A 115,343-nucleotide genomic window follows, 5' to 3' on the forward strand; every position below is an offset into this window, starting at 1 on the left:
CTGACTGTCCGGATGCCCGCACCCGGGCGCCCGGTCGAGCCCGGGTCCTTGGTGGTCCGGGATACCCTGGAGGGCGACCTGTCCGCCCGTACCCGACCTGAGGATTCGCGACCGCCGTGTTCGACACTCTCTCCGATCGCCTCGCAGCGACATTCAAGAATCTCCGTGGCAAGGGGCGGCTGTCCGAGGCGGACATCGACGCCACGGCGCGCGAGATCCGTATCGCCCTCCTCGAGGCCGACGTCGCGCTGCCCGTCGTCCGCGCCTTCATCAAGCAGATCAAGGAGCGGGCCCTCGGCGCCGAGGTCTCGCAGGCCCTCAACCCGGCCCAGCAGGTCATCAAGATCGTCAACGAGGAGCTCATCGGCATCCTCGGCGGCGAGACCCGGCGCCTCCGCTTCGCCAAGACCGCGCCGACCGTGATCATGCTCGCGGGTCTGCAGGGTGCCGGTAAGACCACCCTCGCGGGCAAGCTGGGCCGCTGGCTCAAGAGCCAGGGCCACGCCCCGCTGCTCGTCGCCTGTGACCTCCAGCGGCCGAACGCCGTGAACCAGCTGTCCGTCGTCGCCGAGCGCGCCGACGTCGGTATCTACGCCCCCGAGCCGGGCAACGGCGTCGGCGACCCGGTGCAGGTCGCCAAGGACTCCATCGAGTACGCCCGCTCCAAGCAGCACGACATCGTCATCGTCGACACCGCGGGCCGCCTCGGTATCGACCAGGAGATGATGCAGCAGGCCGCGGACATCCGCGACGCGGTCTCCCCGGACGAGGTCCTCTTCATCGTCGACGCGATGATCGGTCAGGACGCGGTCAACACCGCCGAGGCCTTCCGCGACGGCGTCGGCTTCGACGGCGTGGTGCTCTCGAAGCTCGACGGTGACGCCCGCGGTGGTGCGGCGCTCTCCATCGCGCACGTCACCGGCAAGCAGATCATGTTCGCCTCCAACGGCGAGAAGCTGGACGACTTCGACGCGTTCCACCCGGACCGGATGGCGTCCCGCATCCTCGGCATGGGCGACATGCTCTCGCTGATCGAGAAGGCCGAGCAGACCTTCTCGCAGCAAGAGGCCGAGAAGATGGCGGCCAAGCTCCAGAAGGGTCCCAAGGAGTTCACGCTCGACGACTTCCTGGCCCAGATGGAGCAGGTCAGGAAGATGGGCTCCATCTCCAAGCTGCTCGGCATGCTGCCCGGCATGGCGCAGATGAAGGACCAGATCAACAACCTCGACGAGCGGGACGTGGACCGCACCGCGGCCATCATCAAGTCGATGACGCCCGCCGAGCGCTCCGAGCCGACCATCATCAACGGCTCGCGCCGGGCCCGTATCGCGCGCGGCTCCGGTGTCGACGTGAGCGCCGTGAAGAACCTCGTGGAGCGGTTCTTCGAGGCCCGCAAGATGATGTCGAAGATGGCGCAGGGCGGCGGCATGCCGGGGATGCCCGGGGTACCGGGCATGGGCGGCGGCCCGGGCCGGCAGAAGAAGCAGAAGAAGCAGGCCAAGGGCAAGCAGCGCTCGGGCAACCCGATGAAGCGCAAGCAGCAGGAGCAGGAGGCCGCGGCGCGGCGCCAGCAGGCGGCGCAGCAGCCGGGCGGGGCGTTCGGCCTTCCGGCCGGGGGCGACCAGGGGAAGGACTTCGAACTTCCCGACGAGTTCAAGAAGTTCATGGGCTGAGCCCGGCTTCCGGGTATCCGCTGGGGCGCCATTTCGGGCGTCCCTTCGGGAGCCTCTCCGGGCGTACCGGGACGGGGACAGGGCCCGGGTCACCTCGTGGTGGCCCGGGCTCCGCCGTGCCGGGCGTCTTTGGTGGCTGGTGCGCTGCCGCGTCGGGTTTCCTGTGCCGTCCCGCCTCATTTCCTCTTCCTCGCCTTTCATGTCGCTCCCCGCATCACGCCGGGCACCGCGCCGGGCATCGCTTCCGGCGCCCAGCCGAGGAGCCCGGCCCCGTTCGCCAAGCCCCCGACGTCCAGCCCAAGGGCAGCCGCCGCCGTCGCGCCGACGTCCGCCAACGACGCCGCGTCCGGCAGGAGTTCGAGGCCCGGGGCCTCGGGGCGATGGATGAGGACCGGGACGTACTCGCGGGTGTGGTACGCGTGTCCGATCGTCGGGTCGTTCCCGTGGTCCCCGGTGACGATCAGCCGGTCCCCGGGCCGATCGAGGACCGAGAGCAGCTCCGCCAGGCCTTCGTCCGCCCGCTCCAGGACCTCGCCGAAGCGGCGTACGTCCTGCTGATGGCCCGCGAGGTCGGTCTCCTGGACGTTGGCGACGACCAGGCATGGCTGCCTGCTGGGGCCCGGTTCGCCGACTGCGGCCAGAGTGTGCGCCATGACCTCCGCCGTGGGTACCGCGGGACGGCGTACCGCCTCGGGGCACTCCAGGATGTCCGCGGCCTTGCCGACCAGGGTCACCGGCACCCCGGCCCGCGCGGCGAGCGACGGCAGCTGCCGGGTGTGGTCCAACTCGGCGCCCAGATGCTGGACTTGTAGTCCGTCCCCCAGGTAGAAGCCGCTCGCCGGGGTGTCCAGGCCCACCGTGCCGACGTCCCCTTCACGGACGTACGTGGGAAGGGAACGCTCCGCGTGGCCGCCCACCGCGATGACCCGGGCGACCGGGGCCACTCCCCGCACCGTGCGGGCTATCGACACGATCCGGTCGAAGGGGACGTCCTCCAGGCGGCCGGAGGCGTTCCAGTTGATGCCCGGGTCGGCCTCCAGGTTGTCGTGCACCAGGACGGCTCCGTCGACCACCAACAGCGGCCTGTCGTCCAGGGGTTCGGCGCGGTGGCCCGCCGCGCGCAGCGCCGCCGTCACCTCGTCCAGGTGCTCGCCGAGCCGGGCCACCGTCACCTTGCTGAAGTCGGCGCCCATCAGGGTCTGGTGGCCCGCGAAAGTGTCCGCGCCCGGGTAGCCGAGCGCCGCCCGACCGGCCGCCACCGGGAGCGCGGTGCGGCGGGGCAGGTCCTGGTGCGGGTGCACCAGGCCCAGGCCGAGCGCGCCGAGCGCGGGCAGCCGCAGCGGACGGCCGAACAGTGCACGGCACCGGTCGAGCAGATGCCCGCAGGTGTCGGCGGCCAGGTCGCCGGGGCGCAGGGCACCGGCGTCCGGCATGGCGCCGACCCCGAAGCCGTCGAGCACGACGATGACGGTCCTGCCCGTCCCGCCCATGGCCTGGTCCTCTCCGTAGTGGCCCATGTGTCGGTCTTCCCAGAGCCTGTTGTGGCGGTCTTCTCGGGGTTGGGTCGTGTGCCGGTACTGCCCCGGTTGGCTCGTGCGCCGGTCGTGCCCGGGGTGGCTCGTGCGCCGGTCGTGTCCGAGGTAGCTCGTGCAGTTCGTGTCCCGGTTCTCTGTCTGTCCGCTCATGACCGGGCCTCTCCGTGCGGGCGGCCGAGCGCGTCGTACAGGCCGAGCAGGCGTGGCATCCCGTGGGCGAGCCCGGCGACGACCGCCACGTTGCTGCGGGTCACGAAGATCTGGGTGCGGAAGGCGAGGAGCGCCGTATCACCGGCCCGTGCCGCTGCCGCGCCGCTCCCGTTGCCTGCTGGTCGTCTCAGGAGGCGGTAGTAGTCGATGTTCTCCGCCGGTGCGTCCTGCACCCGCAGGCGTGCCCCGGTGCGGGGCAGCAGCGCCTCCGTCACACCCCCTCGCGGGTAGAAGCCGCCTCCGAAGAGCGCCGGGCGGCCGTCAGCGAGGGTGTGGGCGACCTCGGTGACGTACACGTAGGCCGGTTTCTCCGGCTGCTGCGGGTCGTGCGCGTGCAGCGGTGTGGTGCCGGTCAGGGCGTGGCCCGGTTCGCCGTGCGTCGCGCCGTGCGCGGCGAGCAGCGGCAGCGTGGCCGCGCAGGTGGCGCTCGGCGCGCTCAACTTCAGGTCGGTGTGGCCGCGATCCGCGAGCAACTCCCGGGCCCTGAGCGCGAGTTCGAAGTTCGGCGTGGGCTCGGGGAGGTCGGTCACCGGGTCGCACAGGATGCACGGGAAGGCCGTCACACCCGCGATCCGCACCCCGTCCAGCCGCTCCACGGCCTCGGCGAACGCGTCGAGCCCGGCAAGCGGCACGCCACCCTCCTGCCCCGGGTAGGCCGAACCCTCGGCGCCCTCCACGCGAACCAACACATCCTGAGCGATGCCGAGTTCACAGGCCGCTTCAGCGACCGCGCGGGCATTGTCCAGGTCGAAGACGGTGACCGCCTCGGGGCGCCAGGCCAGCATCTCGGGCAGTGCCCGGCGCGGGATCTGCACCAGGTGGCCGAGGTTTCCGGCCCGCGCGCCCGCGGCGTGCAGGGCGTGGGCCTCGGGCGGGTCGATCGCCGCGAACTGCGGGATGTGCCGGGCGATGGCACGGATCAGCTCCGGGTTGCGGCCGAACTGCTTGACCACGAACCACAGGGTGAGCCCGAGCCGTTCGGCTCTCGCGGCCAGCAGCGCGGCATTGGCCTCGATGGCGTCCAGGTCCAGGACGTATGTGTCCGGCGGGATCGCGCCGGAGTGGTGCAACGCGGCCGCCGCGTCGGCCAGTTCGGGGTTGCGGGTGAGTACGGTGTTCAGGAACACGGTCTGTCCTAGGTGGTGCTGGGGGGAGCCGCGGGGCGCCCCTCGAGGGAGTTGTGCAGATCGCGCAGCGCGCGGCGCAGGATGTCGAGGACGAGGTCGGCACCGGCCCGCATCGGGTTGATCCGTACGGTCCAGTCGGCGAGTTCGGGGGCGTCCTCCAGGGCCGAGCCGGACATCCGGTAGAAGAGCGGGGCCACTTCGTAGCGGGAGTTGGAGCCGACGGGGTAGGGCGCGGCGCCGTGCCGGGCCGCGGCTTCGGGCAGCGCGCGGGCGACGGGTCTGTCCAGGCGTACGAGAAGACAGCGGTCCTGTGCGTTGACGAGCCGTACCTCGGCGACCCCCGCGACCTCTCCGGCCGTGAGCCGCTCGGCGACCTCGGCGCCGACCTGCGACTGCACCGCCCACATCACCGGCACGTGGGTGAGCGTGCGCAGCGCGTCGAGCGCCTGGTGGCCCTGGACCTGGCCGCCGCCGGAGTAGTTGTCGCTCCGTACCCGTCCGACCAGGTCACGGGCGCCGATGACGGCACCCACGCCCTCCGGCCCGTGCAGCTTGAACAGCGAGAAGCAGGAGGCGTCGGCCCCGAGCTGCACGCCGCAGGCGGGCACGCGCAGTACGGCGTAGTTGTCGTCGACGATCGTGCGCACCCCGAAGGCGCGGCAGGCCGCGAGCACCGCTCCCGGGTCGTAGGCGTCGGCCAGACGCTGCCGGGTGTGCTGGACGTACGCCCATGCGAACCGGCCGGATTCCAGGGCCCGTTGGAGGACGGCAGCGTTGTTGAAGTCGACCTCGACCGTCTCGACGCCCAGGCCGCGCAGGGTGACCTCGGTGGTGCGGTAGACCGGCGCTCGGTGGATCAGGAGCGACCCGGTGACCTCGGCCGCGGCGAGGGCGGCCCGGATCGCGCCGGTGCCCGCGCCCTGTACCAGCGCCGCGTCTTCGGCTCCGAAGAAGTCCGCCAGGACGGCCTCCACGCGCGCGGTGGTGCGCGGTCGGCCGATCCCGGGCACGACCCCGGCGTCCGCTTCGAAGAGCTGGGTGCCCTCGAAGTGGGTGGCGGTGCACTCCAGGAGCCGGAACTGCCGCGCGACGGCGTCCCGCAGCGGGACCGTGGGCAGCGGGAAGGTTTCCGGGAGCCGGGGCCCGGCCCCGTTGCCCTGCAGGGGATTCATGTCGGACCTCGGGAGGGTCATGGCAGTCGTCTGGACGGTCATGTCAGGGCTCCTCTGTGGCGCCGGTCAGAAACCGCACCGGATTGCGTCGGGTCATCAGGTCGATCAGGTCCTCGTCGACGCCCGCGGCACGGGCCTGCCCGAGGAACGTGCGGAACAGATGGCCGTACCCCTGGCCACCGGCCGACTCCAGATAGCCGTGGCGCGAGATGTCGCAGCTCAGCAGCACCCGGTCGGCGTGCCCGGCGTCCAGCAGGGCGAGCAGGAGCTTCAGCCGGGTCGCGTCGCTCTGGTAGCTCTCCTTGCCGACGGTGTCGAAGGCGACGTACGCCCCCGAGGCCGCCAACTCCCGGTGCACGGAGGGCTCGTCGAGCAGATCCTGGTGCCCGATGGAGATGCGGTGCGGGGCGAGCCCGGCACCGGTGAGCAGCTCCAATTGAGCGAGGCCGCCCTGGCCGAGCTGCGCGTGCGTGGCGACGGACAGGCCCGTGGATACGGCGGCGCGGGCGGCGGCGAGCAGCGTACGGGTCTCCGGCTCGCTCGGCCGGTCGCCGTGGCTGCCGACCTCGCCGATGACGCCGGGCCGGATGCCGGTCGCGCCGATACCGCCGGTGATCTCCTCGATCAGCACCCCGGCGAGCCGCTCGGCGCTCGCGTCGGCGATCTCCCCGGGGTGGAACGGCTCGTAGTACCAGCCCGTGGCCGCGACCACCGCGACCCCGGAGTCCCGGGCGATCCGGGCGAGGGCGACCGGGTCACGGCCCATACCGCGGCAGGTCAGCTCGACCACGAGGGAGAGCGCGAACTCCTCGCGCAGCACGGCGAGTTCCCGGACGATGAGCGGTCCGTGCGCGGCCGGGTCGAGCACCGCGGCACGGTGGCCGGTGCGGTCGAGGTCGAGGGCGAGATGCTCGTGAGCGAGGGCCGGACCCTGGATGTCGTTGGGGGAGAGCGGACCGAGGACGGTCTGCAGGTGGTTCATGACAGTGCCTTACGTCGCGAACGCTTGCGTGCCGCCGGGGGCCACCCCTGACCGGGGTGACGCGGACGGGATCACCTCATGACCGGGGTGATGCGGTGGGTCACCCTTGGTCAGGGTGACGCCGTAGGTTTCACCCCTTGACGGGGGTGAACAGGTCAAGCCAGTACAGGATGTTGAGAATCACGCCGCCGACGATCACCGCCGTCGGCGCGGCCGCCATCTTCACCACGGGACGCCCCATCGCCTCGTTGAGGAGATAGAGCCCGCCGCAGATGAGGATCCCGAGCCCGCCGCCCATCTGGTGGGCGGCCATGAGCGAACCGAAGAGGATCGCGAGCCCGAGTGCCTCACCGATGGCGCTGCGCAGGTACTCCGAGGAGTCCCGGACGCTGGGCAGCTTGCCGAGGGCCTTGCCGACGGAGGACAGGGCGAGCACCTCCACGGCGAAGACCGCCGCGCCCGCGACCGCCGCAAGCACCGGGTTCGGCATCAGATACCCGATCGGGTAGGCGAGCGTGAAACCCGCGATGCCGTACGCGCCCGAGGCGAGCGCCGTCGTCGCGATCAGCGGTACGAAGCCGAACATCCGGTAGAAGTCGACCTGCGCGGCCTCCGCGTACTCCCCCTTGGCGATGAGGAAACTGGTGGCCTCACCGCCGCCGAATATCTTCATCTGCGCCAGGACACAGACGCCCGCGCCGAGCACCATGAACAGCGGCAGATATCTGCGCAGTCGGGCCGCGCTCGCGCTGAACAGCGAGGTCATCGGGTCCTCGACGCCCTCGGGCAGCCCCCGCGGGACCTCCGCGGCCTCGTCCGCCTTGCGCTGCTTGACGTCCTTGGTGACCGCGAACCCGATCAGCATCAGCACGCCCACCGCCATGGCCAGCGCCCCGGCGAACATCGTCGGCCACAGCTTCATCGTCAGGACGACCAGGGCGAGTTCGACCGCACCGACGATGCCGCCCCGCAGCCGCCCGAACTGCTTGGTGACCGCGAGCACCGGGAACAGCGTGAACAGGAACAGGATCGGCGTCGACATCTGCTGCATGGCGGTCAGGAAGTCGACCGGCAGATCGTGCGCCACCGCATTGGCGCCGTTCAGGCCGAAGACCACCACCGCGCCCCAGCCCGCGCCGAGCAGCGGCGCCAGCCACTTCCTCGGCGCCAGGATGCCGAGGACGTCGGTCGGCAGGAAAAGCAGCCACGGGTTGAGCACCCCGGAGGCCAGCGCCATCGGCGCGCCCAGGCCGAAGATGAACCCCGCAGAGAGACCGAAGGACACCGCTGTGGTCGCGTTGCGCGTCGTACGCCCCTGGATGAAGTCGAGCATGAAGGGCCGTACGCCGTCGTTGAAGACGGCGAGCGCCAGGTGCGATATGAACGCGGTCAGCGCGCACAGGGCGATGACCATCAGTTGCTGCGGCAGCGAGAAGGCGAGGCCGGCGTCCGCGGCGATGTGGGTGTCGAGGCTCACGGGATCACTCCTTTGTGCCCGGAGGGGAATTCAGGCCGGAGGGGAGTTCAGGACAGGGCGGCTGTTCCCCGGGGGGAGGGGGAGGAGTCCAGGGGCGCGCCTTACGCGGGCGGCGTCAGGCGCGTGAGGCGATGCCGCGAGCGAGGAGCGGGGCGAGGCTCTCTATCTGGTCCATGGCGAACCCGAAGACCTTCTTGCCCTGCTCCAGGAGCGCCGCGACCTCGTCCTGGCTCGGCACGGACCGCCCGAAAGTGTGACAGGCAGGCTGTCCCATCAGTCCGACGAGTACACCGAGGGAGGCACCGGCGCCGGTGTGGCAGGTGCCGAGGAAGTAGTCGGCCTGCCCGGCGCGCAGCTGTATCGCGGCGTCCATGTCGCTGGAGACGGCCACCTCCACGCCATCCAGGGCGAGGTTCCTGACGGCCTCGGCGACCTCGGTCTTGGCGACGCCACCGGTGAGGATCTTCGGCATGGCTGTGGTCCCTTCAGAAGCGGTTCGGGTCGGCCCGACTGGGTTCGGACGGGCCGGACTGCGGTCAAGCTCACGGCGGGCTGGGGGAGTTCAGCGTCCGGTGTGCTGGGTGAGCGCGGCGAGGTGTATCCCCAGGAAGGTGACCTCGGAGTCGGGGAGCGCGGCACCGAGCTCCCGCTGCGCACGCAGGGCGACGACGCGGGCCCGGTCGACGGCCTCGGGATGCGCGGCGAGCTCCGCGGTGACCTGCTCGTCCGTGGGGAACTGCTCGATGGGCTCGCCGTTCACCAAGCGGGTGAGCGCCATCATGAGATGGCTGGTCAGCATCCCGGCGGACTTCTCGGTGACGGCCTTGCCCTCGGCAGCCAGGGCCGCGAGCTCGTCGGTCACGAACTCGGCTACTCGGGGCGGCACTTGGCCGCCGTCGCGGAACAGTTGGATGCGGAGCGCGAGCTGGTCGTCCATGGCTTTCCTTCCGTTGAGGCAGACAGTAACCGGGATTCTGGATTCTCCGAGAGGGGCGGGAAGTCCCGTTCTTTCCTGGGTCTTGCGGGGTGGTCTTGCAAGGCATGTGCCGAACGGGCAGGGGCTTAGGTGGGGTGGTCGTCCCCGGGTTACGCCGCCCTGTCGCGTCGTGTGTCGATCACGGTAGACCGATCCGCCGGATCACATCCGGAATGCTGTATTCCTGTGGATAACCACACGACTGACGGGATGTCAGTTAAAGGAGGTGCGGGAGAGAGCGGTGTGAAAGCAGTAAGAGGGCGGAGAGAGCGGCAAGGTCGGCGTCAGTACGACGGGATCCGCTCCCCGCGCACCACCTCGTCCTGCAGCGTGGTGACGAGTGGCAGGTCGAGGCCTTCGCGCACCGCGGCGAGCGTCCCGCCCCCGACTCCGCTCCCCAGACCCTCCGGATCCTTCCGGCCCACCAGGGCCGCGGCCGAGTTGCGCAGCGACAGCTCCCGGGTGACCTCGTCGGCGAGCGGCAGCACCTCCACCACGTCCTCGCCGAGTCGGCCCTGGATCTCGTCCACGTTCCAGACAGTGGCGTCGACTTCACCGCGCAGGAACAGGTCGCGCAGCTGCATGTACGAGGCGTCGATCCACGCGATGTCGGTGCGCCCGGCGAAAATCCGCTCGGCGAGCAGCGTCTGGTCCTCGGAGGTGCGGTCGACGGCGACCCGCAGGCCCGGCGCCTTCAGGTCGGTGCCACGGCGCAGCAGCAGCCCGTGTGCCCCGACATAGGTGGCCGGGCCGAAGTCGGTGACCAGTTCGATCGGATGCCGGTCGAGCAGCCGGTCGGCGGCGAGCCGGGAGAGCACCACCAGGTCGACCTTGCCCTCGAGCAGTGCACCTACCCGCGTACCGGCGCCGCGCATGAACGTGATCGCGAAGGGCGCCCCGGCCGCCTCGAAGGCGCCCCGCAGGCCCGTGGCCAGACCTTCGTAACGCCGCGAGTACGGCAGTGGCATCGCGGCGAGCAGGGTGCCCAGGCCGGACAGGCGCCACAGTATGGCCCGGTCGGCGCGGACCAGGAAGGTGCCGAGGTGGCCGCGGGCCTGCGTCGCGATCGCCCCGGAAGCCTCCAGAAGCTGGAGCGCCGCCTGCACGGTGCCGTTGCCGACGCGGAGTTCCTGGGCGAGGTCGCGGACCCGGGGGAGCCGGGTGTCCGGCTCGTGGCTGAGCAGCAGGACCGCCAGCTTGCGGGCGGTGAGGCCGTTACGGGTCAGAAGGCGCTCGTCGAATCCGCTGGCGAAACCGTTCACCAACCGACAGTAACCAGGATCCTGGATATAGCCAAGGGGTGTCGTTCGCTCGCCGTGCACCTGAGGTCGAGGCTCGATATGCCTGAATAGCCCGTTACGCCAATAATGGCGGGCGTGACCAGCCCTGTGCCGCCCCGCGACCGCACCGATCAGCCCTGGCGCTCCGAGGGTGCGCCGCCACCGCCGCCACCGAAGAAGAAGATGAACTGGTGGAGCCTGCTGTGGACCGCGCTGATCGTCTATCTCGTCACCAATCTGCTGCTCACCCTCTTCGGCGGCGACAAGCCCGAGTCGATCTCCTACACCGAGTTCAACAAGCAGATCACCTCGGGCAACGTGGAGAAGGTCTACTCCAAGGGTGACCAGATCCAGGGCGACCTGAAGAAGGCCGCGGACGTCCCCGACGGCGGCAAGGGCACGTACGACGTCTTCACCACACAGCGCCCGAGCTTCGCCGATGACAAGCTCTGGGACGAGCTGACCAAGCAGAACGTCACCGTCACCGCCGAACCGGTCCACAAGGAGCCCAGCCTCCTCAGCAACCTGCTCCTCTCGCTGCTGCCGATCCTGCTCCTGGTCGCCCTGTGGGTGTTCATGGCCCGGCGGATGGCCGCGGGTATGGGCGGCGCGGGCGGCATGCTCGGCAGAAAACAGCCGCCCAAGCCGGTCGCCCTGGACGTCGGCAAGCGCACCACGTTCGCCGACGTCGCGGGCATCGACGAGGTCGAGGGCGAGCTCAACGACGTCGTCGACTTCCTCAAGAACCCCGACGCGTACCGCAGGATGGGCGCCAAGATGCCCCGCGGCGTGCTGCTCGCGGGCCCGCCCGGCACCGGTAAGACGCTGCTCGCGCGGGCCGTCGCGGGCGAGGCGGAGGTGCCGTTCTTCTCGGCGTCCGCCTCCGAGTTCATCGAGATGATCGTCGGCGTGGGCGCCTCGCGCGTACGCGAACTCTTCGCCGAAGCCCGCAAGGTGGCCCCGTCGATCATCTTCATCGACGAGATCGACACCATCGGCCGGGCCCGCGGCGGCGGCTCCGGCATGGGCGGCCACGACGAGCGCGAGCAGACCCTGAACCAGATCCTCACCGAGATGGACGGCTTCACCGGCTCGGAGGGCGTCGTCGTGATCGCCGCCACGAACCGCGCCGACGTCCTCGACCCAGCCCTCACCCGGCCCGGCCGCTTCGACCGCACCGTCATGGTCAGCCCGCCCGACCGCAAGGGCCGCGAGGCGATCCTGGAGATCCACACCCGCGACATTCCGCTCGCCGTCGACGTCGACCTTGCCCAAGTCGCCCGTACGACACCGGGGATGACCGGTGCCGAGCTGGCCAACCTCGCCAACGAGGCGGCCCTCCTCGCCGTCAAGCGCAAGCAGCCCAAGGTCAACCAGTCCGACATCTCCGACGCCCTGGAGAAGGTCCAACTCGGCGCCGAGCGGCCCCTGGTGATGCCCGCCGAGGAGCGCCGCCGCACCGCGTACCACGAGAGCGGGCACGCCCTGCTCGGCATGCTGCAGCCGGGCGCCGACCCGGTCCGCAAGATCACCATCGTGCCGCGCGGCCGCGCCCTCGGCGTCACGCTGTCCACGCCGGAATCCGACAAGTACGCGTACACCGAGGAGTATCTGCGCGGCCGCATCATCGGCGCGCTCGGCGGCATGGCGGCCGAGCAGGTCGTCTTCGGCGTCGTCACGACCGGCGCCGAGAACGACCTGGAACAGGTCACCAAGATCGCTCGCGGGATGGTCGGCCGCTGGGGCATGAGCGAGCGCGTCGGCCGCCTCTCCGCGCTGCCCGACGACGCGCAGCAGGCATACGGGCTGGCCGCCGCGCCCTCGACCCTCGACACCGTCGACAGCGAGATGCGCCGCATCGTCGACGAGTGCTACGACAGCGCCTGCCGCCAACTCCGCGACCACCGCGACAAACTGGACGCCCTGGCGGCAGCGCTCCTCGCCAACGAGACCCTGGAGGAGGAGGACGCCTACCGCGCGGCCGGCATCGCACGCCTGCACAAGGGGGAGTGACCCGCTCAGTGGCCGCTACGGGGACGTCGCCTCTATAGGGACGGAAAAACGGAAAACCGTCTCCCCTAACGGGTATGGGCGATGACGTACCGGAACACATTGGGCATCCACACCGTCCCGTCCCCACGGACATATGGATGCAGCGCCTCCGTCAACTCCTTCTCCACCTGCTCCGGTTCGGTTGCACGCATCGCCGCGTCGAAGAGCCCGGTGGACAGCAGTCCGCGCACCGCGCTCGCCGTGTCGGCGTACCCGAACGGGCAGGCGACCCGCCCCGCGCCGTCCGGTCGCAGCCCGGCCCTCGCGGCGACCGCCGCCAGATCGTCCCGGAGCTCCGGGCGCCGGCTCTCCTCGTCGCGCAGCGGATCCGCGAGCCGGCTCGCCACCTTCAGGACGGACGAGGCGGCGCAGTGCTCCGGTGGGCCCCAGCCGGTCAGCACCACCGGGGTGCCGGGGCCGCCGAGCGGAGCCGCCCGCTCCAGGGACGCCGCGACCCCCTCCGCGTCCCCGGCCGCACACCCGATTGGCTGAAAGGCGGTGATGAGGTTGTACGCGGGCAGATCCGGTTCGGCCGCCGCCTCGGGCTCCCCGTGGAACAGCCGGGCGCACTCACCCCGCCCCGCCCCATGGCCGTCGGACGCGCCCGCCCCGCCGAGTTCCTGGCGGAGCAGCCGCTCCCGGGCCAGGGCGAGTAGCTCGGGCGCCGCCGCTTCGATCCCGGTCACCACGGCGCCGCGCGCCGCGGCCAACAGCAGGGCGAGCCCGGAGCCGCAGCCGATGCCGAGCAGCCGGGTGCCGGTGCCCACCTCGAACCGCTCGTACACCGCCTCGTAGAGCGGCACCAGCATGCGTTCCTGGATCTCGGCCCAGTCACGCGCGCGTGCACCCGCGGCCGCGGGGCGGGCCGCCGTTCTGTCCGAGTGCGGGAGGTGCGGCTGCGCGAGCGTAGGTGTCATCGAAAGCGCCCCCATCACGGAGTGAAGCCGGGATGATGCCTGGGATGCGGTGCGGTGTGGTGCACGGAGATGCCACGGTGCCGTGCGCCGACGCCGCGGTTCGCGGTGCCGCACGCCGACGACCGGCGTTTCAACGGTGCTGTGTTGATGCGGGTGGTCCGCCCCCGTGCCTGCGCGATCGAACTCCCTGTAAGCCAGGAAACTCGTCATCTCCGGTCGCGTCCAGGGGTGTTCGCGCATTGCTTGCGTGCCCCCGGCGTGCGCCCCTCGCGAGAGCTTCGGACGGGCCGCGCGGGTGCCCTCGGCTGCGTCGCTCCGCGCAGGCCGCGCCGTACCATGCGCGCCATGGCAAAGGCTCCCGTACTCACGCCGCGGGCGGACGACTTTCCCCGCTGGTACCAGGACCTGATCACCAAGGCCGAGCTGGCCGACAACGGCCCGGTGCGCGGCACCATGGTCATCCGTCCGTACGGCTACGGCCTGTGGGAGCGGATGCAGCAGGAGATGGACGCCCGCATCAAAGATGCGGGTGCCGAGAACGCCTACTTCCCGCTCTTCATCCCGCAGTCGTATCTGACCAAGGAGGCCGACCACGTCGAGGGCTTCGCGCCCGAGCTCGCGGTCGTCACGCACGGCGGCGGTAAGGACCTCGAAGAGCCGGTCGTCGTCCGCCCCACCTCCGAGACGGTCATCAACGAATACTTCGCCAAGTGGGTGCAGAGCTACCGGGACCTGCCCCTGCTCATCAACCAGTGGGCGAACGTGGTGCGTTGGGAGATGCGCCCGCGGGTCTTTCTACGTACCACCGAATTTCTCTGGCAGGAGGGCCACACCGCCCACGCCACATACGAGGACGCCCGGGACTACGCCGCGTACATCCACAAGGAGGTGTACGCCGACTTCATGACCAACGTCCTCGGCATCGACGTCGTCCTCGGCCGTAAGACCCCCAGCGAGCGGTTCGCCGGCGCCATCAACACCCTCACCCTGGAGGGCATGATGGGCGACGGAAAGGCCCTACAGCTGGGCACCAGCCACGAGCTCGGCACCAACTTCTCCAAGGCCTTCGGCACCAGCTACCTGTCCAAGGACGGCGCCCAGGAGCTCGTCTGGCAGACCTCCTGGGGCACCTCCACACGTATGGTCGGCGGCCTGATCATGGCCCACGGCGACGACAACGGCCTCCGTGTGCCGCCCCGGGCCGCCCACATCCAGGTCGTCGTCATGGCCATCAAGGGCGACGAGGCCGTCACCAAGGTCCGTGAGCTCGGCGACCGACTCAGGGCCGCGGGCCTGCGCGTCCACGTCGACGACCGGGTCGACACCCCCTTCGGGCGGCGCGCGGTCGACTGGGAGCTCAAGGGCGTCCCCGTACGCGTCGAGATCGGCCCGCGCGACCTGGAGGCAGGCACCGCGATGCTGGCCCGCCGCATCCCCGGCGGCAAGGCGCCCGTCGGCCTCGACCGCCTGCCCGGACTGCTGCCCCAGGTCCTGGAGGACGACCAGGCGCAGCTCCTGCGCGAGTCCCGGGAACACCGCGAGGCCCGTACTCAGGACGTGACCACCGCCGAGGAGGCCGTCGAGGCCGCCGCCAGCGGCTGGGCCCGCATCCCGTGGGCCGACCTCGGCCCCGCAGGCGAGACCGCGCTCGCCGAACACGCGGTGACCGTACGGTGTCTGGTCACCGAGGACGGGGCGGTGCCGGAGTCGGATGACGCACCCGGTACGGTCGCCGTGGTGGGACGCGCGTACTGAACGCCCCCTCATCGACGGAACGGCAAACCCGGCGTGCGCAGTTGCTCTACGCGCCGGGTTGCGCGCGCCCGTGATGACTGCGTGGACGCGCGCTACGTACCACCTTGGTGTGAGCTGTGAGCCTTCTCCGCAGATCAGCGCACCCGCCCTCGTCCGGACGTATCAGCGGCAACTGACTGGTACGTGCAAATTATTTGAGATGCCCCGGAATAGGAACACCGAGGCCCCTCGGATCGTTGTCACGACGTGAGCACGACACCACCTGTTCTCGCCGCAGAGCTGGCGCAGGCGTGGGCCGACATTCAACGGCACCACCCCGAGCTGCCAGATCTTGCCGCGCCCGAATCCCTGATCGGAGAATCCTCGTCCGCCTGTGGCGCCGAGCTCTCCTTCGAGCGACTGCTGCATGAGGCAGTCCACGGCATCGCCGCCGCCCGCGGCATCCGTGACACCTCACGCGCAGGCCGTTACCACAACCGCCGCTTCCTGGTGATCGCCGAGGAGCTGGGCCTCGACCATCCCGAGGAGCCGCACCCGTCCAGTGGCTTCTCTCTGGTCACGCTCAACCCCGAGGCGAGAAAGAAGTACCGGCCGACCATCGAGCGGCTACAGCGCGCTCTGCGGGCCCACACCGCCGCCACCGCCAAGGACAGCGCCCGCTCCTTCCGCGGCCCGGCCGCCCGGCACGGCTCGTCCGGCGGCGGCGTCCGGGTCAAGGCCGTCTGCGACTGCGGGCGGAACGTCCGAGTGGTGCCCTCCGTGCTCGCCCAGGCCCCGATCATGTGCGGCGGCTGCGGCAAGCCGTTCCGCATCCCGGAGTCGGTCGCGGCCGCCGCGGGCTGACCCCGGGGGCCTGCGCGGGGCGGCCACCGGCCGGAGTCGGCCGCCCCGATGACGTATGGCACAATGGCTAGCTGTACTCGACAGCCGCACAGGACCCCTCTCTCCTCCGGCTGACGCGTCCATCGGGCCATCGGGTACCGCAACCCCACGCGGCCATCCGCTGTGCCCAACCACGTCAAAATCAGGAGAACCCACTCCCGTGGCAGTCAAGATCAAGCTGAAGCGTCTGGGCAAGATCCGTTCGCCTCACTACCGCATCATCGTCGCCGACTCCCGTACCCGCCGTGACGGCCGGGCCATCGAGGAGATCGGTCTGTACCACCCGGTGCAGAACCCGTCCCGCATCGAGGTCGACGCCGAGCGCGTGGCGTACTGGCTCTCCGTCGGCGCCCAGCCGACCGAGCCCGTGCTCGCCATCCTGAAGAAGACCGGCGACTGGCAGAAGTACAAGGGCGAGCCCGCCCCGGCGCCGCTGCTCCAGCCGGAGCCGAAGGCCGCCAAGCCCGCCTTCGACGCCGTCGCCGACGCCGGTGACGAGCCCAAGGGCGAGGCCATCACGCAGAAGGCCAAGAAGGCCGACAAGAAGGCGGACGAGGCCAAGGCCGACGCCGCCGAGTCGACCGAGGCGTGAGCATGCTCGAGGAGGCTCTCGAGCACCTCGTGAAGGGCATCGTCGACAACCCCGATGACGTGCAGGTCGCATCCCGCAACCTGCGTCGCGGACGCGTCCTCGAGGTCCGGGTCCACCCCGACGACCTCGGCAAGGTGATCGGCCGTAACGGCCGCACCGCCAGGGCGCTGCGCACCGTGGTCGGGGCCATCGGTGGCCGCGGCGTCCGCGTCGACCTCGTCGACGTCGACCAGGTTCGCTGAAGATACGCAGCACCGGCACGGGCCGGGGAGGGCTTTTGGGCCCACCCCGGCCCGTAGTCGTACGAAGGAGAAACAACGTGCAGTTGGTAGTGGGACGCATCGGCCGCGCCCACGGCATCAAGGGCGAGGTCACCATCGAGGTGCGCACCGACGAGCCGGAGCTGCGCCTCGCCCCCGGCGCGGTCCTGGCCACCGACCCCGCGAACGTCGGACCCCTGACCATCGCCGCCGGCCGGGTGCACAGCGGCCGCCTCCTCCTGCGCTTCGACGGCGTACGCGACCGCAACGCCGCCGAGGCGCTGCGGAATACCCTCCTCATCGCCGAGGTCGACCCCGACGAGCTGCCCGACGAGCCCGACACGTACTACGACCACCAGCTCATGGACCTGGACGTCGTCACTACAGAAGGACAGGAGGTCGGCCGGGTCACCGAGATCTCGCACCTCGCCGCCCAGGACCTGTTCATCGTGGAACGGCCCGACGGCAGCGAGGTCATGATCCCCTTCGTCGAGGAGATCGTCACCGAGATCGACCTGGACCAGCAGCGTGCCGTGATCGACCCGCCGCCCGGGCTCATCGACGACCGCGCCGAGATCGCCTCCGCCCGGGAAGCCGCCGAGAACGCCGAGGCCCCGGACGCCGGGAATGCCGGTACGCCCAAGGACGCGTCCTGATGCGTCTCGACGTCGTCACGATCTTCCCCGAGTACCTGGAGCCCCTGAACGTCTCCCTCGTCGGCAAGGCACGCGCGCGTGGCCAACTCGACGTGCACGTACACGACCTGCGGCAGTGGACGTACGACCGGCACAGCACCGTCGACGACACCCCCTACGGGGGCGGCCCGGGCATGGTCATGAAGACCGACCCCTGGGGAGACGCCCTCGACATGGTGCTAGCCGACGGATACGAGACCGGCATGAGCGGCCCTTCTCTTGTAGTGCCGACTCCGAGCGGCCGCCCCTTTACCCAGGAACTCGCCGTCGAGCTCGCCGAGCGGCCCTGGCTGGTCTTCACACCCGCCCGCTACGAGGGCATCGACCGCCGCGTCATGGACGAATACGCCACCAGGATGCCCGTGTACGAGGTGTCCATCGGCGACTACGTCCTCGCCGGCGGGGAAGCCGCGGTCCTTGTGATCACCGAGGCCGTGGCCCGGTTGCTGCCCGGCGTCCTCGGCAACGTCGAGTCCCACCGCGACGACTCCTTCGCGCCCGGCGCCATGGCCAACCTCCTCGAAGGCCCCGTCTACACCAAGCCGCCCTCCTGGCGCGGCCGTGAGATCCCCGACGTGCTGCTCAGCGGCCACCACGGCAAGATCGCCCGCTGGCGGCGGGACGAGGCGCTGCGCCGTACCACCGCCAACCGCCCCGATCTCATTGAGCGTTGCGACCCCGCGGCCTTCGACAAGAAGGACCGCGAGATGCTCTCCATCCTCGGCTGGGAACCCGAGCCCGATCCGGCCATCAGCGGCCGATTTTGGCGCAGGGTGAAGACCGTGGAAGAATGAACCGCTGTTGTCCGTCCAGCGTGCGCCCCTGCCACAGGGGGAGACGACGTCCGCCCGACGGCCCCGGAGCCCTCACCGAGGGCCCCTCCGAACTCATCACGATATTCCGCTGATGACCTGTGGCATCAGCGAGGAAGCAGACGATCATGTCTCACCTGCTCGACTCCGTCGACGCCGCGTCGCTGCGCAGCGACATCCCGGCCTTCCGCCCGGGTGACACCGTCAACGTTCACGTCCGCGTCATCGAGGGCAACCGCTCCCGTGTGCAGCAGTTCAAGGGCGTAGTCATCCGCCGCCAGGGCGCCGGTGTCCGCGAGACCTTCACGGTCCGCAAGGTCTCCTTCTCCGTCGGCGTCGAGCGCACCTTCCCGGTGCACACCCCGATCGTCGAGAAGATCGAGCTCGTCACCAAGGGTGACGTCCGCCGCGCCAAGCTGTACTACCTGCGCGACCTGCGCGGCAAGGCCGCGAAGATCAAGGAGAAGCGCGAGAACTGATCTCGCCCTCTCCCCTCGGGGTCCGCAGGCCCGCCGGATAGGCTCTGGCCTCGATGGACACCGAAGCAGAGCACTCGGAGCGCGACCGCTCGTCCGAACCCGCCGACAGCGCGGGGGAGGAGCGGTCGCGCTCCGCGCGTATGCCCGCGGATGGCGAGCCGGGGGACGGTGCGGACGGCCAGACTGCCGAGGATCCGGACCGCGCCCCGGGCGAAGCTGTCGAGGATTCGGGCGGTACGCGGCCGAGGCAGGCCGGGTGGCGCAGGGCCGGGCTCGTCGGCCTGGTGTGCGTGGTCGCCCTGCTGCTCGTCAGCACCTTCGCCGTGCAGCCCTTCCTGATCCCCAGCGGCTCCATGGAGCCCACGCTCCGGGACGGGGACAGGGTGCTCGTGAACAAGTTGGCGTACCGTTTCGGTTCCGAGCCGCAGCGCGGCGATGTCGTTGTCTTCGACGGCAGGGGCTACTTCGGCGACTCGGACTACATCAAGCGTGTGGTGGGGGTCGGCGGTGACCGGGTGGTCTGCTGCGACAAGCAGGGCAGAGTCGAGGTGAACGGGGAGCCTGTGGACGAGGCGTATCTGTATCCGGGGGACAGCCCTTCTACAGTGCCGTTCGATGTCGTCGTCCCTAAGGGGACGTACTTCGTACTGGGTGATCACCGCGCCGACTCCCGTGACTCCCGCGACCACCTGGGTTCGCCCGGCGGCGGCATGGTGCCGCTCGACACGGTGGTGGGCCGCGCCGACTGGATCGGCTGGCCGATCGGCCGCTGGGACTCCATCGACCGTCCGGACACCTTCGCCTCGGTGCCGAAGCCGGGCGGCGCGCATGGGTAGGCGCGGACGGCCCCGCTCCGACCGGAAGGCAGCCCAGAAGGCCGACCACGGGCTGCCCACGGGAACGCGGCCCACCAGCGCGCCACGACCGGCCGGCCGGGCCGAGCGGCGCAAGCTCGCCCGCAAGGTGAAACGCCGCCGACGGCGCTCCGCGCTCAAGGAGATCCCCGTCCTCATAGGCGTGGCGGTACTCATCGCCCTCGTACTGAAGACGTTCCTGGTACAGGCCTTCGTGATCCCGTCGGGCTCCATGGAGCAGACGATCCGTATCGGCGACCGGGTCCTCGTCGACAAGCTCACCCCCTGGTTCGGCGCCAAGCCGCAGCGCGGTGACGTCGTCGTCTTCAGGGACCCCGGCGGCTGGCTCCGCGGTGAACCGCAGGCCCGCAAGAAGGACGCCCCCGTCGGCATCAAGCAGCTCAAGGAAGGACTCACCTTCATCGGGCTGCTGCCCTCCGACGACGAGCAGGACCTCATCAAGCGGGTCATCGCGGTCGGCGGCGACCGTGTGGCCTGCTGCGACAAGGACGGCCGGGTCACCGTCAACGGCACACCCCTGGACGAGCCTTACCTCAACCCGGGCGACAAGCCCTCCCTGCGCACCTTCGACGTCAAGGTGCCCCAAGGCCGCCTCTTCGTGATGGGCGACCACCGCTCCAACTCCGCGGACTCCCGCTACCACCTCGACGATCCCTTCGACGGAACCGTGTCCGAGGAACAAGTCGTCGGCACCGCCAAGGTCATCGCCTGGCCGTTCGACCACTGGCGCAAACTCGAGGAACGTTCGACCTACGCCTCCGTGCCCGACCCGTCGGACGCGCGTGGCGGGGAGGACGTCGCCCTCGGCACGTCGCATAGGCTGGGCACCGACGACTTGAACGCGAAAGTCCCCCTCCCGATCCCTGCGGAACTCCCGCTCGTTATGGGAGTGGTGGGCCTGCACCGCGCGCGATGCAGGCGGCGGCACAGAACGAGGAGTGGATGTGGGGGATTTGGCGGTCGGCGCACGATCCGGACACGACGGACCCGAGGATGAGCAAGACGTGATCAGCGGCGGTTCCGAACCCACGGACGGAGCCAGTCGGTTCGACGCGTCCGAAGGGCCGGAGGAGCCCGGCAGCAAGGACCGCGGCACCGGCACCGGAAAGCACGGCGGCAAGCACCGCTCCTTCTGGAAGGAACTCCCCCTGCTCGTCGGCATCGCGCTGCTGCTCGCGCTGCTGATCAAGACCTTCCTGGTGCAGGCGTTCTCCATCCCCTCGGACTCGATGCAGAACACCCTCCAGCGCGGCGACCGCGTCCTGGTCGACAAGCTCACCCCGTGGTTCGGCTCCGAGCCCGAGCGCGGCGAGGTCGTCGTCTTCCACGACCCGGGCAACTGGCTCCGCGGCGAGCCCACGCCCACCCCGAACCCGGTGCAGAAGGCGCTGAGCTTCATCGGCCTGATGCCGTCCGCCGAGGAGAAGGACCTCATCAAGCGGGTCGTCGGCGTCGCCGGTGACACCGTGGAGTGCAAGGGCACCGGCCCGCTCAAGGTCAACGGCAAGCCCCTCGACGAGCCCTATGTCTACCCGGGCAACACCACGTGCAGCGATGACGACCAGGGCGGCCAGTTCAAGGTGACCGTGCCCACCGGCAAGATCTGGGTCATGGGCGACCACCGACAGAACTCCCTGGACTCCCGCTACCACCAGCAGGACCCGGGCGGCGGCTTCGTACCCGTCGACAACGTCGTGGGCCGCGCCTTCGTGAAGGCCTGGCCGATCGACCGCTGGGGCATGCTGCCGGTCCCCGACACCTTCGACCAGCCCGGCATCAACACGAAGGCAGCCGCCGGTAGCGCCGGGGCGGCCGGGTCCGTTATGGGTGAGACGGAGCGGGCCGGTCTCGGTGACGCCGCTGTGGCGCCCGGTGCACTCGGCCTCGCCGGTGCCGTGCCGGTCGTGCTGTGGCGCAGGCGAAGGGTTTCTGGCGGGCGTACCGCCGGGTAGGGTGCCGTCCCAGATCACCGATCTTCCGCCCGGATCACGCAGCGCGGATCCGGGCGGGATCGATTCTCCACGGTGGGGGACTGGGATGAGCAGCACACGACGCACGAGCGAGGGCCACGGCAGGCTCGGCAACACGTTGTCGGGCCTCGCCGTGGCCCTCGGCTGTGTGCTCTTCCTCGGCGGCTTCGCCTGGGGCGCGGTCGTCTACCAGCCGTACACCGTGCCGACACAGTCGATGACACCGACCATCGGCGCGGGCGACCGCGTACTCGCGGAGCGCATCGACGGCGACGAGGTGCGCCGCGGCGATGTCGTCGTCTTCCGCGAGGCGACCTGGGGCGACATGCCCATGGTGAAACGCGTCGTCGCCGTCGGCGGCGACAAGATCGCCTGCTGCGACGCCGACGGCCGCCTCACCGTCAACGGCAAAGCCATCGAAGAACCGTATCTCCCGAAGGACGCCACGCCCGCCACGACCGGTATCCCCGCGATGACCGTGCCCAAGGGCAGGCTCTTCCTGCTCGGCGACGAGCGCCAGGGCTCCCTCGACTCCAGCGCCCGCCTCGAAGAGGCCGGCAAGGGCACCGTGCCGCGCAGCGCCGTCGCCGGACGGGTGGACGCCGTGGCGTGGCCGATGGACGGCATGCTGCCCCGGCCCACCGGCTTCGCGGCCCTCGAGGGCGGCATCTCCGAGCCGGGGCCACTACGCCTGGTCGTCGCCATGGTCGTGGCCGGCGCCGTGCTCATCCTGGGCGGCGCGGCGTACGGGCCGCTGGCCAGGCGGCGCGCTCCCGGCCGCGGCCGGGCACGTACGGGTCGGCGGACGGAGGCGGCCGGTGTCCGCTGAGCCCGCCGGGGGTCTCCGTCCGGGGACGCGGCTGCGCAGGGTCGCCCGGGTCGTGCTGCTCGACCCGCAGGACCGGATCCTGCTGATGTACGGGCACGAGCCGGAGAACCCCGTGGACACCTGGTGGTTCACGCCGGGCGGCGGCCTGGAGGGCGACGAGACCCGCGAGCAGGCCGCGCTGCGCGAGCTGACTGAGGAGACCGGGATCACGGATGTCGAGCTCGGGCCGGTCCTTTGGCGGCGGATCTGCTCGTTCCCGTTCGCCGGGCAGCGCTGGGACCAGGACGAGTGGTACTACCTGGCCCGTTCGGCGACTGTGGCGCCCACCACACGGCCGGCCACCGCAATGCCGGGCCTCACCGAGCTCGAGCAGCGCAGTGTGTCGGGAATGCGGTGGTGGACGTGGCGGGAACTCTCGACCACACATGAGACGGTGTATCCGACCAGGCTCGCCGGGCTGCTCCGCAAGCTGCTCGACGAGGGTCCTCCGGACAGCCCTCTGGTCCTTGACACGGAAATCGTCTAGGGACACGCAGAGCTGGCGCACAATAGGGGGACGCACGGCTGAAGGGGAACATGCCATGAGCGCCGAGGACCTCGAGAAGTACGAGACCGAGATGGAGCTGAAGCTCTACCGGGAGTACCGCGACGTCGTCGGTCTGTTCAAATACGTGATTGAGACTGAGCGGCGCTTCTACCTCACCAACGACTACGAGATGCAGGTCCACTCGGTACAGGGGGAGGTCTTCTTCGAGGTGTCCATGGCCGACGCCTGGGTGTGGGACATGTACCGGCCGGCCCGCTTCGTGAAGCAGGTGCGCGTGCTGACGTTCAAGGACGTGAATATCGAGGAGCTCAACAAGAGCGACCTCGAGCTGCCCAGCGGCTGACGGCCCTGGTCCCCGACCACGGGCCGCCGCCCGGTCACCACCCGTGAGGCAAAATCCCTCGTACGGGTGAGCAAGTTATCCACATCCGAGTGGTCATCCACCAAGATCCACATTTGCGGCGAGTCCGCACCACCCTCGAAGGCGGAGGTGGTGCGAGATGAACGCACGTGGAGCACTTGGAAAGTACGGCGAAAATCTGGCGGTCCGGCGCCTGACCGAGTCCGGCATGAACGTCCTGGCCCGCAACTGGCGAGCAGGCCGGGCCGGGGAGATCGACATCGTCGCCCTGGACCGCGACGCCCTCGTCATCTGCGAGGTCAAGACCCGACGCGTACGCCGCACACCGGCGCCCGGACGCGAAGGGCCGGTAGCAGGGCCGGTAGGGCCGTACGGCAGCGGGGGGACGCCCGCGGATCGCTGGGAGGCGGGGCGCGGCGTCGGTACGGCTGCTGGTGCCACTGCCCCGGCAGGTGACGGGGCCCTGGCCGGTGATGCCGGTGATGCCGGAGTGGCGGCTCCAGGCATCGGCGCCCCGGCCGTGGAACCAGTCAACGCACGACACCACAGCAGCGGCGCCGCCTACGTCTTCCAGCACCCCACGGCTGGGCTCACGGCCGACCAGCTGGACCGCCTGCGTGGCCTCGCCGAATGCTGGCTGCACCGGCACGGCGGACCACCCGCGGGCGGCGTCCGTATCGACCTCATCGGCGTCACCCTGCCCTCGCGCGGCGCTCCCGTCATCGAGCACGTACGGGGGGTGGCCTGATGGTCTTCGCCCGCACCTGTTCGGTCGCCCTGGTCGGCGTGGAAGGCGTCGTGGTCGAGGTTCAGGCCGACCTTGAACCCGGCGTGGCGGCCTTCACTCTCGTCGGCCTCCCCGACAAGAGCCTCACCGAGAGCCGCGATCGGGTCCGCGCAGCCGTCGTCAACTCGGGCGCTGAGTGGCCACAGAAGAAGCTCACCGTCGGGCTCAGCCCTGCCTCGGTCCCGAAGGCGGGCAGCGGCTACGACCTGGCTGTGGCCTGCGCCGTCCTCGGCGCCGCGGAACGCATCGACCCCAAGGTCCTCGCCGACATCGTGATGATCGGCGAGCTGGGCCTCGACGGCCGCGTTCTACCCGTCCGCGGAGTCCTGCCCGCCGTCCTCGCCGCCGCCGATGCCGGATACGAACAGGTCGTCGTCCCCGAACGCGCGGCCCCCGAGGCATCCCTCGTGCCGGGCATCTCCGTCCTCGGCGTACGCAGTCTGCGTCAGCTCATCGCCGTCCTCACCGACGACGCCGTACCCGAAGAAGAACCGGACGACGACTCACGCCCCGACCCAGGCCCCGCCGGACTGCTGCTCCCCGGAGCCGGCTTCGGCGGCGCCCTCACCAGCCGCACCGGCACACAGGGAGACTCCGGGCGGCATGACCTCGCCGACGTCGTCGGACAACACTCCGCGCGCACCGCCCTCCAAGTGGCGGCCGCCGGTGGCCACCACCTGCTTCTCCAGGGCCCGCCCGGAGCGGGAAAGACCATGCTCGCCGAACGCCTGCCGTCGATCATGCCGCCACTCACCCGGCAGCAGTCCCTTGAAGTGACCGCGGTGCACTCCGTCGCCGGCACCCTGCCACCCGGAAGACCCCTGGTGGAGGCCCCGCCCTACTGCGCCCCGCACCACTCCGCGACCATGCAGTCCCTCGTCGGCGGCGGCCCCGGGCTGCCCCGCCCGGGCGCGGTGTCCCTCGCGCATCGTGGCGTTCTGTTTCTCGACGAGGCACCAGAGTTCAGTGCCAAGGCCCTCGACGCACTGCGGCAGCCTCTCGAATCCGGTCATGTCGTTGTCGCCCGCGCGGCCGGCGTCGTCCAGCTGCCCGCCCGCTTCCAGCTGGTCCTCGCGGCCAACCCCTGCCCCTGCGGCCGATGCAGCACCCTCGGTGAGACCAGCGGCTGCCTGCCCAGCACCATTCGCCACTACCAGGCACGCCTCTCCGGCCCGCTACTCGACCGCGTCGACCTCAGAGTCGAAGTGGAACCCGTCACCCGACGCGACCTCACAGACACAACCGGGGGCGGCGAGACCACCCGAGAAGTCGCCGACCGCGTATGCGAAGCCAGGGACCGCGCCGCCCACCGCTTCGCAGACACCCCCTGGATCACCAACAGCGAAGTGCCCGGACACGAACTGCGCACCCGCTGGCCCACTGCCCCGGGCGCGCTCGCCGAGGCCGAACACGACCTCGAACGCGGCCTGCTCACCGCCCGCGGCCTCGACCGGGTACTTCGGGTCGCCTGGACCGTGGCCGACCTGGCCGGACACCCCTGCCCGAACGCCGACGACGTGGAACTGGCACTCCAACTGCGCACCGGCATCCCCCGAGGCGCCCCGATGGTGATCGGCGCATGACTCAACCGCACACGCACAGCTCTGAGCACGGGGGAGCGCCCCGTGGAACACCGGAAAGAGCCGCGGAGGGAGTGTCCCGCGACGCCTGGGAAGGAGAACGCCTGGCCCGCGTGGCACTCACACGGGTCCTCGAACCCGGAGACGAGACCGGTGGACGGTGGCTGCGCAGCTACGGCGCCACAGAGCTTCTGCACCGGCTCACCGCGGACGACCGACCCTTGCCCGGCGTGACCCCCCGACGTCTCGCCGGGCTCCGCGCCCGCGCCGCCCACGCCCGGCCCGCCGACGACCTGGAGACCGCACGGGCCGCCGGGGCCCGATTCATCTGCCCGGGCGACGTCGAGTGGCCGGCCCAGCTCGACGACCTCGGTGACTCCCGGCCCGTGGGGCTCTGGCTGCGCGGCAGCCCCGACCTGCGGATGTGGGCCCTGCGATCGGTCGCCGTAGTCGGCTCCCGGGCCTGCACCGACTACGGCGCCCACATGGCGACCGACCTCGCTGCCGGGCTCGCCGAACGCGGCTGGGCCGTAGTGTCGGGCGGCGCGTACGGCATCGACGGCGCCGCCCACCGCGGAGCCCTGGGCGCCCACGGAGCCACCGTCGCCGTACTCGCCAGCGGAGTCGACATCCCCTACCCGCGCGGACATGCCCGCCTCCTCGACAGAATCGCCGGTCAAGGACTGCTCCTCGGTGAACTGCCGCCCGGCGACCACCCCACCGCGTACCGCTTCATCCAGCGCAACCGCGTCATCGCGGCCCTCACCCGCGGCACCGCGGTCGTCGAGGCAGCACACCGCAGCGGAGCCCTGGTCACCGCCCGGTACGCACGGCGACTCGGCCGGTTCACCATGGGGGTTCCGGGCCCCGCCACCAGCGCCCGCTCCGCGGGTGTCCACCAACTCCTGCGCGGCGAGGCCATTCTGGTCACCGACGCCGCGGAAGTCGTCGAACTGGTCGGCGACATGGGAGAACTCGCACCCGAGCGGCGCGGCCCCGTCCTCCCCAGAGATCTCCTCAGCCCACCTGCCGCGCGCGTGCTCGCCGCTCTGCCCGCCCGCGGACCGGCCCCGGTCGCCGCGATCGCTAGGGGCGCGGCGACCACACCGGACGACACCGTCGGCAAGCTGTACGAACTCCAGTCACTCGGATTCGTCGAACGACATGGCGACGGCTGGCAGTTGACACGCCAGGCGATCGCGCCGGACTTGCCCGGCCCGCAGGAGCACCATGAGACAACGTTGCGCTATCCGGAGGATCCCCGGTGACCTTGGCAGATTCTCTGATCAGGCATCGCTTCCGAGGTCTCGAGACGCCGGAAAAGAGAGCAATGACCGAGCAACTGAACGTATCTGCCCACACGCGATCTCACGCCCTTCGCGCACTGCGACTCTCCAGTCACGCTACGCTCACAAGACTTCCGGCTCCGACAACGCGACATCAATCCCAGTTCACTGCAGAACGGCTCAAGGCGACGCATGCCCCAGCACACCTCCGGGTCCGACCATGCGGCAGTCCCCCACGCTGCCCGTGACGGAACACGGCCGACCGCGCCCTCGTCGCTCGACGAGCTGTGGCGGGCGTACAAGGAAACCGGGGACGGGCGACTGCGCGAGCAGTTGATCCTGCACTACTCGCCGCTTGTCAAGTACGTCGCGGGACGCGTCAGCGTGGGGCTGCCGCCCAACGTGGAACAGGCCGACTTCGTCTCCTCCGGAGTCTTCGGACTCATCGACGCCATCGAGAAGTTCGACATCGATCGCGAAATCAAGTTCGAGACCTATGCGATCACCCGCATTCGCGGCGCCATGATCGACGAACTCCGGGCGCTCGACTGGATTCCACGCTCCGTACGTCAGAAGGCCCGTAACGTCGAGCGCGCTTACGCCTCCCTGGAGGCCCAGCTGCGACGTACCCCCTCGGAAAGCGAAGTCGCCGCCGAGATGGGCATCGGCCTGGAGGAACTGCATGCTGTCTTCGGCCAATTGTCGCTCGCCAATGTCGTCGCACTGGAAGAACTCCTGCACGTCGGTGGCGAAGGCGGCGACCGGCTCAGCCTCATGGACACCCTCGAGGACACCGCCGCGGAGAACCCGGTGGAGATCGCCGAGGACCGTGAGCTGCGCCGACTGCTGGCCCGGTCGATCAACACCCTGCCGGAGCGCGAGAAGACAGTAGTGACCCTCTACTACTACGAGGGGCTCACGCTCGCCGAGATCGGCAACGTCCTCGGCGTAACGGAGAGCCGAGTCAGCCAGATCCACACCAAGTCGGTCCTCCAACTGCGCGCAAAACTCGCGAGCTTCGGCCGCTGAGCGGTGCTGGCAGAACCCGCACCGCGGGGAACCGGTACTCCGTCACCATGCCCCCTGACGGCTCCGGGGCCCGACGAGTCTCAGCGCTGACCACTTCCGGCCCTGGTGGCTCCCGGCCCAACCGCTTCCTGCCTCCGACTTCGGCTCGCCGGGCGCACTGCCCGGGCGGTACCAGGCCGTCGATCCGACTCCCGCGGCGCGTCCCGGCTCCGTACAGTGGAGGCGTGCCAAGGATTCGAGCGGCCTCCGTGGCCGAGCACCGGTCGATGCAGCGCGACGCCCTGCTGGACGCCGCGCGTTCCCTGCTGTCCGAGGGCGGTACGGAGGCGCTGACCTTCCCCGCACTCGCCGAGCGCACAGGCCTTGCCAGGTCTTCCGTCTACGAGTACTTCCGCTCCCGCGCCGCCGTCGTCGAAGAGCTCTGCGCGGTCGACTTCCCGGTCTGGGCGGCCGAGGTCGAGTCGGCCATGCGCCAGGCGGACACCCCGGAGAGCAAGATCGAGGCGTACGTGCGGTCGCAACTCGCCCTGGTCGGGGACCGGCGGCACCGCGCGGTGGTCGCCATCTCCTCGAGCGAGCTCGACGCAGGTGCCCGCGAGAAGATCCGCGCCGCGCACGGCGGCCTCGTCGCGATGACAGTCGAAGCCCTCGAGGCCCTGGGGCATGAACAGCCGAAGATGGCGGCGATGCTGCTGCAGGGCGTCGTGGACGCGGCGGTACGCCGGATCGAGCTCGGCGCCGCGGAGGACCCGGCGGCGATCACGGACGCTGCGGTGGGGATGGCGCTGCGGGGCGTCACGGGCTGACGTTTTCCACCTCCCGGGGCCCCTCCCCCCTCCCTCCCCGCCCCGTACCCCTACCCCTCCGCCACCTCTGTCCCTCCGCCACCCTCTATCTCTCCGCCACCTCCACCCCGAACACCGGCAGCAGCCGCGACGGCCCCCTCCGTAGCCGTTCCGGGGGCAGCAGCGTGAGCGGGTTCAGGTAGCGGTCGCCGCGCCGCAGCCCCCAGTGCAGGCACGAGTCCTCGCAGTGCCACTGGCCTGATTCCAGGCGGGCGACCGGGGCGCCCGCCCGAACCTCGTCCCCGTCGGCCACCAAGGGGCGCACCGGTTCGAGTGTGGTGCGCAGAGGTGGCTCTCCGGTTCCCGTGAGGTCGATGGCGAGTACGCCTCTGCCCGCGACGCGTCCCGCGAACGAGATGCGTCCGGCAGCGGGTGCCCGCACCACGGCCCCCGGGGGCGCGGCGAGGTCGACGCCCCGGTGGCCGGGGCCGTACGGCGAGTCCGGCGGGTCCCAGCCACGGACCACGGGAGGTCTGTCGCCGACCGGCCAGGTGCGGCCGGAATCCGGCGCCGATGCCCCCGAGCCACCGGGGCCATCCCCATCCAAGCGGCCCGAAGGCCCCGAACGGGCCGAAACCGCAGACAAGCCTGAAGCCGAAGCCGAGACCAAACCCGAAGCCGAAGCCGAGCTCGAGCCCGAACCCGAAGACGAAACCGACCCCGAAGGCTCCCCCGAAGCAGCCCCCGAAACCACCCCCACTCCCACCCCCACTCCCACTCCCACTCCCACCCCCGCACCCCCCACCACCAACATCACCACCGCACGACGTGCCGCCGCCCGAACCAACAACCCCCGCCCCACATCACCCCCAGCAAGCAAGCCCCGACCCCCAGCAAGCAAGCCCCGACCCCCAGCAGGTAACCCCCGACCCCCAGCAGGTAACGCCCGACCCCTCGCAAGTAAGCCCCGACCCCTCATGACCCCAGAAACCCGCCGCCTCATCACCCCAGAAACCCGCCGCCTCATCACCCCAGAAACCCGCCGCCTCATCACCCCAGAAACCCGCCCCTTCATGACCGCAGAAAGAACTAGATCGCGCATGGCAGAAGCATGCCGAGCGCGACCCGGCCAGGATGATCATGGTCCGAATCTGTGGAGTACTGGCTGGTTGTGGATAGCGGCGTCACCCGGTGCCTCGTGGGTCCCGTACACTTCTGGTGGCGATCCGGGTCACCGGGTCGACTTCGCACGCCCCGACATGGGCACCCCGAGACCGGGTCTTCCGGGCCTTCAAGTCTTCGGGTTTCCGTGTCAGCGCCCCTCGGTCCCGTACGCAGACTGCACGCAGATTGCGCACGTGGCAGGCGCGCGCCGGGCGTCAGGACATAACCGAGAAAACACCAAGGAGTACGGCCATGGCCGTCGTCACGATGCGGGAGCTGCTGGAAAGCGGCGTCCACTTCGGTCACCAGACCCGCCGTTGGAACCCGAAGATGAAGCGGTTCATCTTCACCGAGCGCAACGGCATCTACATCATCGACCTGCTCCAGTCGCTGTCGTACATCGACCGCGCCTACGAGTTCGTCAAGGAGACCGTCGCCCACGGCGGCACGGTCATGTTCGTCGGCACGAAGAAGCAGGCGCAGGAGGCCATCGCCGAGCAGGCCACCCGCGTCGGCATGCCTTACGTCAACCAGCGCTGGCTGGGCGGCATGCTCACCAACTTCTCGACCGTCTACAAGCGTCTGCAGCGCCTCAAGGAGCTCGAGCAGATCGACTTCGAGGACGTCGCCGCGTCGGGTCTCACCAAGAAGGAGCTTCTCGTGCTCTCGCGCGAGAAGGCCAAGCTGGAGAAGACCCTCGGTGGTATCCGCGAGATGCAGAAGGTGCCCAGCGCCGTCTGGATCGTGGACACCAAGAAGGAGCACATTGCTGTCGGTGAGGCCCGGAAGCTCAACATTCCGGTCGTCGCCATCCTCGACACCAACTGTGACCCCGACGAGGTCGACTACAAGATCCCGGGCAACGACGACGCGATCCGCTCCGTCACCCTGCTCACCCGCGTGATCGCCGACGCCGTCGCCGAGGGCCTGATCGCCCGCTCCGGTGGTGCCGGTGAGGGCAAGGGCGAGAAGGCCGCCGGTGAGCCGCTGGCCGAGTGGGAGCGCGACCTGCTCGAGGGCGAGAAGAAGGCCGAGGCCGAGAAGGCCGACGCCGAGAAGCCCGCCGAGGCGGAGAAGGCTGCCGAGGCTCCGGCCGCGGACGCTCCGGCCGCGGACGCCGCCGAGCAGGCCTGACCTCACCGAGCGGGCCCGGCCCGACACGTGCCGGGTTGCACTACGTTCGGTCGTTGACGGCGGGGGCCCTGCGCCCCCGCCGTTCACCCGTAGATCTCCGGTCGCCTCGGCGGCCGTCACAGACTTCGAGAAAGATTCTTTGAATCATGGCGAACTACACCGCCGCCGACGTCAAGAAGCTCCGCGAGCTCACCGGCGCCGGCATGATGGACTGCAAGAAGGCGCTTGACGAGGCCGAGGGCAACGTCGAGAAGGCCGTCGAGGCGCTCCGCATCAAGGGCCAGAAGGGCGTCGCCAAGCGCGAGGGCCGCTCTGCCGAGAACGGTGCCGTGGTCTCCCTGATCGCCGACGACAACTCCACCGGCGTGGTCGTCGAGCTGAAGTGCGAGACGGACTTCGTCGCCAAGGGTGAGAAGTTCCAGGCTGTCGCCAACGCGCTGGCCGAGCACATCGCCAAGACCAACCCGGCCGACGTGGAGGCGCTGCTCGCCTCCGAGATCGAGCCCGGCAAGACCGTCCAGGCGTACGTCGACGAGGCCAACGCCAACCTCGGCGAGAAGATCGTCCTGGACCGCTTCGCGCAGTTCACGGGCGGCTACGTCACCGCGTACATGCACCGCACCATGCCCGACCTGCCGCCGCAGATCGGTGTGCTCGTCGAGCTCGACAAGGCCGACGCCGAGGTCGCCAAGGGCATCGCGCAGCACATCGCCGCCTTCGCGCCGAAGTACCTCTCCCGCGAGGACGTCCCGGCCGAGGTCGTCGAGGCCGAGCGTCGCGTCGCCGAGGAGACCACCCGCGCCGAGGGCAAGCCCGAGGCCGCGCTGCCGAAGATCGTCGAGGGTCGCGTCAACGGGTTCTTCAAGGAGGCCACCCTCCTGGGGCAGCCGTACGCCCTTGACCAGAAGAAGTCCGTCGAGAAGGTCCTGGCCGAGGCCGGTGTGGCCCTGAAGCGCTTCGCGCGCATCAAGGTCGGCATCTGAGTCCGTTCCCGAACGACTCAAGACCCCGCTAGGGTCGACAGCAGCCGTCCGGGTCAGGAATACGCCTGTAAACCTCGCAGGCGCCGGACGACCGCAGATCTGACGAGGAGGCCATTGCCGCTGAGGGACATCCGTACCCGCCGGCAATGGCCTTCTTGTATGTGTGGCACGTAAGAGAAGCGAGATCACCATGACCAAGGCCGACAACAGCGGCGACGGGAAAACCAGCGGCCGATTTCTGCTGAAGCTGTCCGGCGAGGCGTTCGCCGGAGGCGGCGGACTGGGTGTCGACCCGGACGTGGTGCACGCCATCGCCCGGGAGATCGCGGCGGTCGTCCGCGACGGCGCGCAGATCGCCGTCGTCATCGGCGGCGGCAACTTCTTCCGCGGCGCCGAACTGCAGCAGCGCGGCATGGACCGGGCCCGCTCCGACTACATGGGCATGCTCGGCACGGTCATGAACTGCCTTGCGCTGCAGGACTTCCTGGAGAAGGAAGGCATCGACTCGCGCGTCCAGACCGCCATCACCATGGGGCAGGTCGCCGAGCCGTACATTCCGCTGCGCGCCGTGCGCCACCTGGAGAAGGGCCGCGTGGTCATCTTCGGCGCCGGTATGGGCATGCCGTACTTCTCCACCGACACCACCGCCGCACAGCGCGCACTCGAGATCGACGCCTCCGTCATGCTGATGGGCAAGAACGGCGTCGACGGGGTCTACGACTCCGACCCGAAGAAGAACCCCGACGCGGTGAAGTTCGACGCGCTCGAGTACGGCGAGGTCATCACCCGGGACCTCAAGGTCGCCGACATGACGGCGATCACGCTGTGCCGCGACAACAAACTGCCGATCCTGGTCTTCGAATTGCTCGCGGAAGGCAATATCGCCCGCGCGGTCAAGGGTGAGAAGATCGGGACGCTCGTGAGCGACCAGGGCACCCGGGCCTAGGCTCTGCCGGAACCAGAACCCAGGACCAAGCCCGAACTCCCCAGGAGTTCCGGGGGCGTTACTGGCCCGGAACCCGGGGCCCTGGGAGCCTTCCCGGGGGATGGACAAAGCCCTGCCGGTCGGACACCGTCAGGAAGAAGACGCACCGTGCAGGCACAAGACGCGACGCAGCCGGCCGCCCCGTGCACGCCGGGCCCACTCAAGACACGCAGGAGCAAGTGGTGATCGAAGAGACCCTCCTCGAGGCCGAGGAGAAGATGGAGAAGGCCGTCGTGGTCGCCAAGGAGGACTTCGCCGCGATCCGCACCGGGCGTGCGCACCCGGCGATGTTCAACAAGATCGTGGCTGACTACTACGGCGCGGCGACCCCGATCAACCAGCTGGCGTCCTTCTCGGTGCCCGAGCCGCGGATGGCCGTCGTCACGCCGTTCGACAAGAGCGCGCTGCGCAACATCGAGCAGGCGATCCGTGATTCGGACCTCGGCGTCAACCCGAGCAACGACGGCAACATCATCCGAGTGGTGTTCCCGGAGCTGACCGAAGAGCGGCGCCGCGAGTTCATCAAGGTCGCCAAGAGCAAGGCCGAGGACGCCAAGGTGTCGATCCGCTCCGTGCGCCGCAAGGCCAAGGACACCATCGACAAGGCGATCAAGGACGGCGAGATCGGCGAGGACGAGGGCAGGCGCGGAGAGAAGGAGCTCGACGACACCACCGCGAAGTACGTCGCGCAGGTGGACGAGCTGCTCAAGCACAAGGAATCCGAGCTGCTCGAGGTCTGATGAACGACTCTTCCTGGGGCGCTCCGCCGCAGACCGGCTCCTGGGGACCGCTGGAGACGGACTCTGCCCAGGGGCGAGTCTCGGCGGGTTCTGCCTACGATGAGGCCGACGCGCAGCAGACTCGGCCCGTGCCCATCGTGCCCGAGGTGCCTGACGCAGGTGGAGACTCAGACCGCGAGGAACGCGAGGCGGGGGCCGCTCGGCTGAGCGGCCCCTTGTTCCGCGACGAACTGCCGCAGGAGCACATGCCCAGGACGCCCTCGGGGACGCCGCAGCCCGCGCAGCCCCCGAAGAAGAAGCGCGCGGGACGGGACCTGCGCGCCGCCATAGGGGTCGGTGTCGCGCTCGGCGCGGTGATCATCGCGTCCCTGTTCATCGTCAAGGCGGTCTTCGTCGGCGTCATAGCGGTCGCCGTCGTCGTCGGTCTGTGGGAGCTCACCTCCCGGCTTCAGGAGTGCAAGGGCATCCGGGCGCCGCTGGTGCCGCTCGCCGTCGGTGGCGCCGCCATGGTCGTCGCCGGGTATGTGCGCGGCGCCGAGGGTGCCTGGGTGACGATGGCGCTGACCGCGCTGGCCGTCCTGGTGTGGCGGATGACCGAGCCGCCCGCGGACTACCTCAAGGACGTCACGGCCGGGGTGTTCGCGGCGTTCTATGTGCCGTTCCTGGCGACGTTCGTGGCGATGATGCTGACCGCCGACGACGGCGCGTGGCGGGTCCTTACCTTCCTGCTGCTCACCGTCGTCAGTGATACGGGCGCGTATGCGGTCGGCTGGCGCTTCGGGAAGCGGAAGCTGGCGCCGCGCATCAGCCCCGGGAAGACCCGTGAGGGCCTGGCCGGTGCGGTGTCCTTCGCGATGGCCGCCGGGGCGCTGTGCATGGAGTTCCTCATCGACGGCGGCACCTGGTGGCAGGGGCTGCTGCTCGGCCTCGCGGTCGCGGCCAGCGCGACCCTCGGCGACCTCGGCGAGTCCATGATCAAACGGGACCTCGGCATCAAGGACATGGGGACCCTGCTCCCCGGCCACGGCGGCATCATGGACCGGCTCGACTCGCTGCTGCCGACGGCCCCAGTGGTCTGGCTCTTGCTGGTCCTTTTCGTAGGGGGCGGCTGAGATAACCGTCACCATCAATTGAGTAACCACAACGGCGAGCAACCAGGTCCGCGAGAGCGGCGGCGGTTCAGCCGCAAAAAGGGGCGTGCGGGCTCGTTGTCCACAGGGCGGCGGGCCCGCATACGTATCTCTGCGACACTGGTACGACCATGTCTAAGCCCAAGCCCGGAGAACTCACCTTCGTCGCGCCCCGCGGAGCCAAGAAGCCGCCGCGGCACCTTGCCGACCTCACGCCCGCCGAGCGCAAGGAGGCGGTGGCCGCGGTCGGCGAGAAGCCGTTCCGCGCCAAGCAGCTCTCGCAGCACTACTTCGCGCGGTACGCGCACGACCCCGCCGAGTGGACCGACATCCCCGCCGGTTCGCGCGGCAAGCTCCAGGAAGCGCTGCTTCCCGAGCTGATGTCGGTCGTGCGGCACATTTCCTGCGACGACGACACCACCCGTAAGACCCTGTGGAAGCTGCACGACGGCACGCTCGTCGAGTCCGTCCTCATGCGGTACCCGGACCGCGTCACCATGTGCATCTCCTCGCAGGCCGGCTGCGGCATGAACTGCCCGTTCTGCGCCACCGGACAGGCCGGGCTCGACCGGAACCTGTCGACCGCGGAGATCGTGCACCAGATCGTCGACGGCATGCGGGCGCTGCGCGACGGCGAGGTACCGGGCGGGCCCGCGCGGCTCTCCAACATCGTGTTCATGGGCATGGGCGAACCGCTCGCCAACTACAACCGCGTGGTGGGGGCGATACGGCGGCTCACCGACCCCGAGCCGGACGGGCTCGGGCTCTCGCAGCGCGGCATCACCGTCTCCACGGTCGGGCTCGTGCCCGCGATGCTGCGCCTCGCCGACGAGGGCTTCAAGTGCCGTCTCGCGGTCTCGCTGCACGCCCCCGACGACGAGCTGCGCGACACCCTCGTACCCGTCAATACGCGGTGGAAGGTGCGGGAAGTTCTCGACGCGGCCTGGGAGTACGCGGAGAAGTCCGGGCGGCGCATCTCCATCGAGTACGCCCTCATCCGGGACATCAACGACCAGGCGTGGCGCGGCGATCTGCTCGGGCGGCTCCTCAGGAACAAGCGGGTGCACGTCAACCTGATCCCGCTCAACCCGACGCCTGGCTCGAAGTGGACCGCATCGAGGCCCGAGGACGAGAAGGCGTTCGTCGAGGCCATCGCCGCCCACGGCGTGCCCGTCACCATCCGCGACACCCGCGGCCAGGAGATCGACGGGGCCTGCGGGCAGCTCGCCGCCTCCGAGCGGTAGCCTTCCCGGCCGGGCCCCCGCGGTGAAGGGGGCCCGTCGCCGGTGCAGTACTGTGCATTCGTACAAATGAATTCCGACAGGGGAGCGCCGTCAGCGGCGCTGAGAGTGCGGCAGCGGCCGCAGACCCTCGGACCTGATCCGGGTCATACCGGCGTAGGGAGTCAGCAGCAGTCATGAACACCAGCCTTCGGCGTGCCTGCGCGGCCGCGATCTGCGGCGCGCTCGGCGTCACCGTCCTCGCCGCCTGCGGCGGATCCGATGGTTCCGGCTCCTCCGCCGCGGGGGACGACAAGACCGTCACGCTCGTCACGCACGAGTCGTTCAGCGTCTCGCCCGAGGTCCTCAAGGACTTCGAGAAGAAGTCCGGATACAAGGTCAAGATCCTCGAGAGCGGCGACGCCGGTGAGGCCGTCAACAAGGCCGTGCTGACCAAGGGCAACCCGCAGGGCGACGTCTTCTTCGGCGTCGACAACACGCTCCTGTCGCGCGCGCTCGACAACGACCTGTTCACGCCGTACGAGGCCAAGGGGCTCGACCGCATCCCCGAGGACGTCCAGCTCGACCAGGACAAGCACCGGGTCACGCCCGTCGACACCGGCGAGATCTGCGTCAACTACGACAAGAAGTTCTTCGAGGACAAGAAGCTGGCGCCGCCGAAGAACTTCGACGACCTGATCAAGCCCGCATACAAGAACCTCCTCGTCACCGAGAACGCCGCCACCTCCTCGCCCGGCCTCGGCTTCCTGCTCGGCACCGCCGCCGAATACGGCGACAACGGCTGGCAGGGCTACTGGAAGAAGCTCAAGGCCAACGGCGTCAAGGTCGTCGACGGCTGGGAGCAGGCGTACAACGAGGAGTTCTCCGGCTCCGCCAGCGGCAAGAAGACCGGCGGCGACCGGCCGCTCGTCGTCTCCTACGCCTCCAGCCCGCCCGTCGAGGTCCTCTACGCCAAGCCGCAGCCCAAGGAGGCGCCCACCGGCGTCGCCACCGGCACCTGCTTCCGCCAGACCGAGTTCGCCGGGCTGCTCAACGGCGCCAAGAACGAAAAGGGCGGCAAGGCGCTCCTCGACTTCCTGATCTCCAAGAAGTTCCAGGACGACATGCCCCTGAACATGTTCGTCAACCCCGTCGCCGACGATGCCGAACTGCCCGAGATCTTCACCAAGTTCGGCGCCAAGGCCGACGACCCGCACAGCGTCGACCCGAAGAAGATCGCGGAGCACCGTGAGGACTGGGTCAAGTCGTGGCAGTCGCTCGTACTGAAGTAGAGACCGAAGCACCGCCCGAACGGCAAGAACGGGTCGCCGTACGCGATACGCGCGACGGGCGCGGGGCGCTCGTGCGGCTCGGGCTCATGCTGGGGCCCGTCGCGTTCTTCGGCGTCTTCTTCGCCTACCCGGTCTCCGCGATCGTCGGCCGTGGCCTGCGGGTCGACGGCGGCTGGGGGATCGGGCGGGTCGCGGACGTGCTCAGCGACCCGGACCAGTTGCAGGTCCTGTGGTTCACCACCTGGCAGGCGTTCGCCTCCACCGGCCTTACGCTGCTGCTCGCGCTGCCCGCCGCCTACGCGTTCGCGCGCCTGGAGTTCCCCGGCAAGCAGCTGCTCCGGGCCGTTGTGACCGTGCCGTTCGTGCTGCCCACCGTCGTCGTCGGCAGCGCCTTCCTCGCGCTGCTCGGGCGCGGTGGGCTGCTCGACGACCTGTGGGGCATACGGCTCGACACCACCGTGTGGGCGATCCTGCTCGCGCACGTCTTCTTCAACTACGCCGTCGTCGTCCGCACCGTCGGCGGCCTCTGGGCCCAGCTCGACCCGCGCCAGGAAGACGCCGCCCGCATGCTCGGCGCCTCCCGGCTCGCCGCCTGGCGCCGCGTCACCCTGCCCGCGCTCGGACCCGCCGTCGCGGCCGCCGCCCTCATGGTGTTCCTGTTCACCTTCACCTCCTTCGGCGTCGTGCAGATCCTCGGCGGACCCACGTACGCCACCCTCGAAGTGGAGATCTACCGGCAGACCGCGCAGCTGCTCGCCCTCGACACCGCAGCCGTCCTCACCATGGTCCAGTTCGGGTCCGTCGGCGCGATCCTCGCCCTGCACGCCTGGACCGTACGGCGCCGCGAGGCCACCCTCAGGCTCGTCGACGCCGCACACACCGCGCGCAGGCCGCGCGGCGCCGGGCAGTGGACGCTGCTCGGCGGGGTCCTCGCCACCGTCGTACTGCTCGTCCTCGCGCCGCTCGCCGTGCTCGTCGAACGGTCCCTGCACACCTCCGGCGGCTACGGCCTCGACTACTTCACCGCGCTGAGCTCCGCCGACGGCGGCGCCTTCCTCGTCCCGCCCATCGAGGCCATCGGCAACTCCCTTACGTACGCCGTCGCCGCCACCGCCATCGCCCTGGCCGTCGGCGGGCTCGCCGCCGCCGCGCTCACCCGGCGCGCCGGACGGCTCGTGCGCGGGTTCGACGCGCTGCTGATGCTGCCGCTCGGGGTGTCCGCCGTGACCGTCGGTTTCGGCTTCCTCATCACCCTCGACGAACCGCCGCTCGACCTGCGGACCTCCTGGATCCTGGTGCCGCTCGCGCAGGCCCTCGTCGGCGTGCCCTTCGTCGTACGCACCATGCTGCCGGTGCTGCGCGCCGTCGACGACCGGCTCCGCGAGGCCGCCGCCGTGCTCGGCGCCCCGCCCTGGCGGGTGTGGCGGGAGATCGACCTGCCGCTGGTGCGGCGGGCGCTGCTCATCGCCGCCGGGTTCGCGTTCGCCGTCTCGCTCGGCGAGTTCGGCGCCACCGTGTTCCTCGCCCGGCCCGACCACCCCACGCTGCCCGTCGCCGTCGCCACCCTCCTGGGCCGCGCCGGGGAGCTCAACTACGGGCAGGCCATGGCCCTTTCCGTGGTACTCATGCTGGTGTGCGCGGCCGCGCTGCTCGTCCTCGAGCGGCTGCGCACCGATCGGACCGGGGAGTTCTGATGCCGGACGACCGGAAGGTTCCGGTGCCGCTGCTCGCCCTCGACGGCGTCACCGTCCGCTTCGGCGGGCGCACCGCGCTCGACTCCGTCAGCCTCGATGTCGCCGAGCACGAGGTGGTGTGCGTGCTCGGGCCCAGCGGCAGCGGCAAGTCCACGCTGCTTCGAGCCGTCGCCGGACTTCAGGCCACCGACGCCGGGCGGGTCCTGCTCGACGGCGGCGACCAGGCCGGGGTGCCCGCACACCGGCGCGGCGTCGGACTGATGTTCCAGGACCACCAGCTGTTCCCGCAGCGCGACGTCGGCGGCAATGTCGCCTTCGGGCCCCGCATGCACGGCGCGAACCGGGCCGAACAGGACGTACGCGTAGCGGAGTTGCTCCACCTCGTCGGCCTTCCTGGTGCCGAACGGCGAGCCATTGGCGCGCTGTCCGGCGGTGAACAGCAGCGCGTGGCGCTCGCCCGGGCGCTCGCGCCCCGGCCCCGCCTCCTCATGCTCGACGAGCCGCTCGGCCAGCTCGACCGGTCCCTGCGCGAACGCCTCGTCGTCGAACTCAAGGAACTCTTCGGCGAGTTGGGCACCACCGTGCTCGCCGTCACCCACGACCAGGGCGAGGCGTTCGCGCTCGCCGACCGTGTCGTGGTCATGCGGGACGGCCGCATCGCCCAGGCCGGTTCCCCGCTGGAGGTGTGGCAGGCGCCCGCGGACGAGTTCGTCGCCCGCTTCCTCGGCTTCGACAACGTCGTGCCCGCCACCGTGACCGGCGAGGTCGCCGACACCCCCTGGGGCAAGCTGCCGGTGCCCGCCGGTTCCCCGCAGGGGGAGCGGGACGTGCTCGTACGGCCCGCCGGGGTGCGGCTCGCCGCTGACCAGCGGGACGGGCTCGGCTGCACCGTGACGGCCCGGACCTTCCGCGGCACCCACGTCGCCGTCCACCTCCAGCCCGGGTCCGCCGGGGAGACCGAGCTGCCCCGCCTGGAGGCGGCCTGCACGTTGCGGGAGGCGCCGGACGTGGGGGCGCGGGTCGGGGTGGTCTTCGACGCGTCCGACGTGGTGGTGCTCGGGAACCGTTGAAGAGGGCCCGCCCGTTGAAGAGGACCCGTTGAAGAGGACCCGTTGAAGAGGACCCGTTGAAGAGGACCCGTCGACGAGGGCCCGCTGAAGAGGACAGAAAATGCCGCGTCCCGGCGCGTAACGCGGCCTAGTCTGCGGACATGACTGTTCTCGATCACGATTATTTCTGCGGCCAAATCGTCGAGCAGACCCGCCTGTTGAGGCAGCACCTCGCCGGAGCCGACCTCACCGCCACCGTGCCGACCTGCCCCGACTGGACGCTGCGCGAGCTCGCCGTGCACGTGGGCGGCGCCCACCGCTGGGCCGACACCATCGTGCGCACCAAGGCCACCGAGTACGTCCCCGCGGACCAGGTGCCCGGCAGCGGCGGGCCCGACCGCGATGACCCCGCCGCCCTCGACACCTGGCTCGCCGAGGGCGCCGAACAGGTCGCCGCCACGCTCCGCGAGACCGGGCCCGACCTGGAGATATGGACCTGGGGTTGGGACCGCAGCACCGGATTCTGGTCCCGCCGCATGACCCACGAGACCCTGATCCACCGCGCCGACGCCGCCCTCACCACCGACGGCGGCGACTTCACGGCCGAGCCGCACGTCGCCGCCGACTCCCTCGACGAGTGGCTGCAGATCGTGCAGCACGTTCAGCGCATGCGGGCCACCAAGGGCGGCGAGTTCGGCAAGGGCACCGACGCGCTGCGCGCCGACGGCAAGAGCCTCCACCTCCACGCCACCGACACCGACGCCGTGCCCGGTCTCGACGCCGAGTGGACCGTCGTGCTCAGCAACGACGGCGTCACCTGGCGCCGAGGCCACGAGAAGGAATACGCCGGTGACGCTGTGCTGCGCGGCCCGCTCACCGACGTACTCCTGACCTTCTACCGGAGGCGGCCGGTGGATGAGCGCGTCGAGGTACTCGGCGACCGGCAACTCCTCGACTTCTGGCTGGAGAACGCGTCCTTCGGATGAGCCCTTGACGGTCGGATCCTGGCTGCCGGGTCCGGTTGACCGCGTTGATAGCTTGGAGGGTCTTCACCGTCTTCCTTCTTCCAGCACCACGGGGGATCCATGAGCCAGCCCTGGCAGCCAGAACCGCAGCAGCCGCAGCCGGGGGGTGGCAACCCCTACGCCCAGCCGCCCGGTTCGGCCCCCGCGCCGCCGCCCATGCCCCCGGGCCCGCCGCAGCAGGGATTCGGCGGGCAGCCCGCCGGGGCGCCGCCGTTCCCGGGGCAGCCCGGTCCCGGCCAGCCCGGCATGGGCGGCCCCGGCCAGCCGGGCATGGCTCCCGGCCAGCCGGGCATGGCTCCTGGTCAGCCCGGGATGGCGCCGGGGCAGCCGTACCCGTACCCGGGCCAGCCGGGACAGCGGTCCGCGCCGAGCGCGGGTGCCGCGGTCGGCGCGTTCTTCCTCGCGCTGCTCGCCTCCGTGGTCGTCTCGGTGATCTACAGCCTCGTGATGTTCTTCATGCGGGAGGACACGACGCTGGGCACCGCGACGACGCTCTACCTGGTGCACGCCGCCGTCAACGCCGCGATAGCCGGAGCCCTCGCCGGTCTCGTCGGCCGGCGCAGCAACGGCGCGCACATCGGCGCGGGCATCGTCGGCGTGCTCGGCGCCTTCTTCGGCTTCACCAACGGCGTGTTCTTCGTCCTGATGGACGCCCCCGGCTCCGACCCGTTCTTCCTCCTGAAGGAGGAGCCGTTCCTGCCGGCCCAGATCTGGTGGGACAGCTTCGACCAGAACCCCCTCGTCCCGCTCCTCGGCCTGCTCATCGCCGCCGCGGCCGGGTGGGGCATCGCCCGGCTCACGGGGTCGCGCCGCTGACCGAGCTCGTACGAGGGGCCCGTACCGTTCTTCGCGGTACGGGCCCCTTCGCGTTGTCGAAGATCTCCTGCACCGTGCCCGCGGCGTAGAACCAGGTGGGGATGCCCACCGAGTCGCCGCCGCCCGGCCAGCGCTCGCGCACCCCGAACGCGGCCCGCGCCCAGTCCCTGACCGACGGCGTGAACGGCGGTGCCGCGGCGAGGAGTTCGAGGGCCCCGTCCAGCATCGCGTCGTCGGACGGCGCGGCGTACGTGCCCAGGTTCGCCGCCTCCATCGCGCCCGGGCCGCCGCCCGTGGCGACCGTGAGCCCCGCGCGGGTGAGCGCACGGCCGAGCCGAGCCGAGCCGGGCCGCGCCCGCGTCCGCGTCCGCTGCGGGCACGGGGTCGTGCTACGCGAGAGCGCACTCCTATGTGCCGGAGCGCCCACTCATCCGGAACGGCACCGTCCGCCAGGGGCTCTCCGGGTCCGCGAGCAGCGCCCGGTGGGCCTCAAGGACGTCCGTGTACCAGGTGCCGAAGGTGTCCTCGTCGAAGTGCAGACAGCGGCCGAGGACGTAGCCCGCCGAGAACTCCTCCCACGAGTCGTACGCGGCCCGCGCCCCCGCGCCCGCGCGCTCCACGGCGTCGTACAGCTCGCGCTCGGTCGCGTACCGCGCGCCCCGCCCCCAGCGGGCCATCTTCGAGGCGCGCCCCAGGTCCCAGGCCGCCACCGAACGCACCGTGCCGTCCGGCGGAAGGAGTCCGTCCGCGCGGAACCGGGCCTCGTAGCGCAGGACTTGGCCGGTCAGTCCGCGGTTCTCCTTGATGAACGCCTCCAGCTCCGGGTCCTGGCCCGGGGCCGGGCCGCCGCGCCGCCGGACCCGCTCCCGGAGCCCCGCCTCCACGTAGTCCGCCCAGCTTTCCTCGTCGACCGGTGCGCCGCCCCGCGCGCGAGTCAGGGCGTCCCGGGCCTCCAGGGCGAACTCCCAGGTCCAGGGGGTGACTTGGCGGCGAAGGAGGCGCTCCTTGATGTCCAGCCAGTCGTCCCGGCCGTGCACGCCCCACCACTCGCCGAGCCGCTTGCGCTCGTCGAGCAGGCCGGTGCCGTGCCAGTGCAGCGTGTTCCACGGGACGCCGTTGCCGTAGCAGAGGTGGGCGCCGCAGGCCAGGCCGTGCAGGAGCGGGCCCGGCTCCGGGACGCCGGGTCCGGTGCGCACGGTCAGGACGCGGTCGGACAGTTCGTCCGGGTCGAACAGGTCGTTGTGCAGGTCCACCCAGACGCCCCGCTCCTCGTCGTCGACGGCGAGGAACTCCTGGCACGGCGTCTGCGGATTGACGAGCAGTACGTCGGCGTCGTCGGGCACGATCGAGGCGAGCCGCCCGAGCGTGGCGTACTCGTAGACCAGGCCCGGGTGCGGCCGTGGCAGAACGCCCTCCGTGTAGACGGGCGCCCACACCCGGCCCTCCTTGTCGTGCGTGAACATCGGGAGGTGGCCGCGGTCGGTGTCCGCGTCCGTCACCTGGTCGAGGCGGGCCGGGTAGTACACCCCCTCGACGGCCAGGGTGCGCAGGTAGTTGTAACTGTCCTCGGCCCGGCTCAGCTTGAGCAGATGCTGCTCGAGGTCGGTGGGCGCCTGCCAGCGCTCGTCGTCCTCGGGAGCGGGGAAGAGCGGAAAGATCTCGTCGTGATCCTCATTCTGCACGTCCGCGTACTGCCGCAGCGCGCCGTTCTCCTCTTCCCCGTCCCGCAGTTCCCCGTCCCGCGCTTCTTCGCCCTGAGCGTGCTCCTGCGCTGCTCCGTCCGCGGCGTGCATGGTGTGCGCGTCCCCCTCCCGTGACGATCTACGGCAGGCACGCTATCGGAGGACGCGGTGGTGGTCCGCCTCAGCCCTCGACCACGGCCGGGTCCATCCACATGACCTCCCAGTGGTGGCCGTCCGGGTCCAGGAAGGAACGGCCGTACATGGAGCCGTAGTCCTGCGGGTCCTTCGCCGGAGAGCCGCCCGCGGCGAGCGCGGCGTCCGCCAGTTCGTCGACCTTGGCGCGGCTCTCGGCGCTCAGACAGAGCAGCACCTCGCTGCTCTTCGCCGGGTCCGCGGCCGACTTGACGGCGAACTCGGCGAACCGCTGCTCGGTCATGATCATCGCGAAGATGGTGTCGCTGATCACGACGCAGGCGGTGTTCTCGTCGGAGAACTGGGAGTTGATGGAGTAGCCGAGCTCGCTGAAGAACTTCTTGCTGACGTCCAGGTCCTTGACGACCAGATTGACGAAGATCATCTGCTGGTAGGGGGCGGTGGCCATGGTGGTCTCCTCTGTCGGTGGGTCGCTGCGTCGGTCGCGCGCGTTCCGTTCGCGTGCGTTCCGCTCGTCTGCGTTCCGTTCGTGTGTGACAAGGGGTAGACCGTGCCGCCCGGCAGAACTCATCGCCGGGCGGGGAAATATCTTCGTACGGTTCGGGCGGAGCCCTTTTCGATACGGCTCAGGGGGTCAGCGGCAGCGCGGCGAGCCATCCGACCACCCAGGTCAGCGGCGCGCACGCGGCGAGCAGGGCCAGGACCCGCAGCCCGACCGCGCCGCGCAGCACCGTCGTTGGGGCGCCGAGCTGGAGCAGCGTCTCCGTGATGTGCGCCCGTGCCTGACGGGCCTCGATCGCGGCGGCGAGCAGGGCGAGCCCCGTGCAGGCCACCACCAGGACGGCGCCGAACACCGTGAGCGGCCCCAACTCCGGGCGTGCGCCCGCGTACAGGGCCGTGCCCGTGAGCCCGATCGCGGCCACCGCGCACACCACGCCGAGCGGCCGCCCGATCCGCCGCGCCTCCTCCTGGAGCACCCGCCCGGCGAGCAGCCGGGCCGCGCCGGGGCGCCCCGACTGAAGCAGCCGCCCGCACTGGTACGTGAGCGCGGGTCCCGCCAGGGCCAGACCGAGCGCGGTCACGGCGAGGCCGAACAGCGCGGTCCCCGGCGCGCTCACGGTCCGCCCCGGCATCGGCAGCCCCGCGCCGGTCAGCAGGGCCGTGCCTTCCGGACCTTGTACGGCGTACGTCTCCAGGGCGAGGCCCACCGCGATCAGGGCCACGGCCCAGGGGAGTCCGCCGGGCGCCGGGGTGGGGGCGGGCGGTTCGGAGGACACGAGCGACTCGGCGAGGGCGGAGGCGTCGGTCGGCTCGGGGGGCTTGGGGGACTGGGGTGACTCGGGCGGCGCGGAGGGCACGGAGGGCGCGGAGCCGTTGGGCGGCTCGGGGCTCTCCCACGGCTCGGGCGACCCCGACGACCTCGACGCCCCCGCCGATGCCGCGTCGTCGGACCCGGCCTCCGAACCGGCTGCCGCGCCCCCGGAACCGGCAGCCCCGGAGGCTCCGGCCGCCACGGCCGTCCCCTGTCCCCGAGGCCGCAGCGCCACCGCACTGGCGACCGCGACCGTAACCGGCACCACCGCAAGCAGCGTCAGCGTCCCCGCGAGGGGCAACGCCGCGCCCGCGCCGAGGAGTTCGGTGGCCGCTCCGTCGAAGGGCAGGCCGGCGAGGTCGCCGCGCAGGTGCAGGAAGACGAGGAGCGCCAGCATGGAGCCGAGGACGCCGGACAGGGCCGTGGACGCCGCGGTCAGGGCCATCATGCCGATCGGCCCGAGCCCGGCCGTCGCGAACCCGGTGCGCGGCCGCGCCGCCGGATCGGTCCGGGCCACGGCGACCGCGAGCTGCACGGTGGCGGCGAGCGGCACCACGCACCAGGCGAGCCGCACCGCCGAGTCCGGAGCGGTCTCCGGGTGCCCGGCCGCGTACCCCATGGTGCACAGAAGCAGGAAGCCGGTCCCGCCGGAGGCGGTCACGACCGCGAGACGGCGGAGCAGGACGAGCGGGTGGGCGCCGCGGATCAGGCGGAGAGCGAGCACGCCGCACCCTCCGTGTCGGCCGGGTCGCTCGGGTCGGCGGCCGTGCCGGGCAGCCGCAGCGTGGTGACGCGGCGGCCGTCGAGCATCGTGACGGTGCGGTCGGCGAGCGCGGCGACCTCGGCGTCATGGGTGGCGAGCACCACGGTGATGTGGTGCGAGCGGGCCGCGGTGGTCAGGGTGCGCAGCACATGGGCGCGGTCCGCGGCGTGCAGCGGGGCCGTGGGCTCGTCGGCGAAGAGCACGGTCGGCGTGGTGATCAACGCCCGGGCGACGGCGACGCGTTGGCGCTCGGCCTGGACGAGGGCGTGCGGCCGCTTCCGGGCGCAGTGGCGTACGTCGAGCCGCTCGAGCCACTCCTCGGCGGCCTTACGGGCGGCGCGGTTGCGGGTGCCGCGGAGCAGCAGCGGCAGCGCGGCGTTCTCCCAGGCGGTGAGCTCGGGCACGAGCCGCGGCTCGGTGTCGATCCAGCCGAACCGGTCGCGGCGCAGCCGTTCGCGGGCGAACGGGCCCATGGTGTGCACGGGCGTGGAGTTGAACCAGACCTCGCCCTCGTGTGCCAGGAGCTGTCCGGACAGGCACTGGAGCAGGGTGGTCTTGCCGCAGCCGCGGGGGCCGTGCACGGCGAGGATCTCGCGTTCGCGGACTCCGAGCGAGACGCCGGCAAGCGCGGGCGAGCCGTTGTGGGCGTAGTGCAGGGCGCGTGCCCACAGCACGTCGTTGTCCGGTGGGGCCACCATGGCGAAACACCTCGGTTCCGTGACGTTGGGCGTACGGGTTGTGCCGGGCCGTCTGGACTGCGAAGGTCCTTCCCCCGTACGGGGGAACGAGGACTGGGCCGATCGGTCACAGGAACCGTAAGGACAACCGGGGATGCCGCCGCACGGCACACGGCCCGGGTGCGCCCGTTCTCACTCGAACGGTGCACCCGGGCCGTGCCGGTGCCGTATCAACTGTCGCTGATGACAGCGTTGATCAGAGCTTGGTCCATGCCTCCGTGAGGACGGAGCGCAGGATCTGCTCGATCTCGTCGAAGGTCGACTGGTCCGCGATCAGCGGCGGCGCCAGCTGGATGACCGGGTCGCCGCGGTCGTCGGCGCGGCAGTACAGGCCGTTGTCGTAGAGGGCCTTGGAGAGGAAGCCGTACAGGACGCGCTCGGTCTCCTCGTCGTTGAAGGTCTCCTTGGTGGCCTTGTCCTTCACGAGCTCGATGCCGTAGAAGAAGCCGTTTCCGCGGACGTCGCCGACGATCGGCAGGTCGTGCAGCTTCTTCAGGGTGTTGAAGAAGTTGCCCTCGTTGTCGAGCACGTGCTGGTTGAGGCCCTCGCGCTCGAAGATGTCGAGGTTGGCGATGCCGACCGCGGCCGAGACCGGGTGGCCACCGAAGGTGTAGCCGTGCAGGAAGGTGTTGTCGCCCTTGTAGAACGGCTCGGCGATGCGGTCGGAGATGATGCAGGCGCCGATCGGGGAGTAGCCCGAGGTCATGCCCTTCGCGCAGGTGATCATGTCCGGGACGTAGCCGAACTTGTCGCAGGCGAAGATGGTGCCGAGGCGGCCGAAGGCGCAGATGACCTCGTCCGAGACGAGCAGCACGTCGTACTGGTCGCAGATCTCGCGCACCCGCTGGAAGTAGCCGGGCGGCGGCGGGAAGCAGCCACCGGCGTTCTGCACCGGCTCGAGGAAGACCGCGGCGACGGTCTCGGGGCCCTCGAAGAGGATCTGCTGCTCGATCTGGTCGGCGGCCCAGCGGCCGAAGGCCTCGGGGTCGTCGCCGTGGATCGGGGCGCGGTAGATGTTGGTGTTCGGGACCTTGTGGGCGCCGGGGACCAGCGGCTCGAAGGGGGCCTTGAGCGCGGGCAGACCGGTGATGGACAGGGCGCCCTGCGGGGTGCCGTGGTAGGCGACCGCGCGCGAGATGACCTTGTACTTGGTGTGCTGGCCCTTCAGCTTCCAGTACTGCTTGGCCAGCTTCCAGGCGGTCTCGACCGCCTCGCCGCCGCCGGTGGTGAAGAAGACCTTGTTGAGGTCGCCGGGCGCGTGGTCGGCCAGGCGCTCGGCCAGCTCGACGGCCTTCGGGTGGGCGTACGACCAGATCGGGAAGAAGGCTAGTTCCTGGGCCTGCTTGTAGGCGGTCTCGGCGAGCTCGGTCCGGCCGTGCCCGGCGTTGACGACGAACAGGCCGGCGAGGCCGTCGACGTAGCGCTTGCCCTTGTCGTCGTAGATGTAGGTGCCCTCACCGCGCACGATGGTGGGGACGGGTGCGTTCTCGTACGACGACATGCGGGTGAAGTGCATCCACAGGTGGTCGTACGCGGTCTTGGAGAGGTCGGCGTGGTTGGACACGGCTATCGGGTTCCCCACATATAGGTCTGCTTCTTGAGCTTGAGATAGACGAAGCTCTCGGTGGAGCGAACGCCCGGGAGGCTCCGGATGCGCTTGTTGATCACATCCAGGAGATGTTCGTCGTCCTCGCATACGACCTCGGCGAGGAGGTCGAACGATCCCGCGGTGACGACGACGTACTCCACCTCGGGCATGGCTGTCAGGGCATCCGCCACCGGGTCCAGATCACCCTCGACGTTGATGCCGAGCATCGCCTGCCGCCGGAAGCCCACGGTGAGTGGGTCGGTGACGGCGACGATCTGCATCACGCCTTGGTCGAGCAGCTTCTGGACGCGCTGGCGCACGGCCGCTTCGGAGAGGCCCACGGCCTTACCGATCGCGGCGTACGGACGCCTGCCGTCCTCCTGCAGCTGCTCGATGATGGCGAGGGAGACGGCGTCGACCTGAGGGTTCGAGCCGTTTCCGGTCCTGGGGGAGTCTGCGCTTCGACTGGCCACGACCTCACTGTGCACGACGAGTCGTCGGTTCCGCAAGTGGAAACCGATGAAATTCGTTGTGAGGAGACTTACGGTCCACTGATTTCGTTGTTTCCGGCGTGTGGGTATGTCGAAAGCGTGAGATCTATGGCTAGGGTGGCCCTGGGTGTCTCACTGAGCGGACACCCCGAAAACAGACCCTCAGCACCGACCCCCATGAGGAGGCCGCAGTGACCACCGAGCTGCGTCGTCTGCGCAACTACATCGACGGAGAATTCCGGGACGCCGCGGACGGGCGGACCACCGAGGTGGTCAACCCGGCGACCGGCGAGGCGTACGCCACCGCGCCGCTGTCCGGGCAGGCCGACGTCGACGCCGCCATGGCCGCGGCCGAGCGGGCCTTCCCGGCCTGGCGTGACCTCGTACCGGCCGAGCGGCAGAAGGCCCTGCTCAAGATCGCCGACGCGTTCGAGGAGCGCGCCGAGGAACTGATCGCGGCGGAGTCCGAGAACTGCGGCAAGCCGATCGGCCTGACCCGCAGCGAAGAGATCCCGATGATGCTCGACCAGATCCGGTTCTTCGCGGGCGCCGCCCGCATGCTGGAGGGCCGCTCCGCGGGCGAGTACATGGAGGGGATGACCTCGATCATCCGCCGGGAGCCGATCGGCGTCTGCGCGCAGGTCGCCCCGTGGAACTACCCGATGATGATGGCCGTTTGGAAGTTCGCCCCGGCCCTGGCCGCGGGCAACACCGTCGTCCTCAAGCCCTCGGACACCACCCCGGCCTCCACGGTCCTGATGGCCGAGATCATCGGCTCGATCGTGCCCAAGGGCGTCTTCAACGTCGTCACCGGCGACCGCGAGACCGGCCGCGCGATGGTCGAGCACCCGACCCCCGCCATGGCCTCCATCACCGGCTCCGTGCGCGCCGGTATGCAGGTCGCCGAGTCCGCGGCCAAGGACCTCAAGCGGGTCCACCTGGAGCTGGGCGGCAAGGCGCCGGTCGTCGTCTTCGAGGACGCCGACATCGCCAAGGCCGTCGAGGGCATCTCCGAGGCGGGCTACTTCAACGCCGGGCAGGACTGCACGGCCGCGACCCGCGTCCTGGTGCACGAGTCCATCCACGACGAGTTCGTGACGGCCCTCTCCAAGGCCGCCGCCGACACCAAGACCGGTATGCCGGACGACGAGGACGTGTTCTTCGGCCCGCTGAACAACCCCAACCAGCTGGCGCAGGTCGAGGGCTTCATCGACCGGCTGCCCGCGCACGCCAAGGTCGAGGCGGGCGGCCAGCGGGTCGGCGAGAAGGGCTACTTCTACGCCGCGACCGTGGTCTCGGGCCTCAAGCAGGACGACGAGATCATCCAGCAGGAGGTCTTCGGCCCGGTCATCACCGTCCAGTCCTTCACGGACGAGGAGCAGGCCGTGTCGTACGCCAACGGCGTGGAGTACGCGCTCGCTTCGTCGGTCTGGACGAAGGACCACGGCCGCGCGATGCGCCTGTCCAAGGCCCTGGACTTCGGCTGCGTGTGGATCAACACGCACATCCCGCTGGTCGCGGAGATGCCGCACGGCGGCTTCAAGAAGTCCGGCTACGGCAAGGACCTTTCGACCTACGGCTTCGACGACTACACGCGCGTGAAGCACGTCATGACGTCGCTGGGCTGAGGCCTCTCGGCCGACGTCGGTCGGCCTACGTTCTGGCGCGTCCCTGGGGCGGGCGGTGGACCAGGTGTCCATGGCCCGCCCCTGGTGCGTCAAGTGGGCCTGTGCGTATGACCGTTGCGCGATTTCGAAGACAGGACCTAGGACCCCGCCCGGAGGGTGGCGTGCAGGGCGTCCAGGCGGTTCGTCGTGATCGCGTCGACGCCGAGGGCGAGCATCCGGCGCATCGAGCGACGCGTGTCCGGGGTCCAGCAGGAGACCAGATAGCCGTCCCTGTGCGCCTTCGCCACCAGGTCCGGACCGAGCAGCCCGAAGCGGTAGTTGAGCCAGCGCGGGCGGACCGCGTCGAGCAGTGCGGCCCGTGGCGGGGCGAGGGTCGTGCGGGTGAGGGCGAGCTCCGCGTCCGGGTCGGCGGCGCGCAGCGCCACCATCGCGGCCGCGCCCGCGCAGTAGTACACGCGGTCGGCGGCGCCGCAGTCGCGCACGGTGCCGACGACCGCGCGGGCCGTCTCGGGCCCGGCGTCCGGCAGGTCGATCAGATAGCGGGTGCCGTCGGCGGCCGCCGTGAGCTGCTCGAGCGCCTCGGCGAGCGTGGGCACGCCGCCGTCGGTCAGGCCGCGGACCTCGTCGGCCGAGAGCCGGTCCAGGGCCTGTGTCGGAAGTCCCGTCGTCCGCCCGAAGGGCGGGCCCGGCGGCGTCCGGTGCGTGCGATCGCAAGGCGGAGGGTCGCCCCGATACTGGGCGTATCGGGGTGAGCCCGACAACGCAGCGAGCGTGCGTGCCGGGCGTCGCCGGGCAGGCGGGACTTCCGACACAGGCCCTGGCGGTCGGTCGTGGCCCCAGAGCCGGTCGAGGGTCGCGTCATGCAGGAGTACGGGGACGCCGTCGCGGGTCAGACGTACGTCGATCTCGACGGCGTCCGCACCCGCGGCGAACGCGGACGCCAGGGACGGCAGGGTGTTCTCGCGGACCTTGTACGGGTCGCCCCGGTGGGCCACGGCGGTGACGTTGCGTCGCATGCGCCCCATTGTCACCGGACGTGGCCCGGTGCCGGGGTCAGGCGTTGTCGGTGGGTTCCGGGCGCCAGGTCGACGCGTAGGTGTCGATCTCGGCGGTGAGTCGGGCCTTGCCCGTCGGGTCGAGGAAGGACGCCTCGACGGCGTTCTTGGCGAGGTCGGCGATGCCCTGCGGGGCGAGGCCGAGGAGGCGGGCGGCGACCGCGTACTCGGTGTTGAGGTCGGTGCCGAACATCGGCGGGTCGTCGGAGTTGACGGTGACCGGGACCCCGGCGGCGACCATCTCGCGGATCGGGTGCTGGTCGAGGTCGGCGACCGCGCGCGTGGCGATGTTGGAGGTCGGGCAGACCTCCAGCGGGATGCGGTGCTCGGCGAGGTGCGCGAGCAGCGCCGGGTCCTGCGGGGCGCTGGTGCCGTGGCCGATGCGCTCGGCGCGCAGCTCGTTCAGGGCGTCCCAGATCGTCTGCGGCCCGGTGGTCTCACCCGCGTGCGGCACGCTGTGCAGGCCCGCGGCGATGGCCCGGTCGAAGTACGGCTTGAACTGCGGCCGCTCCACGCCGACTTCGGGCCCGCCGAGCCCGAAGGAGACCAGGCCCTCGGGGCGCAGCGCGTCGTCGGTGGCGAGCTGGGCGGTCACCTCGGCGGCCTCCAGGCCCGCCTCGCCGGGGATGTCGAAGCACCAGCGCAGTACGGTGCCGAACTCGCCCTCGGCCGCCTTGCGGGCGTCCTCGATCGCGTCCATGAAGGCGCGGGCGTCGATGCCGCGGCGGACCGAGCTGAACGGCGTGACGGTCAGCTCGGCGTAGCGGATCTGCTGGCGGGCCATGTCGCGGGCCACCTCATAGGTGAGCAGCCGGACGTCCTCCGGGGTGCGGATCAGGTCCACGACGGACAGGTACACCTCGATGAAGTGCTTGAAGTCCGTGAACGAGAAGTACGAGGCGATCGCCTCCGGGTCCGTGGGGACCTTGGAGTCCGGGTGCCGGGCGGCCAGTTCGGCGACGATGCGGGGCGAGGCGGAGCCGACGTGGTGCACGTGCAGCTCGGCCTTGGGCAGGCCGGCGATGAAGTCGGCGACGTGGGCGTGCGGGGCGTCGGGCATCGGTCCTCGGTCCTCCAGGGCTCGGCGGGTGGCAACGGGTATGGGGGGACGCGCTCTCTCGTACGGAGGGCTCATCGTAGGCTTCGGGGCGGAGTGGTCCGGATCGGGGCGGTATTCCGACAGAACGCCGGGCACCACGCCAGACACGACGCACGACGGAGGGGATCGCCCATGTCCGACGAAGCACGGCGGCCGACACCGGGCGAGCCCGCGCCGCACGACCCGTGGGCACCGCCGGAGGAGCGGGGCGCGAACGGGCCCGCGGCCGCGGGGACGCCGTCCCAGGCAGCGCCGCAGCCGACGTCGCCGGAGCAGGTGTCGCTGTCGAAGCGGGACCCGTGGGCGCCGCCGGAGGAGCAGGGTGCGGCCGGGTCCGGTGCGGGCGGTCCCTCGGTGCACGACCGGACCACCGTGCCCTCGATGCCCGGGGCGGGCTCGGGCTCGGGCCCGGCCGGTCCGGGGTACGGCTACCCGGGCGCCGCCCCCGGCGAGCCGGTGCCGCCGCCCCCGGTGGCCCCGGACGGCCCGGGCCAGAACCCGTACGGCTACCCGGGCGCGGGCGCCGGGCCGGGCTACCCCGGGTACCCGGGCGGTGGGATGCAGCCCGGCTACGGCGGCGGCTATGGCGGCTGGGGCATGCCGCCCGGACCGAGCAACGGCCTGGGCGTCACCGGGCTCGTGCTCGGCATCATCTCGGCGGCGATCTTCATCATGTGGCCGATCGCGATCATCCTCGGCATCCTCGCGATCATCTTCGGCGCGATCGGCCGCGGAAAGGCCCAGCGCGGCGAGGCGACGAACCCGGGCCAGGCGCTCGCCGGGATCATCTGCGGCATCGTGGGCCTGGTACTCGGCGTCGTGCTGCTCGTGGTGGTCATCGCCACGGCGGCGAACACGGTCGACGACGGCCCGGACTTCGGGCGGCCGTCGACGGTGTCGCTGACACAGCGGTAGGCGGCACAGCCGTAGGCAGAGGGGGCTCATCCGGGGGCGGGCTGCTGCCCAGCGGGCTCCCGATCGTCGGTCAGGGCCCGCAGTTCCGCACGCGCGTCCATCAGCGCGAAGCCCAGCAGGTTGAGCCCCTGCCAGCGTGCCGGGTCCTGCGCGCGCTCGTCGTCCTGGGCCAGGCCGATGCCCCATACGCGGTCCAGAGGGCTGGCCTCGACCAGGATCCGGTCGCCCGTGCCGACGAGGAAGGCGCACAGGTCGTCGTGGGCCGCGAACTTGTGCACGCTGCCGTCGACCACGATCCCGTACCGCTCGCGCCGCCATATCGCCTCGTCGAAGCCGCGGACCAGGCGTCCGGCCTTCTTCGCGGCCGCGGGCGAAGGCGCCGCGAGGACCGCGCGCTCGGCCTCCGCGTCGCCGAAGAGGCGGGCCTTGGCCGCCATCATCCAGTGCTCCGCCGTGGCGTACCGCACGCCGTTGACGGTGAACGGCGCCTCCCACCACTGGCTGAGACAACTCGCCCCGATCCGCCCGTCCTTGCGCGGCGCATGCCCCCAGAAGTACAGGTACTTCAGCCGCTCGCCCCGCTCGGCGCGGGCGACCAGTTCGGCGATCTTGTTCTCTCCCGGGCCGTCGCTCTTCGGCGACTCCGGGACCCCCGGTTCAGTCATGCACGCCACTCTTCCAGGTGCCACTGACAATCCGTCCCCCATTTTCCGGAGCTCTTTGACACGTGGTCGACCGATTCCGTCGCGTAATCAAAAGGAAACAACGGAATCCCTTGGCTGAGTGGTTCCCCTCTGTCAGGATCAGCACTCAATTCGAGCTGGAGCTACGGAGAGCGCGATGAGCAACACCGGCAGCACCGACCACAGCCCCCTCGGCGGTGACCTTCCCGAAGGGTGCACCTTCGACGCCCGCGAGCGCTTCGCCCAGGGCGCCCAGTACATCGGCGGCCGCCTGCGGCCCGGTACCTCGGGGCGTACGCACGACGTCATCGACCCCGCGACGGGCCGCGCCCGGTACACGTACGAGCTCGCCTCCACCGCCGATGTCGACGCCGCCGTGGCCGCCGCCCGGGACGCCCTGCCCGGCTGGGCGGGCGCGACACCGGGGGAGCGGTCGGACGCCATGCACCGGTTCGCGGCCGTGCTCGGCGAGCGGGCCGAGGAGCTCGCGCAGGCCGAGTCCGCTCAGTGCGGCAAGCCGATCAAGCTGAGCCGGGAGTTCGACGTCCCCGGGTCCGTGGACAATGTCGCCTTCTTCGCCGGGGCCGCACGGCAGCTCACCGGGCAGAGCGCCGGGGAGTACTCCGGGGACCACACCTCGTACGTACGGCGTGAGCCCATCGGCGTCGTCGGGTCCATCGCGCCCTGGAACTATCCGCTCCAGATGGCCGCCTGGAAGGTGCTCCCCGCCATCGCCGCGGGTAACACCATCGTCCTGAAGCCCGCCGAACTCACCCCGTTCACCTCGCTGATGTTCGCGGAGGCCGCCACCGAGGCGGGGATTCCGGACGGGGTCTTCAACGTCGTCTCCGGGGCCGGAAAGGACGTGGGCGAGCATCTCGTCGGGCACCCGGACGTCGCCATGACCTCGTTCACCGGGTCCACCGCCGTCGGCAAGCGCGTCGCCGAGATCGCCACCGCCACCGTCAAGCGGCTCCATCTCGAGCTCGGCGGCAAGGCTCCCTTTGTCGTGTTCGACGATGCCGATCTCGAGGCCGCCGTGCACGGGGCCGTCGCCGGGGCGCTCATCAACACCGGGCAGGACTGCACCGCCGCCACCCGCGCGTATGTCCAACGGCCGCTCTACGACGCCTTCGTGGCGGGGGTCGCCGAGGTGATGCGGAGCGTCCGGCTCGGCGACCCGTTCGACCCGAGCACCGACCTCGGGCCGCTCATCTCGCACACCCACCGCGACCGCGTCGCCGGATTCGTCGACCGCGCGCGGGCGTACGCGACCGTCGTCACCGGCGGCGAGATCCCCGGCGGCGACCTGAAGGACGGCGCCTACTACGCGCCCACCCTCATCACCGGCGCCGCCCAGGACAGCGAGGTCGTGCAGTCCGAGATCTTCGGTCCCGTCCTCGTCGTGCTGCCCTTCGACAGCGACGACGAGGGCATCGCGCTCGCCAACGACACCCCCTATGGCCTCGCCGCCTCCGCCTGGAGCCGCGATGTGTTCCGGGCCCAGCGCGCCACCCGCGACATCAAGGCGGGCTGCGTCTGGGTCAACGACCACATCCCGATCCTCAGCGAAATGCCGCACGGCGGCTACAAGGCGTCCGGATACGGCAAGGACATGTCCGCGTACTCCTTCGAGGAGTACACCCAGATCAAACACGTCATGTTCGACAACACCGCGATAGCCCGCAAGGACTGGCACCGCACGATCTTCGGGGACCGCTAGCAGACAGGCCGACCGACCACCGGCCGACCCTCCGAAAGGCACACCGAGCGCATGGAGCAGTACGAGCCCGACCACCTGTCGTCCGCCCAGCTGGCCGCCATGCGGCGCAGTATGGCCAGCGGTATGAACCGAGGCCGCGGCGCCCTCACCCGGCGTTCCCTGCTGCGCGCCGGCAGCGGCGGGGCCCTCGCCATCGGCGGCCTGGGCGCGCTGAGCGCCTGCGGCATCCCGCCCGCCGCCAAGAGCCCCGGCGAGGGCTCTGGTGACGACTACTCGGACACCGAGAAGCGCCTCAGCTTCTCCAACTGGACGGCGTACATCGACGTCTCCGACGACGAGAAGTCCCGCCCCACCCTGGAGCGGTTCACCAAGCGCACCGGCATCAAGGTCAAGTACACCGAGGACATCAACGACAACACCGAGTTCTTCGGGAAGATCAAGCCGCAGCTGGCGGCGGGCCAGGACACCGGCCGCGACCTGATCTGCGTCACCGACTGGCTGGCCGCCCGCCTGATCCGGTTCGGCTGGGTGCAGAAGCTCGACCCGGCCAACCTGCCGCACGCCTACACCAACCTGGCCCCGCAGTTCCGCAACCCCGACTGGGACCCGGGCCGGGCCTACTCGTACCCGTGGACCGGCATCGCCACGGTCATCGCGTACAACAAGAAGGCCACCAAGGGGCGTGAGGTCACCTCGGTCTCGCAGCTCCTCGACGACCCCAAGCTCAAGGGGCGGGTCGGCTTCCTCTCCGAGATGCGTGACTCGATCGGCATGACGATGCTCGACATGGGCATCGACATCGCGGACTTCGACGACGACGACTTCGACAAGACCGTGGCCCGGCTGCAGAAGGCCGTCGACAAGAAGCAGATCCGCCGCTTCACCGGCAACGACTACATGGGCGACCTCGACAAGGGTGACCTCGCCGCCTGCCTCGCCTGGGCCGGGGACGTCGTCCAGATGCAGGCCGACAACCCCGACATCGAGTTCGCCATTCCGGACAGCGGCTTCCACCAGTCCTCGGACGTCCTCCTCGTCCCCAACAAGGCCCGGCACAAGGCCAACGCCGAGAAGCTCATCGACTACTACTACGAGCTGCCGAACGCCGCCGAACTCGCCGCCTGGATCAACTACATCTGCCCGGTGGCCGGCGTGAAGGAAGAGCTCGCCAAGATCGACAAGTCGATCGCCGAGGACCCGCTGATCGTCCCCGACAAGAAGATGGCCGAGAAGTCCCACGCCTTCCGCGCCCTCGGCAACAAGGAAGAGCAGAAGTACGAGGCCAAGTTCGCCCAGTTGACCGGCGCCTGAGCCCTCCCCCACCCCCCCCGGCCTCCGTCCCCTCTCCCCAGTAGGAACGATGACTGACGACACGACGCGCGGCGACGTCCGCCTCAGCGGGATCAGCAAGACCTACGGCTCCTTCACCGCCGTCCATCCGCTCGACCTGACCGTCCCCGAGGGCTCCTTCTTCGCCCTGCTCGGCGCCTCCGGCTGCGGCAAGACCACCACCCTCCGCATGATCGCCGGGCTTGAGGACCCCAGCTCCGGCACCGTGCACCTCGGCGACCAGGACGTCACCGGGCTCCCCCCGTACAAGCGCCCGGTGAACACGGTCTTCCAGTCGTACGCGCTCTTCCCGCACCTCGACATCTTCGACAACGTCGCCTTCGGCCTGCGCCGCCGCGGCATCAAGTCGGTGAAGAAGGAGGTCGGCGAGATGCTCGACCTCGTCCAACTCGGCGAGCACGCCCGCAAGAAACCGCACCAGCTCTCCGGCGGCCAGCAGCAGCGCGTCGCCGTCGCCCGCGCCCTGATCAACCACCCGCGCGTGCTCCTGCTCGACGAGCCCCTCGGCGCCCTCGACCTGAAGCTGCGCCGCCAGATGCAGCTCGAACTCAAGCGCATCCAGACCGAGGTGGGCATCACCTTCGTGCACGTCACGCACGACCAGGAGGAGGCCATGACCATGGCCGACCAGGTCGCCGTGATGAACGCCGGCCGCGTCGAGCAGCTCGGCTCCCCCACGGACCTCTACGAGAACCCGAAGACCACGTTCGTCGCCAACTTCCTCGGCACCTCCAACCTCATCCCCGTCGACATCTCCGGCACCGACGGCGACGACCTGGTCCTCAAGGCCGGGGACGGCAAGCTGGCCCTGCCCCGGGAGCGCTGCGCGGCCGACGCCGCCTCCACCGGCGACAGGGTGCTCCTCGGCATCCGCCCCGAGAAGGTCTCCCTCACACACGCCGACGACGCCGCCACGATCGGCTACGGCCGCAACCGGATCACCGGCCGGATCGCCGACACCAGCTTCATCGGCGTCTCCACGCAGTACGTCATCGACGCACCGGTGTGCGACGGCTTCGAGGTGTACGTGCAGAACGTCGAGCGCGACACCCGGCTCACCCCCGGCGCCGAGGTCGTCCTGCACTGGAACCCGGCGCACGGCTTCGGCCTCGACGCGCACCAGGCGGTGTCGGCCGGAAAGGAAAGCATCGCCGACGGCGCCGCGCCCGCCGCCGAAGAAGAGGTGACCGCATGACCACGGCCACCGAGACACCACCCGCACCGCCCGCCGCACCCGAACCGCAGACCAAGGCCCCGGCGCGGCGCCGACGCGGCCGCCTCACCCCGTACTGGCTGCTGCTGCCCGGCATCCTGTGGCTGTTCGTCTTCTTCGCGCTGCCGATGCTGTACCAGGCGTCGACCTCCCTGCAGACCGGGTCCCTGGAGGACGGGTACAAGGTCACCTGGCACTTCGCCACCTACTGGGAGGCGCTGACCAGCTACGCCCCGCAGTTCCTGAGCTCGATCCTGTACGCGGGCATCGCCACGGTCTTCTGCCTGCTGCTCGGCTATCCGCTGGCGTACCTCATCGCCTTCAAGGCGGGCCGCTGGCGCAATCTCGTCCTGGTCCTGGTGATCGCGCCGTTCTTCACCAGCTTCCTGATCCGGACGCTCGCGTGGAAGACGATCCTCGCCGACGGCGGACCGGTCGTCGACACCCTCAACGCCCTGCACATCCTGGACGTCACCAGCTGGCTCGGCATGACCGAGGGCGAGCGGGTGCTAGCCACACCGCTCGCAGTCGTCTGCGGTCTCACGTACAACTTCCTGCCGTTCATGATCCTTCCGCTCTACACCTCGCTCGAACGGATCGATCCGCGGCTGCACGAGGCGTCCGAGGACCTGTACGCGCGACCGGCCACCACCTTCCGCCGGGTCACCCTGCCGCTGTCCATGCCGGGCGTGGTCTCCGGCACGCTGCTCACCTTCATCCCGGCCAGCGGTGACTACGTCAACGCCCAACTCCTCGGCTCCACCCAGGAAAAGATGATCGGAAACGTCATCCAGTCGCAGTTCCTGAAGGTCCTCGACTATCCGACGGCGGCCGCGCTCTCCTTCATCCTCATGGCGGCGATCCTCCTCATCGTCACGTTCTACATCCGCAAGTCCGGGACGGAGGAACTGGTCTGATGGCCTTTCTGCTGTGGCTCCGGCGCCATTTCGTCGTCCTCGCGGGCGTCCTGACGCTCGCCTTTCTGATCCTGCCGAACATCGTGGTCCTCGTCTTCTCCTTCAATAACCCGAAGGGCCGCTTCAACTACGCCTGGCAGGACTTCTCCACGCACGCTTGGCAGAACCCCTGCGGCGTGCCCGACCTGTGCGGCTCGCTCGGGCTCTCGCTGCAGATCGCGTTCTGGTCCACGGTCGGCGCCACCGCGCTCGGCACGATGATCGCCTTCGCGCTCGTCCGCTACCGGTTCAAGGCGCGTGGCGCGATCAACTCGCTGATCTTCCTGCCGATGGCGATGCCCGAGGTCGTGATGGGCGCCTCCCTGCTCACGCTCTTCCTCAACATGGGCGCCGTGCTCGGCTTCTGGACGATCCTGATCGCCCACACCATGTTCTGCCTGAGCTTCGTCGTCGTCGCCGTCAAGGCCCGCGTGATGTCCATGGACCCGAGCCTGGAACAGGCCGCACAGGACCTCTACGCCGGTCCCGTGCAGACCTTCCTGCGGGTGACGCTGCCGATCGCGGCGCCCGGCATCGCGGCGGGCGCGCTGCTCGCCTTCGCGCTCTCCTTCGACGACTTCATCATCACCAACTTCAACGCCGGCTCGACCGTGACCTTCCCGATGTTCGTGTGGGGCTCGGCGCAGCGCGGCACCCCCGTGCAGATCAATGTCATCGGTACGGCGATGTTCGCCGTGGCCGTGGTCTGCGTACTCGTCGGCGTCCTGCTCGGGAACCGTCGCAAGAAACAAACCGCGTAATACCTGTAATTCCGTAAGGGAGTTGGAAGTCATGGCCCCAAGCGCCATGAGCAGTGCCGAAGTTCTACGATCCCTCGCGGGCGCCAAGCCGCTCGCGTACTGGCTGGACGACCCGGACCGACCGGCCGCCGAGCCCGCCCTCACCGGGGACGAGCAGTGCGACCTGCTGGTCGTGGGCGGCGGGTACAGCGGTCTGTGGACCGCCCTGATCTCCAAGGAGCGGGACCCGGACCGCGAGGTGATCCTGGTCGAGGGCAAGGAGGCGGGCTGGGCCGCCTCCGGCCGCAACGGCGGCTTCTGCGCCGCCTCGCTCACCCACGGCCTGGCCAACGGCCTGTCCCGCTGGCCCGACGAGATCGAGCGGTTGGAGCGCCTGGGCGCCCGCAACCTCGACGCCATCGAGGCGGCGGTCGCCCGCTACGGCATCGACTGCGACTTCGAGCGCACCGGCGAGATCGACGTCGCCACCGCCCCGCACCAGCTGGCGGAGCTCCGTGAGACGTACGACGCCATGCGCGCCCGCGGCCTGGACGGCGGCGTGGAGTTCCTGGACGCCGAGGCGGTACGGGCCGAGGTCGACTCACCGACCTTCCTCGGCGGCCTGTGGGACCGCGAGGGCGTCGCCATGCTGCACCCGGCGAAGCTGGCCTGGGGCCTGAAGCGGGCCTGCCGCGAACTCGGCGTCCGCGTCTACGAGAACACCCCGGCCACCGCGCTCACCCCGCACGGCACCGACGGGATGGCGGTGCGCACCCCGTACGGCCGGGTCCTGGCCCGCCGGGTCGCCCTCGGCACCAACGTCTTCCCGTCCCTGGTCAAGCGCGTCCGTCCGTACACGGTCCCGGTCTACGACTACGCCCTGATGACCGAGCCGCTGACCGAGGGGCAGCTGGCCGCCATCGGCTGGAAGAACCGGCAGGGCCTGGGCGACTCGGCGAACCAGTTCCACTACTTCCGGATCACCGCCGACCGGCGCATTCTGTGGGGCGGCTACGACGCGGTCTATCCGTACGGCGGGAAGGTGCGCGCCGAGTACGACCAGCGCCCGGAGACGTACGCGCGCCTCGCCGCGCACTTCTTCACCTGCTTCCCGCAGCTGGCGGGCATCCGCTTCAGCCACGCCTGGGGCGGCGCGATCGACACCTGCTCCCGCTTCTCGGCGTTCTTCGGTACGGCGCACAAGGGGCGGGTGGCGTACGCCGCGGGCTTCACGGGGCTCGGCGTCGGTGCGACCCGGTTCGGCGCGGACGTGATGCTCGACCTCCTGGCGGGGGAGCGGACCGAGCGCACCTCCCTGAAGATGGTCCGCACGAAGCCGCTGCCGTTCCCGCCGGAACCGTTCGCCGCGGTCGGCATCGGCCTCACGAAGTGGTCCCTCGCCCGCGCGGACGCCAGGGGTGGGCAACGGAACCTGTGGCTGAAGGCGATGGACAAGGCGGGCCTCGGCTTCGACAGCTGAACCTCAGCTGATCTCGCTATCAACAACTTTTCAAAACCCGCGTAATGAACGGGCGCTGAGGGCCTCTCTCTCGTGACACATATCGTGCTCACGAAAGGGAGGCCTTGCCATGACTGGCTCTGGGTCCAAGTCGGCAGTGGAGTGGCTGGTCTCGGCGGCGCCGGACCCGGACAGCTGCCGCTGGGAGTGGGAGCGCAACCCCTTCGGGGTCGCCCTGCTCCCCGCGGGCAAGCTCTGGGACGTGCTGATCCTGCCGGGCGAACTCGGCTATCCCACGCTCGACGTACTGACCCGCTGCATCGACCGACCAGGCCCGGTCCTCGTGGACTTCGGCGACGCCCGCATGGGCTTCTTCGTCCCGGCCGGAACGGCGAGCCGCTGGCTCGGTACCGGCGTACGGGGCGCGGGCGACGGCACCTGGATCGTGGTGCCCTACCCGGGGCGGTCCACCGGCGGAGTGCGCTGGCTGGTGCCGCCGGACGGCTCGGGCACGCTCAACGATCCGTCCCTGCTCGAGCTGGCCATGCACGAGGCGGCGGCCCAACTCGCGCGGGGCTGAAGGGAGTAGTCGGCCACGCAGGCCAATTCCAGCCTCTCCGGCGTTTGAGGAGCGGGGTCTGGGGCGCTGCATCCATCAGCGGCTTCGCCGCGGGCCCGGTTACGGGAAGGGGCGGGACCGGGGAAGAAGGACGAGCCGCCGCACCACGAGCGCCATGAGCACCAGCAGCCCTGCGCTCAGCAGCCAGCTCCCCACCACGTCCAGCGGCCAGTGATACCCCCGCCGCACCAGACCGAACCCCACCGCCGCCACCAACAGCACCCCGCCGATGGCCAGTTCGCGCCGGAGGTACGCGGTACGGACGTACGGCAGCAGAAGCAGCACCGCCGCGCCGTACGCGACCGCGGCCGTGGCGGCGTGCCCCGAGGGGTAGAAGCCGCCGGTGCCCATGCCGGGCGGCCCCGGCCGGTCGAGGAGGGCCTTGAGCGGGGCGACCAGGAGCGGCACGGCCGCCAGCGTGAGGGCTCCGGTGAGCGGCGCGACCCACCAGCGGGGCGCCCCCGCGCGCAGCCCGCGCCACCCGACGTACGCGAGGACCACCGCGAGCACCACCGGTGCGACCGCCATACCGCCCAGATCGGCGAGGAACTCGGCGGCGCGGTCCGGGAATCGGCTGTGCCGGACGGCCGCCCCGAGGCGCCGGTCGGCGCGCGCCACCGGGCCGTCCAGAACGGCGAGACAGCTGAGGGCGGCGAAGAGGACGGCGAAGCCGAGGCCGCAGCCGGCCAGGGCGCGGGTGCGAAGAAAAGCCGGCCGCCCCGGAACAGGGGGGGTGGTTCCGGGGCGGCCGCCAGGATCGGAGTCCCGCGCGCCCCGGGGGGTTTGGGGCGGGCGGACGTCCGATCGGTGAGGAGTTCCGGAGCCGGAAGCTCCGGGGGTGTGCGCAAGGGCACGTCCAGGAGGAGGCTGGGGAGGCCCCGACCCGGGTTCGCCCGCAGTCTCCTGCGAGCGGGGTGTTTCTCTCATCTGGGGAAAACCTACGACAGGCGGAGCGGGGCCGACAGGCGGAACGGTATCCCGTCATGGCCCTCGCACACGTTCTTCACACGCTCCGCCTGATCGTTTTGGTCGTCGCCCTCGGGGACCCGGATGGGCGCGGGTGCGGCCTCAGACAGCCGCGAAGGACTGCTCGAGGATGTCGAGGCCCTCGTTCAGCAGGTCCTCGACGATGACCAGCGGGGGCAGGAACCGCAGCACGTTCCCGTAGGTGCCGCAGGTGAGCACGAGGAGGCCCTCCGCGTGGCAGGCCTTGGCCAGGGCGGCGGTCGCCTCCGGGTTCGGCTCCTTGGTCGCCGGGTCCTTGACCAGCTCGATCGCGATCATCGCGCCGCGGCCCCGGATGTCGCCGATGATCTCGTACTTCTCCTGCATGGCCGTCAGGCGGCCCTTCATGACCTCTTCGATCCGCTTCGCCTTGGCGTTGAGGTCGAGCTCCTTCATGGTCTCGATGGCGCCGAGCGCACCCGCGCACGCCACCGGGTTACCGCCGTAGGTGCCGCCGAGGCCACCGCTGTGCGCTGCGTCCATGATCTCGGCGCGGCCGGTCACGGCGGACAGCGGCAGACCGCCCGCGATGCCCTTCGCCGTCGTGATCAGGTCCGGCACGATGCCCTCGTCCTCGCTCGCGAACCACTGGCCGGTGCGGCAGAAGCCGGACTGGATCTCGTCCGCGACGAAGACGATCCCGTTGTCCTTCGCGAACTGCGCGATCGCGGGCAGGAAGCCCTTGGCCGGCTCGATGAAGCCGCCCTCGCCGAGCACCGGCTCGATCACGATCGCGGCCACGTTCTCGGCGCCCACCTGCTTGCTGATCTGGTCGATCGCCTGGGCGGCGGCCTCCGGGCCACAGTTCTCGGCGCCGGTCGGCCAGCGGTAGCCGTACGCCACCGGCACCCGGTAGACCTCGGGCGCGAACGGGCCGAAGCCGTGCTTGTACGGCATGTTCTTGCTGGTCAGCGCCATGGTCAGGTTGGTGCGGCCGTGGTAACCGTGGTCGAACACGACGACGGCCTGGCGCTTGGTGTACGTGCGGGCGATCTTGACGGCGTTCTCGACGGCCTCGGCACCGGAGTTGAACAGCGCCGACTTCTTGGCGTGGTCGCCCGGCGTCAGCTCGGCGAGCCGCTCACAGACCTCGACGTACTCCTCGTACGGCGTGACCATGAAGCAGGTGTGCGTGAAGTCGGCCAGCTGGGCGCTCGCACGCCGCACCACGGCTTCGGCGGAGGCGCCGACGCTGGTCACGGCGATACCGGAACCGAAGTCGATCAGCCGGTTGCCGTCGATGTCCTCGATGATGCCGCCGCCCGCCCGGCTGGTGAACACCGGAAGCACGGAGCCCACACCGCCCGCGACCGCGGCGGTACGGCGGGCCTGCAGCTCCTGGGACTTCGGCCCGGGAATGGCGGTAACGACGCGGCGCTCCTGGGGGACTGCGCTCATGGGGGCTCCTAGGGCGATACGGGGGAGTTGGACGGTTCTCTTTCCGCAGGCTAGGGGCGCCACAGGGGTGTGGGCATGTTCCGTTGGGGAGAAGTCCGGACGTGTCGTTGTCCGCGGCGGATATAGCGAGACGGACAGAGCGAGGGGCCGTGATGCGGCCGCTGAGGCATATCCCGGACCCTCCGGCGTTCGCGGGGGCCGGAGCAGATCGCTGAACTCCCCGCGCGACACCACTAGATTGAGGCCCGCACGCAACGTACGGACCGGCTGGTCAGGGGGCAGGGGCCATGAACACCGACGGCACCAACGACGCACGCGGCACCGCGGACACACCCGTACCGCGCCCCGCGGCGCCGTCGGCGTCCCCCGCGGTGCCACCGCGGCCGACGCGCGCGCCCGCGCAGCCGCCCGGCCGGGACCAGCAGGACCAGCAGGCGCGGCCGCGCCCCTCGGCGCCCGTGGCCGACTGGCTCAATGAGCCCCGGCCGACCGCCGGGCCCGGAATCTGGCGGTTCGGTTACCGTCCTCCGAAGCCCGGGCGGGGCGAGGGGGAGCGGCTCGCGCCGACCACCAAGTTCGGGCTGATCGTTCCGCTGGTCGCGGGGCTGATTCTGTGGACGCTGTGGCGGCAGGGCTACATCCCCTTCCAGGGCCCCCTGCTGCGTCTGCTCACGCCGGACGACTGGTGGCAGGTCGGCTCGCTGTGGGCGAAGGGCTGGCAGGGAGAGGAGGCCGTCGTCGTCTACGACGGCTTCTTCTTCGCCGTACTCCTCTTCACGGTGGGCTGGCTCGGCAGTTGGCGCGACGTCGCCCGGCACGTCCTGAGCCGTTGGCCGCAGCCCAAGCGGGCGTGGCTCACCGGCCTGGGCGCCCTCGTCACGCTGAGCTTCGTGTTCCCGAGCGCTTTCCCCCTCGTCGGCTGGGACCCCCTGCCCGTCGTCGGCCCCGTGTTCTCCCTCGCCGCGCTGATCTCGGGCGGCTTCGACCTGTTCGAATCGGTGCTCTTCACCAACAGCCTGTACGCGGTCGTCACCCTCCTCGTCCTGTGGCCGTTCGCCCGGCTCGGCGGCTGGTGGGCGTACGCGAAGGAACGGCTCGCCGCGCGCCGCCGTACCGAGGCGCAAGGCCCCCCGGCCGTCGAGCTGCCGCGCGCCCACTGGCCCGACCTGCGGGAGGCCGGGCAGGACGAGGCGGCCGAGCTGCTGACCGCCGAGGTGGCCGGTGGCCGGATGAACGACGTGGACTGTGCCCGGGTGGACCGCGCGTGGACGGTGGCCCGGCAGGACGGGGCGCTCGCCACCTTCCGCGACACCGTCCTTCGCGAGGGCGCCGCCTCCTGGACCCACCCCTCCGGGGCCCGCGACCTGCCCCGGCGCGCGGCGCGGCACGACCTGCTGGTGGGGCAGGTACGCGTCGGACGCTGGGTGGTCGGGGAACGGGCGCCGCGCGCCTACCACGACGCGGGCGCGGCGCTCGGCCCCGACGCCCTGGCCACCTCGCTCCTCGCGGTCGGACCGTCCGGGGCGGGCAAGACCCGGAACCTGATCGAGCCCGTGACCGAGTCCCTCGCACTGCAGGCGCTCACCGGGCGGTGTGCCGTCGTGGCGGTCTCGGCCCCGGGTGCCCGGCTCGTCTCGGACGCGGCGTTCGACGTGATCGTGCGGATCGGGGACCCGACCTCCGTGCACGACCTGGACCCGTACGCGGAGGCCACGGACCCGGACGAGGCGGCCGCCATCCTCGCCGAGGGTCTGGTGGGCGACCTCGACACGGTCGGTGGCCAGGGCGCCGCCACCGCGCTCGCCCAGTTGCTCGGCCCCTATCGGGCCGTGCATGGCCGATTTCCGACCCTGCCGGTGCTGCGGGAGCTCCTCGAGGGCGAGCCTTCGGCCCTGGCCGACCTGCGGGGCGCGCTCGCGGGCGACGAGCACGCCGCGATGCGCCGCGAACTGGAGGCCCGGATCCGGCAGATGGGCGGCCCGGCCGACGCGGGTCGCGCCCTCGCCGACCGGCTCGCGCTGATCGACCGGCCGGCCTTCGCCGAGTTCTTCGGCGGGGGCGGCGGTGCGGCCCGGGCGTTCTCGCTGCGTGCCGTGGCCGACCATCCGCTCCGGGTCCGCGTCGATCTGCCCGACCAGGGCCACGAAGAGGCCGCCCGGCTGATCACGCGGCTCGTGCTAGCCCAGTTCAGTGCCGTCGTGCGCGGCGGCGGGCGGCCGCACTTCGCCTGTCTGGTCCTCGACGATGCCACTGGGGCGGTCACCACCGAGTCGGTGCGCCGGATCCAGCGGATGCGCTCGCAGAACGCGGGCGTGGTCCTCGCGCTGCGCACGGTCGGCGACATCCCGGAGGCCCTGCATGGCCCGCTGTACGGGGCGGTCGGCTGCCGGATGGCGTTCTCCGGCGTGACGACGTGGGACGGCGGCCGGTTCGCGCAGTCTTGGGGCACCCAGTGGGTGGAGACCCGGGACGTGGCCAAGCACACGGTCTTCGCCGACCAGCCGATGACCCGCGCGATCCACGCCCTGCGCAAGCTCGTCACCGGCAAGGCCGTGACGACGGACGCGGTGACCGTGCGGCAGGTCGAGCGGGAGCGGTGGTCGGCGTCCGACCTGGCGCAGGAGGTGCCCCCAGGGCACGCGGTGCTCTCGCTGACGAGTGTGCACGGGGGCAGCGCGCCGCCGTTGCTCGTGGACGTGCGGGACTGAAAACCGGCGGTGCGTGTGGTCGTCGCACTACCCGGGCGTACGCCCCAGGCACAAGTCTGAAGAAGATCACGCACGAGATCTGCACGCGACTCCACACGACTCCACACGACGTGCCTACGTTGAGGCAGAATTGGTCCAGGTCGTTCATACGCGACGGCTAAATCAAGCCACGCCGCACGGCCAGCAGACTTCACAGGACCCACTCACGACACACGACTCACGACTCACGCTCCACGCCGTAATGACGTCCCCCCAGCACACTCCACCGCACGCCGCACCCTCCCTCTGCGATCTTGAAGGCCTCATGCCGCCCACCCTCGCCTCGCTCGTCCACCACTCCGCGCTCAAGCTCGCCGTGCGCGCGGGCGAGGACCGCCTGGACACCCCCGTCCGATGGGCGCACGCCAGCGAGCTCACCGACCCCGTGCCCTATATGGAGGGCGGTGAGCTGCTCATGATCACCGCCTTGAAGCTGGACGCCGAGGACCCCGAGGCGATGCGCCGCTATGTGAAGCGGCTCGTGGGCGCGGGCGTCGCGGGGCTCGGCTTCGCGGTCGGCGTCCACTACGAGGACATCCCGGAGGCACTCGTTCAGGCGGCTTCCGAAGAGGGCCTGCCGCTCCTCGAGGTGCCGCGCCGCACCCCGTTCCTCGCCATCAGCAAGGCGGTCTCCGCGGCCATCGCCGCCGAACAGTACCGCTCGGTCACCGCGGGCTTCGCCGCCCAGCGCGAGCTGACCCGGCAGGCGCTCGGCGGCGGCCCCGAGGGCCTGCTCACCGCGCTCGCCGGGCAGGTCGACGGCTGGGCCGCGCTGTACGACGCCGCGGGTGCCGTCGTCGCCGCGGCCCCCGAGTGGGCGTCCCGCCGCGCCGCTCGGCTCACCGGCGACGTACAGCGGCTGCTCGATCGGCCCGCCCGGCGGGCCGCCAGCGGAACCGAGCAGGCCACCGACCGCGGCACCCGGCCCCCGGCGAGCGCCGTCGTCGGCGGCGCCGAGGACCGCGTCGAACTGCACTCCATCGGCACCGGACGCCGCGCCCGTACCGCCCTCGCCGTCGGCACCGCCGCCCCGCTCGGCACCGCGGAGCGGTACGCCGTGCACTCCGCGATCGCCCTGCTCACCCTCACCACGGAGCGCTCCCGCTCGCTGCACGCGGCCGAACAGCGGCTCGGCGCCGCGGTGTTGCGGATGCTGCTCGCCGGGGAACCGGACCACGCGCGCGCCGTCGCCGGGGACCTGTACGGCGGGCTGCTCGACGCCCCGTTCCGGCTCCTGATCGCCGAGTCGGCGGCGGTGATCGGGCGCGGTCTGGGAGCGACGGCCGAGACCGCGCAGACCACGGACAACGCTCACACCGCCCTCCCGTCCGAGGCCCCGGTCCACGAGGGCGAGGACCCGCCCGCCGCGCTGGCCGAGGTGGTCGAGGCCGCGGCCGCGCGCTCCGGGGAGGCCGCGCTCGTCGTGCCGTACGGCGCGGGGCGGCTCGTGCTGCTCCTCGCGGACGGCGGCGCCGCCGCGACGGCCTGCCTCGCGCACGCCGAGTCCCTGGAGGCGTCCCGGGCCAAGGGCGAGCAGCACGCCGCGTCCGAGGGCGACGAACAACTGGTCGTCGGCCTCTCCGCGCCGACCGGCCCGATCGCCGCGGCCGGCGCGTACAAGCAGGCCGAACAGGCGCTGTCCGTGGCCCGCCGCCGCGGCCGCGTCCTGGTCGAGCACGAGGAGCTGGTCACCGGCTCGGTGCTCCCGCTGCTCGCCGACGACGCGGTCCGCGCCTTCGCCGAAGGCATGCTGCGGTCGCTGCGCGAACACGACGCGACCGGCCGCGGCGACCTGGTGGCCTCGCTGCGCGCCTGGCTCTCCCGGCACGGCCAGTGGGACGCGGCCGCCGCGGAACTCGGCGTGCACCGGCACACCCTGCGCTACCGCATGCGCCGCGTGGAGGAGATCCTCGGCCGCTCCCTGGACGATCCGGACGTACGCATGGAGCTGTGGCTGGCCCTGAAGGCGACGGCGGCGGCTTCGGATTAGGACATCCCTGTCCATCCGGTCAGGGCGCCTCTGCCATTCCGGCACCTCAATCCACCCAACTGCTACGTCTCGGACAAGAGGCCACCGGCCCTCGCGCCCCTACGGTGGGGAGCAGAACCCCCAGAAACATCCACCTCCGGAAGGGCCGGGCCCATGACGACTGAAATCACCCCGTTCTGGCTCGCGGGTCGCCGGGCCACCAGCGAGACCACGCTCGACGTCACCTCGCCCTGGGACGGCCGTACGGTCGGCCGGGTAGCCGTCCCGACCGACACCCAGGTCGAGGAGGCGGTGGCCACCGCGTACGCCGCGCGCGACGAGTTCGCCGCGACCCCCGCCCACGTACGCGCAGGCGCGCTCGCCCATGTGTCGCAGCGCCTGGTCGAGCGCACCGAGGAGATCGCGCAGCTGATCTCCGCGGAGAACGGCAAGCCCATGAAGTGGGCCCGCGGCGAGGTCGGCCGTGCCGTCTCCGTCTTCCGGTTCGCCGCCGAGGAGGCCCGCCGGTTCAACGGCGGTGACGCGCAGCGCCTGGACACCGACGCGGGCGGCCAGGGCCGGCTCGCCCTGACCCGCCGCTTCCCCAAGGGCGTCGTGCTCGGCATCGCGCCGTTCAACTTCCCGCTGAACCTGTGCGCCCACAAGATCGCCCCGGCCATCGCCGTCGGCGCCCCGATCATCCTCAAGCCCGCCCCGGCCACCCCGCTCTCCGGCCTGATGATCGGCGAGCTGCTTGCCGAGACGGAGCTGCCCGAGGGCTCCTGGTCGGTGCTTCCGGTCGCCAATGTCGACATGCCCAAGCTGGTCCAGGACGAGCGCCTGCCGGTGATCTCCTTCACCGGTTCGGACAAGGTCGGTTACGCGATCATGGACTCGGTGCCGCGCAAGCACCTCACCCTGGAGCTGGGCGGCAACGGCGCCGCGGTCGTCCTCGACGACTTCGCCTCCGACGCCGACCTCGACTGGGCCGCGAACCGCATCGCGACCTTCTCCAACTACCAGGGCGGCCAGTCCTGCATCTCCGTGCAGCGCGTGATCGCCGACGCGTCGGTCTACGACAAGCTGGTGCCGCGGATCGTCGCGGCCGTCGAGAACCAGGTCAACGGCGACCCCTCGGACGCCAACACCGACGTCGGCCCGCTGGTCAGCGAGGACGCCGCCAAGCGCGTGGAGTCCTGGGTCGACGAGGCCGTCAAGGCGGGCGCGCAGCTGCTCACCGGCGGCAAGCGGGACGGCGCCGCCTACGCGCCGACGGTCCTGGCCGACGTACCCGCCGAGGCCACCCTCGCCGTCGAGGAGGTCTTCGGGCCGGTCCTCACGGTCACGAAGGTGGACGGCGAGCAGGCCGCGTTCGACGCCGTCAACGACTCCAAGTACGGCCTGCAGGCGGGCGTCTTCACGCACGACCTGAAGCGCGCCTTCCGCGCCCACCGGGCCCTGGAGGTCGGCGGCGTGATCGTCGGCGACGTCCCGTCGTACCGCGCGGACCAGATGCCGTACGGCGGCGCCAAGCAGTCCGGCGTCGGCCGTGAGGGCGTCAAGTTCGCGATGGACGACTACACGTACGAGCGGGTCATGGTCTTCACCGGACTCGAGCTGTAGCAGCAGCCGTACGTCAGCGATCGGCGGCCGGATCCCGTGGCGGGGGTTCCGGCCGCTTTCGCGTGCGCGGGGGCGCATTCGCGTACGCGAGAGGGCTTTCGCGTATGCGGGGGCGTATGGCAATCGACAATCGTTTTCATGTAGAGTGCCGACCATGGCTGTTCCGAAGCGCAAGATGTCCCGTTCCAACACCCGCCACCGTCGCGCCCAGTGGAAGGCGAGCACCCCGAACCTGGTGCCCGTCTTCATCGACGGCCGCGAGTACGCGGTCCCGCAGCACCTGGTCCGCGCCTACCAGCGCGGTCTGCTCACACCGGAGGACTGACCGGAGGCCGGCGCGGAACCGGCCGATCGAAGGGGGAGACCATGGGGAAGTACGCACCGCAACTCGGCACGGTCCAGGAGACCTTGCTCATCACGCTGTATGCGCGAGCCGCCGAGACCCTCGATCCCGAGGGCATGCTCCAGGACCCGAAGTCCGTGGAGATGACCGAGCTCATCGACTACGACTTCAGCAAGTTCGAGGGCAAGCCGAGCATGTTCGGCGTCAGCTTCCGCAGCCTCCTGTACGACCACTGGGTGCGCCGCTTCCTCGCCGAGCACCCGGACGGCACCGTCGTCGAGATCGGCTGCGGCCTGAACACCCGCTTCGAGCGCGTCGACAACGGCCGCGCGCACTGGGTCGAGTTCGACCTGCCGGACGCCGTCGAGCTGCGCCGCCGGTTCTTCACGGACGACGCCGACGGCCGCCGCACGATGCTCGGCGTCTCCGTGCTCGACCAGGAGTGGCGGACCGCGGTGGCCGCGCTGCCGGGGCCGTATCTGTTCGTCGCCGAGGCCGTGCTTCCGTTCCTGCCGGAGGGCGAAGTGCGGGTCCTCATCGGCGAGTTGACGGAGGCGTTCCCCGGAGCGCTGCTCATCACCGACACCACGGCACCGGCCATGGTCGACTCCCAGGACCAGCACGACGTACTGAGCCTGATGCAGGCGCGGATGGTCTGGAAGTGCTCCGACCCGCGGCAGGTCGAGGACTGGCACCCCGGGGTACGCCTCCAGGAAAGCGCGACGTTCGGCGATGCGCCGGCCGCCGTGGTGGACGCCCTGCCGCCCTCCCGACGGGCCAGCTACGACGTGCTGCTGCGGGAACACGGCGCGACGCTCTCGGCCTACCGCCGCAATGTCTTCCGGCTCGGCGGCGACGGAGTCTAGGCCCTGTCTTCAACTCCCGTCATTGGGCCAAACGCGACGCGCTCTCTGGTGGGGATCTCCGGAATCGGGTACCAACGATCGAGTAGCACCGGTCGGTAACTGACGGCCGTCCGGTGAGGACCCCGACGCGCGGCGAGGTGAGCCCCTCATGTCCGCTAGCTCCGCAAGCCCGCACGAACCCAAGGTCTCCGAGCGCGAGGCCCGCGAGGTTGCCGAGGCAGCCCGCGAACAGGAATGGCGCAAGCCGAGCTTCGCCAAGGAGCTGTTCCTCGGCCGCTTCCGCCTCGACCTGATCCACCCGCACCCGCTCCCCGCCGACGAGGACGCCCAGCGCGGCGAGGAGTTCCTCGCCAAGCTGCGCGACTTCTGCGAGACGAAGATCGACGCGGCGCGGATCGAGCGCGAGGCCCGGATCCCGGACGAGGTGATCAACGGCCTCAAGGACCTCGGCGCCCTCGGCATGAAGATCGAACCGAAGTACGGCGGCCTCGGCCTCACGCAGGTCTACTACAACAAGGCCCTCGCCCTGGTCGGCTCCGCCAGCCCCGCGATCGGCGCGCTGCTCTCGGCGCACCAGTCCATCGGCGTACCGCAGCCGCTGAAGCTCTTCGGCACGCAGGAGCAGAAGGACACCTTCCTGCCCCGGCTCGCCCGCTCCGACATCTCCGCGTTCCTGCTCACCGAGCCGGACGTGGGCTCCGACCCGGCGCGGCTCGCGACCACGGCGGTGCCGGAGGGCGACGACGCGTACATCGTCGACGGCGTGAAGCTCTGGACGACCAACGGCGTGGTCGCCGACCTGCTCGTGGTGATGGCCCGGGTGCCCAAGTCCGAGGGCCACAAGGGCGGCATCACCGCCTTCGTCGTGGAGGCGGCCTCCGAGGGCATCACGGTCGAGAACCGCAACGCCTTCATGGGCCTGCGCGGCCTGGAGAACGGGGTGACCCGCTTCCACCAGGTCCGGGTCCCGGCCGCGAACCGGATCGGCCCGGAGGGCGCGGGCCTGAAGATCGCGCTCACCACGCTCAACACCGGGCGGCTCTCGCTGCCCGCGGCGTGCACGGGCGCCGGAAAGTGGTGCCTGAAGATCGCCCGCGAATGGTCCGCGGAGCGCGAGCAGTGGGGCAAGCCGGTCGCGCTGCACGAGGCGGTGGGCGGCAAGATCTCCTTCATCGCGGCGACGACCTTCGCCCTGGAGGCCGTACTCGATCTGTCGTCCCAGATGGCCGACGAGAACCGCAACGACATCCGTATCGAGGCCGCGCTCGCCAAGCTGTACGGCTCCGAGATGGCCTGGCTGATGGCCGACGAACTGGTCCAGATCCGCGGCGGCCGCGGCTACGAGACCGCCGAGTCGCTCGCCGCCCGCGGCGAACGGGCCGTCCCGGCCGAGCAGATCCTCCGCGACCTGCGGATCAACCGGATCTTCGAGGGCTCCACGGAGATCATGCACCTGCTGATCGCCCGCGAGGCGGTGGATGCGCATCTGAAGGTCGCGGGCGACCTGATCGACCCGGACAAGTCCCTGGGCGACAAGGCGAAGGCGGGCGCGCGGGCGGGTGGCTTCTACGCTCGCTGGCTGCCGAAGCTGGTCGCGGGGCGCGGCCAGATCCCGCGCACGTACGGGGAGTTCCACCCGTCCGGCCACCCGGACCTGTCCTCGCACCTCCGGTACGTCGAACGCACCGCCCGCAAGCTGGCCCGCGCCACCTTCTACGCCATGTCCCGCTGGCAGGGCCGGATGGAGACGAAGCAGGGCTTCCTCGGGCGGATCGTGGACATCGGCGCCGAGCTGTTCGCGATGAGCGCGGCGTGCGTGCGGGCGGAGCTGCTGCGTACGCGGGGGGAGCACGGCAGGGAGGCGTACCAACTGGCCGACGTGTTCTGCCGCCAGGCCCGCATCCGGGTCGACGAGCTCTTCACGCGCCTGTGGACCAATACGGATGACTTGGACCGCAAGGTCGTGAAGGGGGTCCTTTCGGGTACGTACGCGTGGCTGGAGGACGGTGTGGTCGACGTCAGCGGGGACGGTCCCTGGATCGCGGAGGCGGCCCCGGGGCCGACGCAACGGGAGAACGTCCACCGCCCCATCCGCTGAAACTCAGCCCGTCCGGCGTTTGAGGACGAGCGTGTTCAGCGCGATATAGCGGGGGTCCGGGGGCCGCAGGCCCCCGAGGCCGCTGCCAGCTTTCGGGAAGGAGTGGGGAAGGGGACAAGCCCCCAACACGGGCCGCACTGTCCGATTCCACGGCGCCGCAGGCAACAATGGGTCCCATGAGCGACAGTCCAACCCCTCTCGCCGACCCGCGCCTTGTCTTCGACCCCGGTACTCCGGACGCCCCGAGGGACATCGTGGTGCTCGGCTCCACGGGCTCCATCGGCACCCAGGCCATCGACCTGGTCCTTCGCCACCCCGACCGGTTCCGGGTCACCGGCCTCTCCGCGGCGGGTGGCCGCGTCGGGCTGCTCGCCGAGCAGGCCAGGCAGCTGCGGGTGGGTACCGTCGCGGTCGCCCGTGAGGACGTCGTGCCCGCCCTGAGAGAGGCCCTGGCCGACCAGTACGCCGGTACGGGCGAGCCGCTCCCGGAGATCCTCGCCGGTCCCGACGCCGCCACCCACCTCGCCGCCCTGCCCTGCCACACCGTCCTCAACGGCATCACCGGCTCCATCGGCCTCGCCCCCACCCTCGCCGCCCTGGCGGCGGGCCGCACCCTCGCCCTCGCCAACAAGGAGTCGCTGATCGTCGGCGGCCCGCTGGTGAAGGCCGTCGCCAAGCCGGGCCAGATCATCCCGGTCGACTCCGAGCACGCCGCGCTCTTCCAGGCGCTCGCCGCGGGCACCCGGTCCGAGGTCCGCAAGCTCGTCGTCACCGCCTCGGGCGGCCCGTTCCGCGGACGTACGAAATCCGAACTCGCCGACGTCACGCCCCAGGACGCGCTCGCGCACCCCACCTGGGCCATGGGCCCGGTGATCACCGTCAACTCCGCGACCCTGGTCAACAAGGGCTTGGAGGTGATCGAGGCGCACTTGCTCTACGACATTCCCTTCGAGCGGATCGACGTGGTCGTGCACCCGCAGTCGTACGTCCACTCCATGGTCGAGTTCACCGATGGCTCCACGCTCGCCCAGGCCACCCCGCCGGACATGCGCGGCCCGATCGCCATCGGCATCGGCTGGCCCGAGCGGGTCCCGGACGCCGCCCCGGCCTTCGACTGGTCCACGGCGTCGAGCTGGGAGTTCTTCCCGCTGGACCACGACGCGTTCCCGTCCGTCGGGCTCGCCCGGCACGTCGGGGAGCTCGCGGGCACCGCACCGGCGGTGTTCAATGCCGCCAACGAGGAATGCGTGGACGCGTTCTTGAACGGCGCCCTCGCGTTCAACGGGATCATGGAGACTGTCATCGAGGTCGTCGCCGAGCACGGCACCCCGCGTACGGGAACTTCGCTGACCCTCGCGGACGTCCTCGAAGCGGAGACCTGGGCCCGTACCCGGGCCCGTGAACTGACGGCGAAGGCGACTGCGGAGGCTCGTGCATGACGACCCTGATGATGATCCTCGGCATAGTCGTCTTCGTGGTGGGGCTGCTGTTCTCCATCGCCTGGCACGAGCTGGGGCATCTGTCCACCGCCAAGCTCTTCGGCATCCGGGTGCCGCAGTACATGGTGGGCTTCGGGCCGACGATCTTCTCCCGCAAGAAGGGCGAGACCGAGTACGGCATCAAGGCCATCCCGCTCGGCGGCTACATCCGCATGATCGGCATGTTCCCGCCCGGCCCGGACGGCAAGATGGAGGCCCGTTCGACCTCGCCGTTCCGCGGCATGATCGAGGACGCCCGGGCGGCCGCCTTCGAGGAGCTCCAGCCGGGCGACGAGAAGCGCCTCTTCTACACGCGCAAGCCGTGGAAGCGCGTCATCGTCATGTTCGCCGGGCCGTTCATGAACCTGATCCTGGCCGTGGCGATCTTCCTCGGCGTCCTGATGACCTTCGGCTGGAACGAGCAGACCACCACGGTCAGCAAGGTCTCCGACTGCGTCATCCAGCAGAGCGAGAACCGTACGACCTGCCAGAAGGGCGACAAGGAGTCCCCGGCCAAGGCGGCCGGCCTCGAAGCCGGTGACACGATCGTCGCGTTCAACGGCAAGCCGGTCGCGGACTGGGGCACGCTCCAGGCGAGCATCCGCGACACCGTCGGCCCGGCCACCGTCACCGTCGAGCGGGACGGCGTCCGCAAGACCCTGCACGCCGACCTGATCAAGAACCAGGTCAGCAAGACCGACGGCGAGGGCGGCTACGTCGAGGGTAAGTACGTCACCGCGGGCTTCCTCGGCTTCACCCCGGCCTCCGGCATCGTCCAGCAGTCCTTCGGCCAGTCCGTGGACCGGATGGGCTCGATGCTGGAGAACGGCGTCGACGCGATGATCGCGCTGCCCTCCAAGGTCCCCGACCTGTGGGACGCGGCCTTCGGCGACGGCGAGCGCAAGCAGGACTCCCCGATGGGCGTGGTCGGCGCGGCCCGCGTCGGCGGCGAGGTGTTCACGCTCGACATCCCGCCGGAGAACCAGATCGCGATGATGCTGTTCCTCGTCGCGGGCTTCAACCTCTCCCTGTTCCTCTTCAACATGCTGCCGCTGCTGCCGCTCGACGGCGGCCATATCGCCGGAGCGCTCTGGGAGTCGCTGCGCCGCCATCTGGCCCGGCTCTTCCGGCGGCCCGACCCCGGGCCGTTCGACGTCGCGAAGCTGATGCCCGTCGCCTATGTGGTGGCCGGAATCTTCATCTGCTTCACGATTCTCGTCCTGATCGCCGACGTCGTGAACCCGGTCAGAATCTCCTGATCACCCGGGCTTCATCGCCCCTTCACCGCGGCCGGGCACGGTGGGTGCCCGGCCGCCCCTATCGGGTGGACTCGCGGGGTGCGATGTGCTCGGAGCGAGACCCGTACCGTAATCTCGGGAACTGGAGCCCGCCGATCTCGGGACCATGATCCACACCTTGGGGTTGCACAGCAGATGACTGCGATTTCTCTGGGAATGCCGTCCGTTCCGACCAAGCTCGCCGAGCGCCGTCGCTCCCGGCAGATCCAGGTGGGGCCGGTTGCGGTCGGCGGGGACGCCCCCGTTTCGGTCCAGTCGATGACGACCACGCGCACCGCCGACATCGGCTCCACGCTCCAGCAGATCGCCGAGCTCACCGCCTCCGGCTGCCAGATCGTCCGGGTCGCCTGCCCCACGCAGGACGACGCCGACGCGCTCCCCGTCATCGCGAAGAAGTCGCAGATCCCGGTCATCGCGGACATCCACTTCCAGCCGAAGTACGTCTTCGCCGCCATCGACGCCGGCTGCGCCGCGGTCCGCGTGAACCCGGGGAACATCAAGCAGTTCGACGACAAGGTCAAGGAGATCGCCAAGGCGGCCGCCGACGCCGGCACCCCGATCCGCATCGGCGTCAACGCGGGCTCCCTCGACCGGCGGCTGCTCCAGAAGTACGGCAAGGCCACGCCCGAGGCCCTCGTCGAGTCCGCCCTCTGGGAGGCCTCCCTCTTCGAGGAGCACGGCTTCCGTGACATCAAGATCTCGGTCAAGCACAACGACCCGGTCGTGATGGTCAACGCGTACCGCCAGCTCGCCGCCCAGTGCGACTACCCGCTGCACCTCGGTGTGACCGAGGCGGGCCCCGCCTTCCAGGGCACCATCAAGTCCGCCGTCGCCTTCGGCGCGCTGCTCTCCGAGGGCATCGGCGACACCATCCGCGTCTCCCTCTCGGCCCCGCCCGCCGAGGAGATCAAGGTCGGCATCCAGATCCTGGAGTCCCTCAACCTGCGCCAGCGCAGCCTCGAGATCGTCTCCTGCCCGTCCTGCGGCCGCGCCCAGGTCGACGTCTACAAGCTCGCCGAGGAGGTCACCGCCGGGCTCGACGGCATGGAGGTGCCGCTCCGCGTCGCCGTCATGGGCTGCGTCGTGAACGGCCCGGGCGAGGCCCGCGAGGCCGACCTCGGCGTGGCGTCGGGCAACGGCAAGGGCCAGATCTTCGTGAAGGGCGAGGTCATCAAGACCGTGCCCGAGTCGAAGATCGTGGAGACCCTGATCGAAGAGGCCATGAAGATCGCCGAGCAGATGGAGAAGGACGGGGTGGCCTCCGGCGAGCCCGAGGTCATCTCCGTCGGCTAAATCGTCGCTACCGCCGCGGGCAGTCGTGCCGCAGGGCGGCACGGGTGGGCGCGGCACCCCGGCGCAGGGTGCGCGTACGTACGACCCACCCCGCACCGGGGGGGGGAGGCCCCCACACCTGGTGGGAGGACGGGTCCGGCGATCCCCGGGTACAGTGCGGAGATCAGTAGCCCGTTCGGTGAGGCCCTTGTAACCGTGTTGACGCAGACCACCACCAGGGTCCTCGACCCCAGTGACCTGGACGCCGCCCTCGAAGTACTCGAGCGCGAGCCGGTCAACAACGCCTTCGTCACCTCGCGGGTCCAGGTCGCCGGGCTCGACCCCTGGCGCCTGGGCGGCGAGATGTGGGGCTGGTACGCCCACGGCCGACTGCGCTCCCTCTGTTACGCGGGCGCCAACCTGGTCCCCATCTGCGCCGGACCCGAGGCTGTCCGCGCCTTCGCCGAGCGCGCCCGCCGGGCGGGGCGCCGCTGCTCCTCGATCGTCGGGCCCGCCGAGCCGACCGCCCTGCTCTGGAAGCACCTCGAACCGCACTGGGGCCCGGCCCGCGAAGTCCGCCGCCACCAGCCGCTCATGGTCACCGACCGGCTCCCCGCGGACATCACGCCGGACCCGTACGTCCGCCGCGTCCACAAGGACGAAATGGAAAAGATCATGCCGGCCTGCGTCGCCATGTTCACCGAAGAGGTCGGCGTCTCGCCGCTCACCGGGGACGGCGGCCTGCTCTACCAGGCCCGGGTGGCGGAACTCGTCGGCGCGGGCCGCTCGTTCGCGCGGTTCGACCCGGACACCGGCAAGGTCCTCTTCAAGGCCGAGATCGGCGCGGCCACCCCGAGCGCCTGCCAGATCCAGGGCGTCTGGGTCGCCCCCGAGTACCGCGGCCGCGGCCTCTCCATCGGCGGCATGGCGGCCGTCCTGCGCTACGCCCTGGCCGACGTCGCCCCGGTCGTCAGCCTGTACGTCAACGACTACAACACCCCGGCGCGGGCGTCGTATCGCAGGGTCGGCTTCAGGGAAGTCGGGTCGTTCATGAGTGTGCTGTTCTGACGGCTACGGACTCGCAGCCCCGACCAGTAAGGTGCGCGGCATGACAGACGACGTCGTGATCGGGCCCCTCGACCTCGCCGCCCGAGTGGACGAGGCCCTGGCCGTCCAGTCCGTCGCCTTCGGCCTCAGCCACGACGAGGTCTGCGTACGGCGCCAGATCGTGCTCCGCCACCTCACCTGCCCCGGGGCCGCCGCCCTCGGCGCCACCACCCGCGACGACCGTCTCGTCGGCTTCGTCTACGGCATGCCCAACGACCGTACGCACTGGTGGTCCACCGTCGTCGAACCGTATCTGCGCCGCCAGTGCCTGGACGGCTGGCTCGACGACTCCTTCGTCATCACCGAACTCCACGTCCACCCGAGCCACCAGAACCGGGGCATCGGCCGCGCCCTGATCACCGAGCTCACCGACGCCTCCGACCGGCCGCGCTCGATCCTCTCCGCCATCGACACCGAGAGCCCCGCCCGCGCCCTCTACCGCTCCCTCGGCTATATCGACCTGGCCCGCCAGGTGATCTTCCCCAGCGCCCCCAAGCCGTACGCCGTGATGGGCGCCCCGCTGCCGCTGCTGCGGCGGCACCGGTAGCCCTGCGTTGGCCAGGGCAGAGACTTTCGTAAAACCGATTTCTGGATGCGGCGGCAACCCGAGTAACCTCCTGAGGATTCGTCGCTTTCCTCAGCAGGAGTTCACCATGGCAGCCCAGGTTCAGCGCATGTCCCGATTGATGGCCAAGACATTGCGCGACGACCCTGCGGACGCCGAGACGATCAGCCACAAGCTCCTGGTCCGCGCCGGGTACGTACGCCGCAACGCCGCCGGCATCTGGACCTGGCTGCCGCTCGGCAAGAAGGTCCTGGAGAACGTCTCGCGTGTGGTCCGCGAGGAAATGGACGCCATCGGCGGCCAGGAGGTGCTGCTCCCGGCCCTGCTGCCCAAGGAGCCGTACGAGGCGTCCGGCCGCTGGGACGAGTACGGCGACCTGCTCTTCCGCGTCAAGGACCGCAAGGGCGGCGACTACCTCCTCGGCCCGACGCACGAGGAGATCTTCACGCAGACGGTCAAGGACCAGTGCACGTCCTACAAGGACCTGCCGGTGATCCTCTACCAGATCCAGACCAAGTACCGGGACGAGGCCCGCCCCCGCTCCGGCGTGCTGCGCGGCCGCGAGTTCCAGATGAAGGACTCGTACTCCTTCGACACCACCGACGAGGGCCTCGCCGAGTCGTACGCCCTGCACCGCGCCGCCTACCAGAAGATCTTCGAGCGGCTCGGCCTCGACTACCGCATCTGCTCGGCCGTCTCGGGAGCCATGGGCGGCTCGGCGTCGGAGGAGTTCCTGGCCCCGGCGCCCGCGGGCGAGGACACCTTCGCGGACTGCCCGGCCTGCGACTTCGCGGCGAACACCGAGGCCGTGACGTTCGCCCTGAAGCCGGTCGAGCCGCCGCATACCCAGGACGCGATCGAGGAGCTCGACACCCCGGACACCCCGACCATCGAGACGCTGGCCGAGTACCTCGGCGTCCCGGCCTCCGCCACTCTGAAGAACCTCCTGGTGAAGGTGGACGGCGAGATCGTCGCCGTGGGCGTCCCCGGGGACCGCGAGGTCGACCTCGGCAAGCTCGGCGAGCACCTCTCCCCGGCCACGGTCGAGCTGGTCACCGCCGACGACTTCACCGACCGTCCCGACCTGGTACGCGGATATGTCGGCCCCCAGGGCCTGGAGAAGGTCCGCTACATCGCCGACCCGCGCGTGGCCCCCGGCACCGCCTGGGTGACCGGCGCCAACAAGCCCGACACGCACGCCAAGAACGTGGTCTGCGGCCGTGACTTCGAGGTCGACGACTACCTCGACGTGGTCGTGGTGGAAGAAGGCGACCCGTGCCCGAAGTGCGGCACCGGCCTGAAGCTGGACCGCGCCATCGAGATCGGCCACATCTTCCAGCTGGGCCGCAAGTACGCCGACGCCTTCCAGCTCGACGTCCTCGGCCAGAACGGCAAGCCCGCGCGCGTGACCATGGGCTCGTACGGCATCGGCGTCTCCCGCGCGGTCGCGGCGCTCGCGGAGCAGTCGGCCGACGAGAAGGGCCTGTGCTGGTCCCGCGAGGTCGCCCCGGCGGATGTGCACGTGGTGGCCGCGGGCAAGGCGGCCCAGACGGAGCTCGCGCTTTCGGTCGCGGAGCAGCTCGCGGAGGCGGGGGTGCGGGTCCTGGTCGACGACCGGGCGGGCGTCTCGCCGGGCGTGAAGTTCACGGACGCGGAGCTGATCGGCGTGCCGCAGATCCTGGTCGCGGGCCGCCGTACGGCAGAGGGCGTGGTCGAGCTCAAGGACCGCCGCACCGGGGAGCGCGAGGAGCTCCCGGTGGCGGAGGCGATCGCGCGTCTGACGGCGGCCTGAGCTTTCCCCTCCCCGCCCCTTCCCGTAAGTCCTGCGGACGGCTCCGGGGGCTCTGCCCCCGGACCCCCGCTCCTCAAACGCCGGAGGGGCTTTCGCTACAGCCAGGACGCGAACTCCAGCAGCACCTCGGCCTGCCCTCGCCGCCCGGCCCTCCGCGCCCGTACCCCCGACACCGCGGAGCGGAACAGCGTCCACCCCCGCAGCCGTTCCCGTTCCACGTCCAGGGAGTCCGCCAGCTTCGTGACGCGGCGGCGGGCCGTCGCCGCGCCGCTGTCCGCCGCCACCAGGTCGTCCAGGCGGTCGAGGACAAGCCGCGCCAGGTCGTACGCGCGCTCCCCGACCAGCGGCTCAGGACCGACCGCGAGCCACGGCGCCCGGTCCCCGGAGAGCACCTTGCCCTGCCGGAACTCCCCGTGCAGGAGCACCACTTCGGGCTCCGCGGCCACGAGCTCGTCCCGCGCCGCACGGGCCGCGTCCACCAGCGGACGTACGTCGTCATCGGCCGCGGCCGTCATCGCCTCGGCGAGGCGTGCGCTCCGCCCGGTCACCGTCTCGAAGCCGACACCCGCGGGCGGCTCCACCCACAGCCGCCGCACCGTGCCCGCCGCCTCCAGGAGCGCCTTCGCGTCGGGCAGCGAGCGCAGTGAGACCTCGGGGTGCAGCCGCTCGAGGAGCAGCGCACCGTCGTCCTCGCGCGGCCCGTCGAGCAGTCGGCAGGCCCCCCAGCCGTCCCAGGCCGTCAGCGCCGCCGCCTCCAGGTCGGGGCGGGCGGCCGGAGGCGCCAGCTTCAGGATGGCGAGCCCGCTGTCGGCCCGCCGTACAAGCGCGGTCACGCTCGAGCGGCCGCCGGGCACGAGGATCCGCTCCACGGTCAGTTCGCGCCGGTCCGCGGCCTTCTGGACGAGGTCGGGCACCCGCGCGAGCCATGCGCGCGTGCCGTCGTCCGCGCCCGCAGCGGTGCCGTGCTCGGAGCCCTTGAGGCCGTCCTGCGTCGCCTCGCCGAGCGCCTGGACCAGACGCCGCGGCGGTTCGAAAGCCATGCGCGACATGCGCGTGAGATTCCTTTCGCCCTGCTCAGGGCCGCCTCAGGTCTGCGGAGTGGCGGTGGCCGTCTCGGCCCCGTTCCGCTCGGCGAGCCCAGGGAAGGCTACGCTGCCGCCCCGCCAGCGGACCGCGCGCACCGCCGCCTCGCGCAGCGCGTCGGCCGCGGCGCCGCGCCGCTCGCCCTCGGTGGTGCGTACGACGTCCGCGTACACCCCGGCGACCCGGTCCTCCAGCTGGGCGGCGAGCCGTACCGCCGCGGCGGAGTCGGGCACCGGGAACGGCAGCGCGTAGGCCGCGTCCGCCTGCGCGGGCGTACCGTCCAGGTCCCGCACGGAGCGCTGGAGTTCGTCCCGGCGGGCCCGGTGCGCGTCGTACGCGGCCTTGGCCTCGTCCCTGCGGTCCTTGCCGATCCGCCCGCCGACGACGCCGTAGCCGTAGATCGCGGCGTGCTCGGCGCGCAGCGCGGCCTGGTAGGCGGCCAGGATCGCGTCGGCGTCGCTCATCGAGACTCCTTCCACAGCGGACCTATCGGTCCCACCGAGCTCATCGAGGGCCCTCGTTCAGCAGAAAGGCGTGTGCGTCCCCGGCGGCCGCGATCGAGGCGAACAGGCGGGCCTCCTCGCCGGGCAGGTCGAGCATCGCGGTGCGCCGCCCGTCGGCCAGCTGCCGCTCGGCGGCGGCGAGTTGGGCCAGGGCTGCCTTCTCGTCGCCCGGGACCTCCATCGGCGGGGCCGTGGACGCGGACGGCGAGGGGGACGAGGACGGCGCCCCGGCGGCCGAGGGCCCGGCCCCTGTGGGGGACGGCCGGCCCGGGGCCCCGCCGAACGCCTCCGCGTGCAGGACCGCCTCAGCGCGCAGCGGCCGCAACAGGTCCGCGAGCGCCGGGTGGGCGGCGAGCACGGCGTCGTACCGCCCGGCGAGCTCGGCGCTGTCCTTGGCGGCACGTGCGCGTGCCTGGGCCACGGCCTTGGGGCGCGCGCCGGAGCGGTCGGGTCCGGTCTCGGTGCAGCCCGACAGAAGCACCGCTCCGGCAGCCCCGGCGAGCAGGCTCCTGCGGCGTGGCCCGGTACGCGGCGACTTGGTGAACGACACGGCAGACCTCGGCGGGGGGTTCGTACGACGCGTGCGTACGGAAACGGAACAACGCGACAACTGGTGCGGAACGGGGGAAGAGCGGCGGTACGGGAGGAACGGATGGTGAACGTAAGTGCGGGGTGTTGACGCCCGTGATCACCGTACCTTCGGACCGCCCCGGTGGACGGCAACACCCTGTGCGACCGGATACGCTTTGACCTGACGCGCAAGGAAAGTCTGCAATCACAACAGCACACGCGGCCGAGGAGTCACCCGGATGAGCACCACCCAGAGCGAGAGGCTGCGGGATCTGCTTGAACCGCTGGTCAGCTCCAAGGAACTGGATCTCGAAGAGATCACTGTGACCCCGGCCGGCAAGCGTCGTGTGCTGCGCGTCGTGGTGGACTCGGACTCCGGTGTCTCGCTCGACACCTGTGCGGAGCTGAGCCGCGAACTCTCCCAGAAGCTGGACGAGACCGATGCCATGGGCTCCGGCGAGTACGTCCTCGAAGTGACCTCGCCCGGTGCCGACCGCCCGCTGACCGAGCGCCGCCACTACGCGCGCGCCGTCGGCCGCCTCGTGAAGTTCCAGCTCAAGGAGCAAGGCGAGCTCGTCGCGCGGATTCTGAAGGTCGACGACGAGGGTCTCGACCTGGAGGTGCCCGGCGTGAAGGGCCGCAAGCCCACCGCCCGCCGCCTGGAGTTCGCCGACATCGCCAAGGCGCGCGTGGAGATCGAGTTCAGCCGTAAGAACAAGAGCGACGTAACTGAAGAAGAGGAGGCGTAGTCGTGGACATCGACATGAGTGCCCTGCGGGGGCTGGTCCGGGAGAAGGAGATCTCCCTGGACCTGCTGATCGAGGCAATCGAGTCGGCCCTCCTCATCGCCTATCACCGGACCGAGGGCAGCCGCCGCCACGCGCGCGTGGAGCTCGACCGCCAGACCGGGCACGTGACGGTCTGGGCGAAGGAGGACCCGGCCGACCTCGAAGAGGGCCAGGAGCCCCGCGAGTTCGACGACACCCCGTCCGGCTTCGGCCGGATCGCCGCGACCACCGCGAAGCAGGTCATCCTTCAGCGCCTGCGCGACGCCGAGGACGACGCGACGCTCGGCGAGTACGCGGGCCGCGAGGGCGACATCGTCACCGGCGTCGTCCAGCAGGGCCGCGACCCCAAGAACATCCTGGTCGACATCGGCAAGCTCGAGGCGATCCTGCCCGCGCAGGAGCAGGTCCCGGGCGAGACCTACGACCACGGCCTGCGGCTGCGTTCGTACGTCGTCCGCGTGGTCAGGGGCGTCCGCGGACCCTCGGTCACGCTCTCGCGTACGCACCCGAACCTGGTGAAGAAGCTCTTCGCGCTCGAGGTCCCGGAGATCGCCGACGGCTCGGTGGAGATCGCGGCGATCGCCCGCGAGGCCGGTCACCGCACCAAGATCGCGGTCCGCTCGACCCGCTCCGGACTCAACGCCAAGGGCGCCTGCATCGGCCCGATGGGCGGCCGGGTGCGCAACGTCATGGCGGAGCTCGGCGGCGAGAAGATCGACATCGTCGACTGGTCCGACGACCCGGCCGAGATGGTGGCGCACGCGCTCTCCCCGGCCCGGGTCAGCAAGGTCGAGATCATCGACCTGGCGGGCCGCTCGGCCCGCGTGACGGTGCCGGATTACCAGCTCTCCCTCGCCATCGGCAAGGAGGGGCAGAACGCCCGGCTCGCCGCCCGCCTCACCGGCTGGCGGATCGACATCCGCCCGGACACCGAGCCGACCGGCGACCGTCCCGCGGAACAAGAACGGGAATAACGGGAATAAAACGGAACGGGTACGGGCTGAACCCGGAGCTGGGCGCTCCGACAGAGCGTGATCGAATCGAGATCAAGACGTCCATCGGCATCGAGATCAAGACAGAGATCACGCGACGGCCGTTCGATTTTTGCCCCCATGGGGTGAGGCCCGTACGGGGAGGTAGACTTAAGCGTGTCTGGCCGGACGCATGCCCGCGCATGCCCTGAGCGAACCTGTGTGGGATGCCGGGAGCGAGCGGCCAAGAGAAATCTGTTGCGGATCGTGTTGATCGGGGACGAAGGTGCCGTCGGCGGCACATGTGTCCCGGATCCGCGCGGTACGCTGCCCGGCCGGGGTGCATATGTGCACCCCGCCCCGGCCTGTCTTGACCTGGCGGTCCGCCGTCGGGCGTTCATGCGGGCGTTCCGCGTCCGTGGACCGCTCGACACCGCGGAGCTGAGCCGGTATGTCGAGCAGGCGCAACCGTAAAGACGTGCCGTACGGAACCCCGTGCGGCCTGGTACCTCGCGAGTCGGAAGTAGGTCGAGATTGCGATGAGCACTCGATGAGTACGCGATGAGTACGCCCATGAAGTAGCGACGGTCCGGCGGACAACCCGGACCTAAAAGGAGCGAAGTGGCTAAGGTCCGGGTATACGAACTCGCCAAGGAGTTCGGTGTAGAGAGCAAGGTCGTCATGGCCAAGCTCCAGGAACTCGGTGAATTCGTCCGTTCGGCGTCTTCGACGATCGAGGCGCCCGTAGTTCGAAAGCTGACCGACGCACTGCAGGGCTCCGGCTCCGGTGCCAGTGCCGGAAAGAGTGCTGCCAAGCCCGCGGCGCCGCGCAAGAGCGCGCCCGCGAAGCCGTCGGCCCCGTCCCCCGCGCAGGCCGCGAAGCCTGCCGCGCCCAAGCCCGCGCCGGCCCCCAAGCCGGCCGCGGCCGAGAAGCCCGCGGCCCCCGCGCCGGGTCCGCGGCCCACCCCTGCCCCGAAGCCCGCGGCCGCGCCCAAGCCCGGCCCCGCCGCTCCGGCGCAGCCCGAGTTCACCGCACCGCCGGCCGCCGCGGCTCCGGGCCCCAAGCCCGCAACGCCGCGTCCCGGTGCCCCCAAGCCCGGCGGTCGTCCGGGTGGCGAGGGCCGCGGTCGGGGTGAGGCCCGTCCCGGTGGCGCGCCGCGTCCCGGTGGCGAGCGTGCTCCGCGTCCCGGCGGCGAGCGCCGTCCGGCAGGCCCGCGTCCCGGCAACAACCCGTTCACCTCTGGTGGCTCCACCGGCATGGCGCGCCCGCAGGCGCCCCGTCCGGGCGGCGCCCCGCGCCCCGGTGGCCCTGGTGCCCCCGGCGGCCCGCGTCCCGGCGGTGCCGGTCAGGGCGGTCCCCGGCCTCAGGGCCAGGGTGGCGGCTCGCGTCCGTCGCCGGGCAACATGCCGCGTCCGCAGGGCGGCGGTCCGGCCGGTGCTGCCGGTCCCCGTCCCGGCGGTGGCGGCGGTAACCGTCCGAACCCCGGCATGATGCCGCAGCGTCCGGCTGCCGGCCCGCGTCCCGGTGGCGGTGGCCCCGGTGGCCGCGGCCCGGGTGGCGGCGGCCGTCCCGGTGGCGGTGGCGGCGGTGGCCGTCCCGGCTTCGCCGGGCGTCCCGGCGGCGGCGGTGGCGGCGGCGGTCGTCCCGGCGGCTTCGGTGGCGGCGGTGGCCGTCCCGGTGGTCCCGGTGGCGGTGGCGGCGGCTTTGGCGGTCGTCCCGGCTTCGGTGGTCGTCCGGGTGGTCCCGGTGGCCGCGGTGGCACGCAGGGTGCGTTCGGCCGTCCCGGCGGTCCGGCGCGTCGTGGCCGTAAGTCGAAGCGGCAGAGGCGCCAGGAGTACGAGGCCATGCAGGCCCCGTCGGTCGGCGGCGTGATGCTGCCTCGCGGCAACGGCGAAGCTGTTCGCCTGTCGCGCGGTGCCTCCCTCACCGACTTCGCGGAGAAGATCAACGCCAACCCGGCGTCGCTCGTCGCCGTGATGATGAACCTCGGCGAGATGGTCACGGCCACGCAGTCCGTCTCCGACGAGACGCTGCAGCTCCTCGGCGACGAGATGAACTACCAGGTTCAGATCGTCAGCCCCGAGGAGGAGGACCGCGAGCTGCTCGAGTCCTTCGACCTGGAGTGGGGCGAGGACGAGGGCGGCGAGGCCGCGCTGGTCTCGCGTCCGCCGGTAGTGACCGTCATGGGTCACGTCGACCACGGTAAGACCCGACTGCTCGACGCCATCCGCAAGACGAACGTCGTCGCGGGTGAGGCCGGCGGTATTACGCAGCACATCGGTGCGTACCAGGTCGCGACCGAGGTCAACGAGGAAGAGCGGAAGATCACCTTCATTGACACCCCGGGTCACGAGGCGTTCACCGCCATGCGTGCCCGTGGTGCCAAGTCGACCGACATCGCGATCCTCGTGGTGGCGGCCAACGACGGTGTGATGCCCCAGACGATCGAGGCGCTCAACCACGCCAAGGCGGCCGAGGTGCCGATCGTGGTCGCGGTCAACAAGATCGACGTCGAGGGTGCGGACCCGACCAAGGTGCGCGGTCAGCTGACCGAGTACGGCCTGGTGGCCGAGGAGTACGGCGGCGAGACGATGTTCGTCGACATCTCCGCCAAGGAGGGGCTGAACATCGACCAGCTCCTCGAGGCCGTCGTCCTCACCGCCGACGCCTCGCTCGACCTGCGGGCCAACCCGGAGCAGGACGCGCAGGGCATCGCGATCGAGGCGCACCTGGACAAGGGCCGCGGCGCCGTCGCGACCGTCCTGGTCCAGCGCGGCACGCTGCGCGTCGGTGACACCCTCGTCGCCGGTGACGCGTACGGCCGTGTGCGGGCGATGCTCGACGACAAGGGCGAGAACGTGGAGGTGGCCGACCCGTCGACCCCCGTCCTCGTGCTTGGTCTCACCAACGTTCCGGGCGCCGGCGACAACTTCCTGGTGGTCGACGAGGACCGTACGGCCCGTCAGATCGCAGAGAAGCGCGCCGCGCGTGAGCGGAACGCCGCGTTCGCCAAGCGCGTCCGCCGCGTCTCCCTCGAGGACCTGGACAAGGTGCTCAAGGCGGGCGAGGTCCAGCAGCTCAACCTCATCATCAAGGGCGATGCCTCCGGTTCGGTCGAGGCCCTGGAGTCCTCGCTGCTCCAGCTCGACGTCGGCGAAGAGGTCGACATCCGTGTCCTGCACCGCGGTGTGGGTGCGGTCACCGAGTCGGACATCGACCTGGCGATGGGCTCCGACGCCATCGTGATCGGCTTCAACGTCCGCGCCGCTGGGCGCGCGACGCAGATGGCCGAGCGCGAGGGTGTGGACGTCCGTTACTACTCGGTCATCTACCAGGCGATCGAGGAGATCGAGGCGGCCCTCAAGGGCATGCTCAAGCCGGAGTACGAAGAGGTCGAGCTCGGCACGGCGGAGATCCGCGAGGTCTTCCGCTCGTCCAAGCTGGGCAACATCGCCGGTGTGCTCATCCGGTCCGGCGAGGTCAAGCGCAACACCAAGGCGCGCCTGCTGCGCGATGGCAAGGTCATCGCGGAGAACCTCACCATCTCCGGTCTGCGCCGCTTCAAGGACGACGTCACCGAGATCCGCGAAGGCTTCGAGGGCGGTATCAACCTCGGCAACTTCAACGACATCAAGGTCGACGACGTCATCGCGACGTACGAGATGCGCGAGAAGCCGCGCGGCTGATCAGCACCTCACCGGGGCCGGTCGACGGATAATCCGTCGATCGGCCCCGGCCGTTGCCTGTACGGTTTCACTGCCCCTGCCAAGCGCGGCAGGGTGCCGTCTAACCCGTACCGGCGGGACATCCGGATACACATGTATGTGGGGACACTGTCCTTTGATCTGCTCCTTGGCGACGTACGGTCACTGAAGGAGAAGCGCTCCGTCGTCCGGCCGATCGTCGCCGAACTGCACCGCAAGTTCGCGGTGAGCGTGGCGGAGGTGGGAGGCCAGGAGCTTTATCGCCGGGTCGAGCTGGGCGTGGCGATGGTGTCCGGGGATCCGCGGCACCTGTCGGACGTACTGGACCGGTGCGAGCGCCTTGTCGCCGCCCGCCCCGAGGTGGAACTCCTCTCGGTGCGGCGGCGGCTGCACGGCGAGGATGATTGACGCACATAGATAAGTAAGAACAAGAGGGAGACGGACCAGTGGCCGACAACGCGCGGGCGAAGAAGCTGGCGGACCTCGTCCGAGAGGTGGTCGCACAGAAGCTGCAGCGTGGGGTCAAGGACCCGCGCCTCGGTTCGCACGTGACCATCACCGACACCCGGGTCACGGGTGACCTGCGGGAGGCGACCGTCTTCTACACGGTCTACGGCTCCGACGAGGACCGGGCCAGCGCGGCCGCGGGCCTGGAGAGTGCCAAGGGCGTGCTGCGCTCCGCGGTGGGCGCGGCGGCGGGCGTGAAGTTCACGCCGACGCTGACCTTCGTGGCCGACGCGCTGCCGGAGAACGCCCGGACCATCGAGGACCTGCTCGACAAGGCGCGGGCCTCGGACGAGAAGGTGCGCGAGGCCTCCTCGGGCGCCTCGTACGCGGCCGGCGCGGACCCGTACAAGAAGCCGGGCGAGGAAGACGAGGACGCCGCCGCCGAATGAGCCAGCAGAACAAAACGCCGGACGGCCTTGTCATTGTCGACAAGCCGTCCGGCTTCACTTCGCATGATGTCGTCGCCAAGATGCGTGGTATCGCCCGGACCCGGCGGGTCGGGCACGCGGGCACGCTCGACCCGATGGCGACGGGCGTGCTCGTGCTCGGCGTCGAGCGCGCCACCAAGCTCCTCGGTCATCTCGCGCTGACCGAGAAGGAGTACCTCGGCACCATCCGCCTGGGCCAGAACACCGTCACCGACGACGCCGAGGGCGAGATCACCTCCTGCACCGATGCGTCCAAGGTGACCCGCGAGGCCATCGACGCCGGTGTCGCCAAGCTGTCCGGCGACATCATGCAGGTGCCGTCCAAGGTCAGCGCCATCAAGATCGACGGCAAGCGCTCGTACAAGCGGGCGCGGGAGGGCGAGGACTTCGAGATCCCGGCGCGGCCGGTGACGGTCTCGTCCTTCGCGGTGTACGACGTCCGCGAGGCCGTCGCCGAGGACGGCACCGCCGTCGTCGACCTGGTCGTCTCGGTGGTCTGCTCGTCCGGTACGTACATCCGGGCGCTCGCCCGCGACCTGGGCGCCGACCTGGGCGTGGGCGGGCATCTGACGGCGCTGCGGCGCACCCGGGTCGGCCCGTACAAGCTGGACGCGGCGCACACCCTCGACCAGCTCCAGGAGGAGCTGACCGTCATGCCCGTCGCCAAGGCCGCGACGGCCGCGTTCCCGCGCTGGGAGGTGGACGCCCGGCGGGCCCGGCTGCTGCTCAACGGCGTACGGCTCGAGATGCCCGACGAGTACGGCTCCGGGAAGCCGGTCGGCGTCTTCGACCCCGAGGGCCGGTTCATCGCGCTCGTCGAAGGGCTGGGCGGGAAGGCGAAGAGCCTGGCCGTGTTCGGCTGAGGGCTCTGCACGCGGGTGCCTTGTGGGGCGGACGGCGGTCGGCTGCCCGCCCCACTACCCCCCTCCCTGAGAGTCTGTCCGGCCGTTGCCGTCGATTCACCCCTTTGTGCGGGCGCTCGGAGTGAACCCGGGGTGGGAAGGGGGCGCATCCGATTGGTGCCCTGCCCGGCTGATCATGATCGACTTACGGTCGGTCGCAGCGGGGTGGCCCGGGGTGGCCCGGGGTGGCGCGGGGCTCGGCCTCGGTTGAGGGTGGTGGTGCGACATGGGGCAGGGCGGGTCCCGTCGGCCCGGTGCGCTGGTGCGGATCTGCGATCCGGCCGGGCGGCTGCGCGGGACCGGTTTTGTCGCGGACGAGCTCGGCACGGTCGTCACCAGCCACGAGGCCGTCGACGGACTGGCCGGGCTCCTGCTGCACGCGCCCGGCGACCGTATCTGTGCGGTCGGCGCGGACGCCGTCACGCCGCTGCCCGAGGCCGATCTCGCCCTCGTCAACACCGAGGGCCTGGGGGTGCGGCCGCTGCCGATCGCCGTGCGCGCGGCCGTCGCGGTCGGTGACTATGTGCGGATCGCGGCGCGCGGCTGGCGGCAGGCGCGGATCCTTTCGGCCGGTACGCCGGTGACGTATCGCCCGAACGATTCCTCTCATCTGGTGCCCGCCGCCCTGGAGTTGGCGGTCGGCACGGACGGCCGGGACGCGCTGCGGATCGGCGGCGGAGCGGCCGGGGGACCGGTACTCGACGCGGACACCGGGGCGGTGCTCGCCGTCCTCGGCACCGCACTGCACTCCGCACACCACACCGCGGTCTTCGCGGTACCCCTGCGGCAGGCGGCCGCGGCCGCGGAGCCGGGCGGGCCCCTGGAACGGCTCCTGGCACGGAACGCGGCGACCGTACCCGCGTACGGCCGCGATCTGAACCTCGCGGGCGCGCTCCAGCTCACGGCGGTCTCGGTCGGCCCGGTCGGCTCGGGCCGCTCGGACGGGCCGCGGCGGGATCCGGCGCGGGTGGAGCCGGTGGAGCCGGTGGAACGGGCCGGGGTGGTGCGGGAGTTGGAGCGGTTTCTTGGCGGGACGGCTCATGGTGGGGGGTCTGTTGGCGAGGGGGCTCTTGGCGAGGGGTCTCTTGGCCCCGCGGGTTCGGTGGGTGCTGCGCGGGCTGGTGGTTCTTCGGCCTGTGTGCTCGGGCTTGTCGGGGATCCCGGGTGCGGGCGTACGACGGAGCTGGCCGGGTCGGCTGCGCGGCGGGCCCACAGGAGCGAGCCCGGGCCGACGGTGTGGCTGCGCGGGGCCGGGCTGCGGGACGCTGACGCGTCGGTGGCGGACGCGGTGGGGCGGGCCCTGGAGGATGCGGGGCGGATCGTGGCGGCCTCGGCCGAGTATGCCGAGCATGTGGAGCGGACCGGGGGCGAGTGCGGGGCCTGGGCCTGGGGCGGGGCCGAGGTCGGGCGGCTCGGGGAGCTGAGCCCCGGGCGGGTGGCGCGGATCGCCCGTGATGCCGGGCGGCCGATGCTCGTCCTGCTCGACGGGCCCGAGGAGATGCCGCCCGTGCTTGCCCATCGACTCGCCGAGTGGACCGCGGGAACCGTGGACTGGCTGCGGGAGACCGGCGCGCGGCTCGTGGTGGGGTGCCGGACCGAGTACTGGGAGCAGGCCGGGGCCCTCTTTCCGGACGGTGCGCTGCACAGGGCAGCCGGGGCGCGGTTGCCTGCCTGTGTGCGCCTCGGTGATCTGGACGAGGAGCAGGCGGCGCGGGCCCGGGAGCGGTACGGCCTGCCGGACGGGGCCCTGTCGCCCGCCGACGCCCGGCATCCGCTGGCCCTGCGGCTCCTGGCCGAGGTGCGGGCCGCGCTGCCGGACGGGGGTGGGGATGGGGGCGCGGATGGGGCCGTGGTCGGGTGCCCGTCCCGGGATCAGATCTTCTCCGCGTATCTCGATCTGATGTGTCTGCGGGTGGCGGTGCGGCTCGCTGCCGGGCGTGGGCTGCGGGGCACGGCGGTACGGCGGCTCGCGGCCCGGACCTCCGGGCGGCTGCACGAGGCGGCGCGGCGGAGCCTCGGGCCCGGGCAAGGGGAGCTCGACCGGGAGTCGTTCGAGGCGGTCTTTCCGCGGGCGAGCGGCTGGGCCTCGGCCGTGCTCACCGAGGGGCTGTTCGTCCCGGCGGGCACCGGGTACCGCTTCGCGCACGAGGAGCTGGCCGACTGGATCCAGGGGGTGCACCTGGATCTGGACGCGGCGCTGTGGGCGCTGGTGCACCAGTGGTGGCGGGGGGACCGGGACGGTGAGGTGGCGGGTGCGGGTGACCCCGTGCCTCGGCACCGCATCGGCCCCGTCGTGCAGGCGCTGCTTGTGCTCGAACGGCACCAGGGCGGCGCCGAACTGGCCCTGCGCCTGGAGGAGTTGGTGCACGCGGTGGATCACTTCACGCAGAGCGCCGATCCGTATGGCTCGGACGCGCCCTGGTGGGCCGCGCGGCTGCTTGCCGAGACGGTGTCGCGGGTGCCGGACGGCAGGCCGTACCTCGGGGTGCTCCGGCTGCTCGCCGAGCGGGTGCTTGTACGGCGGCCGGTGGAGGCGTACGCGGGGTTCGGGCCGGGCTTCTGGCGCGCGCTGCCGCTGCCCGCCGAGGAGCGGATGGATCTGCTGCGGCGGCTCGTCGTGACGGACGCTGACCGCGGCGCGCCCGGCGGTGAGCGGTTCCTCGACGCTGTGGGGGAGTGGCTTCGGCAGCACCCCGGCACCGTACAACCGCTTCTGACCAGGTGGTTCACCGACGAGCGGCCGCTGCCCGCGGCCCCCGCGGCCACCGTGGCGCGGGCCGCACAGGCGCTCCTGTACACCCACCGGCACGGTGCACTCGACGAGCTCACCGAGGCTCTGGTCGACTGTGCGCACCCGCGCGGCGACGAGCTGCTCGCCGCGCTCGCCGAGGAGGAACCGTCCGCGCTCTGCCGCGCCGTCGACCGCTGGGCGCACGACGCGCGCCCCGGCCGCCGGGCCGCGGCCGCCACGTACGGGCCCAGGGTCGCGCCGTATGCCCGTACGGACGCCGACCGAAGGCTGCTGCGGTACGCCGCGCTCACGCTGCTCGCGCGGTGAGCCTGGGCGGGGCTTGCGGATCACGTACCGTGCCGTCGGCTCGGGTGCCGCACCTGGGGGCTGCGCCCCCAGACCCCGCTATATCGCGCTGAACGCGCTCGTCCTCAAACCCGGACGGGCTGATTGTTGCCGACGGGCTGAATCGTTGCCGACGGGCTGATTGTTACGTGACCGGCCGATGCGAGCCGCGCTCGCCCGGCATGGCACTCTTAGTCCTGCGCAAACATCAGGACGTACCGACGTACACAGGTTCGGCGAGGAGCAAACACCGTGCAGCGCTGGCGTGGCTTGGAGGACATCCCCGAGGACTGGGGGCGCAGCGTCGTCACCATCGGCTCCTACGACGGGGTGCACCGCGGCCACCAGCTGATCATCGGGCGGGCCGTCGAGCGGGCCCGCGAGCTCGGGGTGCCCGCCGTCGTCGTCACCTTCGACCCGCACCCCAGCGAGGTCGTCCGCCCCGGCAGCCACCCGCCGCTGCTCGCGCCGCACCACCGGCGGGCCGAGCTGATGGCCGAGCTCGGTGTGGACGCGGTCCTGATCCTGCCGTTCACCAGCGAGTTCTCCAAGCTGTCCGCGGCCGACTTCGTGGTCAAGGTGCTCGTCGACAAGCTGCACGCGCGCCTGGTCGTCGAGGGTCCCAACTTCCGCTTCGGCCACAAGGCCGCGGGCAACGTCGACGTGCTCGCCGAGCTCGGCACCTCGTACGACTACGCGGTCGAGGTCGTCGACCTGTTCGTGACCGGGGACGCGGGCGGCGGCGCGCCGTTCTCCTCCACGCTGACCCGGCGCCTGATCGCCGAGGGCGATGTCGCCGGGGCCGCCGAGATCCTCGGGCGCCCGCACCGCGTCGAGGGCGTCGTCGTCCGGGGCGCGCAGCGCGGCCGCGAGATGGGCTTCCCGACCGCCAACGTGGAGACCCTGCCGCACACCGCGATCCCCGCGGACGGGGTGTACGCCGGGTGGCTGCACGCCGCCGGTGAGGCGATGCCCGCGGCGATCTCGGTCGGCACCAACCCGCAGTTCGAGGGCACCGAGCGGACCGTCGAGGCGTACGCCATCGACCGGGTCGGGCTCGATCTGTACGGCCTGCACGTGGCCGTGGACTTCGTCGCCTTCGTACGCGGGCAGGCGAAGTTCGACTCGATCGAGGAGCTGCTCGACGCGATCGCGGACGATGTGAAGCGCTGCCGCGAGCTGGTCGGCCCGGCCGGACCGGCCGACCCGTCGGATTCGGCGAGCGCCGCGGGCCCGGCGTAGCCCTCTTAAGCCCCCGCACGTTCCCCACGTTCCTCGCGTTCCCCGAACTGGGTTTCTCCGCAAGGGAATTACGGCATCCTAGGCGCACAGGTCTAGGGGGTGCTGTGGCGCGGGATGCGTGGGCCGGTTCGTCGGAGCGCGATCGCGTGGTGGGGCAGTGGCTGGAGGAACAGCTCGTCCACCGTTCCGGAAACGAGTCCCCGCCCCCGCTGTTGCTCCTCGGCGGCCGCGGCAGCGGCAAGACCACGCTGCTCGCCCATCTGAAGTGGCTCGCCCAGCTCACCCACACCGCCGAGCTCGACCTGGCCGAGTTCGACGACGGGGTGCGCGGCACCGTCGAGATGATCGCCGAGATCGCCTTCGGCCTCGGCCACGAGACGCCCCGCTTCCCGGCCCTTCGGCTGCCCGCCACCGCCACGCTCGCCCTGGTCCTGGCCGCGGAGACCGACCCGGTCAGCCGGGAGCGGGCCGTGCGGCAGATCCGCGCGGCGCTGGACGAGGGCCGCGCCGACGAGACGTCCGAGCAGGTCTTCCTCACGCTCCTGGAGACGGCCGGTTCGCTCGCGGGCGTCCCGCCGCTCGCCATGGCGGTGTTCCCCCTGGTCCGCAGCGGCAGACGGCTCTGGGGGATCACCCGGCGCCACCGCGAGCTGCGCCGCGCCGTCCGCGCCGTCCAGGCCGTGCCGCCCGCCTCACCGGCGGAGTTCCTCGCCGGGCTCAACCACCGGTTCCGGCACGGCACCGGGCCGCAGCGCGGCGAGGCCGAGGAGCTGCTGCTCCGGGCCTTCCTCGACGATCTGCACCGCGCGTACGCCGCCGGGGACGGGCAGCGGCGCACCTGGCGTCCCCTGCTGCTGCTCGACAACGTCGATACGCCCCTCGGCGACACCTTCCTGCGGGCCCTTTCCGAGGCGCGGCAGGCCCGGCGGGCCGATGACCCGCTGCTCGTCGTGGCCGCCGCCCGCAGCCGCCCGCAGCTCCTGCGCGACCTGGAGCGCGGGCTCGTTCCACACGGCGGTTACCTGGGCTGCTGGCAGCGAACCGATAGCAGCACCGCCAGCACCGCCGTCACCGCCAGCACTGCCAGCACCGCTGTCACCGCCAGCACCACCATCACCGCCGACCGTCGGGAGCGGTTCGTGCCGCGGCCGGTGGGCGGTGCGGGGCCGCTGGCCGTCGGCCAGCTGCGCGCCCTCGACCGCACCGAGGTCGGCGACCACGCCGCGTCCCTGGTGCGCGGTCTGCCGCGGGAGGCCAGTGCGGGTATCTCGCGGCCCGCGGCCTGGCTGGGCCGCGTCCTGTACGAGCTGACGCGCGGTCAGCCGTACGCCTGCGCCGAGGTGTTCACCGAACTCGGGAACTTCGCGGAGGAGACCCACCTGGCGCGGCGGGTGCAGGAGGTGTTCGCGGCGGACGGCGAGCACGCCGTCGGCGGCCGCGTCCTCGGCCGCCTCCTGGACGGGCTGCTGCCCGCGGTACGGCCCGAACTGCCGCGCGCCGCCGCGGCCGTCGCGCCGGGGCAGGCCATCGCCGCCGACGCGCTGTGGCGCTCGGGCTCGCGCTCGCTGCGGGACTGGGTCGCCGAGGTGGCGCGCGACGACCTGCGCTGCGAGGTCGTAGGCGTGGACGGGGAGCCGGTCGCCGTACTGCCCGATGTGCTCCGGCGCGCGCTCCTTCAGGAGCTGGCGCAGCCGCCGGAGTCCAACGGGACGGGTTCGGGGAGGAGTTGGGCCGAGGTGTACCGGGTGTTGGTGGACGAGACGGTGGGGGACCGGGGCGGGGGCGCGGGCCTGGACCCGGACGTGGACCCGGACCTGGACCGGGACTCGGATGGGGACTCGGACTTGGACGAGGGCGCCGACGGGGGCACCTACGCGGGTGACGCCGGTGGGCCGGGGCCGGGGCCAGGGCCGGGGCCAGGCCCGGGCCGTGGCGGCCGGGAAGAGGCGTACTACCGGCTCGCGCGCGGCGATCTCGCCGGGGCCACCGCCCTGCTGCACGCCGCGTACCGGCGGGTGTGCGAGGGCACCCTCGACGCCGAGTACTGGTGCCGGGCGCTGTCCTGGGTGCAGCGGGCGCCGCGCCCCGGCCTGCGCACCGTCGTCGACGCGGGCGCCGAGTACCAGCGGCTCGTGGCCGAGGCGGCCGGGGCGGCCGACTCCCGGCGTCGCGTGCCCGCCGAGCAGATGCCGATCGCCCGGCTCCTCATCGCCGGGCAGCTCACCCTGCACCCGGAGACGGACCCGTACGCCCATCTCTGGTCCGACCCGCTCTCCGACCCGACGGCCGTGCTACGCGAGGTCATCGCGGAGCAACTGGAGGAGTTGCGGCGCGGGTTGCCCTGGCGCGAATGGCAGACGTTCGACGACCGCAAGAACCTGTACCGGCAGGAGCCTTGGTGACGGTGCCACAGGTGCCACAGGTGCTTCAGGTGCTTGAGAACCATGGCCGGTGACGACGTATCCCTGGGAGCCGTGGTGACGGCGTACCGAGAGGAGCCTCTATGAGCGGTCCCCTTCAGCCGCCGTCCCCCGGTCCCGGCCGGGGTCCCGGCAGCCCGCCCGAGCCGCCGCCCGCGCCGCGCTCGCGGCGGCGCCACCTGCGCTGGGCCGTTCCGGCCGGGGTGCTTCTGCTGTACGCCCTCTACTTCTTCGCGGGCTCCAGTTGGGGCACCCGGGCGTACTGGTTCGACCGCTGTGCCGAAGGCGTGTGGGAAGAGGGCCCGCACGACGAGTGCGTGGGCGTCACGGACGGGAGTCACCCCTTCGACGACTCCCTCGCGGACATCACCCGGCTCATCCACGAGGAGAACAAGGACGTCGAGGAGTCCGGCAAGCCCTGGGTGGCCGTGGCCTACGTGCACCCCATGACCACCGACGACACCGGCCGGGACGACAACTCGGCACGCCAGGAGCTCGAAGGGGCCTATCTCGCCCAGCACGCGCTCAACCGCTCCGCCGAGGGCGGCATGGGCGACGAGCCGCAGATCAAGCTGCTGCTCGCCAACCCGGGCGCCGGGGCCCGACAGTGGGAGCCGCTCACCGACCGGCTGATCGACATGAAGGACGACGAGCGGCACAAGCTCGTCGCGGTCACCGGATTCGGGCCGTCCTTCGACGCCACCGGGGACGCCGTCGACCGGCTGCGCAAGGCCGAACTGCCGCTGATCGGGGCCGCGTCCACCGCGGACGAGCTCACCAACAAAGGCAAGATCGGCTTCTTCCGGGTGGTCAACCCCAACAAGGGCGAGGCGTTCGCGGCCGCCCGTCACCTCAAGGAGATCCAGCGCAAGGAGTCCGGCTACCGGATCGGCGTCGTCAAGGACCGCAGTGATACCGACCTTTACCCCGTCTCGCTCTACAACGGGTTCACCGAGGCCGCGAAGGAGCAGGGGCTCGACCTCGACCTGCGCCTGGAGTACAGCTCCGACGCGGACGCGCTCACCAACGCCTTCGCCTCCATCGCCGAACGCGTCTGCCGGGACCGGCCCGACGCCCTGTACTTCGCGGGCCGGGGCCGTGAACTGCGCCTGTTCATCACGGCGATGGGCGCCTTCGGGCAGCGCTGCCCGGTCACGGTGTTCACCGGCGACGACGCCGTCAGCATGTACTCCGACATCCAGGAGAGCACGGAACAGCTCAACAAGTTCACCGAGCGGTGGAAGCTCAGCCAGGTCAGGGTGCGCTTCACCGCCGTCGCCCACCCCGACCTGTGGCGCGGCGGATACCCGGGCGGCAAGCAGGACCCGATGCCCGAGTTCACCAAGCGCTACCTCCGGCTGACCGGGCAGCCCGCCAACCGGCTCGACGACGGGCAGGTCATCGCGGTGCACGACGCGATGCTCATCGCGGGCAGCGCCATACGGGACGCCGGACCGAAGAACGCCACCTCCGGTGCCGTGCTTCAGATGATGCTGCAGATCAAGGAGGGCAACGAGGTACCGGCCCTGAGCGGGCCGATCTACTTCGGCGACGACGGGGATCCGGTGGCCAAGCGGGTTCCCATTGTGGAGCTGGAGCCGTCCGGGGCGTACACGTTCTGGAAGGGGGTGCAGCCTTAGAGGGAGACACCCCTAAGGGGAGACTCCCTAGGGCTGCGGCTGCTTACGTGGTGGTCGGCCGGGGGCCTACGTGGGCCCAGTGGCAGGCCACCGCGGAGCCTTCGCGGTCGTCCCCGTCGAGCAGCGGCAGCTCCTTCGTACGGCAGGACTCCGCCACGCCCGCTCGCTCCGCCTCGCCCGAGGCCAGGACCGGGCAGCGGGCGTGGAAGCGGCAGCCGGAGGGGATGCGGGACGGGTCCGGGGGCTCGCCGGTGAGCACCACCTGCTCGCCACCGGCCTCCGGCAGGACGGACAACAGGGCTTGGGTGTACGGGTGTCGGGGCGCCGTAAGCACCTCCTCCACCGTGCCCGTCTCGACCACCCGGCCCAGATACATCACCGCCACCCGGTCCGCGATGTTCCAGGCGAGCCCCAGATCGTGCGTGACGACCAGCGCGCTCAGGCCGAGGTCGCGGCGGAGCCCGAGCAGCAGCGCGAGGATCTCCCCGCGTACGGAGGCGTCGAGGGAGGCCACCGGCTCGTCCGCGACGAGCAGTTCGGGGTCGAGGACCAGGGCGCCCGCGATGACGACGCGCTGGCGCTGGCCGCCGGAAAGCTCGTGCGGGTAGCGCAGGAAGAACCGCTCGGGCGGCCGCAGACCGGCCCGGGCCAGGGCCTCGCCGACCTTGGTGCGTTCGTCGCCCGCGTAACCGTGGATGCGCAGGCCCTCGGCGACGGCGTCGTACACGGTATGGCGGGGGTTGAGCGAGCCGCTCGGGTCCTGGAGGACGAGCTGGGCGCGGCCGCGGTACGCCTTGAGGGAGCGGGTGTCGTACGCGAGGGGGGTGCCGTCGAACCTCACTTCGCCCTCGGAGGGCCGTTCCAGGCCCAGGAGGGTGCGGGCGAGAGTGGTCTTGCCGCAGCCGGACTCGCCTACTAGGGATAGGATTTCGCCCCTTTTCAGGGTCAGGTGGACGCCATCCACCGCCTTGGCCGGAGGTGCGCCTCGGCGTCCGGGGAAGGTGACCTTCAGGTCGGCTGCGCTGAGCAGGGGTGACTCGGTCATCGTCGGCCTTCCAGGTGCCCGGAGCCGGGGCGCTGTGCCCACCCGTTCCGCCCTGCGGAACGACTGCCCACAGCGGGGACAGAGGGTGGGCCCACAGCGGGGACAGCGGTCGCGTCGGCCACAGCAGTCATACGTGGATGCATGCCGCCCTCCAAGCGCTCTCGCCTGCTGCCCGCAGCGTCTGGTCCTCCACCCCGCACCGTTCCTCCGCCACCGGGCACCGTGGATGGAACGCGCAGCCTGTCGGCAGCGACAAAGGGTCGGGTGGGTCGCCCGGGAGGCCGCTGGGGGCGTGGCGGGATGCGGGGTCGCCGATGCGGGGGAAGGCGGCGGAGAGGGCCTTGGCGTAGGGGTGGCGGGCGTTGCGGTAGACGTCCGTCGCCGGGCCCTGTTCCACCACGCGGCCCGCGTACATCACCGCGAGGCGGTCGCAGGTGTCGGCGAGGACCGCCAGATCGTGGCTGATCATGATGAGGGCCAGGTCCTGCTCCGTGACCAACTGCTCGATCAGGCGGAGGATTTGGGCCTGGATCATCACGTCCAGAGCGGTCGTCGGCTCGTCCGCCACGATCAGGCGAGGGTCGCAGGCGAGGGCCATGGCGATCATGACGCGTTGGCGCTGGCCGCCGGAGAGCTCGTGCGGGTAGGTGGCCGCGCGGGCGGCGGGCAGGCCGACGTGTTCCAGGAGTTCGGCGACCCGGCGCTGCGCCGCCGCTCCGCTCGCCGTGCCGTGGATCAGCATCGGCTCGGCGATCTGGTCGCCGATCCGGTGCACGGCGTTGAGCGAGTGCATCGCGCCCTGGAACACGATGGACGCGCCCGCCCAGCGGACCGCGCGCAGGCGGCCCCAGCGCATGGTGCGGACGTCCTCGCCGTCGAGCAGGATCTCGCCGGAGAGCTTCGCCCCGGCGGGAAGCAGCCGGAGCAGGGCGTGCGCCAGGGTCGACTTGCCGCACCCCGACTCCCCGGCGATGCCGAGCTTCTCCCCGGCCCGCAGGGTGAGGTCGACGCCGCGGACGGCGGCCGCCCCCGAGGCGTACGTCACGGAGACGTCCCTCAGGTCGAGCAGTGGCTGCCCATCGGAGGACGAGGCTTGCGGATGTGTGGAAGCGGTCAACGGGACGCCCCCAGCCTGGGATTGAGTACGGACTCCACGGCGCGGCCGCAGAGCGTGAAGGACAGGGCGACCAGGGCGATGGCCAGGCCCGGCGGCATGACGTACCACCAGTCCGTGGTCGCACCCGCGTCCCGGGCGTCCTGGAGCAGGCCGCCCCAGGAGACGATCGTGGGGTCGCTGAGCCCGAGGAACGCCAGCGTGGCCTCGGTCAGGACGGCCGAGGAGATCACCAGGGTGGTCTGGGCGAGGACCAGCGGCATGACGTTGGGCAGCACGTGCCGGGCCATGATGTGGCCGTGGCCGCCCCCGAGCGCGCGGGCGCGTTCGATGTACGGGCGGGACTCCACGGCGAGCGTCTGGGCGCGCACCAGGCGGGCCGTGGTCGGCCAGGTGGTCACGCCGATCGCCACGATCACCGTCCAGATGGACCGGGACATCACACTGGCCAGGGCGATCGCGAGGACCAGCGTCGGCATCACCAGGAACCAGTCCGTGACCCGCATGATCACGGTGGCGTACCAGCCCTTGAAGTGCCCGGCCGTGATGCCGATCAGCGTGCCGATGGCCACGGACAGGGCGGCCGCGAGGAAGCCGACCGTGAGCGAGAAGCGGGCACCCCAGACGAGTAGCCCGAGCATGCTGCGGCCGTCCTTGTCCGTGCCCAGGAGGAACTCCCCGCTGGGCGCCTCGAGCGGCGTGCCCGGCGCCCTGGTCACGCTCTGCACGTCCGCGCCGACGATCAGCGGGGCGAACAGCGCCAGGGCGACGAAGAGGGCCAGGGCGGCCAGGCCGAAGAGTCCGGCGCGGTGGGTGCGGTACTGCTGCCAGAAGCGGACGAGAGAGCGGCGACGGCGCTGCCGGGCGAGGGCCCGGGGGCTTTCCGGCTTCCCTGTCACCGTCACCTTCTCGGTCGTGTTCCCGGTCTGGTTCTTGGTCTGGTTCTTGGTCTTGTTCGTGGTGGTGTTCTTGGTCGTGTTCTCGGGTGTGGTCATCGGCCCACCCGGGGGTCGAGCAGCGGATAGATCAGGTCGGCGAGGGTGTTCATCAGGATGACTCCGGCCGCGAAGACGAAGAACAGGCCCTGAAGCAGCGGCAGATCGGGGATGCTCAGGGCCTCGTAGAACAGTCCGCCCAGGCCCGGCCAGGAGTAGACCGTCTCCACCAGGATCTGGCCCGCGATGACATGCCCGAGGTTGACGAAGAGCAGCGTCACCGTGGGCAGCAGCGCGTTGGGCACGGCATGGCGGCGGCGTACCAGATCGTCCCGCAGGCCCTTCGCGCGGGCCGTCGTCAGATAGTCCCCGCCCATCTCGTCGAGCAGCGAGGAGCGCATCACCAGGAGCGTCTGCGCGTACCCGACGGCGACCAGGGTGAGCACCGGGAGCACCATGTGGTGCGCGACGTCCAGGGCGTGCGCCAGGCCGGTGCTGCCGTCCCCGGACTCCATCAGGCCGGTGGGGAACAGGCCCGGGACGAATCCGACGCCGACCGCGAAGACGTTGATCAGCATCAGGCCGAGCCAGAACGACGGCACCGAGTAGAGGAACAGCGAGAGCCCCGTGTTGACGCGGTCGCCCGCGCCGCCGTTGCGCCAGGCCGAGCGGGTGCCGAGCCAGATGCCGATCACCGAGTAGAGCAGAAAGGCCGTGCCGGTCAGGAGGAGCGTCGCGGGCACCCGGTCGAGGATCAACTCGCCCACGGGATCGTTGAGTTGGTACGAGTTGCCGAAGTCGCCGCGGAGCGCCTGGCCGCAGTACTGGGTGAACTGCTCCCACAGCGGCTTGTCGATGCCGAACTGGCGGCGCAGCGCCTCGAGTTCACCGGCGGAGACGGGGCGGCCGTGGGTGATGGTGCGCACCGGGTCGCCCGGGATGATCCGGAAGAGGAAGAAGCTGGTGATCAGAACGGCGAAGAGGGAGACGGCCGCGCCGAGCAGCTTTCCGCCGACGTACCGGAGATAGGCGGCGAGGTGCCCACCGCGCGCGTCCCGGGCCCGGCCGGGCGGCCCGGCCGCCGTGGTGGCGGCCGGACCGTCGGTCGTGTCACCGAGCGACACGGTGGCACGTGCACTGGGGTCGGTCATATCAGCGGGCTCCGCCTATTCGCGATCTTCCGCGGAGGCCCGGCGGCGCAGCGCCAGGAACGCCCCCGCACCGGCGAGCAGCACCACACCCGCCACGATGCCGACCACCGTGCCGGCCGACGTACCGTCGTCCGAGGCCTCGGCCCCGTCCGCCGGGACCGCCGACCACCAGCTCCAATAGCCGTCCTGGCCATAGATGTTGCCCGCGTCCGAGGGCATCGTGGTGATCGACTTGATCTGGTCGGTGCGGTAGGCCTCGACGGCGTTCGGGTACGCGATGATGTTCATGTACCCGAGGTCGTAGAGCCGCGACTGCATCTGCTTGACGAGGTCGGCGCGCTTGGCCGGGTCGTATTCGGCCTGCTGCTTCTTGTAGAGCTCGTCGTACTTCTTGTCGCAGATGAAATTGTCGGTGGGTGAGGTGGCGCCGGGTTTGCTCGGCAGCGCGTCACAGATGTGCAGCGACAGGACGTAGTCCGGGTCCGGGTTCACCGACCAGCCGTCGAAGGCGAGGTCGTACTCGCCCGCGTACCAGGGGTCGGTGACATTGTCGAGGCACTGCACCTCGAGGCCGATGCCGAGCGCGCCCCACCACTCCTTGAGATAGTTCCCGATCGCCTTGTCCGCGGGATCGGTGGCGTGGCACAGAATGCGGAAATTCAGCGGCTTTCCGTCCTTGCCGACCCGTTTTCCGTCGTCGTTCTTCTTGTAGCCCGCCTCGTCGAGGAGTTGGGCGGCCCGCTTCGGCTCGTACGACAGTTTCTGTTCCGCGGTCGGCTTCCAGAAGTAGTCCGAGAAGCGCGGCGGAATGTAGCCCTCGCCCTCGACCGCGTACCCCTGGAAGACCTTCTTGATGATGGTTTCGCGGTCCATGGCGAGGAACAGCGCGTGCCGCACCTTCTGGTCGAGCAGCGCGGGGTGGCCGTCGCCGAATCTCTTGCCGTCCTTGGTGCGGGCGCCCGGGTTGGTGGCCAGCGCGAAGAACCGGCGGCCGGGGGCGTCATTGACCTTGATGTTCGGCTGCTTCTTCAGGTCGGCGGCCTGCGCCGGGGTGAGCGCGGGCTGCCCGGCGACGAAGGACACCTCGCCCTTCTTGAGGGCCGCGACCGCCGCGTCCTGGTCCTTGTACGTCTTGAAGAGCAGCTCGTCGAATTTCGGGGCGCCGCGCCAGAAGGCTTTGTTCGGCTTCAGCTTGACGAACTTGTCCTTCTTGTAGTCCGTGAGAATGAAGGGGCCATTGCCGACGATGGGGAACTTCTGGTCGTTGTCGAACTTCCCGAAGTCCTCGACCTTCTCCCAGATGTGCTTCGGCACGATCGGCACATCGAGGGCCGTCATGGTGGCCTGCGGCTTCTTCAGCTCGATGACGAGCTTGTCCGGCGAAGGTGCCGTCACCTTCTTGAAGTTGGCGACATAGCCCGCGTTGACCGTGCCCGCGCCCTCATCCGTCATGACCTTGTTGAACGTCCAGGCCGCGTCCTCGGCCGTGGCCGGTTTCCCGTCGGACCACTTCGCACCCTTGCGGATCGTGTATGTCCAGGTGAGCTTGTCCTTCGAGGGTTTCCACTCGGTGGCGAACCCTGGAACCGTGTGGGCGTCCTTGGGGTCGTAATTGGTCAGGTTCTCGTACATCAGCTTGTGAATGCTCGTACTGACCAAACGCTGGGCGAGAAACGGGCTGAGCGAATCGACGCTCTGCGCCACCGCGACCGTGAGAGTCTGCTTGCCGCCTGACTCGGAGGAGTCCGCCCGGGCCTCGTCCGGCGCCGGTCCGAGCGGCGAGGCCAGCGTGGCGGTCAGGGCGAGCGCCCCGGCGCCCGCGCCGAGCAGCTGCCGCGCACGGCGGCGGTGCCGAGCCGTGCCGCCGGGACCTTGGCGACCTGGGGGCCCTGAGGGCCCTGGGGGAGGAGCGTGCTGATCTCTGGTGTCCATCTGCGGTGACCTCGCGTCTTTTGCTCGAGAACAAAGGGCGGGACGTGCGGGGACGTACGAACAGCGGTCTGGATGGGGTGAGTGTCTATCAGCGGTGGTCTAAACATGTCAACGGCGAACACACCCCGCGTGGCCTGCGGGAACGCCCTTGCATTCCTGCCCACTTGAAGCCGGAAACCCTCATTGGTCCAGTCCTCTGAAGCACCTCATCGGGTGGCTCCACTACGGGTAGAGTCCAAGCAGTTCGTGAGGCCCGTGGAACGGAGTGACCCGGATGTCGGCGGAGAACGAGGAAGAGCTGGCGGCCCGCAAGAAGGCGGAGAAGGACGCCCTGTACGCCCTGGACATCAGCGGCGTCGAGTGGCACAGCGCACCCGGGGGCCCGGAGGACGAGAAGGTCGAGATCGCCTATCTGGAGGGCGGCGCGGTCGCGATGCGCAACTCCAAGGACCCGGACACGGTGCTCCGTTACACGGAGGCGGAGTGGCGGGCGTTCGTCCTCGGGGCGCGGGACGGCGAGTTCGACCTGAAGTGACGTACAAGGAGAGGGGGTTGACGTCGGGTGACGTCAACCCCCTCTCCTTATGCGGTGGTTGTGGCTACTGCTGGGTCCAGCCCGGCGGCACCACGCCCGGCTGCTGACCCGGCTGGCCCTGCTGCGGGTCCTGGGTCCAGCCCTGGCCCGGCGGGGGCTGCTGGCCCTGCTGCCAACCGCCCTGGCTCTGCGGCGGGTAGCCCTGCTGGGGAGCCTGGGCCTGCTGCGGCGGGTAACCCTGCTGCGGCTGCCCCGGCTGCTGCATCATCTGCTGCTGCTGCGGGGCGAAGCCCTGGCCCTGCTGGGTGCGGGCGATGTCCTCGGCGACCAGGGCCGAGAGGTTGAAGTACGCCTCCCGGGTCTTCGGCCGCATCATGCCCAGGTCGACCTCGGCACCGGCCGCGAGGTGCTCGTCGAACGGCACCACCTGGACCGCGCGGCAGCGCGTCTCGAAGTGCGCCACGATGTCCTCGACCTTGATCATTTTGCCGGTCTCGCGGACACCCGAGATCACCGTGATCGACCGCTGCACGAGGTCGGCGAAGCCGTGCGCAGACAGCCAGTCGAGCGTCGTCGACGCGGAGCTCGCACCGTCCACCGACGGGGTCGAGATAATGATCAACTGGTCGGCCAGGTCGAGGACTCCGCGCATCGCGGAGTACAGCAGACCGGTGCCCGAGTCGGTCAGGATGATCGGGTACTGACGGCCGAGCACCTCGAGCGCGCTGCGGTAGTCCTGGTCGTTGAACGTGGTGGAGACCGCCGGGTCCACGTCGTTGGCGATGATCTCCAGACCGGAGGGCGCCTGCGAGGTGAAGCGGCGAATGTCCATGTAGCTGTTCAGCTGCGGGATCGCCTGCACCAGGTCACGGATGGTCGCCCCGGTCTCACGGCGCACCCGGCGGCCGAGCGTGCCCGCGTCCGGGTTGGCGTCGATCGCGAGGATCTTGTCCTGACGCTCGGACGCGAGGGTCGCACCCAGGGACATGGTCGTGGTCGTCTTGCCCACGCCGCCCTTGAGGGAGATGACCGCGATCCGGTAGCAGGACATCACCGGCGTACGGATCAGGTCCAGCTTCCGCTGCCGCTCGGCCTCTTCCTTCTTCGCACCGAGCTTGAACCGGGACGGGGCCGCGTTGTTCTTGCGCTGCTTCGGCTGGTTGCGCAGGAGGCGGTCCGAGGACAGCTCCACGGCCGCGTTGTAGCCGAGCGGCGTGCCGGGCGCGACCTGCTGCTGCGGCTGCTGCGCGCCGGGGCCACCGGGGCCCATCTGCCCGGCCGGGCCCGGCTGTCCGGCCTGCGGACCGGCGGACCAGCCCTGGGGCTGGCCGGGCTGCTGCTGCCCCGGCTGCTGGGGCTGTTGTTGCTGCGGCTGGCCTTGCTGCGGCTGCTGGCCCGGCTGGGGCTGGCCCGGGTGTACGGGGTTCGCCTGCGGGTGCTGCTGCCCGGGGTGGCCCTGCTGCTGCGGGTATTGGGGCTGCCCTGGCTGCTGGGGCTGCTGGTCCTGGGGTACGCCGGGGTGGCCCTGCTGGCCCTGGGGCGCGCCGGGGTGGCCCTGCTGGGGCTGACCCGGCTGGCCCGGCTGGGGCTGCTGCGGGTAGCCGTAGCCGGGCTGCGGCTGCGGCTGAGCCTGTGCCTGGGGCTGCTGCTGTGCGGGCTGCGGGTAGCCGTACCCCGCCTGCGGCTGCTGTGCCTGCGGCTGTTGCGGCTGCTGGCCGGGTTGGCCGGGTTGGCCGGGCTGTCCGGCCTGGGGGGCCTGCGGTGCCTGGGGCTGCTGCGGGTAGCCGTACCCGCCCTGGGCGGCGGCCTGTTGGGGCTGGGCCTGGGCGGGCTGCGGCTGGCCCGGCTGTGGCTGCTGCGGGTAGCCGTACCCGCCCTGCTGCTGTGCCTGGGCGGCTTGTGCTGCCTGCGCGGCGGCCTGCTGGTCGGGCTGCGCGGGCTGGTAACCCTGCGGAAGCGGGGGCAGCTGCTGTCCGGGCTGGCCCGCCTGTCCGGCCTGCGGCGGCAGCGGCGCACCGGTCGAGGCCGACTGGGCGGCGGCCTGCGCGGCATCGGGGGCCTGAGCCGCCGCGTTGCCCCAGCCGGCGCCCGAAGCGCCCGCAGCGGCACCGGAGTCGGCCGCCGCGTCACCGGCACCGTCCGCGCTCTCCGCGGTGGCCTGCTCCGGCTGCTCGCCGCCCTGAGCCCCGTCCTGCGCGGACTCGGGCTCGGCATTGGCCTCCGGCTCGTCATCGGCGGAGCCGAAGAGCGCGGCCGCCTCGGCGTCGGCCGCCGCGTAGTTCAGCTGGGCGTCGCCCGCGTCGGCCGTATCGGATGCGGTCCGCTCACCGGCGTCCGCCTCCGGCGTCTCGGCAGCCTCGGGCGCCTCGGGCGCCGAAGCGGGCGAGGGCACCGCAGGAGCCGGGGCCGGGGCCGGAGCTTGGGCCGGAGCCGAAGCCGCAGGCGCCGCGCTCGCGTCCTCGTCCACCGGCCGCAACACCGGGAACCCGGGCGGCGCGATCCCCCCGGCGGCCGGAGCCGGAGCCGGAGGTGCGGGCGCCGCGGGCTGTGCCGTCACCGGTTCCGCCACGGGCGCGGGCGCCGCGGCCTCCGGCGCGGGCGGCTGAGCGGAGGCGGGCTGCTGAGTACCGGGCTGCGGATAGCCGTAACCGCCGCCCTGTGCGGGCTGCTGCGGGTAGCCGTAACCCCCCTGCGAGGGCTGCTGCTGCGGGTAGCCGTACCCGCCCTGCTGCGGGGCCTCCGCGGGCGTGCTCGGCGCCTGCTGCTGCGGCGCGGCCCCGGGAACGTACTGCTGTGCCTGACCAGAGGTGTCGTGCTGCTGCTGCCCACCGGACGTACCGGCCGCACCGTACGACTGCTGCTGTCCGCCCCCGAAGGGCCCGGGCTGAGCGGGCGGTGCCGGGGCGGCGGGGGGAGGGGTGGCAGGAGTGGCGGGGTGGTGCGGCTGCTGCTGTTCCGGGACCGGCGGCTGCTGCGGCGCACCCTGCTGACCGCCGCCGGTCGGGCCGAGTGGCGGCGGTGGCGGCGGGGGTGCCGACGCCTGTCCGGTATGCCCGCTATTTGCGGAACCCCCCTGAGAACCCTGGTCGTACCAAGAAGGAGGCTCGTAGACGATCTCGAACTCGCCCGTGAGGTCGATGTCACGGTCGTCCCCGTCAGGGGACTGGCCGCCACGGTAGTCGGACCGATCCCTGTTCACTGCTTGCCTCCTGGTCAGCCACTGCTGCTGAATGCGTCGTCGCGGTCGGTCGGGCGGGGTGGTGCGTGCCCCGCGTCAGCGACGTACACCGCATCACCAGAAGAGCCTAATCACTCGTGGCACGGTACGGGAAAGCGCCCTTGTGTGCGCTCCGTCTCCGCCACCCGTTCTGTTGACCGGGTGGCCCCGGGGGCACGGGGGGCCCGGGGGAGCTCAACCCCCGCGCGGGCGACGGATCTCCACCCCCTCTGCGGAAGAGCCGCGAAGTGCGGAAGCCTTCCACAGTGAGGGGCGGCGCCGGGGCTCAGTCCATTCTGCGGGCCGTCCCCAACAGGCCCGTCTCCGCGTCGGTCGGTTCGGTCATCACGTACTTACGGTGCTTACGGGTACACCACAGCGCCACGTTGTCCGACAAGGTCGGAAGCAGCTGCAGGTGGTCGGCGGTTACGCCGAGGGTGTCGCGTACGACTTCGGTCTCCTGCGGCGAGATCCGCTGGATACCGACGAGTTGGGCCTGCGCGAGCCAACGAGGGGCGTGCTCACCGACGTACGGAAGCACGGTCACCACGGACTGCCAGGGCAGCGACGTCACACGGCCGCGCGGCGGGCGTACACCGCAGTCACGGATCAGCACAACGGGGCTGGAAACCGACGGCCCCTGTGCCGGAACCCGGCCGACCGGATACACCGTCACGCACTGCTGACCGCCGCCCGCCGCCTGTGCGAGCTGCGTCCATACCTGCGGGCGGCCGGTCTCGACGGCCACCCGGGCACCGGTCGCGGCGGCGCGCAGCGCGAGCACCTGGGCCAGCCACAGGCCGCCCACGACGCACACGTCGAACGGGTTGGGCCGGGCGAGGCCGAGCACGGCGGGCTGGTTGTCGGTGTCGGTGCCGATGATCACGCCGTCGTCGCCGATCGGCATGCTGATCGCGGCGATCTCCTCGGCTGCCACCACATGCCGGTTGCGGCGCGGGCCGCGCAGGCCGAAGCCCGGGCTGAAGATGCGTCGCTGCTGCTGCGGTTGCTGCTGATCCGGCGCCTGGAGCAGCGGGATCATGCCGGTGTCGGTGGGCGAGGCGACGTGCGCGGGCCGGCGTACGGCGTTGTCGGGTGCCTGGCCGTGCTGCTGCCCCGGGTTCATGGTCGGAGTGGGATAGGACATCAGTTGGTACCTCCCAGCGGCAGGGTGGCCAGAGCTCCGGGGACCTGCTCGCGGTCGAGGCGCACCAGGCCGACCTTCGAGGCGCCCGCGGCGCGCTCCAACTCGCGCCGCGCCTGTCCCAGTTCGTTCTCGCCGCGGCCGGTGATGCGGACGTGCCCGGCGATCGCGATGCCGCGGTTCCCGGCCCGGCTCAGTGTGGTGCTGAAGGTGGTGGCGAGCACCGGCAGCGAGGTGAAGCGGGTCACCAGCTGTGGCAGGCCCACACCGCCCTGGCCCAGCTGCGGCCAGCGGGAGATCCAGTACGTGGTGTGCCAGCGGTCGTCGACCCGCCAGGTGCGGGCCGCCTCGACGGTGCGGCGCTGGGCGGGCTGGCGGTCGTTGCCGGTGTGCTGGCTGTTGGCGCGCGGGTTCAGGCAGCTGGACGTGGCGACCGCGTTCACCAGCTCGTTCTCGTCCAGGATGGTCGCCTCGAAACCGGCGCCCGCGAGGCGGCTGGCCAGCTGGTCGGCGACGCGCAGAAGCGCGCGCTGGGCACCGGGAACGCCGTCGCCGCGGGCCTCCACGGCCTCCGGGCAGAGTTCGGGGTCGAGCTTCAGGGCGATCCAGGTGAGCCGCAGCGCGGGCGAACCGGCCTGGGCCTGAAGCGGGCCGTACGACCGCGCGGCGACCGACTGCTGCGGCAGGTGCGGGGCGGGCGCGGGCTGGGTGTGCTGAACCACCTGGGCGGAGGCGAGCTGGATGCCGTCGACCTCGAGGGCGTCCTGGATCAGGTGCAACGGCAGCTGGCGGCGGGCGACTTCGGGCCGCAGCGGCTCATCGCTGGGCTGCACGAAAAGAACCGCGGTGAGGAAGGACCCGTCCCCGATCATCCCGATGGACCGGTCGTCCCGCGAGACGAAGCTGTACGTCCGAAGGGCCGGGTCGCACTCGACGGCGGGCGCCAGCATCGGGTCCGTACCCGGCGGCACCGGCTGCTTGGCCTCGCGCTGGCGGTGCTGCAGAGCGCGCGCGGTCTCCCACCACTCGGGCAGCGGGCGATGGTGCCGACGCAGGATCGCGAGCAGGACGAGCAGCGCGGCGACCGCACCGGCCGGGGCGAGCAGCCACCGCTCGGTCACCCAGGCGACCACCATGATCGCGGCCGCGAGCTCCACCAGGACGAGCTGCTGAAGCCGCAGCGGACCCAGGCCGCCGGGCCGGGGCAGCGTGCGCGGGGCCGCGGAGGTGACCGCCGTGGGCGCGGGGACGGGCGTACGGCCGTCCCCGCTGCCGCCGCCGTTCCCTCGGCGGCCCCTCGGCTGCTGCGGTGCGCGGCCTCCGCGCCGAGTGCTCGTAGCGCTGCTCATCCCCCGGGGTTTCCCTTTCGCTTTCGCAGTTGTTGTTCGCTGTTGTCGGCTGGTCGCGGCTCGCTGTCGCGGTGCTTGCGTGCGGTGGTGCTCGGGCCTGAGGTGATGCGGTGCCGTGCCGCGGTATTCGGCCGTCGCGGTGTTCGGCTGTCCCGAGTCCGTCGCGGCGTACGTACTGGTGTGGGAGGTCACGCTACCCGCTGCGGGGCCCCGCGTGACACGGGGGCCGAGCCAGGAAATCGCGGCGGGGCTGTGAACTTCCCGTACAGAACGGACCTCGTGAGCCGAGGGCCTCCGGGGCAGTGCATAGTAGGTGCCCTGTTGTGCTTACCCGGCTCTTGGACGTGGCCACCAAGCCGCGTACGGGCGCCGGGGCTTGACCTTCTTCCGGGCGTACCGGATGCGTTCCTTCCGCATGTAACGCACGTATCGGATCCGTACCGGACGAATCGGGCGAAGCGCGGACCATGCGTGGGGGATGCGCGGCAGGCTGCGGGACAGGCTGCGGGACAGGCTGCGGGACAGGGTGTGCGGCGGGCCGCGAGGGAACGCGCCGCGGTTGCGCGGCAGATGAGCATGGCAAAACGGGAGAAACGGGAGAGCTGGGACACATGGCAAAGCGTCGGGATGAGCTCGCCGCCTATACGTTCGCTCGCAAGCGCACCGTCGCGGCGTTCCTGGCACCGCAGCCCGGCGGGTCGGAGGAGGGCGCACCGCGACCGGTGCGGACCGTCATGCCGAGCCTCGCGGTCGGCGTGATCCTGGTCATCGGCTTCATCGCCTGGGGCGTGATCAAGCCGACGGCGCCGAAGGGCTGGGACACCCCCGGCGAGAACATCATCGTCGACAGCGACTCCACGACCCGCTATGTCGTCCTCCAGGACAAGGACACCAAGGCCAAGACCCTCCACCCGGTACTGAACTACGCCTCGGCCAAGCTCCTCCTCGACAAGGGCAAGGGCACCGTCCTCGAGGTCCCCGGCAAGGAAATCGACAAGAGCGACATCCGCCACGGGCCGACCCTGGGCATTCCTTACGCGCCGGATCGGTTGCCTTCGCCGGAGGACGCCGAGACGGCGAAGACGTGGGCGGTGTGCGAGCGGCCGACCGCCAAGACCGGCGCTGCCGCCGAGGTCGACCGCGCGGTCTTCGTCTTCGACAAGGAAGAGTCCGCGGCCGTCCGCGACGCGGGCAAGGTGAACAGGGGCGAGGCGCTCTACGTCATGGAGCCCGGCAGCAAGCTGGAGTTCCTGATCGACGACAAGGGCAACGCCTTCCGCCTCGGCAGCAAGGAAGTCTTCGCGAACAAGACGGAGATGCAGCAGCTGCGCCTCGCGACCGTCGGCCAGGGCGCCACCCCGCAGCCGGTCAGCAAGCAGTGGCTGCAGTCCCTGAACGACGGGGGCACGATCAGCTTCCCGGCGGTGCAGGGCGTCGGCTCCGAGACCAAGGTCCAGGGCCTGCAGCCGGAGGCGTCGACGGTCGGTACGGTCCTCAAGGCGGCGGACGCGCAGGGCGAGCAGTACTACGTGGTCCTGCCGAACAAGGTCGCCGCGATCAGCGAGTTCGTCAAAGACCTGATCCTCAACTCGCCCGCGGCCGAGCAGGCGTACCAGGGCAAGCAGCCCAAGCCGATCGACGCCGCCGCGTCCGACATCGCCACGGCGAACGGCGGCCCGGCTCCGAGCTACTACGGCGAGGAGGGCTGGCCGCAGCAGGCCCCGAAGCAGGCCAACGCCACGGACCCGGCCACCGGCACCGGTAACAACACCTCGTGCAGCGTCTACAACGGCACGATCAACAAGGACACCAAGAAGCCGAACCTCAGCGCCTGGGCCGGCAAGGCGTACCCGAAGAAGGTCATCTCCGACTCCACGAGCGCCTACGTCTCCTCCGGCTCGGGCCTGCTCTTCCAGCAGATCCGGGGCACGGCCGCCGGTGGCGGCGGTACGTACCTGCTGACGGACACGGGCCTGCGCTACTCCCTGCCGACCGGCAACGACAGCGCGGCGGACAAGGACGGCAGCCAGAGCGAGGGCTCGAAGGACGAAAACGAAGAAACGGACAAGGCGCGCACCCGACTCGGCTACGAAAAGGTGAAGAAGCCGGCATACGTCCCGCAGACGTGGGCCGAATTCATCCCGAAGGGGCCGATGCTGGACACGGGGAGTGCTTCTCAGCCGCAGAGCCAGTGATGCGCTGCGGCGGCTGAGGCGGAGGGGTTCGGGGCGCTCCGGGCGCCAAAGCAGTTACCACTGCCCGGAGTTGACCTTCTTCAATCACAGATCCGTCGCCCGCGTGTGTGAAGTCTGTAACTGATCGCAGCCGCCGCTGGATGCGCGGGCGCCGGACGATAGAGTTCTGTAGGGCGCTCGTTGATATGGCGCTTATCCGGGAGGCGGTACGGGCTCCCCGGAACACGACGACATGGGGGAAGGTTCACCATGGCCGGCTTCAAGGTAACCGAGCACGAGCTCGAGAAGCTCTCGGGCAGGATCGACAGGGCCAACAACGAGATCAGGGGCGAGATCAAGCGCCTCGGTGGCGTGATCGAGCAGATCGCAGGCGGCTGGAAGGGTGAGGCCGCCAGCGCGTACCACCGCCTCCAGGAACGCTGGAACACGGACGCGAACAAGATGAGCGACCTCCTCATGGACATGAAGGAAGCCGTGGACTCCTCGCGCAAGAACTACAACGCGCAGGAGCAGCAGCAGAACGCAGAGATCAGCAAGATCATGTCCGACTTCGGCTGATCGGTCTCTCTTTGGGGCTTCCACCTCGCCCTCCGCTCTCCACTGAACTTCTTCCTGAAGGGGAATGACGATGTCGATTCTCGTCAACTACACCACCATCACCACCGCCGCCCAGGATGTACGCAAGACCGCCGGCCACATCAAGGAACGGCTGCAGGACATTGAGGACGCGGTCAGGCAGGTCGCGCAGAGCTGGGAAGGTGAAGCCCAGGAGGGCTACCAGCGTAAGCAGCGCGAGTGGGACAAGACCGCCGCTGACCTGCACCAGACGCTGATGAAGATCGCCAAAGCGCTGGACAATTCGGCTGAAAGCTACAGGGGTACCGAGAAGGCGAACGCCCAGATCTGGGGCTGAGTCCTCCGATCCAGCCGGGTCAGCCGCCTGGCGACCCGGCTCAAGTCTGCGGCCCAGCTGGCGTGTTGAGCGTCGGCTGGGCCACAAGCGGCTC

Annotated in this window: 98 protein-coding genes, 2 pseudogenes and 1 riboswitch; of the genes and pseudogenes, 67 read left to right on the forward strand and 33 right to left on the reverse strand. The window is 71.0% G+C overall.

Translation table 11 applies throughout. The features are described from left to right. The first annotated feature begins 116 nt into the window (after positions 1 to 116). Entirely contained in the window at positions 117 to 1,673 is a 1,557-nt protein-coding gene (gene ffh, locus ACWD10_RS13275; protein ID WP_451090158.1) for a signal recognition particle protein, read from the forward strand. Between the two features lie 197 nt (positions 1,674 to 1,870). Here ffh and ACWD10_RS13280 read toward each other — a convergent pair whose 3' ends face one another. The 8 genes from ACWD10_RS13280 to yhfZ form a co-directional block, all read right to left on the reverse strand. Next, positions 1,871 to 3,190 carry a phosphopentomutase gene (locus ACWD10_RS13280; RefSeq protein WP_451090160.1) on the reverse strand — a complete coding sequence of 440 codons (1,320 nt, stop codon included), beginning with the start codon at positions 3,188 to 3,190 and terminating at the stop codon, positions 1,871 to 1,873. A 164-nt stretch (positions 3,191 to 3,354) separates the two neighbouring features. Further along, positions 3,355 to 4,545: an alanine racemase gene (locus ACWD10_RS13285; RefSeq protein WP_451090162.1), complete on the reverse strand. Its 1,191-nt coding sequence runs from the start codon at positions 4,543 to 4,545 to the stop codon at positions 3,355 to 3,357. Between the two features lie 8 nt (positions 4,546 to 4,553). Next, the gene (locus tag ACWD10_RS13290; RefSeq protein ID WP_451090404.1) at positions 4,554 to 5,717 is read right to left on the reverse strand and encodes an aminotransferase class V-fold PLP-dependent enzyme; all 1,164 of its coding nucleotides are present in this window, start codon (positions 5,715 to 5,717) and stop codon (positions 4,554 to 4,556) included. A gap of 43 nt (positions 5,718 to 5,760) precedes the next feature. Further along, complete coding sequence (locus tag ACWD10_RS13295; RefSeq protein WP_451090164.1) at positions 5,761 to 6,699, reverse strand: phosphotriesterase family protein; 939 nt, start codon at positions 6,697 to 6,699, stop codon at positions 5,761 to 5,763. Between the two features lie 130 nt (positions 6,700 to 6,829). After that, on the reverse strand, positions 6,830 to 8,113 hold the full coding sequence (locus ACWD10_RS13300) for a YhfT family protein (protein ID WP_451090406.1): 1,284 nt from the start codon (positions 8,111 to 8,113) through the stop codon (positions 6,830 to 6,832). Positions 8,114 to 8,291: 178 nt separating this feature from the next. Then, positions 8,292 to 8,648, reverse strand: coding sequence for a DUF2620 domain-containing protein (locus tag ACWD10_RS13305; RefSeq protein ID WP_451090166.1), 357 nt, complete (start codon positions 8,646 to 8,648; stop codon positions 8,292 to 8,294). A 90-nt stretch (positions 8,649 to 8,738) separates the two neighbouring features. Next, positions 8,739 to 9,113: a PRD domain-containing protein gene (locus tag ACWD10_RS13310; protein WP_451090168.1), complete on the reverse strand. Its 375-nt coding sequence runs from the start codon at positions 9,111 to 9,113 to the stop codon at positions 8,739 to 8,741. Positions 9,114 to 9,436: 323 nt separating this feature from the next. Further along, complete coding sequence (gene yhfZ, locus ACWD10_RS13315) at positions 9,437 to 10,414, reverse strand: GntR family transcriptional regulator YhfZ (protein ID WP_451090170.1); 978 nt, start codon at positions 10,412 to 10,414, stop codon at positions 9,437 to 9,439. A 114-nt stretch (positions 10,415 to 10,528) separates the two neighbouring features. On the opposite strand from yhfZ, the gene ftsH reads away from it, so the two are divergent. Beyond that, positions 10,529 to 12,445 (forward strand): ATP-dependent zinc metalloprotease FtsH, encoded by a 1,917-nt coding sequence (gene ftsH / locus ACWD10_RS13320; protein ID WP_451090172.1) that lies wholly within the window; start codon positions 10,529 to 10,531, stop codon positions 12,443 to 12,445. Positions 12,446 to 12,510: 65 nt separating this feature from the next. Here the strand turns inward: ftsH and ACWD10_RS13325 are convergent, their stop codons facing one another. Beyond that, complete coding sequence (locus ACWD10_RS13325; protein WP_451090174.1) at positions 12,511 to 13,401, reverse strand: SAM-dependent methyltransferase; 891 nt, start codon at positions 13,399 to 13,401, stop codon at positions 12,511 to 12,513. 345 nt (positions 13,402 to 13,746) lie between these two features. Here ACWD10_RS13325 and proS point away from each other — a divergent pair, with 345 nt between their 5' ends. From proS to ACWD10_RS13415, 18 genes and pseudogenes are all read left to right on the forward strand, one after another. Beyond that, on the forward strand, positions 13,747 to 15,156 hold the full coding sequence (gene proS / locus ACWD10_RS13330) for a proline--tRNA ligase (protein WP_451090176.1): 1,410 nt from the start codon (positions 13,747 to 13,749) through the stop codon (positions 15,154 to 15,156). A gap of 246 nt (positions 15,157 to 15,402) precedes the next feature. Then, a complete protein-coding gene (locus tag ACWD10_RS13335) occupies positions 15,403 to 15,999 on the forward strand; it encodes a hypothetical protein (RefSeq protein WP_451090178.1) in 597 nt (198 codons plus the stop codon). Positions 16,000 to 16,198: 199 nt separating this feature from the next. Continuing rightward, positions 16,199 to 16,630 (forward strand): 30S ribosomal protein S16, encoded by a 432-nt coding sequence (gene rpsP, locus ACWD10_RS13340; RefSeq protein WP_451090180.1) that lies wholly within the window; start codon positions 16,199 to 16,201, stop codon positions 16,628 to 16,630. A 2-nt stretch (positions 16,631 to 16,632) separates the two neighbouring features. Next, on the forward strand, positions 16,633 to 16,872 hold the full coding sequence (locus ACWD10_RS13345; RefSeq protein WP_014176063.1) for an RNA-binding protein: 240 nt from the start codon (positions 16,633 to 16,635) through the stop codon (positions 16,870 to 16,872). 77 nt (positions 16,873 to 16,949) lie between these two features. Then, positions 16,950 to 17,546, forward strand: a complete 597-nt coding sequence (gene rimM / locus ACWD10_RS13350; RefSeq protein ID WP_451090182.1) for a ribosome maturation factor RimM — start codon at positions 16,950 to 16,952, stop codon at positions 17,544 to 17,546. Further along, a complete protein-coding gene (gene trmD / locus ACWD10_RS13355; protein ID WP_451090184.1) occupies positions 17,546 to 18,379 on the forward strand; it encodes a tRNA (guanosine(37)-N1)-methyltransferase TrmD in 834 nt (277 codons plus the stop codon). Before rimM ends, trmD begins: the two co-directional genes overlap by 1 nt. Positions 18,380 to 18,525: 146 nt before the next feature. After that, a complete protein-coding gene (gene rplS, locus ACWD10_RS13360) occupies positions 18,526 to 18,876 on the forward strand; it encodes a 50S ribosomal protein L19 (protein WP_189956174.1) in 351 nt (116 codons plus the stop codon). 53 nt (positions 18,877 to 18,929) lie between these two features. After that, the gene (gene lepB / locus ACWD10_RS13365; RefSeq protein WP_451090186.1) at positions 18,930 to 19,712 is read left to right on the forward strand and encodes a signal peptidase I; all 783 of its coding nucleotides are present in this window, start codon (positions 18,930 to 18,932) and stop codon (positions 19,710 to 19,712) included. After that, the gene (lepB, locus tag ACWD10_RS13370) at positions 19,705 to 20,748 is read left to right on the forward strand and encodes a signal peptidase I (protein WP_451090188.1); all 1,044 of its coding nucleotides are present in this window, start codon (positions 19,705 to 19,707) and stop codon (positions 20,746 to 20,748) included. Before lepB (ACWD10_RS13365) ends, lepB (ACWD10_RS13370) begins: the two co-directional genes overlap by 8 nt. Continuing rightward, on the forward strand, positions 20,696 to 21,703 hold the full coding sequence (lepB, locus tag ACWD10_RS13375; protein ID WP_451090190.1) for a signal peptidase I: 1,008 nt from the start codon (positions 20,696 to 20,698) through the stop codon (positions 21,701 to 21,703). Before lepB (ACWD10_RS13370) ends, lepB (ACWD10_RS13375) begins: the two co-directional genes overlap by 53 nt. 85 nt (positions 21,704 to 21,788) lie before the next feature. Then, the gene (lepB, locus tag ACWD10_RS13380; protein WP_451090192.1) at positions 21,789 to 22,550 is read left to right on the forward strand and encodes a signal peptidase I; all 762 of its coding nucleotides are present in this window, start codon (positions 21,789 to 21,791) and stop codon (positions 22,548 to 22,550) included. Continuing rightward, positions 22,540 to 23,076: an NUDIX hydrolase gene (locus tag ACWD10_RS13385; protein WP_451090194.1), complete on the forward strand. Its 537-nt coding sequence runs from the start codon at positions 22,540 to 22,542 to the stop codon at positions 23,074 to 23,076. The genes lepB (ACWD10_RS13380) and ACWD10_RS13385 overlap by 11 nt, the downstream gene beginning before the upstream one ends. Before the next feature lie 55 nt (positions 23,077 to 23,131). After that, positions 23,132 to 23,440 (forward strand): DUF2469 domain-containing protein, encoded by a 309-nt coding sequence (locus ACWD10_RS13390; protein WP_003993268.1) that lies wholly within the window; start codon positions 23,132 to 23,134, stop codon positions 23,438 to 23,440. Positions 23,441 to 23,597: 157 nt separating this feature from the next. Next, a pseudogene (locus ACWD10_RS13395) lies at positions 23,598 to 23,771 on the forward strand (YraN family protein); the annotation flags it as partial. Between the two features lie 434 nt (positions 23,772 to 24,205). Then, positions 24,206 to 25,828: a YifB family Mg chelatase-like AAA ATPase gene (locus ACWD10_RS13400; RefSeq protein WP_451090196.1), complete on the forward strand. Its 1,623-nt coding sequence runs from the start codon at positions 24,206 to 24,208 to the stop codon at positions 25,826 to 25,828. Further along, positions 25,825 to 27,093 carry a DNA-processing protein DprA gene (dprA, locus tag ACWD10_RS13405; RefSeq protein WP_451090198.1) on the forward strand — a complete coding sequence of 423 codons (1,269 nt, stop codon included), beginning with the start codon at positions 25,825 to 25,827 and terminating at the stop codon, positions 27,091 to 27,093. Before ACWD10_RS13400 ends, dprA begins: the two co-directional genes overlap by 4 nt. A gap of 210 nt (positions 27,094 to 27,303) precedes the next feature. Next, the gene (gene whiG, locus ACWD10_RS13410; protein WP_451090200.1) at positions 27,304 to 28,140 is read left to right on the forward strand and encodes an RNA polymerase sigma factor WhiG; all 837 of its coding nucleotides are present in this window, start codon (positions 27,304 to 27,306) and stop codon (positions 28,138 to 28,140) included. A gap of 248 nt (positions 28,141 to 28,388) precedes the next feature. Continuing rightward, complete coding sequence (locus ACWD10_RS13415) at positions 28,389 to 28,946, forward strand: TetR/AcrR family transcriptional regulator (RefSeq protein ID WP_451090408.1); 558 nt, start codon at positions 28,389 to 28,391, stop codon at positions 28,944 to 28,946. A gap of 85 nt (positions 28,947 to 29,031) precedes the next feature. Here the strand turns inward: ACWD10_RS13415 and ACWD10_RS13420 are convergent, their stop codons facing one another. Further along, positions 29,032 to 29,451: a murein hydrolase activator EnvC family protein gene (locus tag ACWD10_RS13420; protein WP_451090202.1), complete on the reverse strand. Its 420-nt coding sequence runs from the start codon at positions 29,449 to 29,451 to the stop codon at positions 29,032 to 29,034. Between the two features lie 890 nt (positions 29,452 to 30,341). Here ACWD10_RS13420 and rpsB point away from each other — a divergent pair. From rpsB to ACWD10_RS13475, 11 genes are all read left to right on the forward strand, one after another. Beyond that, positions 30,342 to 31,223 (forward strand): 30S ribosomal protein S2, encoded by an 882-nt coding sequence (rpsB, locus tag ACWD10_RS13425; protein ID WP_451090204.1) that lies wholly within the window; start codon positions 30,342 to 30,344, stop codon positions 31,221 to 31,223. A 146-nt stretch (positions 31,224 to 31,369) separates the two neighbouring features. Next, positions 31,370 to 32,206, forward strand: coding sequence for a translation elongation factor Ts (gene tsf / locus ACWD10_RS13430; protein ID WP_451090206.1), 837 nt, complete (start codon positions 31,370 to 31,372; stop codon positions 32,204 to 32,206). 184 nt (positions 32,207 to 32,390) lie between these two features. Beyond that, on the forward strand, positions 32,391 to 33,152 hold the full coding sequence (gene pyrH, locus ACWD10_RS13435; RefSeq protein ID WP_451090410.1) for a UMP kinase: 762 nt from the start codon (positions 32,391 to 32,393) through the stop codon (positions 33,150 to 33,152). A 221-nt stretch (positions 33,153 to 33,373) separates the two neighbouring features. Next, positions 33,374 to 33,931 (forward strand): ribosome recycling factor, encoded by a 558-nt coding sequence (gene frr / locus ACWD10_RS13440; protein WP_451090208.1) that lies wholly within the window; start codon positions 33,374 to 33,376, stop codon positions 33,929 to 33,931. Then, positions 33,931 to 35,043, forward strand: a complete 1,113-nt coding sequence (locus ACWD10_RS13445; RefSeq protein ID WP_451090210.1) for a phosphatidate cytidylyltransferase — start codon at positions 33,931 to 33,933, stop codon at positions 35,041 to 35,043. The genes frr and ACWD10_RS13445 overlap by 1 nt, the downstream gene beginning before the upstream one ends. Before the next feature lie 149 nt (positions 35,044 to 35,192). Next, the gene (rlmN, locus tag ACWD10_RS13450) at positions 35,193 to 36,305 is read left to right on the forward strand and encodes a 23S rRNA (adenine(2503)-C(2))-methyltransferase RlmN (RefSeq protein ID WP_451090212.1); all 1,113 of its coding nucleotides are present in this window, start codon (positions 35,193 to 35,195) and stop codon (positions 36,303 to 36,305) included. A 68-nt stretch (positions 36,306 to 36,373) separates the two neighbouring features. Continuing rightward, positions 36,374 to 36,482, forward strand: a riboswitch (TPP riboswitch). Continuing rightward, on the forward strand, positions 36,479 to 37,573 hold the full coding sequence (locus tag ACWD10_RS13455) for a thiamine ABC transporter substrate-binding protein (RefSeq protein WP_451090214.1): 1,095 nt from the start codon (positions 36,479 to 36,481) through the stop codon (positions 37,571 to 37,573). It overlaps the preceding riboswitch by 4 nt. 86 nt (positions 37,574 to 37,659) lie before the next feature. Then, on the forward strand, positions 37,660 to 39,267 hold the full coding sequence (locus ACWD10_RS13460; protein ID WP_451090412.1) for an ABC transporter permease: 1,608 nt from the start codon (positions 37,660 to 37,662) through the stop codon (positions 39,265 to 39,267). Next, the gene (locus ACWD10_RS13465; RefSeq protein WP_451090216.1) at positions 39,267 to 40,337 is read left to right on the forward strand and encodes an ABC transporter ATP-binding protein; all 1,071 of its coding nucleotides are present in this window, start codon (positions 39,267 to 39,269) and stop codon (positions 40,335 to 40,337) included. The genes ACWD10_RS13460 and ACWD10_RS13465 overlap by 1 nt, the downstream gene beginning before the upstream one ends. A 140-nt stretch (positions 40,338 to 40,477) precedes the next feature. Then, positions 40,478 to 41,302, forward strand: a complete 825-nt coding sequence (locus ACWD10_RS13470; RefSeq protein WP_451090218.1) for a maleylpyruvate isomerase family mycothiol-dependent enzyme — start codon at positions 40,478 to 40,480, stop codon at positions 41,300 to 41,302. A 99-nt stretch (positions 41,303 to 41,401) separates the two neighbouring features. After that, entirely contained in the window at positions 41,402 to 42,157 is a 756-nt protein-coding gene (locus ACWD10_RS13475) for a hypothetical protein (RefSeq protein WP_451090220.1), read from the forward strand. Between the two features lie 49 nt (positions 42,158 to 42,206). On the opposite strand, the pseudogene ACWD10_RS13480 reads toward ACWD10_RS13475, so the two are convergent. The 7 genes and pseudogenes from ACWD10_RS13480 to ACWD10_RS13510 form a co-directional block, all read right to left on the reverse strand. Beyond that, positions 42,207 to 42,512: pseudogene (locus ACWD10_RS13480) on the reverse strand (LOG family protein); the annotation flags it as partial. 52 nt (positions 42,513 to 42,564) lie between these two features. Continuing rightward, positions 42,565 to 43,950: a DUF1266 domain-containing protein gene (locus ACWD10_RS13485; RefSeq protein WP_451090222.1), complete on the reverse strand. Its 1,386-nt coding sequence runs from the start codon at positions 43,948 to 43,950 to the stop codon at positions 42,565 to 42,567. 70 nt (positions 43,951 to 44,020) lie between these two features. Beyond that, positions 44,021 to 44,440, reverse strand: coding sequence for a VOC family protein (locus ACWD10_RS13490; RefSeq protein ID WP_451090224.1), 420 nt, complete (start codon positions 44,438 to 44,440; stop codon positions 44,021 to 44,023). A gap of 178 nt (positions 44,441 to 44,618) precedes the next feature. Then, positions 44,619 to 46,028 (reverse strand): hypothetical protein, encoded by a 1,410-nt coding sequence (locus ACWD10_RS13495; RefSeq protein WP_451090226.1) that lies wholly within the window; start codon positions 46,026 to 46,028, stop codon positions 44,619 to 44,621. Then, positions 46,010 to 46,765, reverse strand: a complete 756-nt coding sequence (locus ACWD10_RS13500; RefSeq protein WP_451090228.1) for an ABC transporter ATP-binding protein — start codon at positions 46,763 to 46,765, stop codon at positions 46,010 to 46,012. The genes ACWD10_RS13495 and ACWD10_RS13500 overlap by 19 nt, the downstream gene beginning before the upstream one ends. A 235-nt stretch (positions 46,766 to 47,000) precedes the next feature. After that, complete coding sequence (locus tag ACWD10_RS13505; RefSeq protein ID WP_451090230.1) at positions 47,001 to 48,386, reverse strand: aspartate aminotransferase family protein; 1,386 nt, start codon at positions 48,384 to 48,386, stop codon at positions 47,001 to 47,003. After that, positions 48,371 to 48,865, reverse strand: a complete 495-nt coding sequence (locus ACWD10_RS13510; protein WP_451090232.1) for an Lrp/AsnC family transcriptional regulator — start codon at positions 48,863 to 48,865, stop codon at positions 48,371 to 48,373. Before ACWD10_RS13510 ends, ACWD10_RS13505 begins: the two co-directional genes overlap by 16 nt. A gap of 209 nt (positions 48,866 to 49,074) precedes the next feature. On the opposite strand from ACWD10_RS13510, the gene ACWD10_RS13515 reads away from it, so the two are divergent. Further along, the gene (locus tag ACWD10_RS13515; RefSeq protein ID WP_451090234.1) at positions 49,075 to 50,511 is read left to right on the forward strand and encodes a gamma-aminobutyraldehyde dehydrogenase; all 1,437 of its coding nucleotides are present in this window, start codon (positions 49,075 to 49,077) and stop codon (positions 50,509 to 50,511) included. 137 nt (positions 50,512 to 50,648) lie between these two features. On the opposite strand, the gene ACWD10_RS13520 is transcribed toward ACWD10_RS13515, so the two are convergent. Both ACWD10_RS13520 and ACWD10_RS13525 read right to left on the reverse strand, forming a co-directional pair. Beyond that, complete coding sequence (locus ACWD10_RS13520; RefSeq protein WP_451090236.1) at positions 50,649 to 51,527, reverse strand: glycerophosphodiester phosphodiesterase; 879 nt, start codon at positions 51,525 to 51,527, stop codon at positions 50,649 to 50,651. A gap of 37 nt (positions 51,528 to 51,564) precedes the next feature. Continuing rightward, on the reverse strand, positions 51,565 to 52,626 hold the full coding sequence (locus ACWD10_RS13525; protein ID WP_451090238.1) for an adenosine deaminase: 1,062 nt from the start codon (positions 52,624 to 52,626) through the stop codon (positions 51,565 to 51,567). Positions 52,627 to 52,797: 171 nt separating this feature from the next. Here ACWD10_RS13525 and ACWD10_RS13530 point away from each other — a divergent pair, with 171 nt between their 5' ends. Further along, positions 52,798 to 53,580: a DUF4190 domain-containing protein gene (locus ACWD10_RS13530; RefSeq protein ID WP_451090240.1), complete on the forward strand. Its 783-nt coding sequence runs from the start codon at positions 52,798 to 52,800 to the stop codon at positions 53,578 to 53,580. A gap of 26 nt (positions 53,581 to 53,606) precedes the next feature. Here ACWD10_RS13530 and ACWD10_RS13535 read toward each other — a convergent pair whose 3' ends face one another. Then, entirely contained in the window at positions 53,607 to 54,245 is a 639-nt protein-coding gene (locus ACWD10_RS13535; RefSeq protein WP_451090242.1) for an NADAR family protein, read from the reverse strand. Between the two features lie 175 nt (positions 54,246 to 54,420). Between ACWD10_RS13535 and ACWD10_RS13540 the strand changes: the two genes are divergently transcribed. The 7 genes from ACWD10_RS13540 to ACWD10_RS13570 all read left to right on the forward strand — a co-directional run bounded on the left by ACWD10_RS13540 (position 54,421) and on the right by ACWD10_RS13570 (position 62,284). Next, entirely contained in the window at positions 54,421 to 55,986 is a 1,566-nt protein-coding gene (locus ACWD10_RS13540; protein WP_451090244.1) for a gamma-aminobutyraldehyde dehydrogenase, read from the forward strand. A gap of 51 nt (positions 55,987 to 56,037) precedes the next feature. Beyond that, on the forward strand, positions 56,038 to 57,297 hold the full coding sequence (locus ACWD10_RS13545; RefSeq protein ID WP_451090246.1) for a polyamine ABC transporter substrate-binding protein: 1,260 nt from the start codon (positions 56,038 to 56,040) through the stop codon (positions 57,295 to 57,297). 49 nt (positions 57,298 to 57,346) lie between these two features. Next, positions 57,347 to 58,531, forward strand: a complete 1,185-nt coding sequence (locus tag ACWD10_RS13550; RefSeq protein WP_451090248.1) for an ABC transporter ATP-binding protein — start codon at positions 57,347 to 57,349, stop codon at positions 58,529 to 58,531. After that, entirely contained in the window at positions 58,528 to 59,466 is a 939-nt protein-coding gene (locus ACWD10_RS13555; RefSeq protein ID WP_451090250.1) for an ABC transporter permease, read from the forward strand. Before ACWD10_RS13550 ends, ACWD10_RS13555 begins: the two co-directional genes overlap by 4 nt. Continuing rightward, positions 59,466 to 60,266 carry an ABC transporter permease gene (locus tag ACWD10_RS13560; RefSeq protein WP_451090252.1) on the forward strand — a complete coding sequence of 267 codons (801 nt, stop codon included), beginning with the start codon at positions 59,466 to 59,468 and terminating at the stop codon, positions 60,264 to 60,266. The genes ACWD10_RS13555 and ACWD10_RS13560 overlap by 1 nt, the downstream gene beginning before the upstream one ends. A gap of 31 nt (positions 60,267 to 60,297) precedes the next feature. Beyond that, positions 60,298 to 61,725, forward strand: coding sequence for an NAD(P)/FAD-dependent oxidoreductase (locus ACWD10_RS13565; protein WP_451090254.1), 1,428 nt, complete (start codon positions 60,298 to 60,300; stop codon positions 61,723 to 61,725). 109 nt (positions 61,726 to 61,834) lie between these two features. Beyond that, positions 61,835 to 62,284 (forward strand): hypothetical protein, encoded by a 450-nt coding sequence (locus tag ACWD10_RS13570; RefSeq protein WP_451090256.1) that lies wholly within the window; start codon positions 61,835 to 61,837, stop codon positions 62,282 to 62,284. Between the two features lie 99 nt (positions 62,285 to 62,383). Here ACWD10_RS13570 and ACWD10_RS13575 read toward each other — a convergent pair whose 3' ends face one another. After that, positions 62,384 to 62,941: a phosphatase PAP2 family protein gene (locus tag ACWD10_RS13575; RefSeq protein ID WP_451090258.1), complete on the reverse strand. Its 558-nt coding sequence runs from the start codon at positions 62,939 to 62,941 to the stop codon at positions 62,384 to 62,386. A 450-nt stretch (positions 62,942 to 63,391) separates the two neighbouring features. After that, positions 63,392 to 64,726, reverse strand: coding sequence for a 4-aminobutyrate--2-oxoglutarate transaminase (gene gabT, locus ACWD10_RS13580; protein ID WP_451090260.1), 1,335 nt, complete (start codon positions 64,724 to 64,726; stop codon positions 63,392 to 63,394). Positions 64,727 to 65,013: 287 nt separating this feature from the next. Between gabT and ACWD10_RS13585 the strand changes: the two genes are divergently transcribed. The 12 genes from ACWD10_RS13585 (at position 65,014) to ACWD10_RS13640 (ending at position 81,884) form a co-directional block, all read left to right on the forward strand. Beyond that, complete coding sequence (locus ACWD10_RS13585; RefSeq protein ID WP_451090262.1) at positions 65,014 to 67,434, forward strand: ATP/GTP-binding protein; 2,421 nt, start codon at positions 65,014 to 65,016, stop codon at positions 67,432 to 67,434. A gap of 304 nt (positions 67,435 to 67,738) precedes the next feature. Next, the gene (locus ACWD10_RS13590) at positions 67,739 to 69,463 is read left to right on the forward strand and encodes a PucR family transcriptional regulator (RefSeq protein WP_451090264.1); all 1,725 of its coding nucleotides are present in this window, start codon (positions 67,739 to 67,741) and stop codon (positions 69,461 to 69,463) included. Between the two features lie 153 nt (positions 69,464 to 69,616). After that, entirely contained in the window at positions 69,617 to 71,065 is a 1,449-nt protein-coding gene (locus tag ACWD10_RS13595) for an aldehyde dehydrogenase family protein (RefSeq protein ID WP_451090266.1), read from the forward strand. 154 nt (positions 71,066 to 71,219) lie between these two features. Continuing rightward, positions 71,220 to 71,390, forward strand: coding sequence for a 50S ribosomal protein L32 (gene rpmF, locus ACWD10_RS13600; RefSeq protein ID WP_451090268.1), 171 nt, complete (start codon positions 71,220 to 71,222; stop codon positions 71,388 to 71,390). Positions 71,391 to 71,431: 41 nt separating this feature from the next. Beyond that, positions 71,432 to 72,274, forward strand: coding sequence for a class I SAM-dependent methyltransferase (locus ACWD10_RS13605; protein ID WP_451090270.1), 843 nt, complete (start codon positions 71,432 to 71,434; stop codon positions 72,272 to 72,274). A gap of 148 nt (positions 72,275 to 72,422) precedes the next feature. Next, positions 72,423 to 74,372 (forward strand): acyl-CoA dehydrogenase family protein, encoded by a 1,950-nt coding sequence (locus ACWD10_RS13610; protein ID WP_451090271.1) that lies wholly within the window; start codon positions 72,423 to 72,425, stop codon positions 74,370 to 74,372. 176 nt (positions 74,373 to 74,548) lie between these two features. Further along, entirely contained in the window at positions 74,549 to 75,811 is a 1,263-nt protein-coding gene (gene dxr / locus ACWD10_RS13615; RefSeq protein WP_451090273.1) for a 1-deoxy-D-xylulose-5-phosphate reductoisomerase, read from the forward strand. Further along, on the forward strand, positions 75,808 to 77,109 hold the full coding sequence (locus ACWD10_RS13620) for a M50 family metallopeptidase (RefSeq protein ID WP_451090275.1): 1,302 nt from the start codon (positions 75,808 to 75,810) through the stop codon (positions 77,107 to 77,109). Before dxr ends, ACWD10_RS13620 begins: the two co-directional genes overlap by 4 nt. 174 nt (positions 77,110 to 77,283) lie before the next feature. Then, entirely contained in the window at positions 77,284 to 78,441 is a 1,158-nt protein-coding gene (ispG, locus tag ACWD10_RS13625) for a flavodoxin-dependent (E)-4-hydroxy-3-methylbut-2-enyl-diphosphate synthase (RefSeq protein WP_451090277.1), read from the forward strand. Between the two features lie 195 nt (positions 78,442 to 78,636). Then, positions 78,637 to 79,488 (forward strand): GNAT family N-acetyltransferase, encoded by an 852-nt coding sequence (locus ACWD10_RS13630; RefSeq protein ID WP_451090279.1) that lies wholly within the window; start codon positions 78,637 to 78,639, stop codon positions 79,486 to 79,488. 40 nt (positions 79,489 to 79,528) lie between these two features. Next, positions 79,529 to 80,074: a GNAT family N-acetyltransferase gene (locus ACWD10_RS13635; RefSeq protein ID WP_451090281.1), complete on the forward strand. Its 546-nt coding sequence runs from the start codon at positions 79,529 to 79,531 to the stop codon at positions 80,072 to 80,074. A 106-nt stretch (positions 80,075 to 80,180) separates the two neighbouring features. After that, entirely contained in the window at positions 80,181 to 81,884 is a 1,704-nt protein-coding gene (locus tag ACWD10_RS13640; protein WP_451090283.1) for a proline--tRNA ligase, read from the forward strand. A gap of 95 nt (positions 81,885 to 81,979) precedes the next feature. Here the strand turns inward: ACWD10_RS13640 and ACWD10_RS13645 are convergent, their stop codons facing one another. Genes ACWD10_RS13645 through ACWD10_RS13655 form a run of 3 tightly spaced genes read right to left on the reverse strand, consistent with a single transcriptional unit; the run spans position 81,980 to position 84,020 of the window. Next, positions 81,980 to 82,924, reverse strand: coding sequence for an aminoglycoside phosphotransferase family protein (locus tag ACWD10_RS13645; protein ID WP_451090414.1), 945 nt, complete (start codon positions 82,922 to 82,924; stop codon positions 81,980 to 81,982). Between the two features lie 45 nt (positions 82,925 to 82,969). Beyond that, a complete protein-coding gene (locus ACWD10_RS13650; protein ID WP_451090285.1) occupies positions 82,970 to 83,431 on the reverse strand; it encodes a ferritin-like domain-containing protein in 462 nt (153 codons plus the stop codon). 40 nt (positions 83,432 to 83,471) lie between these two features. Next, complete coding sequence (locus ACWD10_RS13655) at positions 83,472 to 84,020, reverse strand: hypothetical protein (RefSeq protein WP_451090287.1); 549 nt, start codon at positions 84,018 to 84,020, stop codon at positions 83,472 to 83,474. Positions 84,021 to 84,279: 259 nt separating this feature from the next. Between ACWD10_RS13655 and rimP the strand changes: the two genes are divergently transcribed. The 11 genes from rimP to ACWD10_RS13710 all read left to right on the forward strand — a co-directional run bounded on the left by rimP (position 84,280) and on the right by ACWD10_RS13710 (position 99,719). Further along, the gene (gene rimP / locus ACWD10_RS13660; RefSeq protein ID WP_451090289.1) at positions 84,280 to 84,789 is read left to right on the forward strand and encodes a ribosome maturation factor RimP; all 510 of its coding nucleotides are present in this window, start codon (positions 84,280 to 84,282) and stop codon (positions 84,787 to 84,789) included. A 2-nt stretch (positions 84,790 to 84,791) separates the two neighbouring features. Further along, positions 84,792 to 85,802, forward strand: a complete 1,011-nt coding sequence (gene nusA / locus ACWD10_RS13665) for a transcription termination factor NusA (protein WP_451090291.1) — start codon at positions 84,792 to 84,794, stop codon at positions 85,800 to 85,802. 174 nt (positions 85,803 to 85,976) lie between these two features. After that, on the forward strand, positions 85,977 to 86,273 hold the full coding sequence (locus ACWD10_RS13670; RefSeq protein WP_451090293.1) for a YlxR family protein: 297 nt from the start codon (positions 85,977 to 85,979) through the stop codon (positions 86,271 to 86,273). A 147-nt stretch (positions 86,274 to 86,420) separates the two neighbouring features. Further along, positions 86,421 to 89,486: a translation initiation factor IF-2 gene (gene infB / locus ACWD10_RS13675; RefSeq protein ID WP_451090295.1), complete on the forward strand. Its 3,066-nt coding sequence runs from the start codon at positions 86,421 to 86,423 to the stop codon at positions 89,484 to 89,486. A gap of 132 nt (positions 89,487 to 89,618) precedes the next feature. Further along, a complete protein-coding gene (locus ACWD10_RS13680) occupies positions 89,619 to 89,912 on the forward strand; it encodes a DUF503 domain-containing protein (protein ID WP_451090296.1) in 294 nt (97 codons plus the stop codon). A gap of 38 nt (positions 89,913 to 89,950) precedes the next feature. Further along, the gene (gene rbfA / locus ACWD10_RS13685; RefSeq protein ID WP_451090298.1) at positions 89,951 to 90,400 is read left to right on the forward strand and encodes a 30S ribosome-binding factor RbfA; all 450 of its coding nucleotides are present in this window, start codon (positions 89,951 to 89,953) and stop codon (positions 90,398 to 90,400) included. Continuing rightward, on the forward strand, positions 90,397 to 91,302 hold the full coding sequence (gene truB / locus ACWD10_RS13690) for a tRNA pseudouridine(55) synthase TruB (protein ID WP_451090300.1): 906 nt from the start codon (positions 90,397 to 90,399) through the stop codon (positions 91,300 to 91,302). Before rbfA ends, truB begins: the two co-directional genes overlap by 4 nt. 265 nt (positions 91,303 to 91,567) lie before the next feature. Next, positions 91,568 to 94,399 (forward strand): trypsin-like peptidase domain-containing protein, encoded by a 2,832-nt coding sequence (locus tag ACWD10_RS13695; RefSeq protein ID WP_451090302.1) that lies wholly within the window; start codon positions 91,568 to 91,570, stop codon positions 94,397 to 94,399. Between the two features lie 270 nt (positions 94,400 to 94,669). Further along, the gene (locus tag ACWD10_RS13700; RefSeq protein WP_451090304.1) at positions 94,670 to 95,659 is read left to right on the forward strand and encodes a bifunctional riboflavin kinase/FAD synthetase; all 990 of its coding nucleotides are present in this window, start codon (positions 94,670 to 94,672) and stop codon (positions 95,657 to 95,659) included. A gap of 104 nt (positions 95,660 to 95,763) precedes the next feature. Further along, positions 95,764 to 98,061, forward strand: a complete 2,298-nt coding sequence (locus ACWD10_RS13705) for a hypothetical protein (protein WP_451090306.1) — start codon at positions 95,764 to 95,766, stop codon at positions 98,059 to 98,061. Between the two features lie 101 nt (positions 98,062 to 98,162). Next, positions 98,163 to 99,719, forward strand: a complete 1,557-nt coding sequence (locus ACWD10_RS13710; protein WP_451090308.1) for an ABC transporter substrate-binding protein — start codon at positions 98,163 to 98,165, stop codon at positions 99,717 to 99,719. Between the two features lie 43 nt (positions 99,720 to 99,762). Here the strand turns inward: ACWD10_RS13710 and ACWD10_RS13715 are convergent, their stop codons facing one another. The 5 genes from ACWD10_RS13715 to ACWD10_RS13735 form a co-directional block, all read right to left on the reverse strand. Continuing rightward, complete coding sequence (locus tag ACWD10_RS13715; protein WP_451090310.1) at positions 99,763 to 100,764, reverse strand: oligopeptide/dipeptide ABC transporter ATP-binding protein; 1,002 nt, start codon at positions 100,762 to 100,764, stop codon at positions 99,763 to 99,765. A gap of 127 nt (positions 100,765 to 100,891) precedes the next feature. Next, on the reverse strand, positions 100,892 to 101,881 hold the full coding sequence (locus ACWD10_RS13720) for an ABC transporter ATP-binding protein (protein WP_451090312.1): 990 nt from the start codon (positions 101,879 to 101,881) through the stop codon (positions 100,892 to 100,894). Further along, a complete protein-coding gene (locus ACWD10_RS13725; protein ID WP_451090314.1) occupies positions 101,878 to 102,873 on the reverse strand; it encodes an ABC transporter permease in 996 nt (331 codons plus the stop codon). Before ACWD10_RS13725 ends, ACWD10_RS13720 begins: the two co-directional genes overlap by 4 nt. After that, positions 102,870 to 103,964, reverse strand: coding sequence for an ABC transporter permease (locus tag ACWD10_RS13730; RefSeq protein WP_451090316.1), 1,095 nt, complete (start codon positions 103,962 to 103,964; stop codon positions 102,870 to 102,872). The genes ACWD10_RS13725 and ACWD10_RS13730 overlap by 4 nt, the downstream gene beginning before the upstream one ends. Positions 103,965 to 103,979: 15 nt before the next feature. Further along, complete coding sequence (locus ACWD10_RS13735; protein ID WP_451090318.1) at positions 103,980 to 105,896, reverse strand: ABC transporter substrate-binding protein; 1,917 nt, start codon at positions 105,894 to 105,896, stop codon at positions 103,980 to 103,982. A gap of 274 nt (positions 105,897 to 106,170) precedes the next feature. Between ACWD10_RS13735 and ACWD10_RS13740 the strand changes: the two genes are divergently transcribed. Next, entirely contained in the window at positions 106,171 to 106,431 is a 261-nt protein-coding gene (locus ACWD10_RS13740) for a DUF397 domain-containing protein (RefSeq protein ID WP_451090320.1), read from the forward strand. 64 nt (positions 106,432 to 106,495) lie between these two features. Here ACWD10_RS13740 and ACWD10_RS13745 read toward each other — a convergent pair whose 3' ends face one another. From ACWD10_RS13745 to eccE, 3 genes are all read right to left on the reverse strand, one after another. Beyond that, positions 106,496 to 109,630 (reverse strand): SCO5717 family growth-regulating ATPase, encoded by a 3,135-nt coding sequence (locus ACWD10_RS13745; protein ID WP_451090322.1) that lies wholly within the window; start codon positions 109,628 to 109,630, stop codon positions 106,496 to 106,498. Between the two features lie 304 nt (positions 109,631 to 109,934). Next, positions 109,935 to 110,795, reverse strand: a complete 861-nt coding sequence (locus tag ACWD10_RS13750) for a hypothetical protein (protein WP_451090324.1) — start codon at positions 110,793 to 110,795, stop codon at positions 109,935 to 109,937. Then, complete coding sequence (eccE, locus tag ACWD10_RS13755) at positions 110,795 to 112,141, reverse strand: type VII secretion protein EccE (protein ID WP_451090326.1); 1,347 nt, start codon at positions 112,139 to 112,141, stop codon at positions 110,795 to 110,797. Before eccE ends, ACWD10_RS13750 begins: the two co-directional genes overlap by 1 nt. Positions 112,142 to 112,752: 611 nt before the next feature. Here eccE and eccB point away from each other — a divergent pair. The 3 genes from eccB (at position 112,753) to ACWD10_RS13770 (ending at position 115,249) form a co-directional block, all read left to right on the forward strand. Next, on the forward strand, positions 112,753 to 114,336 hold the full coding sequence (gene eccB / locus ACWD10_RS13760) for a type VII secretion protein EccB (protein WP_451090327.1): 1,584 nt from the start codon (positions 112,753 to 112,755) through the stop codon (positions 114,334 to 114,336). A 249-nt stretch (positions 114,337 to 114,585) separates the two neighbouring features. Next, on the forward strand, positions 114,586 to 114,894 hold the full coding sequence (locus ACWD10_RS13765; protein WP_451090329.1) for a WXG100 family type VII secretion target: 309 nt from the start codon (positions 114,586 to 114,588) through the stop codon (positions 114,892 to 114,894). 70 nt (positions 114,895 to 114,964) lie between these two features. Next, positions 114,965 to 115,249 carry a WXG100 family type VII secretion target gene (locus ACWD10_RS13770; protein WP_451090331.1) on the forward strand — a complete coding sequence of 95 codons (285 nt, stop codon included), beginning with the start codon at positions 114,965 to 114,967 and terminating at the stop codon, positions 115,247 to 115,249. Positions 115,250 to 115,343 lie beyond the last annotated feature (94 nt).

The organism is Streptomyces sp. NPDC002851 (genome assembly GCF_053591935.1).

Excerpts from the sequence above, each read along its gene's own strand:
- eccE (WP_451090326.1), bottom strand. The coding sequence starts at position 112,141 with ATGAGCAGCGCTACGAGCACTCGGCGCGGAGGCCGCGCACCGCAGCAG.
- ACWD10_RS13610 (WP_451090271.1), top strand. The coding sequence starts at position 72,423 with ATGTCCGCTAGCTCCGCAAGCCCGCACGAACCCAAGGTCTCCGAGCGC.
- truB (WP_451090300.1), top strand. The coding sequence starts at position 90,397 with ATGAGCCAGCAGAACAAAACGCCGGACGGCCTTGTCATTGTCGACAAG.
- ACWD10_RS13620 (WP_451090275.1), top strand. The coding sequence starts at position 75,808 with ATGACGACCCTGATGATGATCCTCGGCATAGTCGTCTTCGTGGTGGGG.
- ACWD10_RS13590 (WP_451090264.1), top strand. The coding sequence starts at position 67,739 with ATGCCGCCCACCCTCGCCTCGCTCGTCCACCACTCCGCGCTCAAGCTC.
- ACWD10_RS13460 (WP_451090412.1), top strand. The coding sequence starts at position 37,660 with ATGCTGGGGCCCGTCGCGTTCTTCGGCGTCTTCTTCGCCTACCCGGTC.
- ACWD10_RS13680 (WP_451090296.1), top strand. The coding sequence starts at position 89,619 with ATGTATGTGGGGACACTGTCCTTTGATCTGCTCCTTGGCGACGTACGG.
- ACWD10_RS13345 (WP_014176063.1), top strand. The coding sequence starts at position 16,633 with ATGCTCGAGGAGGCTCTCGAGCACCTCGTGAAGGGCATCGTCGACAAC.
- lepB (WP_451090192.1), top strand. The coding sequence starts at position 21,789 with ATGAGCAGCACACGACGCACGAGCGAGGGCCACGGCAGGCTCGGCAAC.
- ACWD10_RS13645 (WP_451090414.1), bottom strand. The coding sequence starts at position 82,924 with ATGGCTTTCGAACCGCCGCGGCGTCTGGTCCAGGCGCTCGGCGAGGCG.
- rlmN (WP_451090212.1), top strand. The coding sequence starts at position 35,193 with ATGTCTAAGCCCAAGCCCGGAGAACTCACCTTCGTCGCGCCCCGCGGA.
- ACWD10_RS13595 (WP_451090266.1), top strand. The coding sequence starts at position 69,617 with ATGACGACTGAAATCACCCCGTTCTGGCTCGCGGGTCGCCGGGCCACC.
- ACWD10_RS13390 (WP_003993268.1), top strand. The coding sequence starts at position 23,132 with ATGAGCGCCGAGGACCTCGAGAAGTACGAGACCGAGATGGAGCTGAAG.
- ACWD10_RS13770 (WP_451090331.1), top strand. The coding sequence starts at position 114,965 with ATGTCGATTCTCGTCAACTACACCACCATCACCACCGCCGCCCAGGAT.
- ACWD10_RS13635 (WP_451090281.1), top strand. The coding sequence starts at position 79,529 with ATGACAGACGACGTCGTGATCGGGCCCCTCGACCTCGCCGCCCGAGTG.
- rimP (WP_451090289.1), top strand. The coding sequence starts at position 84,280 with ATGAGCACCACCCAGAGCGAGAGGCTGCGGGATCTGCTTGAACCGCTG.
- ACWD10_RS13500 (WP_451090228.1), bottom strand. The coding sequence starts at position 46,765 with ATGGTGGCCCCACCGGACAACGACGTGCTGTGGGCACGCGCCCTGCAC.
- ACWD10_RS13555 (WP_451090250.1), top strand. The coding sequence starts at position 58,528 with ATGACCACGGCCACCGAGACACCACCCGCACCGCCCGCCGCACCCGAA.
- ACWD10_RS13400 (WP_451090196.1), top strand. The coding sequence starts at position 24,206 with ATGGTCTTCGCCCGCACCTGTTCGGTCGCCCTGGTCGGCGTGGAAGGC.
- ACWD10_RS13295 (WP_451090164.1), bottom strand. The coding sequence starts at position 6,699 with ATGAACCACCTGCAGACCGTCCTCGGTCCGCTCTCCCCCAACGACATC.
- eccB (WP_451090327.1), top strand. The coding sequence starts at position 112,753 with ATGGCAAAGCGTCGGGATGAGCTCGCCGCCTATACGTTCGCTCGCAAG.
- ACWD10_RS13325 (WP_451090174.1), bottom strand. The coding sequence starts at position 13,401 with ATGACACCTACGCTCGCGCAGCCGCACCTCCCGCACTCGGACAGAACG.
- ACWD10_RS13725 (WP_451090314.1), bottom strand. The coding sequence starts at position 102,873 with ATGACCACACCCGAGAACACGACCAAGAACACCACCACGAACAAGACC.
- tsf (WP_451090206.1), top strand. The coding sequence starts at position 31,370 with ATGGCGAACTACACCGCCGCCGACGTCAAGAAGCTCCGCGAGCTCACC.
- ACWD10_RS13475 (WP_451090220.1), top strand. The coding sequence starts at position 41,402 with ATGAGCCAGCCCTGGCAGCCAGAACCGCAGCAGCCGCAGCCGGGGGGT.
- ACWD10_RS13710 (WP_451090308.1), top strand. The coding sequence starts at position 98,163 with ATGAGCGGTCCCCTTCAGCCGCCGTCCCCCGGTCCCGGCCGGGGTCCC.
- ACWD10_RS13290 (WP_451090404.1), bottom strand. The coding sequence starts at position 5,717 with ATGAATCCCCTGCAGGGCAACGGGGCCGGGCCCCGGCTCCCGGAAACC.
- rplS (WP_189956174.1), top strand. The coding sequence starts at position 18,526 with ATGTCTCACCTGCTCGACTCCGTCGACGCCGCGTCGCTGCGCAGCGAC.
- ACWD10_RS13300 (WP_451090406.1), bottom strand. The coding sequence starts at position 8,113 with ATGGTCATCGCCCTGTGCGCGCTGACCGCGTTCATATCGCACCTGGCG.
- ACWD10_RS13585 (WP_451090262.1), top strand. The coding sequence starts at position 65,014 with ATGAACACCGACGGCACCAACGACGCACGCGGCACCGCGGACACACCC.
- ACWD10_RS13565 (WP_451090254.1), top strand. The coding sequence starts at position 60,298 with ATGGCCCCAAGCGCCATGAGCAGTGCCGAAGTTCTACGATCCCTCGCG.
- ACWD10_RS13280 (WP_451090160.1), bottom strand. The coding sequence starts at position 3,190 with ATGGGCCACTACGGAGAGGACCAGGCCATGGGCGGGACGGGCAGGACC.
- dprA (WP_451090198.1), top strand. The coding sequence starts at position 25,825 with ATGACTCAACCGCACACGCACAGCTCTGAGCACGGGGGAGCGCCCCGT.
- ACWD10_RS13560 (WP_451090252.1), top strand. The coding sequence starts at position 59,466 with ATGGCCTTTCTGCTGTGGCTCCGGCGCCATTTCGTCGTCCTCGCGGGC.
- ACWD10_RS13445 (WP_451090210.1), top strand. The coding sequence starts at position 33,931 with ATGAACGACTCTTCCTGGGGCGCTCCGCCGCAGACCGGCTCCTGGGGA.
- ACWD10_RS13765 (WP_451090329.1), top strand. The coding sequence starts at position 114,586 with ATGGCCGGCTTCAAGGTAACCGAGCACGAGCTCGAGAAGCTCTCGGGC.
- ispG (WP_451090277.1), top strand. The coding sequence starts at position 77,284 with ATGACTGCGATTTCTCTGGGAATGCCGTCCGTTCCGACCAAGCTCGCC.
- ACWD10_RS13470 (WP_451090218.1), top strand. The coding sequence starts at position 40,478 with ATGACTGTTCTCGATCACGATTATTTCTGCGGCCAAATCGTCGAGCAG.
- trmD (WP_451090184.1), top strand. The coding sequence starts at position 17,546 with ATGCGTCTCGACGTCGTCACGATCTTCCCCGAGTACCTGGAGCCCCTG.
- ACWD10_RS13530 (WP_451090240.1), top strand. The coding sequence starts at position 52,798 with ATGTCCGACGAAGCACGGCGGCCGACACCGGGCGAGCCCGCGCCGCAC.
- rpsB (WP_451090204.1), top strand. The coding sequence starts at position 30,342 with ATGGCCGTCGTCACGATGCGGGAGCTGCTGGAAAGCGGCGTCCACTTC.
- ACWD10_RS13465 (WP_451090216.1), top strand. The coding sequence starts at position 39,267 with ATGCCGGACGACCGGAAGGTTCCGGTGCCGCTGCTCGCCCTCGACGGC.
- lepB (WP_451090188.1), top strand. The coding sequence starts at position 19,705 with ATGGGTAGGCGCGGACGGCCCCGCTCCGACCGGAAGGCAGCCCAGAAG.
- ACWD10_RS13305 (WP_451090166.1), bottom strand. The coding sequence starts at position 8,648 with ATGCCGAAGATCCTCACCGGTGGCGTCGCCAAGACCGAGGTCGCCGAG.
- ACWD10_RS13535 (WP_451090242.1), bottom strand. The coding sequence starts at position 54,245 with ATGACTGAACCGGGGGTCCCGGAGTCGCCGAAGAGCGACGGCCCGGGA.
- ACWD10_RS13490 (WP_451090224.1), bottom strand. The coding sequence starts at position 44,440 with ATGGCCACCGCCCCCTACCAGCAGATGATCTTCGTCAATCTGGTCGTC.
- ACWD10_RS13540 (WP_451090244.1), top strand. The coding sequence starts at position 54,421 with ATGAGCAACACCGGCAGCACCGACCACAGCCCCCTCGGCGGTGACCTT.
- ACWD10_RS13715 (WP_451090310.1), bottom strand. The coding sequence starts at position 100,764 with ATGACCGAGTCACCCCTGCTCAGCGCAGCCGACCTGAAGGTCACCTTC.
- ACWD10_RS13570 (WP_451090256.1), top strand. The coding sequence starts at position 61,835 with ATGACTGGCTCTGGGTCCAAGTCGGCAGTGGAGTGGCTGGTCTCGGCG.
- ACWD10_RS13640 (WP_451090283.1), top strand. The coding sequence starts at position 80,181 with ATGGCAGCCCAGGTTCAGCGCATGTCCCGATTGATGGCCAAGACATTG.
- dxr (WP_451090273.1), top strand. The coding sequence starts at position 74,549 with ATGAGCGACAGTCCAACCCCTCTCGCCGACCCGCGCCTTGTCTTCGAC.
- ACWD10_RS13520 (WP_451090236.1), bottom strand. The coding sequence starts at position 51,527 with ATGCGACGCAACGTCACCGCCGTGGCCCACCGGGGCGACCCGTACAAG.
- ACWD10_RS13545 (WP_451090246.1), top strand. The coding sequence starts at position 56,038 with ATGGAGCAGTACGAGCCCGACCACCTGTCGTCCGCCCAGCTGGCCGCC.
- ACWD10_RS13730 (WP_451090316.1), bottom strand. The coding sequence starts at position 103,964 with ATGACCGACCCCAGTGCACGTGCCACCGTGTCGCTCGGTGACACGACC.
- ACWD10_RS13750 (WP_451090324.1), bottom strand. The coding sequence starts at position 110,795 with ATGTCCTATCCCACTCCGACCATGAACCCGGGGCAGCAGCACGGCCAG.
- ACWD10_RS13740 (WP_451090320.1), top strand. The coding sequence starts at position 106,171 with ATGTCGGCGGAGAACGAGGAAGAGCTGGCGGCCCGCAAGAAGGCGGAG.
- ACWD10_RS13310 (WP_451090168.1), bottom strand. The coding sequence starts at position 9,113 with ATGGACGACCAGCTCGCGCTCCGCATCCAACTGTTCCGCGACGGCGGC.
- whiG (WP_451090200.1), top strand. The coding sequence starts at position 27,304 with ATGCCCCAGCACACCTCCGGGTCCGACCATGCGGCAGTCCCCCACGCT.
- ACWD10_RS13735 (WP_451090318.1), bottom strand. The coding sequence starts at position 105,896 with ATGGACACCAGAGATCAGCACGCTCCTCCCCCAGGGCCCTCAGGGCCC.
- proS (WP_451090176.1), top strand. The coding sequence starts at position 13,747 with ATGGCAAAGGCTCCCGTACTCACGCCGCGGGCGGACGACTTTCCCCGC.
- ACWD10_RS13485 (WP_451090222.1), bottom strand. The coding sequence starts at position 43,950 with ATGCACGCCGCGGACGGAGCAGCGCAGGAGCACGCTCAGGGCGAAGAA.
- gabT (WP_451090260.1), bottom strand. The coding sequence starts at position 64,726 with ATGAGCGCAGTCCCCCAGGAGCGCCGCGTCGTTACCGCCATTCCCGGG.
- ACWD10_RS13695 (WP_451090302.1), top strand. The coding sequence starts at position 91,568 with ATGGGGCAGGGCGGGTCCCGTCGGCCCGGTGCGCTGGTGCGGATCTGC.
- ACWD10_RS13455 (WP_451090214.1), top strand. The coding sequence starts at position 36,479 with ATGAACACCAGCCTTCGGCGTGCCTGCGCGGCCGCGATCTGCGGCGCG.
- lepB (WP_451090186.1), top strand. The coding sequence starts at position 18,930 with ATGGACACCGAAGCAGAGCACTCGGAGCGCGACCGCTCGTCCGAACCC.
- ACWD10_RS13650 (WP_451090285.1), bottom strand. The coding sequence starts at position 83,431 with ATGAGCGACGCCGACGCGATCCTGGCCGCCTACCAGGCCGCGCTGCGC.
- ACWD10_RS13605 (WP_451090270.1), top strand. The coding sequence starts at position 71,432 with ATGGGGAAGTACGCACCGCAACTCGGCACGGTCCAGGAGACCTTGCTC.
- ACWD10_RS13550 (WP_451090248.1), top strand. The coding sequence starts at position 57,347 with ATGACTGACGACACGACGCGCGGCGACGTCCGCCTCAGCGGGATCAGC.
- rpmF (WP_451090268.1), top strand. The coding sequence starts at position 71,220 with ATGGCTGTTCCGAAGCGCAAGATGTCCCGTTCCAACACCCGCCACCGT.
- ACWD10_RS13525 (WP_451090238.1), bottom strand. The coding sequence starts at position 52,626 with ATGCCCGACGCCCCGCACGCCCACGTCGCCGACTTCATCGCCGGCCTG.